The sequence below is a fragment of the Synechococcus sp. CS-1333 genome (genome assembly GCF_025128015.1).
GTDB lineage: Bacteria > Cyanobacteriota > Cyanobacteriia > PCC-6307 > Cyanobiaceae > MW101C3.
In genome coordinates this window covers 1-114,219 of record NZ_JAHLYO010000032.1, presented here as the reverse complement: position 1 = coordinate 114,219, position 114,219 = coordinate 1, and the positions used below count along the sequence as shown (strand labels likewise).

Here is a 114,219-nt window from a genome sequence, read left to right as displayed (position 1 = left end):
GTGAAGGCGGCCGGAATCATGATGAGTTCAGCACCAGCACCGGCTAGGTGGCGGTAGAGCTCGGGAAAGCGGACGTCGTAACAGATCGAAAGTCCGATGCGGCACAGGCCCGGCACATCCACCACCGGCGGCAAGGTATCGCCCGCTTTGACCGTTCCCGACTCCCGATAGGTGTTGCCATCGGGAAGATCCACGTCGAAGAGGTGGATCTTGTCGTAGCGGGCCAGCAGCTGGCCTTCGGTGCCCACCAGCTCTGCGCGGTTGAAGGTGGCCCGCTCCCCTGCCGGCACCGGATAGCCGCCGCCCAGCAGAGTCACCTGGTAGCGCCGCGCCATCGTGACCAGAAAGCGGCTGCAGCGTTCGGCCAGGCTGCCCGCCAGCTCCAGCCGCCGCTCGTCGTTGCCCATGAAGGCGAAGTTCTCGGGCAGCCCCACCAGATCGGCGCCGCGCCGGGCCGCCAGATCGATCAGCTCCTCGGCGGCCGCGAAATTGGACTCCGGATCGGGCGTGCTGGTGAGTTGCAGAGCAGCGGCCAGGAAGCTCGTCACCATGAGCAGGGAAGAGGTCGGCGGAACTGTAAGGGAGCTGCCTTCCGGCGCCGGAAAGGGGCTGGGCGCCGGCTTCAGCTGGCTTTGAGTACGCCTGGCTCGGCCTGCATCGGCACGATCTCAAGCGAATCCACGGTGGCGCAGCAGCGGAAATCATCGTCGTGATCGCCCAGGCCGATCAGCCGCCGGCCATGGCTGGCGGTACGCAGGCAGCCTTCGGGATCGTGGCGCCACTGCTCCCACAGCGCCAGCGCCGCCACCATCTCGTCATTGCCCGCCTCCACTGACCGGCCGCCAGCGGCTGCGGCATCCATCGCCGCCTGGGCCACCGCGCCAGCCGCCAGGGTGTCTTCCAGCGAATAGGAGCCCTCCCAGCCGCTGCCCACGATCCACACCTGCTCGCACTGCCGCTCCAGCAGCCGCGCCGCCACTGCTGCGCGGTTGGGCAGGCAGGCGGTCAGCAGCAGGGGCACAGTGCACACCTTGTCAAGCGAGCGGGTGCCGTTGGTGGTGCTCATGAAGATGCGCTTGCCCGCCACCAGCGCCGGCGTGACAGCCAGGGGGGAGTTGCCGAGATCGAAGCCCTCCACCCGGGCGCCGCCCCGTTCGCCGGCTGTGAGCCGTTGCGCGGCCGGCCAGGCCGCGGCCGCGGCCTTGAGGCTGTCGAGATCGGCGAACGCCTGCACCGCCTCGGCGCCGTTCTGGAGTGCCCAGGCGATCGTGGTGGTGGCGCGCAGCACGTCGATCACCACGGCCGCATCCGGGCCCGCCGCCGCCGCTCCAGGGCCGCGGTCTGGCACATCTTCGGAGGTGTGGAAGGTATGGATCTGCACGGCGCAGGGCACGGGTCGCGTGCGTCACAGTAGGCAGCGACGCTCATGACCCACTCAATGACGGCCACGCTGCCGCGGAGTTCCACCAGAGATCTGCGGGGCTTTCTGTCGCTACTGGAGCAGCGCGGCCAGCTGCGGCGGATCACAGCCCCCGTCGACCCCGACCAGGAACTGGCCGCCATCGCCGACCGGGTGCTGGCCCGCGGGGGCCCTGGCCTGCTGTTCGAGAACGTGATCGGCAGCCCGATGCCGGTGGCTGTGAACCTGCTCGGCACCGTGCAGCGGGTGGTGTGGAGCATGGGCCTGGAGTCGGCCGAAGAGCTGGAGGATCTCGGCGCGCGGCTGGCCCTGCTGCAGCAGCCCCGGCCGCCGAAGGGGCTGCGCGAGGCGGTGCGCTTCGGCGGGGTGCTCTGGGATGTGGTGAAGGCCCGCCCCGACCTCGACCTGCTGCCGCCCTGCCACCAGCAGGTGTTCAAGGGGGAGGACGTGAACCTCGACAGCCTGCCGCTGCTGCGCCCCTGGCCCGGCGATGCCGGCGGGGTGATCACGCTCGGCCTGGTGATCACCAAGGACCCGGAAACGGGCGTGCCCAACGTGGGTGTCTACCGGCTGCAGCGCCAGTCGGTGAACACCATGACGGTGCACTGGCTGAGCGTGCGTGGCGGTGCCCGCCACCTGCGCAAGGCGGCGGCCATGGGCAAGCCCCTGGAGGTGGCCGTGGCGATCGGCGTGCACCCCCTGCTGGTGATGGCCGCCGCCACCCCGATCCCTGTGCAGCTCTCCGAATGGCTATTCGCCGGCATCTACGCCGGCGAAGGGGTGCGGCTGGCCAAGTGCAAAACAGTGAACCTGGAGGTGCCCAGCCACAGCGAAGTGGTGCTGGAGGGCACGATCACCCCCGGCGAGGAACTGCCCGACGGCCCCTTCGGTGATCACATGGGCTTCTACGGCGGCGTCGAGGCGTCCCCGCTGGTGCGCTTCCAGTGCATGACCCAGCGCCGGAACCCGGTGTTCCTCACCACCTTCAGCGGCCGCCCGCCGAAGGAGGAGGCGATGCTGGCGATCGCGCTCAACCGCATCTACACGCCGATCCTGCGGCAACAGGTGCCCGAGATCATCGATTTCTTCTTGCCGATGGAAGGGCTCAGCTACAAGCTGGCTGTGCTCTCGATCGACAAGGCCTATCCAGGCCAGGCGAAGCGGGCAGCGATGGCCTTCTGGACCGTCCTGCCCCAGTTCACCTACACCAAGTTCGTGGTGGTGGTCGACAAGTCGATCAACATCCGCGACCCGCGCCAGGTGATCTGGGCCATCAGTGCCCAGGTGGATCCCCAGCGTGATCTGTTCGTGCTGGAGGACACCCCGTTTGACACGCTGGATTTCGCCAGCGAGCGTCTGGGGCTGGGCGGCCGTCTGGCGATCGATGCCACCACCAAGGTCGGGCCGGAAAAGCGCCACGACTGGGGCGAACCGCTCCGCCGGCCGGCGGCGATCGAAGACCGGCTCGATGCCCGCTGGCAGGAGCTGGGCCTGGCCGACATCGACGCCACCGAACCGGATCCCACCCTGTTCGGCTACACCCTCGAGAACGTGCTGGAGCGTCTGGCGGCACGGCGTTGATCAAGCGCCGCGGCCTGCAGGCGCTCAAGGCGCTGCTGGAGCTGGCCAGGGAGCCGGGCGCCTGGCGCTCGGTGACGCAGATCGCCGCCGCTCAGTCGATTCCGGCCCCGATGCTGGAGCAACTTCTGCTGCAGTTGCGGCGGGCCGATCTGGTGGAGGCGCGCCGGGGCCGCAGCGGCGGCTACCGCCTGCGGCGGGTACCGGCGGCGATTCCTGTCGCCACCGTGCTGCAAGCCGTGCAGGCTGATCCGGCGCTGGGGCCGGCGGCAGCTACGGCCAGCGACCCGGCACTGGCGGGCGAGCAGGTGGCCCAGGCTCTGGTGCGGCGTCTGCAGCGGGCGCTGGAGCAGGAACTGGCCGTGCTCACGCTCGAGGAACTTCTCTTCGATCTGCGCAGCTGGCAGGAATGCCTCAGTGAAGACGGCGGCCTGATGGTGGGCTAACGCACAGAGCGGCCTGCGGAACCGCCGAACCCGGCCAGGATGGCCAGGTGTTGATCACGCGCTGATGCCCGACCGCGACGCCATCGAGTTCGCCGAACGGCGCCGCATGGCCGAACGGGATCAGGGGCTGGTGCCCTGGGCGCTCTGGGGCAGCTACCTACCTGATCGTCAGTGGGGCACGGTGCGGGAGGACTATTCCGCCGACGGCGATGCCTGGCGCTCCTTCCCGCACGACCACGCCCGCTCGCGCGTGTACCGCTGGGGGGAGGACGGCCTGTTGGGCCTGTGCGACGAGCACGCCCGCCTCTGCTTTTCGGTGGCGCTCTGGAACGGCCTCGATCCCATCCTCAAGGAGCGGCCCTTCGGGCTGGGCAACCCGGAAGGCAACCACGGCGAAGACATCAAGGACTACACCTTTCACCTGGCCAACACCCCCACCCACAGCTTCATGCGGGGGCTGTACAAGTACCCCCAGCGCTGCTTCCCCTACGACCACCTGATCCACGAGAACGGGCGGCGCGGGCGCGACAGCCCGGAATACGAGCTTGTCGACACCGGGCTGTTCGACGACGACCGTTACTTCGATGTGGAGGTGGAGTACGCGAAGGCGGCGGCCGACGACCTGCTGATCCGCTTGCGCCTCACCAACCGAGGCCCTGATCCTGCCCCGCTCACCCTCCTGCCCACCCTGTGGTTGCGCAACACCTGGAGCTGGGGCTATGCGGGCGCGCTCGAGCAGCCGCTGGAGCTTGAAGGGGATCTGCTGCGCACCCCTGTGCTGCCTGGCCTCGGGTCGTACCGGCTGGCCTGCGCCGAGCCTGGCCCCTGGATCTTCACCGACAACGAGACCAACACCGAGCGCCTGTTCCGCCAGCCCAACCAGCGGCCGTATCAGAAGGACGGCTTTCACCGGTATGTGGTGGAGGGGGAGGAGGGAGCCATCAACCCCGCCCAGCGGGGCACCAAGGCGGCCCGCTTGCTGCGCCGCACACTGGCCCCGGGGGAGACCTGGGTGGTGGACCTGCGCCTGTGGGCGGGCGAGCAGCCGGCGGCGTTCGGCGCGGCGTTCGAGGCCACCCATCAGGCGCGCGAGCAGGAATGGAGGGCCTACTTCGAGCACTGCGTGCCTGGGCTGGAAGCCGACGACCGCCGCATTCACCTCGCAGGCGCCGCCGGATTGCTGTGGTGCAAGAAGTACTACAGCTGGGACGTGAAACGCTGGCTGGAGGGGGATCCGGGCCAGCCGGTGCCGCCGCCGGAGCGCTTCAGGAGCGCCAATGCGGCCTGGCGCCGTCTGCATGTGGAAGATGTGATCTCCATGCCCGATTCATGGGAATACCCCTATTTCTGCCAGTGGGATCTGATGGTGCATGCCGTGGCCTTCGCCGGCTTCGATCCGGCCACCGCCAAGGAGCAGTGCATGTTGCTGCGCAGCCCCCGCTTCACGGCGCCCAACGCCCAGACCCCTGCCTACGAATGGGCGCTCTCCGATCCGAACCCACCGATCGGCGCCTGGGCGGCGATGCGTGTTTATCAGATCGACCGCAAGCAGAACGGTGAACCGGACATGCCTTTTCTGCGGGCGGCGCTGCGCAAGCTGCTGCTGGAATATGGCTGGTGGGCTAACCGCAATGATCGTTCGGGCGACAATGTGTTCGAGGGAGGATTCCTCGGGCTGGATAACATTGCCGTGTTCGACCGGCGCTTTCCGCTCGCCGATGGTAGCCACATCGGCGAAAGCGATGGCATCGCCTGGATGGCGTCGCTGAGCCTGAATCTGCTCAACATCAGCGTGGAGCTGAGCGTGAGTGAACCGGAGTATGCGGATCTGTGTGAGCGTTTTGTCTACGACTTCGTGCAGCTCAACCTCACGCTCAACACCCCCACAGACAACGAATTTCTGAACTGGGATGAACAGGATGGCTTCTACTACGACGTGATCAAGCGGCCCGATGGCAGCACCGATTTCCTGCGCAGCCGCTCGATTGCTGGCCTGATTCCCCTGCTGGCGGTGGCCAGTTTCGATCAGGAAACGCTGGAACGTCTGCCGGTGCTGGATGTGAAGAACAGCATGGCGTGGTACACCCACGAGCGCACCTCCCCTTCCTGGGTGGAAACGCACCTGGGCCGGCGCCACAACGACCGGCTGTTGTTTTCCCTGGTGCCGGAAGATCGGCTGCGCCGCATCTGTGAGCGGCTGTTCGATGAAGCGGAGTTCCTGTCCCCCTATGGCATCCGCTCTCTGTCGAAGGTGTATGAAACCGCACCCTTCTGCTACACCGAAGGCAGTGAATCAGATTGCCTCTCCTATTCACCGGCGGACAGCCCGGTGGCCATGTTCGGTGGCAACTCCAACTGGCGTGGGCCGGTGTGGATGCCGCTTAATTATCTGTTGATCGAATCTCTGCAAAAATTCGGCCATTTCTATGGCGACAGCTTCACGGTGGAGTTCCCCACCGGCTCCGGCGTATGGCTCAGCCTCTGGGATGTGTCGTTGAAGCTGGAGCAGCGTCTGGTGAATCTTTTCCGCCGTGACAGCCGGGGCCGGCGCGCCTTCCTCGGGGATGTGGATCTGTTTCAGCACAACCCCCATTGGCGTGATCTGATCCAGTTTCATGAGTATTTCCATGGCGACAATGGCCGTGGGGTGGGCGCCAGCCACCAGACCGGCTGGAGTGCGATCGTCTGCAAGATGATCAACCAACTCTCCCAATATCCACTGCCCTGATCGCAGCAGCTGTCTCTGCCTTCCCCTCTGTTCCGCCGCCACCCTTCCGCCATGCCTGCCACCCCAACGGCCCGGATCATCGACCCGTCGATCACCCTTTCCCCGTTGCCTGGTGCCGGGCAGCTGAATCCACCGGATGGCAGCCACGTGGATGTGTTGATCATCGGCAGTGGTGCCGGCGGCGGCACCCTGGCGCGGCACCTGGCTGGCAGCGGCCTCAAGGTGCTAGTGCTGGAACGCGGCGACTGGCTCCCCCAGGAACCGCAGAACTGGAGCGCCGAAGCGGTGTTTCAGCAGGGTCGCTATGTGTCTGCGGACACCTGGCACGACAAGCACGGCAAGGCCTTTCAGCCCGGCAGCCACTACATGGTGGGAGGCGCCACCAAGATGTACGGGGCCGCCCACTTCCGCCTGCGCGAGGCCGATTTCGGCGAGCTGATTCACCACGACGGCATCTCACCGGCCTGGCCCCTCCCTTACGACGTCTTCGAGCCCTATTACCAGCGCGCCGAAGAACTGTTCCACGTGCATGCCCAGCAGGGGGAAGATCCAACCGAACCCCGCCGCAGTGCCCCCTATCCCCACCCGCCGATTGCCCATGAGCCGCGCATGCAGAAGCTGGTCGACGACCTGCGTGCCGCCGGCCTGCGCCCCTTCCACGCCCCCAGCGGGGTGATGCTCGATGAGGCCAACCTGCCCTTCAGCCGTTGCCGCAAGTGCAACCGCTGTGATGGATTTCCGTGCCTCGTGCATGCCAAGGGTGATGCGGACGTGGTTGGCATCCGGCCGGCCTTGGCCGATGCGAACGTGTCGCTGCTCACCCGCGCCCATGTGCAGCGGCTGCTCACCGATGCCAGTGGTGGGCGGGTCACGGCGGTGGAAGTTCTGCGCGATGGCGAGCCGATGCGCTTTTCCGCCGATGTGGTGGTGGTGAGTTGCGGCGCCGCCAACAGCGCCCGGCTGCTGCTGATGTCTGCCAACGACCGCCACCCGGCCGGCCTGGCCAATGGCTCCGGGCAGGTGGGGCGCAACTACATGTTCCACAACAGCAAGGCCCTCGTGGCCCTGGCCCATGAACCCAACACCACCGTGTTTCAGAAAACGGTGTCGATCAATGACTGGTATCTGGGCTCTGAGGCGTTTCCCTACCCGATGGGCAACATCCAGATGACCGGCAAGACCAGCGGCACGATCATGAAGGGCTATGCCCCGCTTGAAACCTTCCTGATGCCCGGCTGGAGCATGGACCAGATCGCGGAACATGCACTGGATTTCTGGCTGAGCAGCGAGGATCTCCCCGACCCTGAGAACCGCATCACCGTGAACAAGGAGGGGGCGATCACCCTTTCCTACACCCCCAACAACCAAACGGCCAGCGCCAAGCTTGAGCATAATCTTCGCGGCTTGCTGGATTCTCTCTATCTGAAGAATCACCTTGTGGAGCGGCAGATCTACGTGAAATCCAGCATGGCGATTGCCGCCGTGGGCCATCAGGCCGGCACCTGTCGCTTCGGCACCGATCCCACCAGCTCGGTGCTCGACCTTGATTGCAAAGCCCACGAGCTCGATAACCTCTACGTGGTGGACACCAGCTTCTTCCCCAGCATCGGCGCGGTGAATCCCTCTCTCACCGCCATCGCCAACGCCCTGCGGGTGGGCGATCATCTCATCGCCCGGCTGCAGGGATGATCCGGCCGGTGTCAGCCGAAGCTGAGCATCAGGGCGTCGCGAATCAGGAGTCCGTCGAGGGAAAGGGCGCCACCACCGGCTCCGATCAGCACCAGGCACATCACCACATACATGGCGGCCTTTTCCCAGCTGGGCGGTTCCCCCACGCCCATGGGGCCGGCATAATCCCCGGGCGGAATCTGATAGGGGTCGGGGGCGATGAAGGGGGTGCCCGCTAGAACCTCCAGCACCATGGCATACCCCATCGACACCAGAATCGCCAGGGCGGCCAGCGGCGTTAGCAGACCGGCGATCAGGGCGATACCGCCCGCCCACATTGAGAACGCCGAAAGAAAGCACAGCCAGCGCGGTGTTTTCAGGGCGGTTGCCCAGGTGGTGAGGTTGCGCAGCTTCGGCCAGCCGTGGCGGATGAAGGCGATGCCGGTGAACACCCGCAGCAGCGTCAGCACCGCTTCACTGAGGGGAGAGGGACCGATGGGTACCAGGATCTCCACGATGTCCACGGCCACGGCAGCTCACGTGCGTCGGTGCCTCAACGTAACCAAGGCGGCCTGCGCGGCTGCCGGGCTTCAGGGAGCGCTGACGCCAGCGGCTTCCACAAGCAGCAGCTCGTGGCCATCGGGATCGGCCAGCCGCAACGCCCGCCTGCTCCCGCCGGCCCCCGCTTCCAGCGCCATCAGGCCGGGCGGCAGCACCCGACCCCCGAACGCCGCCGCGCTGGCGGCGATGCGATCAAGGCCGCTGGCCGCCAGGCGGATCTGCCAGTGGGCCAGGTCCTGCGGCGCCTGATCCATCAGTCGCGGGCGCCCCTGGTTGGGGGGCAGATAGCCGAGGGTTTCAATGCCCATGCCTGCCGCGCAGCGCAGGGGCGTGATCTGCACCCGCACCTCGCTCAGCCCATCGAGCCGGTCCTGCTCCAGTCCGCAGTTTTCGCCGCTGGGCAGTGCCTTCAGGCCGAGCAGGTTGCTGTAGAAGGAACGGCTGCGGGCGGTGTCGGCGATGGCGATGGCGCTGTGATCGATGCCGAGCAGCTCATCGCCCGCGGCCGGCCGCGGGCGATGCCAGCGGGGATCCCCCTTGCCGTCGGGAAACTGCAGCAGCTCCAGGTTGTGGCCATCAGGATCACGGAACTTGAAGGCCCAGATGCCGGCGGCGGCGGTGTTCCACTCGGGCAGCCGCTGCGGCGCCGCTGATACTGCCGTGATTGCGCCAGCGGCCAGCAGGGGCTGCAGCCGGGCGTGGCTCGCCGCCAGATCCGCCGTGACCAGGCAGAGGTGCTGAAACCAGAGATCACAGCTGCGTGAATCCGGGGGCAGCGGCCGCCCCGGGCGCTGCCCCGGGCCAGGATCGAGCACTTCGATCAGATCCAGCCGCTCCTCGCCCAGCCCCAGCTGCACCCGTTGCAGCCGTCCCTGCGGCAGCCCGAACAGAGCGGCCTGGGGCCCGCCCTCCACCCGCTCCTCAGCCAGCCGGATGAAGCCAAGCGACGCGCAGAAGAAGGCGGCGCTGCGCTCGGCACTGGCACAGGTGATCGCCACCGCTTCGATGTGGGGGCCAGAGCTGACCAGGGGGGGCGTCATGAGCCAGTGCTGCCCACGGGGCCAGCAGGCTGTGCGGTGCTCCCCGGGCGCTGCAGCACGATGCTCAGCACGCCGCCGAGGGTGATCAGTGCGGTGCCGGCCCACACCGCCAGGGTGGGCGTCTCTGCGAACCAGATCCAGCCGATCAGGCCGGCGAACACCACGGACGAATACTGAAAGGCGCCGATCGCGCCGGGTTCGGCATAGGTGTAAGCCTTGATCAAGAGAAACTGAAAGCAGGCCAGGCATACGCCGGAGGCCAGCACCGTGAGCCATTGGCTGGTGTCCAGCCCGCTGAGCAGTGCACCGGCCTGTCCCTCCGGCCGCAGCGGACCAAGGATCGCCAGGGTGGAGCCGACGCTGCCGATGAGCAGGAAATAGATCATCTGGGTGAGCGGCGCCTCGGTGCGGTCGAGCCGCTTCACGGCCAGGAACTCCACGGCGCAGAGCAGGCCGGCAGCCAGGCCCAGCAGATCGCCGGGGCGGGTGAGCAGGGAGGCGTTGGGCTGCACCACGATCACCATGCCGGCAAAGCCGATGGCGAGGCAGCCCCACAGAGCTCTGGGCACCTGCTGGCCGAGCACCAGCAGACCCAGCAGCGGGATGAACAACGGCGTGGTGTTCAGCAGCACATTGGCGTTGACCAGATTCACCAGTCGCGCGGCGGTAATGAACAGAAAGAACCCCGCCAGCCCGGTGCAACTGCGCAGCAGGTGCAGGAGTGGCACGGATGTGCGCAGATCACGGCCACCGCGCCACAGCACCCAGGGCAGGATCAGTGCCAGGGCGATCACGAAGGTGAGCCAGGTGAACGGCACGGGCCCCATGCCACTGCCGAGCGCTTTGCCGAAGGCGCTCTGGGCGGTGTTCGCCAGAAAGGCCAGCACCAGCAGGGCGGCGCCCAGCAGCAGTGAACGCATTGAGCCGGAGGCCTCCTGCGGGGGTGTGGATGGAATCACATTCGCCACGGCGTTCAACCCTTCCCGTTGGGCCCATGCTTACCTTCAAAGCTGCCCCTGTCACCCATGGATTCCGTGACCAGCACCACCAATCCAGACGCCATCCGCACCCTGGCCAAGCTGCTTGAAGGCAAGGTGGCGATCGTGACCGGCGGCAACAGCGGCATCGGCAAAGCGATTGTGGAAGCCCTGGCGCACCGCGGCGCCAAGGTGGTGATCGACTACCGCTCCCATCCTGAGGCCACCGAAGAGATCGAGCGGGAGATCGGCGCGTTCGGTGGCAGCAGCTTCGGTGTGCAGGCTGATGTGTCCAAGCTGGATGATCTTCAGCGCTTGGTGGATGCTGCAGTGGCGAAATACGGGCGCATTGATGTGATGGTGAACAACGCCGGTATCGAAACGCGCACCTCCATTCTCACCACCACCCCCGACGACTACGACAAGGTGCTGGATGTGAACCTGCGTGGCGTTTTCTTCGCCACCCAGTACGCTGCCAAGCAGATGATTGCCCAGGGCGGCGGCGGCCGCATCATCAACATCTCCTCGGTTCACGAAGACTGGCCCATGCCCAACAACACGCCCTACTGCCTCGCCAAGGGCGGCGTGCGCATGCTCACCCGCACCGCCGCCCTCGAGCTGGCTCCCCACGGCATCACTCTGGTGAATGTGGGTCCGGGGGCCGTGGCCACTCCGATCAACGACGCCACGATGAAGGATCCGGAGCTGATGGCCAAGCTGGATGCCGCCATCCCGCTGGGCCGCATGGCCCAGCCGGAAGAGGTGGCCAAGGTGGTGGCTTTCCTCGCCAGCGACGACGCCAGCTACATCACCGCCACCACGATCTTTGCCGATGGCGGCATCATGCAGAGCAGCCCGGGTCTGTAGCGGCAGAGCCCTCCGGCACACCCTCCTCAAAGCGCGGTTCTCCCATGATCAGCAGGGAGCCGCGCTGCCGGGCGGCGATCGCCCACAGCCATTTGACCAGCAGGCTCACCCGGTTCTCGTTGGCGGGCATGAAGCCCAGGTGGGCCACGCCCCAGATCAGCCAGCCCAGCGGGCCGTCCACGCGCCAGCCGCGCAGGTCGGCTTCGGCGTGCAGGCGCCCCAGGATCGCCATCGAGCCGAAATCCACGAAGCGGAACGGCGCCTGCGGGCGGCCTTCCAGCCCGGCCCGCAGATCACGGGCCACCCAGCTGCCCATCTGCACCGCCACGCTGGCCAGCCCCGGCAGCGGGCTGGCGCCCGGGCTGGGGGCATAGGCGCAGAGGTCACCCACCACTCGGATCTCGGGATGGCCTGGCACGGAGAAATCCGCCTCCACCGGCACCCGGCCGCCCCGGTCGAGGGGCACGCCGGTGGCCTCAGCCAGCCGGGCACCCAGTGGGGACGCCTTCACCCCCGCCGTCCAGCACACCGTGGCCGCCTCCCGCACCTGCTCGCCAGCGGCGGTGCTGATCGTGACCCGCCCCGGCTGGATCGCCTTCACCCGGCCCCCCAGCAGCACCTCCACGCCGATGGATTCCAGGAAGCGCCTGGCGCCGGCGCCCAGATCGGGATGCATGCCCCGCAGCAGGCGATCGCCGGGATCCACCAACAGGATGCGGGTGTCTTCGGGATCGAGCTGGCGGAAATCCCTGGCCAGGGCGTGGCGCAGCAGCTCCGACACCGACCCCGCCAGCTCACAGCCGGTGGGTCCGCCCCCCACCACCACCACCGACTGCAGCAGGCGCCGCTTCTCCGCCTCGGGCGTCTGCTCCGCCTCCTCCATTGCCAGCAGCAGCCGCTCGCGGATCTCCAGGGCGTCTTCCAGCTGCTTCATCGGCGGGGCGATCGCCTGCCATTCGTCGTGGCCGAAGTAGGAGCTGCCGGAACCTGCCGCCAGGATCAGGTGGTCGTAGCTGAAGCGGCGCTCGTTGAACACCAGCTCCTTCGCCTCGGCATCGATTTCCTTCACCTCCCCCATCAGCACCTGCACGTTGCGCTGCCGCCCCACCAGCAGCCGCAGCGGCACGGTCACATCCCCCGGAGCCACCAGCCCGGTGGACACCTGATACAGCAGCGGTTGGAACAGGTTGTAGTTGCGCTTGTCGATCAGCGTCACGCGAACATCGGCGCCGGCCAGGGCTTTGCACGCCGACAGCCCAGCAAAACCCCCTCCCACGATCACCACATGGGGTCGCCCGCGCAGAGCTTCAGCCGGCGGCTCCAACTCCAGAAAGAAGCGCTCGCGTGGCATGGCGGTGGCAGGCCGGACGGTCGCAGCCTATTCAGGTCGCATCGGCGTGGATAGGCGCCCAGGACGTTGGTGCGAAGAACAGAGCAGGGCCGCGTGCTGACGTGCCGTCAAGCGCCCAGATAGCTGGCGCGCAGTTCGTCGTCTGCGAGCAAGGCAGCGGCAGAGCCGCGCAATTGCACTGTGCCAGCTTCGAGCACCACGCCACGGTCGGCGATCGCCAAGGCCGCTTGGGCGTTCTGCTCGACCAGAAGGATCGTGAGGCCCTGGCTGTGCAGAGTGTGGAGCACCGCCATCAGTTCCTCCACCAGCCTGGGGGCGAGTCCAAGGCTTGGCTCATCCAGCATCAGCAATTCCGGCCGTCCCATCAGGGAACGGGCGATCGCCAGCATCTGTTGCTCGCCCCCCGAGAGGCTGCCGGCCGGCTGGCGGCGCCGATCAGCAAGCCGCGGAAACAGGCTGTAGCACCAGTCGAGGTCGGATTGGATCGCCTTGGCATCACGCCGCAGGAAGGCCCCCAGTTCCAGATTGGTGGCCACGCTCTGGCGCGCCAGCACCCGGCGGCCTTCCGGACAATGGCCGATGCCAAGGCGCACCGTGGCTTCGGTGGACAACGAGGCGAGCGACTGACCCTTCCATTCCACCGATCCCGCGGCAGCATCCACCAATCGCGAGATGGTGCGCAGCGTGGTGCTTTTGCCGGCGCCGTTGGCACCGAGCAGCGCCACCAGCTCGCCGCTGTGGAGTTCGAGGTTCACATCGCCGAGGGCCTGGATCGCCCCGTAGCGCACCGTGAGCCCCCGAAGGGCCAGCAGCGGCGTGGGTCCGCCTGGCGGAACCCCGTTCATGTCTTGCTCCCCAGGTAGGCCTCGATCACCAGTGGATCGTTGCGTACCTCGGCGGGGGTCCCTTCAGCGATCCGCTGCCCGAAGTTGAGCACGGCAAGGCGGTCGCACAGGCGCATCATCAAGGGGACGTGGTGCTCGATCACGAGCACGGTGAGATCGAAGTGCTGGCGCAGCCGCTGAATCAGATCGGCGAGTGTGGCTTTTTCGGCCGGATTCATGCCGGCAGCCGGCTCATCGAGCAGCAGCAACCTGGGGCCGGTGGCCAGTGCACGGGCCATCTCCAGCCGGCGCCGCAGCCCATAGGCGAGGCTGTCGGCCGGCTGGTGCGCCAGGTGATCGAGCTCCAGCAGTTCCAGCAGCTCATGGGCTCGCTGACGCAGCTGGCCCTGCTGGCGGCGGAAAGCAGACCGGTTCAGCAGGGCGCCGAGCAGAGGTGCTCTGTCGGCGCTATGCAGTCCCACCAGCACGTTATCGAGGCAGCTGAGCGGTCCGAACAGGCGCAGGTTCTGAAAGGTGCGGGCGATGCCCAGCCGGTTCACCCGTTCCGGCGGCAAGCCGTCGATGGCGGCACCGTGCCAGAGGATGCGGCCCGCATCGGGGGGCGTCAGCCCGGAGATCAGGTTGAAAAGAGTGGTCTTGCCAGCTCCGTTCGGTCCGATCAGCCCGGTGATCGACCCGGCTTCCACCTGCAGCGACACGCGGTTCACGGCGATCAGCCCGCCAAAACTCCTGGTGACCGCCTCCAGTTCCAGCAGTGGTGTGCCGATCATGCCGAGGTGCTTTTTTTGGGCGTTGGCAGTGGCAGGGCGTGAACCAGGGCCGCCAACCGTTCTGGTGTGATCAGGCCCTGCGGCGCCAGGATCGGGCCCACCAGGATCACCAGACCGAACACGATCAGGCGCAGATCCCCCACCGGCCGAAGCAGTTCCGGCAGTGCGGTGAGAAAGAGGCCACCCAGCACCGGCCCGAGCCAGGTGCGTGAACCCCCGAACACCACGAAAGCGAGGGTGGTGATGCTGGCATCGAAGCTGCCTTGGCGGGCGTTCCAGGTGTTGAGGAAATGGGCGGCCACCACCCCGGTGAGAGCTGCGATCGCGGCGCTCAGCACAAAGGCGCTCAAGGCCACCTGAGCCGTGGGCACTCCCATGCAGCGGGCGGCCAGTTCGTCCTCCCGCATGGCGGCCATCGCCCGTCCCAGGCGCATCTGCTCCAGCCGGGCGCACAGCCAGCAGCAGAACGCCAGGAGAAGCGCCGTGCAGATCAGATAGCCCTGCGGGCCGTTGAACGGTTGTGGGATCGCGAAGATGCCCACCGCACCACCACTCCAGCCGGCGTTGAGGTTCACCACCCGCAGAATCTCCACGAGGGCGATCGTGGCGATCGCCAGATAGATGCCCCGCAGCTGGAGCACCGGCCGGCCGATCAGCAGCGCCAGCCCTGTGGCCAACCCTGTCGCCAGGACCATTTCCAGCAGCAGCGAGGGCAAGGGATAGAGCGCTCCGTTGCCGGCCAGTGCTGGCCAGCGCGTGGAAAGCAGTGCGGCCACATAGCCGCCGATGGCATAGAAGCCCGGGGTGGCGAGTGACAGTTGACCCGCACGCAGCGGCAGGTAGACCGAAAGGGCGAGCAGAGCGCCCAGCCCCATCTGCACCAGCAGGGAGAGGTCGCTCACACCTTGCTGATCAGGGTTTTGCCCAGCAACCCCTGGGGCCGAAGCAGCAGTACCGCGAACAGGAAGGCATAGGCAACCCCGTCTTTGTAGCCGGAGAAGTCGGCAGGCACGAGGGCCTCGGCCAGGCCAACCACCAGGCCCCCCAGCATCGCTCCGGGCACACTGCCCAGGCCGCCAAGCACCAGAACCCCGAGGGCCTTGATGCCGAAGCCGATCCCGAAGTACGGCCCGGAGATGCTCACGCTCAGCCCCACCAGCCCACCGGCCACGCCGGCGAGAAAGCCGCTCAGTGCAAAGGCGAGCTGGATCATGGCCCCGGCATTGATGCCCAGCAGCCTGGCGGTGTCTGGATCTTCCGAGACGGCCTGCAGAGCCTTGCCCATGCGACTGCCTTCCAGCCAGAGCGTCAGCGTGACGAGCACGATGGCAGCCACCGCCATCAGCAGCAGTTGCACGGAGCGCACCTGGGCTGCTCCGATCCGGATGGTGGCCGGCAGCTCTGCCAGGGTGGCGGCGGGGATCGAATAGCTTTCGGCGCCCATCAGCAACTGCACCACATTCACGATCACGACCCCAGCGCCCAGGCTGGAGATGAGATAGAGAAGCGGCTCGGCCCGCCGCTGGCGCAAGGGTGCAAAAGCGGTGGCTTCCACCAGCACGCCCATGCCGGCGGCGCCGACACCGGCAAGCAGCAGGGCCAGCCAGAAGGGCAGGGCAAAGGGCAGCTGGACGCCTGCGAGCAGGCCATTGGAGCCCACGCTGCCGCCGATCAGCAGATACGTGAAATAGGCCCCGAGCGTGAACAGGGCCCCTTGCGCGAAGTTGATCACCCCGAGCACCGAGAAGACCAGCGTGTACCCGAGGGCAAAGAGGGCATAGACGGCCCCACTGGCCAGGCCATTGAGCAGCACCTGCAGCAGGTGATCCACGGTGTCGCTCAATCGAGCAAGGCGAAGCGCCCGCTTTGCCCGCCTGGAATCATCTGCACCTGTGCAACGTAGAAGCGCTTCTGAACCACTTCGCCCTCTGGGGTGAAGGCGATCTCACCCAAGGGTGTGTCGTAGCGACCGGCCAGCAGTTCCTTCATCAGCTCCTGGCGCACCTCCGTCAGCGGCCGGCCGTTGATGGGCGAACGGCGGTTCAGCCCTGTGATCGCTTCGGCCACGACCTGATACGCGGTGAAAGCCTGGGCAGTGAGCTGGGGGGGAATGGCGCCACCAGAGGCCTCCTTGAAGAGCTTCACGAAGGCCGCGTTGGTGGCTGTGTCCAGCTCCGGGCTGTACGCCTGTGCGATGAGGATCCCGTCGCAATAGATCTGGCAGATCGGATAGATGTTCGGGGTGTTCATGCCGTTGCCCACCACGACGCGGCCTTTGTAGCCGAGCTCCCGCAGCTGGCGGATCAGGTTGCCGCCATCGACGGCCTGGGCCGAGATCACAATCAGATCAGGCTTCAACCGCAGCGCCGCAGTGATCTGGTTCTGAAAATCCTGGTCGTTCAACTGGGTGCGTTGCACGGTGACCGGTTTCAGCCCCTTTGCCACCAGGGCGTTCTGGAAGATCTCGGCTTCAGAGGTGCTGTAGGCGTCGTCCTGGGCGAAGAACACCGCTGTGCGCCGGATCGTTGGATCCTTCTTCAAGGCGGCTTCGATCGCCAACGGAGCAATCACAGCGCTGGAGGCTGAAACGCGGCTGATGAAGCTGCCGATCTGCGGAATGCCCTTGGCGGTGTTGGAAGGCGCGACGACAGGCACGCCGCGGCGCTGGGCGATCGGGGCGGCGGCAAAGGCTTGCTGGGAGAGGGTGGGACCGATCAGGGCCACCACACCGGCATCGATCAGGAGATTGAAGGCCTGACTGGCTGCCTGCTCATCACCACCTCCATCCTCGATGGTGAGCTGGATCGGCACACCCTTTCCCTTGAACCAGCGTTCGGCGAGCTTGAGGCCCAGCTGTTGGTCCTGCCCGTAGACGTTCGCGTTGCTGGTGAGAGCCAGCACCGCTCCCACCGGCACCCCCTTGTTGACATCGAGAGGCTTGTCGGAGGTGGTGGCCTCACAGCCAGCCACCCCCAAGGTGAGCCCGATCATCGCCAGCAGGAGGCGGCGGGAGGGGTAAAGGCGCCTATGCATGCCGATCAGGCGATGGCAGCGAAGGCGGCTCGGAAGGCTTCGAGGGTGGCGTCGATGTCCTCCTCGCTGTGGGCCAGCGAGGTGAAGCCGGCTTCAAAGGCGCTCGGCGCCAGGTAGACGCCGCGCTCAAGCATGGCGCGGTGCAGCTTGCCGAAGCGCACGGTGTCGGAGGCTTTGGCGTCTTCGAAGTTGCGCACCGGCCCGTCGCAGAGGAAGAAGCCGAACATGGCGCTGATGCTGCCGCCGCAGATCGGCAGGCCCGCATCCCTGCCGGCCGCCAGGATGCCGGCGATCAGCCGCGAGGTGGTGGCCTCAAGTTTCTCGTAAGTGCCTGGCTGGCGCAGCAGTTCGAGGGTGTGGATGCCGGCGGTCATCGCCAGCGGGTTGCCGCTCAACGTGCCCGCTTGATACATCGGCCCGGCCGGCGCCACCATGGCCATGATGTCGGCGCGGCCGCCGTAGGCGCCCACCGGCAGTCCGCCACCGATCACCTTGCCCATCGTGGTGAGATCGGGGGTGATGCCGAAACGGGCCTGGGCACCGCCATAGCTGATGCGGAAGCCGGTCATCACTTCATCGAAGGTGAGCAGAGCCCCGTTTTCGGTGGTGATCTCGCGCAGACCCTCCAGGAAACCGGGTTCGGGGGGCAGGAAGCCGGCATTGCCCACCACCGGCTCAAGGATCACCCCGGCGATTTCACCAGGGTTCTCAGCGAAGAGCCGCTTGACCGCTTCCAGGTCGTTGTAGGGGGCGGTGAGCGTGTTGGCGGTGGTGCTGCGCGGTACGCCGGGGGAATCGGGCAGGCCGAGCGTGGCCACGCCCGAGCCCGCCTTCACCAGGAACATGTCGGCGTGGCCGTGGTAGCAGCCCTCGAACTTGATCAGCTTCTCGCGGCCGGTGAAGGCCCGCATCAGCCGCAGCACCGACATGCAGGCTTCGGTGCCGGAGTTCACGAACCGCACCATCTCCACGGAAGGGACGGCATCGACCACCATCTGGGCCAGCTGGTTCTCCAGGGCACAGGGGGCGCCGAAGCTGGTTCCTTTGCCCAGGGCGTTGCGCAGCGCGCCGATCACCTTGGGGTGGGCATGGCCGCAGATCGCCGGCCCCCAGGAGCCGATGTAATCGATGTAGCGGTTGCCGTCCACGTCCCAGGCGTAGGCCCCCTGGACCCGATCGAAGACGATCGGTTGGCCGCCGACGGAACGAAAGGCCCGCACCGGAGAGCTCACCCCTCCGGGCATGAGCTTCTGGGCAGCGGCGAAGAGTTCCTGGGAACGGCTGGTGTTCAGGGCAGGAACTGACACAGGGGCCGAGGTCAAGGCGCGATCCGCAGACGGTTGAGAACGGCGCGACAGCGCAATGCCGCTCGGCCGATCTCCATCCTGACTCAAGATGTGTCAGTGCGGTGGTTGCCGCCTCTGCTCGGTAAGGTCTTGTTGGCCGAGGGCCATGAGCCTGGTGTCACAGGCCCATCCCTGCTGGCCTGCCGGCCGCTCTGCCCGCCCAGCGTCCCCACCTCCAGGCCGTCATCCAGGCCGAAACCCCGTGAGCCTGCCCTGGTCCACCATCGAACGTCAGCTGCGCCGTCTGCTCCCGGCGCGTGCCGTGGTGGCCCGGCGCCAGGAACTGCTCACCTACGACAGCGACGGTCTCACCCTGCATCGCCATGAGCCGCCGCTGGCGGTGTTGCCGGAAACCACCGAGCAAGTGGCGGCGATCCTGCGCTGCTGCCATGCGCTGGGGGTGCCGTTCGTTGCCCGTGGCAGCGGCACGGGGCTGTCAGGCGGCGCCGTGGCGGAGCAGGAGGCCCTGCTGGTGGTCACCAGCCGCATGCGTTCGGTGCTGGCGATCGACCTCGACAACCAGCGCATCACCGTGCAGCCCGGTGTGATCAACAGCTGGGTCACCCGCGCGGTGGCGGGCGACGGCTTCTACTACGCCCCCGACCCGTCCAGCCAGGTGGTGTGCAGCATCGGCGGCAATGTGGCCGAGAACGCCGGTGGCGTCCATTGCCTCAAGTACGGCGTCACCAGCAATCACGTGCTGGAGCTTGAAGTGGTGCTCCCCGACGGCACGCTCACCCGGCTGGGGGGGCCGCTGGCAGAGCTGCACGGTCTGGATCTGCGCGGCGTGTTCATCGGCAGCGAAGGCACCCTGGGCATCGCCACGGCGATCACCCTGCGCCTGTTGCCCCAGACCCCCAACGTGCAGGTGCTGCTGGCCGATTTCGTCACGATGGAGGCAGCCGGTGAAGCAGTGCGCCGGGTCACGGCCGCCGGGGTTCTGCCGGCGGGGATGGAGATCATGGACAACTTCACGATCAACGCCGTCGACGACCTCTTCGGGGTGGAGGAGTATCCGCGCGATGCAGCGGCGGTGCTGCTGATCGAGCTCGACGGCCAGGCGCGGGAAGTGGCAGCCGCGGTGGCTCTGGCCAGCGACCTGTGCAGTGAGGCCGGGGCCCGCTCCATCCGCCAGGCGGAGCAGGAAGCCGACCGGGCCCAGCTGTGGAAGGGCCGCAAATCGGCATTCGCGGCGGTGGGGCGCATCACCCCCACCTATTACGTGCAGGACGGGGTGGTGCCGCGCAGTGCCCTGCCTTCGGTGCTGGCGGCGATCGAGCAGTTGAGCCGCCACTACGGCTTGCCCGTGGCCAATGTGTTCCACGCCGGCGACGGCAACCTGCACCCGCTGATCCTTTACACCGCAGGCGAGCCCGGCGTACAGGAGAAGGTGCAGGCCCTCGGCGCCGAGATCCTGCGGCTCTGCATTGAGGCGGGTGGCAGCATCACCGGGGAGCACGGTGTGGGCGCCGACAAGCGCTGCTATCTCGATTGGATGTTCTCCCACGACGACCTCGACACCATGCAGCTGGTGCGTCGCGCCTTCGACCCGCTGGGGCGGGCCAATCCCGGCAAGATCTTTCCCACGCCCCGCAGTTGCGGCGAGTCGTCCCGGCGGGTGGCGGTGCTGCGCGAAACGCCTGCCCACAACGGCGCTGCGGCCACACTGCCGCCACCGGAGCCAAAGTCCGCCCCCCGGCTGGCCGACGGCCAGCCGGGCTTGCTGGAACGCGAGGCCGTCGAGCTGTTCTGAGCTCAGCTGTTCTGAAATGCTCTGATTGTTCTGAACCCGGCTGTCCCGGCTGGAGCTCCTTCCCGCGCGTTCAGGCGCCCTTGCCAAGCTCCTGCTCGATCGCTGCCACCTGCAGGCGTGTGGTGATCACCGCATCGGGGTTGAGGCTGATCGAATCGATTCCCTCCTCCACCAGGAAGCGGGCGAAGTCGGGGTAGTCGCTGGGAGCCTGGCCACAGATGCCGATGCGGCTGCCACAGCGGTGAGCCGTGCGGATCGCCAGGCGGATCATCTCCTTGACGATCGCGTGCCGCTCATCGAACAGATCCGCCACCAGCGCGGAATCCCTGTCCAGCCCAAGGGTGAGCTGGGTGAGGTCGTTGGAGCCGATCGAGAAGCCATCGAAGTGCCCGGCGAAGGCTTCGGCGCCGATCACGTTGCTGGGCAGTTCGCACATCACATACACCTGCAGGCCGTGGCGGCCCCGCACCAGCCCATGCCGGGCCATTTCGGCAAGCACCCGCTCGCCTTCCTCCGGTGTGCGGCAGAACGGCACCATCGGGATCACGTTCGTGAGCCCCATCGCCTCCCGCACCGCCTTGAGCGCCTGGCATTCCAGACCGAACGCCTCCCGGAACGCTTCGGCGGTGTAGCGGGAAGCGCCCCGCCAGCCCAGCATCGGGTTCTCCTCGTGGGGCTCGAAGCCGCTTCCCCCGAGCAGACGGGCATATTCGTTGCTCTTGAAATCCGAAAACCGCAGGATCACCGGTCGTGGATGGAAGGCGGCGGCGATGCGCGCCATGCCCTGGGTGAGCAGGTCCACGTAGTAATCGGCGGGGTGGGCATACCCCTTGGTGCGCTGCGCGATCGCCTCGCGTTCACCGGCATCGGCCACCAGCTCCGGCTTCAACAGCGCCATCGGATGCACCTGAATGTGGTTGGCGATGATGAACTCCAGCCGGGCCAATCCCACCCCGTCCACAGGCAGAGCCGCCTGCTGGAACGCCTGCTCTGGATTGCCCACATTCACCAGGAGGCGGGTGCGGGTAGGAGGCAGCTCGGAGAGTTCCTGTTCCTCCACATGAAAGGGCAACGCGCCGCGATAGACCCGGCCCGCATCTCCTTCGCAGCAGCTGGCGGTGATCAGATCGCCATCGGCGATGCGGCTGGTGGCCGTGCCACAGCCCACGATCGCGGTGATCCCCATCTCGCGGGCAATGATCGCTGCATGGCAGGTGCGGCCGCCCTGATTGGTGATCACACCGCTGGCTTTGCGCAGGATCGGCTCCCAGTCGGGGTCGGTGCGCTCTGTCACCAGCAGATCCCCCTGCTCGAAGCGGTTGATGGCATCGGCGCTGGCCAGCACCCGGGCCACACCGCTGCTCACCGAGGCTCCGATCGCCCGCCCCTCCACGATCAGTTCGGCCTGATGGGGATCCAGTTGCCAGCGTCGCAGCAGGGTGCCCGAACGCCGCGACTGCACCGTTTCCGGCCGGGCCTGCAGGATGAACAACCTGCCGCTGAGGCCATCCTTGGCCCACTCGATGTCCATCGCGGTGGGAACACCGTGCAGGGCGCTGTAGTGCGCCTCGATCACGCAGGCCCAGCGGGCCAGGGTGAGCACATCAGCGTCGTCGATGGCGAAGCGTTCACGCTCTTCCGCCGGCACCGGCACGTTGCGGGTGTCCGTCTCGGCGTACACCATGCGCAGCTTCTTGCTGCCGAGCCGTCTGCTCAGGATCGGCGCGTGCCCCTGCAGCAGGGTCGGCTTGAAGATCAGGTATTCATCGGGGTTCACTGCCCCCTGCACCACGTTCTCACCAAGGCCATAGGCGGCGGTGAGCAGCACCGCCTCACGGAAGCCACTCTCGGTATCAATGGTGAACATCACCCCTGAGGCCGCCAGATCGGAGCGCACCATCGTCTGCACGCCGATCGACAGAGCCACCGCGTCGTGGGCGAAGCCGTTGATCTGCCGGTAGGAGATGGCCCGATCCGTGAACAGCGAGGCGTAGCAACGGCGGCAGGCCGCCAGCAGGGCGTCGATGCCCTGCACATTCAGAAAACTCTCCTGCTGCCCGGCGAAGCTGGCTTCCGGCAGATCTTCAGCGGTGGCACTTGAGCGCACGGCCACCGAAACTGGAACCGGCAACGAGCTGTCAGTACCGCCCGTGCCGCCCGTGCCGGTGCTGCGCGCGCCGCTGGCGCTGCTGTCACGATCACCGGCACTATCCTCATTCAGCTGCTGGTAGTGCTGACGGATCGCTTCCTCCAGCGGCGGCGGCAGGCTGGCGTTCAGCACGAGTTGTCGCGCGGCGGCGCCACTCGCCTGCAGGGCCGCCAGATCGCTGGCATCGAGGCCATCGAACAGGTCGGCAAGCCGGGCCTCCAGTCCGTTGTGGGCGAGCAGCAGGCGGTAGGCCGCCGCCGTGGTGGCAAACCCGCCGGGCACCGCCACCCCTCGGGGCCCCAGCTGGCGGATCATCTCCCCCAGGGAGGCGTTCTTGCCTCCCACCTGGGCGATGGCGTCAAGGCCGACGGACGCGAGCGGCACCACCAGGAGATCGGGGCTGGCCATCGCAGGTGCCTGACCCATCACGATCTCCGCTCATCCTTTGAGCCTAGGAAGGGGGGGTGTTCCCAGCTGCAGGCAGGGGAGTCAGTCGCAGTTCGGCACTCGGTGCGCTGCCCTCGCCCAGATCCAGTTGGCTGGCGGCGCCCTTGAGCGCCGTGCGACCGCCCTGCCGCCGGCTTTCGATCGCAGCGCAGAGGGCCCGGGGTTGTGCCTTGGGGTCGAGCCAGGCCATGTCCCACGGCGCGGTGTCACCTGGGCGACGGGCGGTCACGGCCGCCAGCTGGCCGGTGTCGTACCCGGTGGCTTCCACCAGGCTGGGCACATAGTTGTAACGGCGCTGAAAGTTGGCGGCGAAGCGGTTCCAGCCGGGCCCGCGGCTGAGCGGATCCACGCCGAGCTGGGCGTTGGCCAGCGGTTCCGTGGCCGGAAACGGCCACACCAGGGTGAGATCCGCAGGCCAGCGCGCTTCTCGCACCGCCTTGGCCAGCGGGCTGGTCGGTGCTGTCATCACCACCAGGGCCTCGGGGCGGTAGTAGTCCACGTCGTCCACCAGGCGGGTGATGGTGCGGGCATCGGGATCGGCGATCTCCTGGCTTCCCTCCTGATAACCCACCACCCGGCCGCCGTCGCCGCTGAGCGAGGCCACGAAGCGATTGGCCAGGGCGATCTGCTCACTGCTGCCGTCGTGGATCACCATCACGCGTGAGCGTTTCTCCTCGATCAGCCCTTTGGCGAGGCGATCGGCCTCCAGGCTGCGCGCCGGCAGCACCGGCCAGAGCCGGTCGGCGCCGGCAAGGCTGGGCAGGCCGTTGAGGGAGCTGCCCCGCTGCAGCGGCAGCAGCACGGTGAGGCCCAGCTCCTGCGCCAGCAACCCATACGACACGAGGGACACCGCCGGCGGCGCGATCAGCAAGCCGGGCAGCGGCCGCACCATGAGCGCCGCGCGCGGGTCCTGCTCCGGCGGCAGCCAGCCGAGTTGGAGCGTGGGCGGCTTCACCCCGCAGACGCGTGCCTCTTCCATGGCCAGCGCGTAGCCGCGGCGCAGGCCGTCACCCACCCCTGCCAGCAGCCCTTCAGGTGTGAGCAGCATCAGCACATCGCTGCGGATCGGTGCGCTGGCAGCGAGGCCCTGCAGCCCGAGCAGGGCGGCCACCACACCGGCACCCATCCAGAAGAGGTGGCGGCGAGGAGGTGGTTCAGCACCGGAGCCGGACGCGGACTTCCCCGGGGACATGCGGGTTTCCATTCAGCCGGTGAACACTAGGAGGGTTGTGCTCCACCGCCATCCTTGGTTGCGGTGCCGCCAAGGTTGCCCGCGCTTCCCCCCTACTTGTTCGTGCTGCCCCCAAGGTTGCCCAGGCTGCGGCCGGGCCGCACTGGTGGTGTTGTTTCCTCTGGTTCGTCGAGGCTTGAGCCTTCCTTCTGGCTTTCCGGAAGCAGCTGGGTGAACAGCCCCGCAGCCACAAGCACTCCACCCAGGGTGAAGGCCAGGGGGCGGTTGGCGGCGGCTGCCCCCTCCATCCAGGTGCCTGCGGCGAGAAAGGCGCCGCCCAGCAGCAGGCTGGGCACCAGCACGATCCCTTTGGCGGTGCGGTTGATGCTCATGACACCGCCGAGGCGGCTGCCGACGGGCAGCCCTGTGGCGCGGCTGTCGCGTCGAGCGGGGTGGCCAGACCGGCCTGTTGCAGCCCTGTGCCCAGGTCGATGCCGCTGGAGAGCACGGTGACCCGCGCCAGCAGGGTGCCATCGGCGGTGCCCAGCGGGCGCAGATTCACGCGCGTGCGCCGCGGCAGGGCTTCCCGCAGCCAGGAGGTGGCGGCCGCACCATCGGCAGGGTCCACCTGTACGCATCCCAACCGCACCGGGTAGCTGCGGTTCTGGTCGCCCACCTGCAACAACGTGGCGCCACGCACCTGGAGCACTTCGGCCGCCTCAGCGGCAGCGGGGCTGAGGGTGACCATGAGCAGCGCGGCCAGCAAGCAAGGAAAAAAAATCCACAGCAGACACTGCAGGAGATCGTGCAGAAGGCCGGAGTGCCCGTGAGGTCTCTGTCTCAGCTTCTTCTGCGACCGGACGGGGATATAGGGCCCGAGTGCGCTGGCGATGCTCAGGGGGGCTAGGGCGCTGTGGCCTCCCGTCAGGACGGCAGGGGAGGTCAGAGCTTTGCCCCGCAGCTGGGGCAGAACAGATGGGCGCTCTCGGTGGTGGCACCGCAGGAGCCGCAGTCGCGGGTGGTGTCGATCGCCAGCTCCGGATGGCTGGGCAGGCCCACCATCTGGGCGTTGCTGGCACCGGGGGGAACCATCGGGTAGCAGTTCTCGTTGCGCCGTACCTGCACGTTCACCACGGCCGGGCCTGGATGGGCCAGGGCCTCCTGCAGATCCTGATACAGACGGTTGCGGTCGGTGATGTCGACGCCGCGCACCCCGAAGGCTTCAGCCAGGGCGGAGAAGTTCGGCATGCCGCCGGTCATCTCGGAGGCGGAGTAGCGCTCGCCGTAGAAGCTTTCCTGCCACTGGCGCACCATGCCCTGCCAGCCGTTGTTGACGATCACGACCTTCACCGGGAGCCCGTACTGGGAGAGGGTGCCGAGTTCCTGGATGTTCATCAGGATGCTGGCGTCGCCGGCGACGCACACCACCTGATCCCCGGGGAAGGCCACCTGCACGCCCATGGCTGCAGGCAGTCCGTAGCCCATGGTGCCGAGTCCGCTGCTGCTGATCCAGTGGCGCGGAGGGGTGTTCATGAACTGGGCTGCCCACATCTGATGCTGGCCCACATCGGTGGTGACGAACGCCTCGGGAGCGAGCTGCTGCAGGGCCAGCATCACTTCCTGCGGGGCGATCTCCCCCACCGGTTCAGGGATCACGAGCGGATAGTGGAGCTTCCAGCTGCGGATGCGCTCCAGCCAGGCCTCGGTGCGGTTGGTGGGCGGCTCGTCGCTGGAGGCTGCCAGCAGGGCATCAAGTGCCAGGCCCACATCCGCCACGATCGGCACCTCCGGCACCCGGTTCTTGCCCACTTCGGCTGCATCGATGTCGATGTGGATGACCTGGGCCCGAGGAGCAAAGCTGTCCAGCCGGCCGGTGACCCGGTCGTCGAAGCGGGCGCCGGCGGCGATCAGCAGATCGCACTCGGTGACGGCGAAATTGGCATAGGCGGTGCCGTGCATGCCGAGCATTCCCACCGCCAGTGGATTGCGCTCATCGAAGGCGCCCTTGCCCATCAATGTGGTGGTGACAGGCAGGGAGAAGCGCTCGGCCAACCGGCGCAGGGCCCCGTGCGCGCCTGCGCTGACGGCACCGCCACCCACATACAGCAGCGGACGGCGTGCCTTGCGGATCAGCTCCAGCGCCTGCTGAATGCGCGCAGGGTCGGGGGCCACCGGCAGGGCGTAGCCGGCCGGAACCGAACTGCCCGGATCCACCGGCATGTAATCGAATTCCTCGAGGCCCACATCCTTGGGCACATCGATCAGCACCGGGCCCGGCCGCCCGGTGGCCGCGATCAGGAAGGCTTCCGCCACGATGCGGCCGATATCGGCGGGATCGCGCACCACCCAGGAGTGCTTAACGATCGGCAGGGTGATGCCGAAGATGTCGGTTTCCTGGAAGGCATCGGTGCCGATCGAAGCCCGGCCCACCTGCCCGGTGATCACCACCATCGGCACCGAATCCATCTGGGCGGTGGCGATGCCGGTGACCAGATTGGTGGCGCCCGGCCCGGAGGTGCCGAAGCACACGCCCACCCGGCCGGTGGCACGGGCGTAGGCGTCAGCGGCGTGGGTGCCGCCCTGCTCGTGACGGACCAGGATGTGCTTCAGCCAGCCGTGGCTTTCGGCCTGGTGAAGGGCGTCGTAGATGGGCAGGATCGCCCCGCCCGGGTAGCCGAAGATGTGCTCAACACCATGGCGATGCAGGGCATCCATCAGGGCGTGAGCGCCGGTGACCCTCCCCGGCACGGCCGGCATCGGCCGCAGGGGGGAAGCGGACACAACCGCTGTGGGGACGGTCGTCAGGGTCACGGTTGTCGCTGCAGACATCACGATGGCCTCACATTAAGAGGTGCTCAACGGCGGTGAGGTGAACTGTTTCGATTCCAATCAGCGGCCAGGGGCTCCGCCGCCGACACTGCGACGGCTGCGCACCATCGCCTGCAGGATCCGCGCCGGATCGAGCCATTGGCCCCGGTAACGGATTCCCCAGTGAAGATGGGGCCCGGTTGTGCGTCCGGTCATGCCGATGTGGCCGATCAGCTGGCCGCGCGCGACCCGTTGCCCGGCGGCCAGCAGCACCCGCCCGCTCTGATAGCGACCGCCGCTCACCTGCCCGCCGAGATGGCAATAGATGTGGTCGTAGTCGCCGGAGCGGATCACCAGGCCGATGCCGCAGCGGCCATCGTTGATCACATCACTCACCACGCCTCCCCACCAGCTGCGGATCGGTGAGCCCAGCGGAGCGGCAATGTCGAGGCCGGAATGCTGCTCGCGGCCACCGCCGGGCCCGATGCGAAAGCCGAAGTGGCTGGTGTACCCAGCGAAGTTCACCACCGGAAACACGCCCAGGCGCCAGCGTTCATTCGCCGCCTGAACCGGCGGAATCGTGGCCGGGCCGATCAGCAGGGCCAGGCCAAGGGCCGCCAGCCGGCGATTAGAGCAGCCCGATGGCATGCAGAGGGCCCTTGCCGCTCAGCAATTCCAGCAGGAAGGCGGAGAAGCCAAGCATGGCCAGCCGCCCGTTCCACACCTCCGAGCTGTTGTTCCAGCCCCACACCCACTTCTCCTGGGGGTAGAGCTTCACCGTGGTGGGCAGGCTGGCCGCCTGGTCGAGGTTCACCTCCGGCCCGGCCAGGGCCAGCTGCACCAGGTCGGCCAGTCCACGGATGAAGGTGGGGTAGGTGTCGAGCGCCGGCACGCGCCGGAAGGTGGTGATGCCGGCTTCGGTGGCGATCTCCCGGTATTCGATGTCGATTTCCTCGAGCGTCTCGATGTGTTCGCTCACGAAGCTGATCGGCACGACCACCAGCTCTTTGACCCCCTGTTCTCCCAGCTCCACCAGCGCTTGATCGGTGTAGGGCTGCAGCCACTCCACCGGCCCCACCCGGCTCTGATAGGCGAGGGTGAAGGGGTTGCTGTGGCCGAGCTGACGGGCCAGTTCGGCCATGATCAGGTCGGTGCAGGCCTCGATGTGCTGCTGGTAGGGGTCGCCGGCCTCCTCCACATAGCTCTTGGGCACGCCGTGGGCGCTGAAGAAGATGCGGGCGGTGGTGGGGTCGTTGCACTCCTGCACCTCCCGGGCGATCAACTCGGCCATCGCCTGCACATAACCGGGATGGTCGTACCAGCTGCGGATGCATCGGATCGGCAGGCGGCTGAAAGCGGGATCGGCCTGGCGCAGCCGCTGCAGCTCGCGGAAGCTTGAACCGCTGGTGCTGATCGAGAAGTGGGGGTAAAGCGGCAGCACCACCACCTCATCCACCGCATCGGCCTTGATGTCGGCGACAGCGGATTCGGTGAACGGGTGCCAGTAGCGCATGGCCACGTAGGTGGTGGCCTGCACCTGGCGCTGGCGCAACTCGCTCTGCAGCTCCCGTGCCTGCTGGTCGGTGATGCGGCGCAAGGGGGAGCCGCCGCCGATCGAGCGGTAAGCCTCCTGCGACTTACTGCTGCGCAGGGTGCTGATCAACCAGGCCAGCGGCTTCTGCAGGGCCGGAATCGGCAGCCGGATGATCTCCGGGTCGGAAAACAGGTTGTAGAGAAAAGGCCCGACATCCTCGATCCGCTCGGGACCGCCGAGGTTCAGCAGCAATACGCCGACCCTGGCCATGCCAGATCATTCCGTCAAGTCAGCCGAGCGTAACGCTGCCCCCCCGAGGCTGCTCACCGCCGGCTGGCGTGGCCACGGCCGTGCCGATACCGTCGGCACCTGCCTGAGCAACGGCAACGGGGGTGAGCGAACAAGCGGTGAGCGCTGAAGCGGCCGGCGCACCGGGCCTGGCGGGGCTCGACGCTGAACTCCAGAGCGGCAACGCCCAGCTGGCCGCCGCCGGTGTCGCCCTGCGTCTGGAGCGACGCGGCCAGCGCCTCGGCCTGCGCGGCCCGCTGCCCTGCCGGCGGGGCAGCGGGCGTTTCCGTGTGCAACGGCTCAGCCTGGGGCTGCCCGCCGATGCGGAGGGACTGCGCCAGGCCCGCCGTGAACTGCGCCGCGTGCAGCAGGAGCTCCAGCAGCAGCGCTTCACCTGGCCCACTGCGCCGGCAGCGGGGCGGCCCGCCACCAACCCCTCTGCCGGCGGCATCGGTGTAACCCGTGCGGCGGCCACCGCGCTCGATGCCGCGCTGGTGCGTTTCGAGCGCCAGTTCTTCGAGGACCCTCGCCGTCGCCGCAACCCGGCCGGCACCCGCACCACCTGGACGGCGGCCTATCTGCCCTATGTGCGGCGCCTGGCCGCCCGCGCCGCCGGGGCCCGGCTCGACGGGGAGCTGCTGCTGCAGGTGCTGGAGAGCTACCCCGCCGCCAGCCGCAGCCGCCAGCAGTGCGGCACTGCCCTGGCGGCCCTGGCCGAGGTGGTGGCGATCGACCTGCCCGCCGACTGGAGCGCAAGGGCCGGCGGCTACGGCCTGCACCGGGCCCAGTTCCGCCAGCTACCGCGTGATGCTCTGGTGGAGCAGCTGGTGGAGCGGATCCCCAATCCCGGCTGGCGGCTCGCCTATGGCCTGATGGCCACCTACGGCCTGCGCAACCACGAGGTGTTCTTCTCCGATCTGAGCGCCCTGCTGCCCGGCGGTGATCGGGTGATCCGGGTGCTTCCCACCAGCAAAACCGGTGAGCACCAGGTGTGGCCGTTCCAGCCCGACTGGGTGGAGCGCTTCGAGCTGCCACGCCTCGCTCTGGAGACGGGGGCCCTGCCACCGGTCTGCACCGATTTGCGCACCACCACCCTGCAGCAGGTGGGGCGGCGGGTGGCGGAGCAGTTCCGCCGTTACGAGTTGCCGATCACCCCCTACGACCTGCGCCATGCCTGGGCCGTGCGCACGATCCACATCGGCCTGCCCGACACGGTGGCGGCACGGATGATGGGGCACTCGGTGTCAATCCATACGCGCACTTATCACCACTGGATCACGCGCCGCGATCAGCAGCAGGCCGTGGACGCCGCCCTCTCCCGCCACCGTGCCGGCTGAGTCGGTCAGGATGCGGCCCTGTCCTGCTCACGGCAGGGGGTGCCGCTGCTACGCCGCTGCAACCCCCTGGCCTCTGCCCCCTGGCCTGACCCAATGACCCGCTCCAGCACCGATTCGACGGCCAGCTCCGCTCCCACTACCCCGACTCCTATGTCCCTTGCTGCCACTGACCTGGCTGTTACCGCCCCAGTTCCCGATGCCAGCGCGCTGGATCAGGAGGCGGCCCGCCTGGGTCCCGGAGGGGCTCTGGCGCCGGAGGCCGATGGGGAGGCCTACCGCCGCCGCATGCAGCGGCGTCAGGAGGTGCAGCGCCAGCGGGTGGGGGAGCGCAACCTGGAGAAGGGTCTGGTGCTGGTGTTCACCGGCGACGGCAAGGGCAAGACCACCGCAGCGCTGGGATTGGTGCTGCGCACCCTGGGGCACGGCGAGCAGGTGGCTGTGGTGCAGTTCATCAAGGGGGGTTGGCAGCCGGGTGAAGCCCGCGCCCTGGAGCTGTTCGGTGAGGCGCTGCACTGGCGCGCCCTGGGAGAGGGATTCACCTGGGAGACCCAGGACCGGGAGCGTGACCGCGCGCTGGTGCAGCAGGCCTGGCAGACATCGCTCACCTACCTCGAAGACGCCGGCCGCAAGCTCGTGGTTCTTGATGAGGTGAACGTAGCCATCAAGTTGGGCTATCTCGCTGTTGAGCAGGTACTCGATGGGCTGAGCCGAAGGCCACCGCTCACCCATGTGGCGCTCACCGGGCGTGGGGCGCCGCCGGCGCTGCTCGAACGGGCGGATCTGGTGACGGAAATGCGCCTGGTGCGCCACCCCTTCCGTGAGCAGGGTGTGAAAGCGCAGGCCGGCATCGAGTTCTAGCGACCGCCATGCTTGCTACTGTTCGGCCGTCCGCAGCGGCTGAGCGCTCATAACGATGGCATTCAAGCGCGTCCTGCTCAAACTCAGCGGGGAAGCGCTGATGGGGGAGCTGGGCTATGGCATAGATCCGGCCATTGTCCAGTCGATCGCCACGGATGTGGCGGCTGTGGTGGCTTCCGGCACCGAACTGGCGATCGTGGTGGGTGGCGGCAACATCTTCCGGGGCCTCAAGGGTTCCTCGGCAGGCATGGACCGTGCCACCGCCGATTACGTGGGCATGCTGGCCACGGTGATGAACGCCATCACCCTTCAGGACGCCCTTGAGCGCGCCGGTGTTCCCACTCGCGTGCAGACGGCGATCGGCATGCAGGAAGTGGCCGAGCCTTATATCCGGCGCCGGGCGATCCGCCACCTGGAGAAAGGGCGGGTGGTGGTGTTCGGCGCCGGCTGCGGCAACCCCTTCTTCACCACCGACACCACCGCCGCTCTGCGGGCGGCCGAGATCAACGCGGACGTGGTGTTCAAGGCCACCAAGGTGGATGGGGTCTACGACAAGGATCCCGCCCGCTACCCGGATGCCGTTCGGTACGAGAGCCTCACCTTCCAGGATGTGCTGAGCGGCGAACTGGCCGTCATGGACAGCACCGCCATCGCCCTGTGCAAGGACAACGCCATCCCGATCGTGGTGTTCGATCTCTTCGGTGCCGGCAACATCGGTCGCGCCGTGGCGGGTGAGCCGATCGGCACCCGCATCACCCCGGCCCGCTGAGCCCTTCCCCTCACCCCACTCCTTCATGGAACTCGAAGCCAGCATGCGCAAGTCGGTGGAAGCCACCCAGCGCACCTTCAATACGATTCGCACCGGCCGGGCCAACCCCTCCCTGCTCGACAAGCTGAGCGTGGAGTACTACGGCGCAGATACCCCCCTGCGTTCCCTCGCCACCATCTCCACGCCCGACTCTCAGACGATCCAGATCCAGCCCTTCGATTCCGGTTCGATGGGCTTGATCGAGAAGGCGATCTCCATGAGTGATCTGGGCCTCACCCCCAACAATGACGGCAAGGTGATCCGCATCAATATCCCGCCGCTCACCGAAGAGCGCCGCAAGGATTTCTGCAAGCTGGCCTCCCGCTACGCCGAGGAAGGCAAGGTGGCCCTGCGCAATCTGCGCCGTGACGCCATCGAGAAGCTCAAGAAGCAGGAGAAGGACGGCGAGCTTTCCGAGGATCAGAGCCGCGATCAGCAGGACAACGTGCAGAAGCTCACCGACCGCTTCATTGCCGAGCTTGAGAAGCACCTGGCGGAGAAGGAAGCCGACATCCTTCGGGTTTGAGTCCGCTGGATGCCGATGTGATCGTCGTCGGCAGCGGAGCTGCCGGAGCGGCGAGCGCTTTCCAGCTGGCGGCTAAGGGCTGGCGCGTGAAGCTGCTGGAGGCGGCGGAGATGCCGCGCGCCAAGCCCTGCGGTGGCGGCATGGCAGCCTCGGTGCAGCGCTGGTTCCCCTTCGATCTCGGGCCGGCCGTGGATCGGGTGATCACACAGGTGCGGTTCACCTGGTGCCTGGAGGATCCTGTGCTGGCGGAGCTGCCGGGGGCATCGCCGTTCTGGATCGTGCGCCGCTCCGTGCTCGACGCCTTCCTGGCCCGTCAGGCAGTGGCGGCTGGCGCCGACCTGATGGCCGGCACTGCCGTCAGCGCCATCGTGCGGCAGGGGGAGCACTGGCAGGTGCAGCTGGAGCGGGGCGGCGCCCTGCAGGCCAGGGCCGTGGTGATCGCCGATGGCGCCTGTTCGCGCCTCGCCGCTCCTCTGGGGCTGGGGTCACCGCGCCCCCGCTACGCCGCGGCCCTGTCGGTGGAGCTGGAGGGCGCCGCGCTGGAGCCGGACACGGCCCGCTTTGAATTCGGCCTGGTGCGCCACGGCTTCTGCTGGGCGTTTCCCCGCGAGGGGGGCATGAGCGTGGGGGTGGGCACCTTCCTGGGCCGGGATCTTGTCGATGGTGAGGCCGCCCTGGCCCGGCTGTTGCCCAGCCTTGGTTTCGAGGCCGCCAGCGGCGTGCGGCGCCAGTGGCCGCTGCGGGTGTGGGATGGCCACCACCGCCTGCATGGCGATGGCCTGGCGGTGGTGGGTGATGCAGCCTCCCTCTGCGACCCCTTTCTGGCGGAAGGATTGCGGCCAGCCCTGTTGAGTGCCACCCGCGCTGCGGCAGGAATCGATGGCTGGCTGTCGGGCGACAGCGCAGCCCTGGCCGCCTACAGCGACACCATGCGCAAGGAGTGGGGCAGCTCAATGGCCTGGGGGCGCCGCATCGCCCAGGTGTTCTATCGGGTGCCGCGGGTGGGCTATCAGCTGGGTATCAAGCGCCCCACGGCGCCGCAGCGCATCGCCCAGATCCTCTCGGGCGACATGGGCTACGGCGACATCGCCCAGCGGGTGATCCGCCGGCTGCTGCTCAGCGGCGCAGGGAATCCTTGATGTGGCGCAGCCGTTCGTCGATCGAGCCGAGCAGCTCGATCGCGAACATGGGCGATTCCTGCACGGCGAACAGGAACTTCTCCCGGTTCATCACCAGGAGGCGGCAGTCGTTCAAGGCCGTGGCGTTGCCATAACGTCGGTGATCGCCGGTGACCAGGGCGCCTGCCCCGAACACATCGCCCGCCTGGATCTCCTCACGGGCGGAATCGCCGTTCCAGCTGAGCTGAACCACGCCCTCCAGCACACCGAACATGCAGTCGCCGGAATCACCGGCGCTGAAGATACGCTCGCCGGCGGCAAAGGCGCGCACTTCTCCCTGGGAGGCGAGGGCACGCATCGTGTCGAGGGCGTGAACGGTCATGGCCGGTGGGCAACTGATCCCAGTGTGAGCCCCGGAGGTTAAGGGCTCCTTCAGCCCAGCACTCCTTCAGCTCAAGGCTGCTTCAGCCGAGGACGCCCTCAGCCGGCGGCCGTTGCTGAGAGAGAGAGCGCCAGCGGTGCGCCGAGGCCGCCACGGACGTCTTCCGGGACCAGGCGGCCATCATGGTCGGTGTCGAGCGCGTCGAACACCGCGTCGCTGCCGAGCCATTCCTCGCGGGTGATGCAGCCGTCGCCATCCATGTCGTTGAGCAGGAAGATCTCCTGTGCGGCATGGGCGAAGGCGGCTTCACCCTCCAGTTCAGCCAGCCGGTGGGCCAGCTGGGCTTCGAGGGTTTCGATTGCCTTGCAGAAGCCGCTGATGCCTTCCTCCAGCTTCTCGCTGGCCATGCGGTCGTTGGCCATGCGGGCCTCGAATCCGGCGCGATCGAGCTGCAGCTTGGCTTCGGAGGCCGCCGGCGCCTCCGCATCGAGCTTCCGGATCAGAACCCCCTCCCGTTGCCGCAACTGGTCGAGCAGCTTGGGCGAGATCGTGAGCAGGTCGCAGCCGGCGAGTTCAATGATCTCCTCGATGTTGCGGAAGCTGGCTCCCATCACTTCCGTGGTGTAGCCGTGCGTTTTGTAGTAGTTGAAGATGCTGGTGACGGAGATCACACCGGGATCTTCCGGGCCCGGGTAGTGATCACGGCCGGTGTCCTGCTTGTACCAGTCGAGGATGCGGCCCACGAAGGGCGAGATCAAGGTGACGCCGGCTTCAGCGCAGGCCACCGCCTGGGTGAAACTGAACAGCAGAGTGAGGTTGCAGTGGATGCCTTCTTTCTCCAGCTCCTCTGCGGCCTTGATGCCCTCCCAGGTGGAGGCGATCTTGATCAGCACCCGCTCGCGGCCGATGCCGGCCTCCTCATAGAGGCCGATCAGCTTGCGGGCCTTGGCCACTGAGGCGGCGGTGTCGAAGCTGAGCCGCGCATCCACCTCCGTGGACACCCGCCCAGGCACGATGCGCAGGATCTCCTTGCCGAAGGTGACACAGATTTCATCAAGCGCTTCCAGCACCACGGCCTCGGCCGGTGCATCGGGGCCGATCACCTGGCGGGAGGCCTGCAGGGACTCGTCGATCAGGCCCTGATACAGGGGAATCTGGGCCGCCGCCAGGATCAGCGACGGGTTGGTGGTGGCGTCCCGAGGGGTGAACTGCTTGATGGCTTCCAACTCTCCCGTGTCCGCCACCACCACGGTCATGGCGGCGAGTTGATCGAGCAGGTTGGCCATGGCTGCACACACAAGCGTGGAGTCTCAAGCTACTGAGCAGCTTTGCGGCCCACTCCTGACCGTGCTCAACCCCGCACCGTTGCGGTCCCCTGAGCCGGGGTGGCCCTGCCAGCAGCTCCAGCTTGAGCGCCTGCAGCCGCAGCGGGATTGCGCGCCGGTTCGCTGGGGGCCACCTTTTCGAGCACCAGCAGGGCTTCGATGATCTGCCGGGCTACCGGCACCGCCACGGTGGAGCCGTAGGCATTGGACCCCTGGGGTTCGTCCACCACCACCAGCACCACGTAGCGGGGGTCCTCGATCGGCAGGGTGGCCACGAAGCTACAGATGCGGGCGCCGGCGATGTACACGCCGTTGAGGGCCTTCTGGGCCGTGCCGGTCTTGCCGCCGATCCGGTACCCCTCCATCTTCACGCCAGGACTACTGCTGCTCTTCACCACCGATTCCATCCAGACCAGCACCTGCTTGGTGACGGCCGGATCCAGCACCGGCAGGCCCTGGGCCGGTGGTGCGGCGTCCGCCAGACCTTCGCCCGAGCGCAGGCCGCGGGTGATGTGCGGGCTCACCAGCCGGCCGCCGTTGGCGAGCATGGCGTGGAGCTGCAGCAGCTTGAGCGGGGTGAGCGAGAAGCCCTGGCCAAAGGCCGCGGTGGCCGGCTCGATCGGTTGGGTGGTGAAGATCTCCCGGCTCTTGAGCTGACCGGCGACGGCTCCCGGCAGGTCAGTGTCCGGTGTCGTGTCGATGCCGATCCTGCGCAGCCATTCCCAGAACTGCACCGGCTTCACCTGCCGCATGGCCAGCACCATGCCCACGTTGCTCGACACCTGCAGCACGGTGGGGAAATCGATCAGGCCGTTGCCCTTGCGGTCGTGGTTGAAGATCGGCCAGCCGCCGATCGTGAGCTGGCCGCTGTCGCTCACTTTTCCATCGGCCTTGATCGCTTTTTCCTGCAAAGCAATCGCCAGGTTGATCGGCTTGAAGGTGGAGCCCGGTTCGTAGAGATCCTGCACCGACCACTCCCGGAAGAGGGACGGCGAGAAGCTCCAGAACCGGTTGGGGTCGTAGCTGGGGGCGGAGGCCAGCGCCAGCAGTTCGCCATTGCGCACGTCCATCACCATGGCGGCGCCGCGTTTCGCCTTCCATTGCTTCATCTGCTTCACCAGCGCCTGCTGGGCCACCTGCTGCAGCCTGGCGTCGAGGGTGAGCTGAAGCCTCAGGTCGTCGCTGTAGAGGGCACCGGCCTGGATGCCGTCCGGCAGAGGGGTGCCATCGGCGCCGCGGCGCATCTTGCGCACGCCCTCGTGGCGGCGGAGTTCCTTGTCGCGGCTCTGCTCAAGGCCCGCCTGGGCCACCCGTTCGAGATTGAGGAACCCCACCACGTTGGCGAACAGCTGCCCCTGGGGATAGATGCGCTGGGGGTAGGCCTCAAGATCCAAGCCGCTGATGCCCAGCTCCCGCACACGGCGGGCAGTTTCCGGATCCAGCTCGGTGGCGAGTTTCACCCCTGAGCGGCGTGGCCCCATGGCCTGAACGAGGGCTGTTTCCGGCATGGCCAGCACCGATGCCAGCCTCTGGGCCACATCGGTGGGCGTGCGGACCAATTGCGGGTCATCGCCCGGAAAGTTGAAAAAGCGGGGATGGGCCCAAAGGGTGAAGCGCTCTTCATCGAGAGCCACCAGTCGCCCCTGGCGATCCACGATCGGCCTACGGCGGCCGATCGGTTCCACCTGCTGGGTCTGAACGGCGCGCGCCCTCGACTGCAGCCGGTCACCTTCCTTGACCTGCAGCCAGGCGAGGCGGATCGACAGACCGACCAGGCCGGCGGCCAGCAGCAGGAACACGGCCACTAGCCGTCCCGCCGGTACCGACTGCAACGCAACCACCCGACGGTTGCGGCCACCGCGCGCAGGGGGGTCGTTTCGCCGGATGGGCGCAGACGGCGCGGAACCGGTCCATCCCCTTGATCGCACCACCTCAGTAACCGGGACGAACGGTGCGCTGGCTGACGTCGAGCATGGTGGCGTTCACCTGGCCGAGCAGGGGGAGTTGCGCAGCGGCCTTGTGGTGATCCGATGGCGAGGGCAAATAAACGAGTTGGCGGATGCTCGTCGGGATCAACTGACCGGGCCGCCGAGCCGCCGTCAGGTGATGGCGCTCCAACTGGGCCACCGATTCCTGCAGGCGGTGCTCAAGCACCTGGGACGACTCCAATTCCTGGTAGCTCCTGGTCCATTGGCTCTGCCAGTGGACCGTGAGGGCTGCCAGACCGATCATCGAGCCGCCAAGGGCGATCAGGAGACCATCAGCAGCCTTGTGAAGCACGGCGAGAACTGGAGCTTGTCGCGCAACCTTGCGCGACGACAGAGAACCGTGGATGACGGCGAAGGAGCGCCGGTGAAGGGAGGGCGCTGCAGCAGGTGCGGCTGAAGGGACAGCGACCACGGGAATGTGCCTCGATCCGCCAGTGAACCATGCGTGCGCAGGCTCAGCAAGGCGACGTCAGCTTCCCAGCAGAAGCAGGTTGGTGAAGGTGAAGCCGTTCCAGAGGGAATGCAGCCACACACTTGCACTCAACCGGCCGCTGTTGAGCCGAAGCCAGCCCAGGGCCAGGCCCAGCACGAACAGGGCGGGAAGCTCCCCAAGACTCAGGTGCGCCACCGCGAAGATGGTGGCACTGATCACCACTCCCCAGCTGGGTCCAAGGTCGCGGGCCACCACCGGCAGCAGCACACCACGAAAGATCACTTCCTCGAACAGAGGAGCCAGCACAACGGCGGTGAAGGCGAAACACAGCAGGCCCAGGCTGCTGCGGTTGTTCAGCACCATCTCCAGCAGCGGATTGCTGCCACCGGGATCCGGCCAGATCTGCTGCTGCAGCCAGCCGGCGAAGCTCACCAGCGGCAGCACCATCAGAAAATATTGAAACGACCTTGCCAAAGTGGGCGCCAGCGGCCGCCAGCGGAACTGCAGCCACCCCCCCTCGGGTCCGGCCTTGGGCAGCATCAGCAGCAGAATCGCCAGCGGAGCGGCGATGAGGCCGAGGTAGAGCGCCACCACGGTGAGGCCTTTCGCCAGGGAGGGTTCCACCTGCAGCCCGTCGAGCAACTGCTTCAGCACCGGGCTCACCAGCACCGGCGTGAGCACTTCGCCCAGCAGCACGAAGCCGCCCGAGATCAGCAGGATCAGATCCACCGCCCCCAGCTCCGGTCCCACCAGCGGCGGCAGCGGGCTCGGTTTGGTTCTCACGCGCACCCAGGCCGCTCGCACCAGCAGGGCCAGGCCGGCCAGCAGGGCCAGGGCCGGCAGCGCGTTCGCCGCCAGCAGCTGGGCCTTGGCCCGGCGCTCTTCTGCAGGCAGGGCGCAGCGGTCTGCAGACCCGCCCAGTGCCTGGCAGGTGAGGCGCCGCTGGAGCGGGTTCTCCAGCGGTAGAGCAGCGGCCACCGGGTCGACGCCGGTTCTTGGGCTGCCCGCCAACAGGCTCCGGATCAGGGCGCTCTGGCCAGGGTCGGTGCCGTCATCGAGCCGCTCCAGCAGGGGGCGGGCTTCCTCAGGAGTGCCCGCACGGATCAGCAGCAGCGCCCGGGTCAACAGGGTGGAGCGCTGCTGGACGCGGGCAAACTCGGGGTCCTGATCGTTTTCGGCGCTGTCCGGCAGGGGCGGCAGCTGGGCCTGGCGCTGCAGTTCAGCCAGCAGTGAGGCTTCCGGCTCCTGGCCCACCACGGCGGCACGCCAGCTGGGGGGCAGTTGGGGCGCCGCCAGCGCGGCCAACTCAAGCTGGCGCCTGCCGAGATCGTTGCCAACCGATGGGCGGGTGAGGCTTGCCACCAGGCCATTGACCCAGAGCAGCAGGCTGAGGGCCAGGCTGACGAAGGCCAGCGCCGTTTTCCAGGGGGGGATGCGTTGTCTCGGGCCTGCCGTTGTCACAACACGTCCCGTCTTTGCACCGATTGTGCCCTGAAGCCCTCCCATACGATGGCCTCGCTTGCGGCTCCATCCCTGTGCCCCTCCGGCTTCTTCTGGTCCGTCACGGGCTGAGCAGCTTCAACACCGAGCATCGGGTGCAGGGGCGCGACGACCTTTCCACCCTCACGAGCGAAGGCGTTCGTCAGGCCACCGCCACCGGCGAGGCTCTGCGCGGGCTTGACATCGCCGCCGCTTACACCTCGCCGCTCAGCCGCGCCAGCGCCACGGCCGCCGCCCTGCTGGAAGCCCATGGCGGCGGACAGCGCGCCGAGGCGGACAGCGGTCTGCTGGAGGTGGATCTGGGCCCCTGGAGCGGTCTGCTGAGCCGCGAGATCCGCGACCGGTTTCCTGCCGACTACGCGCTCTGGCGCCAGGCCCCCCACACCCTCGAACTGACCCGTCACGGCCAGCCCTACCGGCCGGTACCCGAACTCAGGGACCAGGCCGCCGATTTCCTCGAACGCCTGCTGGAGCGCCATCTGCCGGTGACCGACCCTGCGGCCGAAACGTCTTCGGCTGATGGGCCCGTGTCGGTGCTCGTGGTGGCCCACAACGCCATCCTGCGCTGTCTGCTGCTGGCGGCACTCGGTCTTCCCGCCAGCGACTTTCAGCGGCTGCGCGTGGATAACGCCTCCCTCTCGGTGCTGAATCTGCGCCGACGCCCCGATCACACCGTGGAGGTGCAGATCGAATCGCTCAATGGCACCGCCCATCTGGGTGTGCCGGTGCCACCGAAGGGGGAGGGGCCCCGCCTGCTGCTCGTGCGCCACGGCGAAACCGACTGGAACCGCCAGGGGCGCTTCCAGGGGCAGATCGACATTCCGCTCAACGGCCATGGCCAGGAGCAGGCCGCCGCCGCCGGCCGTTTCCTGGCCGAGCTGCCGATCCAGCGGGCCTACAGCAGTGCCATGGCGCGGCCACGCCAGACCGCCGAAGCGATCCTGGCGCTCCACCCCGGCGTGCCACTCACCAGCCTGCAGGGCCTGGTGGAGATCGGCCATGGCCAGTGGGAGGGCAGGCTGGAGGCGGAGATTGAGGCTGGTTGGCCCCAGCTGCTGGCCGACTGGAAGCGGGCGCCCCACACCGTTCAGATGCCCGATGGGGAGAATCTTCAGCAGGTCTGGGATCGTTCGCTCGACACCTGGGAGCGGATCGCCCGCAGCCTTGCGGACGACGAGACCGCGCTCGTGGTGGCCCACGATGCTGTCAACAAAACCCTGCTCTGCGCCTTGCTCGGGCTCAGCCCCGCCGACATCTGGATGGTCAAGCAGGGCAACGGCGGCGTCACTGTCATCGATTACCCCGCCCGCCAGTTCAGCGGCCCTGTTTCCGCCTGGCCGGTGGTATCCAGCCTCAACCTCACCAGCCACCTCGGTGGTGTGATCGACCGCACGGCTGCCGGTGCGCTCTGATGGCGGCCCGCTTCCTGTCGCAGGTGCAGGTGCTGGCCGGTCCGGATCAGCCCCTGCGCCACCGCGATGTGCTGCTCGATGATGGCGTGCTGATCGGTTTCGATCAGGCCGCCGCCAGCGAGGCCCAGCATCGTGGTCTCGTGCCGCTGGTCGCCCACGACTGGCTGCTGGCCCCGGCCTTGGTGGATCCCCACAGCACCCTGGAGGAGCCCTTCGCTGGTCGGGCGGAAACCCTGGACAGCCTGGTGGCCTCCGCGGCGGCGGCGGGCTATGGCACCGTGGCCTTGCTTCCCCGGGCCGGCAGTTGGCGGGACCGTCCGGAGCGGCTGCAGTTGCAGGCCCCAGACCCCTTTCTCCTGCCGCTCTGGGGGGCGTTCAGCCGCGGAGGACGCGGCCAGGAGCTGGCGCCCCATGGTGATCTGGCGGCGGTCGGCGCCATCGGCCTGGCCGAAGACGGCGCCCTGCCGCCCCTGGCGTTGCTGGAGCGCGGGCTGCGGCTGGCGGAGGCGGGGCCTCTGCCCGTGTTGCTTTCACCCCGCGACCCTGACCTCACCCTCGGCGGTTTCGTGCGGGAGAGCGTGGAGGCGCTCCGGGCTGGTTGGCCGCCGGATCCCGTGTTCAGCGAAACGCTGCCGTTGCAGAGCCTGCTGCAGCTGGCCCGCGCCCTGCCCGATGCTCCGCTGCGGCTGGCGAATCTCTCCACCGCTGCGGGGGTGGCCCTGTTGCGCAGCTCCGGGCTGCCGCTGCAGGCGAGCGTCTGCTGGTGGCACCTGGTGGCGGACAGCGGCAGCCTTGATCCGGTGGCAGAAGGCTGGCGCCTTGAACCCTCGCTGGGCAGCCCGGAGGATCGCCACGCCTTGATCCAGGCCCTTGCCGACGGGGTGCTCACAGCGGTGGCAGTGCATCACCTGCCGCTTGATGCCGAAGAACGCCTGCTGCCGCTCGATCAGCGCCGCCCCGGGCTGGCTGGTCACCGCCATGTGCTGCCTGCCCTGTGGCAGGAGCTGGTGGTGCAGCAGGGTTGGGCGCCTGCTGCGCTTTGGCAGCGTCTCTGCTGGGGCCCCGCCAGGTTGCTGGGGCTGGACGAAGAAAGGCTGGAGCCCGGTTCACGCCGCTGGTTGCTGTTCGATCCCGCCGCCGCTTCAACCCTGGAGGCAGGCGATCCCTATGCGTCGCGTGGGGCAAACCAGCCCTTCGAGGGTGAAACGGTTACCGGGCGGGTGCTGGCGGTGGGGGTGCTGCCGGAGCTGTGGCGGGGGCCTCAGGAATGAGCAGTGGCGGAACCGCTGATTCACCACTGGCCTTGTCGTTTTCGCCGAGCTCACCCAGGCGATCCAGCGGCCAGAACCGGTAGAAGGCCCGGCCGATCACCTCTTTCTGGGGCAGGAAGGGGGAGCCGGGCCAGAAGCGTCCATCCCAGCTGTTGGCGCGGTTGTCGCCCAGCACCAGCACCGAACCGGCCGGTACCACGGTGTTGATGGTGCGGCAGGGCCCCGCGCCCTGGCTGTCGACGGGGCAGTAATTCTTGACGTACGGCTCATTGAGCAGCTTGCCGTTGATGCTCACCCGCCCGCGAGGATCCACGGCCACGCGCTCGCCAGGCAGGGCCACGACGCGCTTGATGTAGGCATCGCAGGCGGGCTCCTGAAGGCCGGGCAGGGAACCCACGAGCGGAATGTTCACCAGCAGGCAGCGCAGCGGACCACTGTTGCGATCCTTTCGCAGAGCCGGATCGAAATGGAAGGGGGAGTTGAACACCAGGATTTCGCCCCGCCGTGGCTCACGGTTCCGCAGCGACAGCTTCTCCACCAGCAGCCGGTCGTTGATCTGCAGCCCCGGCAGCATCGAGCCGGAGGGGATGAAGCGGGCCTCCATCAGAAACTGGCGGATGCCCAGCGCCACCAGCAGGGTGATCAGGACGCTGCGCCAGAAGGCCCAGGCGCTCTCGGTTTCACCACCGCGAGGGCCCTTCGGCGAAGGGGACGGCTGCTGGGGGTTCGCGGGTGCTTCTGGCGGCCTTGGCAGATCCTCAGTGGTCAAGAGAGTTCGGGCAGCGGAGGGAGAGCGCCGGAGGCGCGAAGTGGCCGACTTGAAACCTTAAGCGCCCAGCCATGTTCCCTCGCGTTCCTACCCTGACCGAACCGCTCGGTGCTCATGGTCCGCCCCCGCTGGCATGCGATCCGGCCTTTTGCCAGCAATGCGTTGGCGCGCCGCTGGGACCGTTTCGTGGCGATCTGGGCCAGCTTCAATCTGCTGTGGGTCTGCTTCGACCTCACCTACGTGCCGCTGCGCACCTTCTGGCTGCAGCGGAACCTCTATCCGCTGCCCTCGCTGCCGGTGGTCCTGCCGCTGCCGTTGCTGCCCGACATCACCCCCCTCTACGACCCGGTGAAGGGCATCGAACCGCACCGGGAAACCCAGGCCTACCTGGCCGCGTTCGAGCAGCTCGATCGTGCCCTTTCCGCGGGTGAGAGCGCGCCGGAGCTGCGTCGTCGGCAGGTGGAGCTCACCCAGCAGATGATCGACGACAACCCGTTCCTGGCTTCGGTGGGGGCGGGCACGCTGGAGAAGATCAAGAACCGCCTGCGCCAGCAGGGTGACCTGGATTCCGCCAAAGGCTCTGCCGAGAGGCTGCTGAGCGATGCATGGCTGCGCCAGCACCCCTGGGAAACGGAGCGCCGCTTCTGGCAGCAGCAGGTGCTGCCGCTGGTGTCCACCAACTACTGGCGATCGATCGATGAGAACGGCCGCCCCACCGACCACTTCTGGCGACTGGATCTGCTGGCGTTCCAGAGCGTCTTTCTGCTTGATATTCTCTTGCGCGCCGCCCGGCTGCGGCGGCGCATCCCCGGGCTGAGCTGGGGGGGAGCGCTGCTGCGCCGCTGGACCGATCTGCCACTGCTGCTCCCCTTCTGGCGCTGGCTGCGCCTGGTTCCCGTGGTGGAGCGGCTGCAGGTGAGCGGCCTCGTCAACTTCGAGCCGCTGCGCGCGGTGGTGAGCCGGGGAGTGGTGTCGCTGCTGGCCGTGGAGTTGTTCGAGGTGCTGGCCCTGCAGCTGGTGGATGGGGCTCAGGGACTGATCCGTTCCCCCCACTGGCCCCGGCGGATCCGGGCCCTGCGCAGCCACCAGACCGTGACGATCAACGAGGAGCGTGAGCTGGTGGAGCTGTTGCGCATCTGGGGCCCCCTGTTGCTCAACGACGTGATGCCGCGGCTGGCGCCGGAACTGCGAGCCCTGCTGAGCCACATCCTTCAGCAGAGCCTGCAGCAGACCGTGCTGCCTCAGGCGCTGCGCCAGCTTCAGCCGCTGCTGCAGGTGGAGCAGGAGCTCGCCCGCCAGCTGTCCTCCGGCATGGTGGACAGCCTCCTGGAGCTGTCCCGCAATGCCGGCCGGCGGCTGGAGTACCCGGACGACCGCCAGATCGACCTGATGCAGCGCTCTCTCGACCGTTTCTGGGAAGAGCTGGCCGGCAGCCTCGAATCGGGCCCAGCCGTGACGCGCAGTCAGCACCTGTTGTGCTCGCTGCTTGAGGAACTCAAGCTCACCTATCTGGGCCAGATCAACCGCAGCGGTATCGATGCCCTGATCCGCGAGCTCGATCAGCTCACGGTGCCGCCGGTGCCTCCGGTCGAAGCAGCGTCTGCCACTGCTGGGGATCAAAGCCCGTGAGCACGGTGCCGCTGGCGCTGATCAGGAAGGGCCGCTTGATCAGCTTCCCGTCAGAGGCCAGTGCGGCCAACGCGGCTTCGTCGTCCATGGCTTTCACCACGGAGGAGCCCATGGCGCGGTAGCTGACGCCGCTGGTGTTGAACAAGCGGCGGCGTTCGAGCTGGGCGAGGGCCCGGCGCAACTCTTCCAGGGACGGCGGATGAAGGGTGATGTCAATCACCTCGGCGTCGAGGCCCTGCTCCTGCAGCCAGCGCAGGGCTTTTCTGCAGGTGGAGCAGGCGGCGTAGCTGTAGACCCTCAGGCCCACGCTCACTTCATGCCGACGAGGGCCTTGAGCGCACCAACCAGACTGTTGGAGCCCTTGCCGACGGCGGCATCCGGACGGGTGCGGATGGTGACATCCCCCGTGACGCTGGTGCGGCAGCTCAGGCGGTAGTTGGCCGGACGATCGGAGAGGTACACCTGTTCGACGTCGCTGCGGGGGGAGAGGTTGCGCTCGCCCTCCAGCACCTCGACGACGCAGGTGCCGCACTGGCCCAGGCCACCGCAGTTGTTGAGGTTGTTCAACCCTTTGTACGGGTTGATGCCAGCGTCGAGTGCCGCCTTGCGGAGGTTCGCCCCCTCGATGCAACCGACGTTCTGGCCTTCGTTTTCGAACCGGATCGTGGGCACGGCAGGGAGGGAGTCTGGGCGCCGACCAACCTACCTGCAGGCGGTGGCCCTTGCCCGTGAATGCAACGCTTGTTGGCCCATTTCCCAGGCTCGGCGTCGCTGTCGCGGGATTGCCAACGGGCTGCCCAGCCGGCGGTGCCGCCTAGCATCGCTGACAACGGATCCTGGGCCTTGGCGTCAGCTGAAGTTTCTCCTCTGATCGATCCGCTCGAACCCGAGGGTTACGACCTGGTGGTGCAGCGGTTGATCCCGGGCTACGCCAGCCTGGCGCGCTTGGCTGTGGCCTTGCTCGCCGCTTCCCCGCTCGCCGCTCCTGAGGGCGCCGAGGTGCTGGTGGCCGGATGCGGCACGGGGGCTGAGCTGGTGGAAGCCGTTGCCCAACGCCCCGATTGGCAACTCACTGCGATCGACCCTTCAGCGGCCATGCTCGCCGCCGCAAGGCAGCGCCTCGGCGAGGCTGCCCCGATCCGCTGGCTGCAAACCACGGCAGAGGCGCTCACCACCGAGCAGGGGTTCGCCGGCGCTCTTTCCGTGCTCGTGCTCCAGTCGCTCCCAGACGACGGCACCAAGCTGGCGTTCCTGAGTGCCTTGGCCCGCTGTCTGCGGCCTGGCGGCCAACTGGTGCTGGTGGATCTGATGCGGCCGGCCCTGCCGCTCCTCCAGGAGCAGATCACCGAGGCCTGGCTCGGCTTTCAGAGGGTGAGCGGCCTCGAACTGGATGCCGACCGGATCGCCCCCCTCACCCAGGGCCTCCATCCGATCGGCGATGCCCGCCTCACGGCATTGGTGAATGCCGCAGGCTTCGGCGACCCTGCACGCATCTTTCAGGCCCTCGACTACGAAGGCTTTCTGCTCCAGCGCGTGGCCTGAGAGCAGACACTGCAGACCCCCTGTGCACCGCCTGTGAGCGTCGTCATTGGGCAGCACGTGCGGCGTTGCCATCGCACAACTTGCCACTGGACTTGGCTTTGCCTGTGGGAACGTTCAGGAAGTGAGCAAGCAGCTGGCGACTCTTCCCAGGTGGAACACCCAGCTGAAGCACCATGGTGAGCAAGCTCAGCGACGGGCTGTTCAGCGCTGAACCTTTCGGGGCAGGCTCAATGGACCGATGCCCGAGGAAGGCGGCTGGGCCTGATTGTGGTGCAGGGGCGGTGGTGCGCTTGGCAGACGGCTCAGGCGGGGCAGGACGGCAGGCCGGGATCCCATCACCGAGATCAACGGAATGAACACGGCCATCAGGCCGATCAAGCCGCCCGCAACGGCCGAGCTGGAAAACAGGAGGGAATCCGTACTGAATGGGTCCTCGCCAGGGTCGGCGTCGGATTCAGTGAGCGTGGAAGGGAGGTCTTCGGCTGGAAATCGAGACTGGGCGGAGTCCATGGACGGGGATTGAGGGACACCCCCCGAGCTCAGGATTTCGGCACGAAAGGCCGAAACGCCGTGGGGCCCGGGTGGCAGATCCAGAGCAGGAACAGCGCTGCTGGGGCAGGTCTGTAACGTCTGCTGCGAAAATGGTGGAGTTCATCCACCATTTCGGCATTGATCTTGGCTCAATTATGCCATCTTTTCGTTTTGCTTGCCGTGCGTCGTGTGGAACGCCTGTCAGGAGGCAGCGATCAGGCTGCCGGCCGTGACTGCTCAATGTGCTCCCGTTTGCTGTTCAGGTCGGTGGGAGCACGTTCCATGCCCTGAAGTAGGCGCCGGATCCCCTGCAGTTCGTCAAGGATGGATCCCAGCAATTGCTGGGTGATGGTGGAAGGGGCGTTGAGAACTTCCACCGTGACTTCCTTGATGCGAAGCACGTCACGGGCGAACCTGGCCACTTCGTTGGGGTGAAACAGCAGCGCTTCCTTCTGATCGGTGCGGTATTCGGGGTTGAGGCGCCGTGGGTTGAAGGGAGGATTGAGATTGCGCGGTTCGGTGTTGGTGTAGCGATACACCGAGGCGCGCGAGCGGTTCAGAGCCCGCTGCACCTCATCGATGGTGATCAGGCCTTCAGGGGGTACGTCGGCACTGAAGGACGGGGCGCCAGGGGGCGTGGAGTCTTGAGCGTGTGGGGGTACCGCAGGGGAACCAGGGCCAGGGCCGGCCACCCCACCCCCGAAAGCGCCCTTCGGATGTGTGGACATGAGACAAACCTTGGACTACTGGGACTCAAAACTGAATGTAGCAGAAATCGCCGCGGCGTTTGGGTTCCCGCCGAGCCTTTCGCCGTCGTTCTTGCCGCTCGCCCCTGCCGAGGGGCTCGGTGATAGCGTCCAGCCCCTGCTCCGGTTCGCTCGATGCGTGTCTCCCGCCTGATGCTGGTGACGCTTCGCGACGATCCTGCGGAGGCGGAGATTCCCTCCCATCGGCTGCTGCTGCGTGCTGGTTACATCCGCCGCATCGGTTCCGGGATCTACGCCTACCTGCCCTTGCTGTGGCGTGTGCTGCAGAAGGTGTCGGCCATTGTGCGAGAAGAGATGAACGCCACTGGGGCGCTGGAAACCCTGCTCCCCCAGCTGCAGCCCAGCGAGCTCTGGGAACGCAGCGGCCGCTGGCAGGGCTACACCGCTGGGGAGGGCATCATGTTCCACCTGCTCGACCGCCAGGACCGTTCGCTTGGCCTGGGCCCCACCCACGAGGAAGTGATCACGGCTCTGGCGGCGGATCTGTTGCGTTCCTACCGACAGTTGCCGGTTTGTCTGTATCAGATTCAGACGAAATTCCGCGATGAGATCAGGCCCCGTTTCGGGCTGATGCGTGGCAGGGAATTCATCATGAAGGACGCTTATTCCTTCCACGCCGATGAGCAGGATCTCAAAGCGGCTTACGGCGTGATGGATCAGGCCTACCGACGCATCTTCGAGCGTTGCGGCTTGCGTGCCGTGGCGGTGGAGGCCGACAGCGGTGCCATCGGTGGTTCCGCCAGCCAGGAGTTCATGGTCACCGCCGATGCCGGCGAAGATCTGATCCTCGCCAGCCCCGATGGCCGTTACGCCGCCAACCAGGAGCGCGCCTGCTCCCGGGTGGAGCCGTCGGTGCCACTGGCACCGACGGCTCCACCCACCCTGTTGGCCACCCCCGCTCAGCGCTCGATCGAGGCGCTCTGCCGTGCCCATGGGTTCGATCCTTCCCAAACCGTGAAGGTGCTGGTGCTGCTCGCCCGCTTTGCCAGCGGTGGGCCCCTGCCCGTGCTGGTGAGCCTGCGTGGCGACCAGACCCTCAATCCTGTGAAGCTCTCCAACGCGGTTTCCGCCCGCTGCGCCGAAGCTGGCGCCTTGCTTAGCCTCGAGCCGATCACGCCTGAGCAAGTGCTGGGGGAAGGGCTTGAGCCCTGGCCGCTGGGGTTCCTGGGCCCGCACCTGCCTGATGCGCTGCTGCAAGGGGCTGCGAGCTGGCAGCAGCGCTTCCTGCGGCTGGCCGATCCGTCGGCCGCCGATCTCGGCGCTTTTGTCTGCGGCGCCAACAGCCTCGACCATCACCTGGTGGGAGCCTGCTGGGGCGAGGCCATCCCCACGCCCGACACTGCGGATCTGCGCGCCGCCCAGCCGGGTGACCGTTGTCTGCACGACTCCGAGCAGCGTCTGGAAGCCAGCCGTGGCATCGAGGTGGGGCACATCTTCCAGCTGGGCCGCAAGTATTCCAGCGCCCTCGATGCCTGCTTCACCAATGAGGCCGGAGTGGAGGAGCCGCTGTGGATGGGTTGCTACGGCATCGGTGTGTCCCGGCTGGCCCAGGCGGCGGTGGAGCAGCACCACGACGCCAACGGCATTTGCTGGCCGCTACCGATCGCGCCCTACGAAGTGATCGTGGTGGTGGCGAACATGCAGGAGTCTGTGCAGGTGGAACTGGCCGAGCGACTCGATGCAGCCCTGGAGGCCGGCGGGATCGAGGTATTGCTCGATGACCGCCCCGAGCGCGCGGGTGTGAAGTTCAAGGACGCCGACCTGATCGGCATTCCCTGGCGGGTGGTGGTGGGGCGCGGGGCCGCCCAGGGCCAGGTGGAGCTGGTGGAGCGCCGCAGCGGCGAACGGCAGGAGCTGGCCGCCGCTGACCTGCCCGCCCAGCTGATCGCAGTGGTGGAAGCGGGCCGCCTCGGCAGAGGCGCCCCCTCCTGCTGAGCGCTGGGGGCCTGAGTGCGGGGGGAACTCGCTGGCACGGCTTATAGAGTTTCCCGATTCAATCAGGAGCACCGATGGCCGCGCACCCCTGGCGTTTCGAAGCAGGCCAAGGCGCCTTCCGGCCCTTGTTGCTCGCCGTCCAACGTCTCGGCCGCCGGCTGATGGCGTCGGCCCTGATGGTCGCGCTGTGCCTCTCCCTCACGCTCACGGCCTGCGGCAGTGCCACCGGCAACCTCAGCGGCGTCTACGTGGACGACACCGTGACCGTGGCCCAGAGCCTGCTGAGCACCATCGCCCTGGAGCAGGACGACCCCGCCCGCAGCGCGGCCGAGACCGACGCCCGCGCCCTGATCACCGACTACATGGCGCTTTACCGCCCCCGGGCGAACGTGAACGGCCTGCCCTCCTTCACCACCATGCAGACCGCCGTCAATTCGCTGGCGGGCCACTACACCAACTACGCCAACCGCCCGCTGCCCGACGCGTTGCGCGCCCGGCTGGAAAAGGAGCTCAAGAAGGCTGAAACCAACGCCGTGCGCGGCGCCTGAAGCCCGGACCACCCCCGGCGGGATCACGGATGCCGCTGGGGGGTTTACGAAGGGGCAGCTGATCTGAGAGGCTCTCTGTTTGTGCTTAGAAGCGGCTTCGGGCCGCTGTTTCCTTCTTGGCCAATGTCGTCGTCATCGGTGCTCAATGGGGTGACGAAGGCAAGGGAAAGATCACCGATCTGCTCAGCCGCTCCGCCGATGTGGTGGTGCGGTATCAGGGGGGTGTGAACGCCGGTCACACGATCGTCGTTGACGACAAGGTGCTCAAACTGCACCTCATTCCTTCCGGCATTCTTTATCCCGACACCACGTGCCTGATCGGCTCCGGCACGGTGGTCGACCCGAAGGTCATGCTCGGTGAGCTCGACATGCTCGCCACGTTCGGCATCGACATCTCCGGCCTGAAGCTCGCCTCCACGGCCCACGTGACCATGCCTTACCACCGCCTGCTGGATCAGGCGATGGAGCAGCGCCGCGGCGATCGCCGCATCGGCACCACCGGTCGGGGCATCGGCCCCACCTATGCCGACAAATCGGAGCGCAACGGCATCCGGGTGCTCGACCTGCTCGACGTGGACCGGTTGCGGGATCGCCTGTTGGCCCCTCTGGCCGAAAAGAACCTGATCCTGGAGCGCATCTACGACCTGCCGCCGCTCGATCCCGAGGAGGTGATCCTTGAGTACGCCGCCTATGGCCAGCGGCTGGCGCCCCACGTTGTCGACTGCACCCGCACGATCCACGAGGCCGCCCGTGCCCGCAAGAACATCCTGTTCGAGGGGGCCCAAGGCACCCTGCTCGACCTTGATCACGGCACCTACCCCTACGTCACCTCGTCCAATCCGGTGTCCGGTGGCGCCTGCATTGGCGCAGGGGTGGGCCCCACGTTGATCGACCGTGTGATCGGTGTGGCCAAGGCCTACACCACCCGCGTGGGCGAAGGGCCTTTCCCCACCGAGCTCGAAGGCAGCCTCAACGATCACCTCTGCGATCGCGGCCATGAATTCGGTACCACCACCGGCCGGCGCCGCCGTTGTGGCTGGTTCGATGGCGTGATCGGCCGCTATGCCGTTCAGGTGAACGGCCTCGATTGCCTGGCGATCACCAAGCTTGATGTGCTCGATGAGCTCGACGAGATCCAGGTGTGCGTGGCCTATGAGCTCAACGGCGAGCGCATCGACCACTTCCCGAGCAGTGCCGAGGATTTCGCCCGCTGTCAGCCGATCTTCGAAACGCTGCCCGGCTGGCAAAGCTCCACCGCTGACTGCCGCCAGCTTGAGGAGCTGCCGGACACGGCAATGGCTTATCTCCGCTTCCTCGCCGAGCTGATGGAGGTGCCGATCGCCATCGTGTCCCTCGGGGCTCAACGCGACCAGACGATCGTCGTGGAGGATCCGATCCACGGTCCCAAGCGGGCCCTGTTGAGCGCGTGATGCCCAAACAATTTGATGTCGTCGGCATCGGCAACGCCATCGTGGATGTGCTGGTGCAGGCGGACGATGCCTTCATTGCTGCCCATGGCCTCACCAAAGGCACCATGGCGCTGGTGGATGAAGCTCAGGCCGATCGCCTCTACGCCGCCTCTGGCCCTGGCCTTGAAACCTCAGGCGGATCCGCAGCCAACACCTTGGCGGGCATCGCCCAGCTGGGCGGCCGCGCCGGTTTCATCGGTCGTGTCCGCGACGATCAGCTGGGCGGGATCTTCGCCCACGACATTCGTTCTGTGGGAGCTCACTTCCAGACGCCCCCCACCACGTCCGGTCCCTCCACGGCCCGCTGTCTGATCCTGGTTACCCCCGACGCCCAGCGCACGATGTGCACCTATCTGGGCGCCTCGGTGACGCTCGATCCCGCCGACCTCGACCTGGAGCTGGTGGGGCAGGCGAAGGTGCTCTACCTGGAGGGCTATCTCTGGGATTCCGAGCCGGCCAAGCGGGCCTTCATCGCCGCTGCCGAGGTGGTGCGCGCCCATGGTGGTGAGGTGGCCCTCAGCCTCTCCGACGGTTTCTGTGTGGAGCGCCACCGCGCCAGCTTCCTCGAACTGGTGGATGGCCACGTGGATCTGCTCTTCGCCAACGAGCTGGAGATCTGCTCCCTCTATGCCACCGACAGCTTTGAGGAGGCGTTGGACCGGGTGCGTGGTTGCTGCAAGGTGGCCGCGCTCACCCGCAGCGAAAAGGGATCGCTGGTGCTGGCCGGAGGGACCAGTCACACGATTGCGGCGTATCAGCTGGGTCCCCTGGTGGACACCACCGGCGCCGGCGACCTCTACGCGGCCGGCTTCCTGCACGGCTACACCCAGGGCCAGAGCCTTGAGGACTGCGGTCGATTGGGTTCACTCTGCGCCGGCCTGGTGGTCACCCAGCTGGGACCCCGACCCCAGGCCTCCCTGCAGGATCTGGTGCGGCTGCATCTGGGCTGAGCCGGCCAGCTCATCCTGCAGCCACAGGCCATAGGCGCCTTCAGTCTGGGCCGGCCAGTGGATCCACTCCGGCGTGTCATAGCTGTGCAATGCGTGCAGGCGCCGCCTCAACGCCTCCAGCTGGGTGGTGCTGGTTTTGATCAGCAGCTGCACTTCCGTGCTGCGCTCCATCCTTCCTTGCCAGTGATAGAGCGAGGTGATCGGCAGCAGGCTGACGCAGACCGCCAGCCGCTCCTCCAGCAGGGCCTGCGCCAGCCGCTCAGCATGGGCGGCGTCCGCCTCGGTGGTGAGCACCAGTGTGAGCGCCGTGGCAGGGTCGTTGGAAGGCGGTGGCATGGCTAGAGCCAGCGGGGGGGCGGGCCCAGCTTCTCCAGCAGCTCTTCCAGCGGCAAGCCTTCCACCCCTGGGGGTTCGGCGGGGCGCGCCAGCAACAGCAGCTGCAGATCCCTGGCGGCACAGAGCTGTTGCCAGCCGCGCTCCGTGTGCCCACCCGACTGCCGGCAGAGCACCGCGCTGATCTGCCATTGCCGCAGCAGCGCCTGCTCGATGCCGAGGGCCGCCCCCCCCAGTGGGCCGCCCGCCGGCCGCAGGCAGGCCAGGTGGGCATCCGGCAGCCCCGCTGCCCGCGCCTGCTGCAGACTCGCGGGTGTGGGCAGCACCCGTGCGAAGAGCTCCACCCCGCTGGCATGGGCAGCGGCGGTGGCCAGATGGCGAGCACCGATCGCGAGCAGCAGCCGTTGGCCACGCAGATCTTCCTTCCCCAGGGCCTGCAGATCGCTCAACAGGGTCTGCCGCGGGGCGAGGTGCGGCTCCAGCGGCCGCAGCAGCCGCAGCAGCGGTTGCCCCAGCGGCTGGCAGGTCGTCGCCAGCTGAGCGCTGATCTGCACCGCAAAGGGATGGCTGGCGTCGATCACCCATTGGTAGGGGCGCCGCTGGAGGCGCGCCGCCTCCAGGTGCCGCTGGATGCCGGCGCTGCCCTGCATCGCGCCCACCTCCAGCTGCAGCCGGGGGTGGGGGGAGTAAGCGCGCCCCGCCGTTTGGCTCACCACGGAGACGGTCAGCTCCCAGCCGTTCGCCAGCAGCGCCGCCGCGAGCCAGGGACCTTCACCGGTGCCGCTGACCAGCCACAGGCGCCCGCTGGTGCATTTCACGGCCGTGCATCAGGATGTGGCCCGCCGGTGCGGACGGAGAGATGAATCACTGCTTGCTGGAGGGGGTGGTGCTGGAGGCGCCCCAGGTGCGCTACACCCAGGACAACCAGACGCCGGTGGCGGAGATGGCCGTGCAGATCGACGGGTTGCGCCCGGATGACCCGCCCGGCCAGGTGAAGGTGGTGGGCTTCGGCAATCTGGCGCAGGACCTGCAGAACCGCGTTCAGGTGGGCCAGCGCTTGGTGCTGGAAGGGCGCCTGCGCATGAACACTGTGAACCGCCCGGATGGCACCAAGGAGAAGCGGGCCGAGTTCACCCTCTCCCGGCTCCATCCCCTCGGCGGAGCTGTGGTCAGTGCTGGCGGAAGCGCCGACCCATCCAGGGCGCCGGCGCCAGCTCCTGCGCCGATGGGGGCCTCACGGGCCGCCGCTCCTGTGCGCCAGCCGGTGCGGCAGAACCCGCCACCTGCCGCTCCCGCCCCGGCCACACCCACCTGGAATTCCGCTCCTCTCGTGCCTGACACCCAGGAGGAAGACGACATCCCGTTCTGATCAGGAGAGAGGGCACGCGTGAACCAACCTGCGCGCGTGACTGAAGCAAGCGGGCGTGCCCTGCTGAACGAATGGGCCGGATGCGCTCGGATGAGGGGGTTGGCGGCCAAACGGCCGTTGCCACTCCCACCACCGGACGTTTCAGTCGGTCTGCAGCTTCTCGCGGGCCTGGTCGAGCATCTGGCCCAGTTCGCGCTCCAGGGCTGCCAGATCGAGGCGCAGCTCACTCCAGCGGCCCGCATCGATCTGACGCAGCAGCCAGAGCCGGTCTTCGGTGAGCTGATCGAGCAGCACCCGGTTGCTCGGTGCCTGTGCGGCTCCAGTGGGGTTGGATGAGGCTGCCGCCTGGCCGGCATCAACGTGGGCGGCTACCGCAGGGTCGAGGCCGTCGGCAGGCGGCGACAGGGACATGGAGGCGGATCGCTGGCGTTGCCTCTCCATCCTGCACGGCTTTGCTGGAGGATGGGTCCATGCAAGCCCTCACCTCCCCCGGCAGCCTGCTCACGATTCTCGGAGCGGTGCTCACCGTGATCGGTTCGATCGCGTACGTCACCGATAGCCCGAACATCAGCCTGGCCGGTGTCTTCTATGGCATCCCTCTGTTGTTGGGTGGCCTGGCGCTGAAATCCTCGGAGTTGCCGCCTGCCGAACGGCTCACCCCCCCGGCCACCTATCAACGTCTGCGGGAGGAGACGGCCAGCGAGCCGCTGCGAAAAGTGCTCAAGGACGTGACCCGTTGGCGCTACGGCCAGAAGGCCCACCTGGAATCCTCCCTCGAAGCCCTCAAACTCTGGGACGAGGACAGCCCGCCCGAACTGGTGAGCGTGGCTGAGCTGGAGCAGGGCGGTGCTTATGGCCTGATCCTGCGCTTCCGTCTCAACGGCGTGAGCCTGGAGCGTTGGCAGGCACGCCAGGAGCGCCTTGGTCGTTTCTTCGGCCCAGGCCTCACGGCCGAGTTGCGGCCGCTCGATGCCTCGCTCCTGGAGCTGGCGCTGCTCCCCACGGCGGCTGTCAGCCCCGAGCCTGTGCCCTGAGCGCGGCATCGGCGGCGATCTCCGCACCTCCCCAGGGCCTCCGACGGCTCTGAACCCGTGGCGTACCACCGCCCGGGCACAGCTCGGTACCAGCCCATCCCGGCCACGGACCCGTCCACTCCAGTCCAGCCCGGTACCCGCCAGCGCCGTCGATCCCGGCCCGCTTTCCTCAGTCTCTCCACCCACCATCACCCCGAAGTCCATTGAGCCAGGACCCCTTGATCAGCGCCGAGGACAGCCTGCGGGTCTCCGTCCTCAGCGAGGCCCTTCCCTACATCCAGCGCTTCGCCGGCCGCCGGGTGGTCGTCAAGTACGGCGGTGCGGCCATGGCCCACAAGTCGCTGCAGGAGGCGGTGTTCCGCGATCTGGCCCTGCTCGCCTGTGTGGGGGTGCGGCCGGTGGTGGTACACGGCGGCGGCCCGGAAATCAACGAGTGGTTGACCCGGCTGGCGATCAAGCCCACGTTCCGTGACGGCCTGCGCGTCACCGATGCCGACACCATGGATGTGGTGGAGATGGTCCTGGTGGGCCGTGTGAACAAGCAGATCGTCAATGGACTCAACCGCCTGGGCGGCAGGGCCGTGGGGCTCTCCGGCAGTGACGGGAGGCTGGTGGAGGCCCGCGCCTGGGGCGGTGGCTCCCACGGACTGGTGGGGGATGTGGCCGCCGTGAACCCCGCCGTGCTCGCTCCCCTGCTTGACGCGGGCTACATCCCGGTGATCTCCAGTGTGGCCGCCAATGCCGAAGGCCAGGCCCACAACATCAACGCCGACACGGTGGCGGGTGAGTTGGCCGCTGCCCTGCAGGCCGAAAAGCTGATCCTGCTCACCGACACCCCCGGCATCCTCACCGACCGCGACGATCCCAGCTCGCTGTTGCGCCATCTGACCCTGGCCCAGGCCCGCGAGCTGATTGCCAGCGGCGTGGTGGCCGGTGGCATGACCCCCAAGACCGAATGCTGCATCCGCGCCCTGGCCCAGGGGGTGGGGGCAGCTCACATCGTTGATGGTCGCGTCCCCCATGCCCTGCTGCTGGAGGTGTTCACCGATGCCGGCATCGGCACGATGGTGGTCGGTCGCTGCCAGCCGGATGCCGTTGCCGCCTCGCCCGTCCGTCGCTCCGGCTTGCCTGGCCATGGAGGATGAGTCCTTGCTCAGCGCGCGCCGCGCTCTCGAGCGGGGCGACTACGGCCAGTGTCTGCGATTGCTTCAACCCCTGGCCGACCAGCACCCACCCAGTTCCCCGTTCGGCGGTCAGCTGAGGCTGTTGATGGTCACCGCCTGGATCGGCCAGGGTGACACCGCCGCTGCTCAGGCCTGCTGCCGCAGCCTGCGCGCCAGCACCGATCCTGAACTGCGCCTGCAGGCCAGGGATCTGCAGATGATTCTCGATGCCCCGGCGCTGCAGCGTCCGGCCAATTGGTCCCTCACCCTGCCGAGCCTGGGTGGGGCCGAACCCCTGGAAGCCCGGCTCAAGTCAGCCAGCCGCTGGATGCCGCGCCGCGATGGGCCGCCTGAGCCGCCGCCGCCACCGGTGGGCCCCACGCGCCAGCCCCTTGGTTTCGCCGTTGTCGCCCTGGTGCTGCTGCTGGTGCTCACCCTGCTGAGCGGATGCCTGCGGGTGGACACGGAGCTGCAGTTTCCGGGCCCGGGGCGGCTGCAGCTCACCCAGGTCTGGAGCAGCGACACCGGCCGCCAGCTCCCCTGGCAGCAACGCTTCGCCACGGCCGTGGCGGAGGCCGATCCAGGTGCCCGCCTGAGCCTCAAGGGAGACGGCCCCCGCCAGGTGCTGCGCAGCCCCTCCCTCCCGGCGGTGGAGATTCAGGCCCTGCTGGCACGCACCACGACCCTGGCCGCTGAACGGATCGGTGTGGAGCTGCCCCCGCCCCGCCTCGAACTGAGCGAGCGGAACTGGCTGCTGGGGGTGCGCCAGCACCTGTGGCTGGAGCTCGATCTTCAGCCCCTTGACGCCGTTCCGGGCCTCGATCTCCAGATGGTGCTCCGTCCGGTTTCTCTCGGCGCCGTGCGGCAGGCCGCCCCCCGGCCGGCCGCTCGCGAAGGAACCGGTGTGCGCTGGCCCCTTGCCACCGGCGCCGCCAATCGGCTGGAGCTGCTCACCTGGCGCTGGAGCAGGCTGGGTCTGGGTGGGATGGTGATCCTGCTGCTGCTCTGTGCCGCCCTCGCCCTGCAGCGGTTGCGCTGGTCATCGGGGTTCGGCTGGCCCGAGCTGCCCGTTCCCCAGGACGCCGACGGGGCCTGATCAACGCCGCCTTTCCAGGTGCGCCGGTGCAGAGGTTCTGTTGCAGAGTGACTGGGAGCGGCTTGCCTGCCCCGAGAGGCCCTGCCGCTCAGAGCTCCATCGGATCGGGATCGATGCTGAGCGTCACCCGGCCGTCGAGGCCCTGGCGCAGCGCCTGCTCCTCGGCCAGGGGCAACGGGGTGCCGGCCGGCCCGTGCAGCAGCAGTTGCCAGCGGTGCCGACCGGCCACCCGCGCCACCGGTGCTGGTGCCGGCCCGATCAGCTCCCAGCCTGCCGCCTCCACCGCCGGGCGCACCCGCTCCGCCAGCGCGGCGGCGGTGGTGGCGGTGGCGCTGGCGGAGTCACCGGCGAAGCGCAGCAGACAGGCACGGCTGAAGGGCACCAACCGGGCCTGACGGCGGAGCCGCAGCTCCTCGTCCAGGAAGCGCTCGTAGTGGCCATCGATCAGGTGACAGATCACCGGATGGTCAGGGCTGTAGGTCTGCACCAGCACGGATCCCGGCCGTTCGCCCCGACCGGCCCGGCCGGCGAGCTGCAGCAGCAGCTGCAGGCACTGTTCCGCGGCGCGCAGATCGGGCCGGTGCAGCAGACCATCAGCCGCCAGCACCGCCGCCAGCGTCACCCGGGGCAGGTCCATGCCCTTCGCCAGCATCTGGGTGCCCACCAGCACGTCAGCGTCTCCGGCGGCGAAGGCAGCCAGCAGACGCCGGTGGCCGTCACGGCCGCGGGTGGTGTCGCGGTCGAAGCGGAGCACCCGCAGCCCTTCCAGCTCCTTCTCCAGCTGCTCGATCACTCGCTGGGTGCCGGCGCCGAAGGGTTTGAAGGCGGTGGAACCGCAGTGGCCGCAGCGCTCGGTGATCTCCTGGCGGTGGTCACACCAGTGGCAGCGCAGCCAGGCACGGCCCTCACGCTGGCGGTGCACGGTGAGTGCCACATCGCAGTGGGGGCACTGCACGACTTCACCGCAGCTGCGGCAGCTGAGGAAGCTGCTGTAGCCCCGCCGCGGCACCAGCACCACCGCCTGCTCGCCACGCTCCTGCACCTGCTCCAGCCGCTCCATCAGGGCCCGGCTGATCAGGCGCCGGTGGCCATCGGCCAGCTCCATCCGCATGTCCACCACGCTCACCGACGGGGTCTGGGCGCCGCCGATGCGCTCAGGCAGCCGCAGCAGGGTGGTGGCTGGGCGCCTGCCGACGTCGCCGTGGCCAAGGCTGGACGCTTGGCAGGCCAGCCAGGTTTCCAGGGAGGGGGTGGCGCTGCCCAGCAGCAGGCGGCCGCTGTTCCGGCAGCGGATCCGCGCCACTTCGCGGCAGTGGTAACAGGGCATGGGAGCGTCCTGTTTGTACGAGGTGTCGTGTTCCTCGTCCAGCACGATCAGACCGAGCGGCTGCAGCGGCAGGAACACGGCGGAGCGGGTGCCCACCACCAGCAACGGCTGGCCTTGCCGGGCCGCCAGGCAGCGGCGCCACACATGGACCCGCCCGGCGTCGCTGACGCCGCTGTGGTATTCGAGAACGTCGTCGCCGAAACGGGCATGGCAGCGATCCAGCAGCTGAGGGATCAGGCCGATCTCAGGGGTGAGCAGCAGCACGCTTTCACCGGCCGCCAGCGCGGCGGCGGCGGCCTGGAGATACACCTCGGTTTTGCCCGAGCCGGTCACGCCCCAGAGCAGCAGCTCACTGCCCGGCGGCGAGGCCAGGATCGCCTCCAGGGCCTGCTGCTGGGCTGTGGTGAGCGACCGTGGCGTGCTGTGGTCGCCGCCGGGCAGGCCATGGGCCCGAGCAGCCGTCTCCGGGCCCGGCAGACGGGCTGTGAGGCACACCCCGCCCCCACGGCGCAGCCCCTCCACCACCGAACGGCTGAAGCCCCATCCGCCACAGACATCGCGCAGCCAGGCCCCGCCCCCGCACTGGTGCAGGGCCTCCAGCAACTGCTGCTGACGTGGACTGGCCGCTGCCGCGTCCGCCGTCGCGCTCACCCACTGGAGCGGGCGCGGCCCGGCCGGCTGGGATGGGCGCCACTGGCCAAGCCAGCCCGACGGCAGCGCTGATTTGAGCGTTTTGAACACCGTGGTGTGGCATTGATGGGCCACCTCCTGTAACAACTCCTGCCAGAGGGGATCCACGGCGGCGCGCTGATGCACGGCGGTGATCGCCAGCAGCCGCACCGCCTGCAGATCGGGCGGAAGGGCCTTGAGCGCCTCCACCACCAGTCCCACATGGGGCCGTCCACGCAGTGGCACCCGCACCAGATCGCCGGCGGCGATCTCAAGATGCTGGGGATTGGCATAGGTGAAGATGCGGCCTTCCCGACCGGCTTCCACCCAGACCTGCCAGCAGATCACTGCCGTGGAGGGTGGGGCGGGTGCATCGGCCACGACGAGCTGCTGCGTTTGCCTTGCAAACACCATGGGTGTTTCTTAAGGTGATCAGGTTGAGCAGTCCAAACGGCTGCTGTCGGAACCAGGCAGAGTTCCGTCCAGAGGGAAGATCTGAAGCCAGCCATACGGATTTTTCTCCGCAGGGCTGCTGGGTCTGCGACCACCCCTGACAGCCCTGCTCTGGCCTTCGCGCCGCCGTTGTCGTTTCCGGTCTGGTTCCATCTCGTTAGGGCGCTCGATTTCCCATCGTGCCTGGCACTTCGGCGAATGCCGCGGGGCCTCGGCACGTTGGTTGACGTCGATGCCATCACGCCAACGGGGCGACCTCTCCAGAACGCTTCTCCCAGCCTTCGTTTTCAACCCGTTTCGCCCTTCCCCCTATGAGCCCAGCTGCTGCGGCCAAGCCCAAGATTCCTGCTGCCACAATCCTTGCTGTGTCCTCGCCCAACGGTGAGGAAACGTTGATCCAGCCCAAACCCGCGAAGGCTGTCAAGAGCAGGTCCAAGCCCGCTGCTGCCGCAGCCTCTGCCGAAGGTGAAGCGACAGCCACCACCAAGGCGGCGGCCGAAGCCAAGCCCAAGGCCACCCGCACCCGCAAGCCGGCGGCGGCCAAAGCCGCCAAGGTGGCAGCGGCTCCTGTCAAGGACGCTGAGGCCGTGGACGCCGTTGATGACGTCGAGTCGCTCGACCTTGATGGCATCGCCGACGAGCTGCTCGCCCAGGCCGACGACAGCACCAAGGCCAAGAAGGAGGCCAAGGCGGCTTCCGCCAAGGCTCTGGCCAGCATCAAGGTGGGCCCGAAAGGGGTGTACACCGAGGATTCGATCCGGGTTTACCTCCAGGAGATCGGCCGCATCCGCCTGCTGCGCCCCGATGAAGAGATTGAGCTGGCCCGCAAGATCGCCGACCTTCTCCACCTCGAGGAGCTTGCCGCCCAGTTCGAGCAGGACAACGGCCACTACCCCGACACCAAGGAGTGGGCGGTGCTGGTGGACATGCCGCTGGTGAAGTTCCGCCGCCGCCTGATGCTCGGCCGCCGCGCCAAGGAAAAGATGGTGCAGTCGAACCTGCGCCTGGTGGTGTCGATCGCCAAGAAGTACATGAACCGCGGCCTTTCCTTTCAGGATCTGATCCAGGAAGGCAGCCTCGGCCTGATCCGTGCCGCTGAGAAGTTCGATCACGAAAAGGGCTACAAGTTCTCCACCTACGCCACCTGGTGGATTCGTCAGGCGATCACCCGCGCCATCGCCGATCAGAGCCGCACCATCCGCTTGCCTGTTCACCTCTACGAAACGATTTCCCGCATCAAGAAAACCACCAAGGTGCTCAGCCAGGAATTCGGCCGCAAACCTACCGAAGAGGAGATTGCGGAGAGCATGGAGATGACGATCGAGAAACTGCGTTTCATCGCCAAATCCGCCCAGTTGCCTATCTCCCTGGAAACTCCGATCGGCAAGGAGGAGGATTCCCGCCTTGGCGATTTCATCGAGGCGGATATCGAGAATCCCGAGCAGGATGTGGCCAAGAATCTGCTGCGAGAGGATCTCGAAGGTGTGCTTGCCACCCTCAGCCCGAGGGAGCGCGATGTGTTGCGCCTGCGCTACGGCCTTGACGATGGCCGGATGAAAACCCTTGAGGAGATCGGTCAGATCTTTGACGTGACCCGCGAGCGCATTCGCCAGATTGAAGCCAAGGCGCTGCGCAAACTGCGGCACCCCAATCGCAACGGGGTGCTGAAGGAGTACATCAAGTAACCTCCAATCGTCAGCGTTCCCTCCGTTTTGCCCGCATCGGTCGTCGCGTCTGCCGGGTCTACCCCGGCAGCGAGGGTCACCATTGTTCTGCCCACCTTCAACGAGCGGCAGAACATCCAGCCCATCCTCCAGCAGTTGCTGGCTCTGCGTGATCGCTTTCAGCTGGAGGTGATCGTCGTTGACGATGATTCCGCCGATGGAACGGCTGATTTCGTCAAGGAACTGGCGCATGGGGAGCCTTGCCTGCGCCTCATCCGCCGCGTGGGGCGCTCAGGCCTCTCCAGCGCCATCAAAGAAGGCCTGCTGGACAGCACCGGCGATCTTGCCGTGGTGATGGATTGTGATGGCCAGCATGAGCCCGCGGCGGTGGCGGCGGCGCTGGAGCTGTTGCTGGCCCGCAACGTCGATCTGGTGATCGGCAGCCGCTTTCACCCAGAGGCTTCCATCAAGGGGTTGAGCGACAAACGGGAAGGGGGATCGGTGCTGGCCAATCGCCTGGCACGTTTCACCCTGCCCCGCTATCGCCACCTCAGCGATTTCATGAGTGGCTTTTTCGCCCTGCGCCTCGACCGCTGCCTGCCGATGATCCGGCAGGTGGATTCTCAGGGGTTCAAATTTCTCTACGAGCTTCTGTCGATCAGCCGCGGGCATCTGTTTGTCGAAGAAACCCCGCTCACCTTCCAGCCCCGCACCTTCGGAAGCTCCAAGCTGGACATCTCCGTTCTGTGGGACTTCGGCGTTTCGATCATCCACACGTTGCTGCTGCGGATGGTTCCACGGCGTGCTGTGAGTTTTGCCCTGGTTGGTGTTTCCGGGATCGGCGTGCAGCTGTTGGTGTCCAACCTCTTAATCCTGCTGGGCTTCTCCTTTGTGGCCTCGTTGCCACCGGCTGTGATCGCCTCGGCCTGTAGCAATTATCTCGTGAACAACACCCTCACCTTCCGCCACCTGCGGCTCAAGGGTTTCCCTCTGTTTGCCGGGCTTGTCAAGTTTCTGGTGGTGGCCTCGTTGCCGATGCTCGCGAACATCGGCCTGGCCAGTGTGTTTTACACGAGGGTGGCGAGTGACACCCTCTTCGCCCAGATCGCCGGTATTGCCGTGGTGTTTGTGTGGAACTACGCTGCTTCATCGCGTTTTGTCTGGAACACCCCCTGAGCGGAAGTCATCCGCTTGCACCCGATGGCCATTGACCTGATCGCCATAGACCTGATGGCCTTTGGTTCGATTTCCCTGGCTCTCATTCCCCTCGATTCAGACCCTTCTCGGCTCCAGTTGGATGTGTTGAAATCCGATCTGTCTCAGCGCCTCCCCAGTCCCGCCGCTCTGGCGTCCCGCCGTCGGTGGCTGCTCCCTCCTTCCCCAGCCTGCCTCCTGATCGCATGCTCGTGATCTCCTCGCTGCAGGCGCGCCCGGCCCGCCTGGCCTTGGTGACTGCCGCCGGTCTGCTGCTGCTCTGCTGGCTGGCCTTCTTCAATCACCTGGGCACGCTCAGCTTGATGGACAAGACCGAAGCCCTCTTTGTGGAAGTGGGCCGGGAGATGCTGCTGCGCAACGACTGGATCACGCCCCACTGGAACGGCGAGCCGTTCTTTGACTATCCGGTGTGGGGGTACTGGATGGTGGCCCTCAGCTTCCGCCTCTTCGGCGTCAGCGCCTGGGCTGCCCGGTTGCCGGTGGCGCTGATGGCCAGCCTGGTGGTGGTGGCGGGGTTCGTGCTCCTGTGGCTGCTTGCTGAAGGCGAAGCCACGCCGGCTCGCCTGCGGCGCTCCTGGCTGGGGGCGGTGTTGCTGGCGCTCAACCCCGCCTGGGTGGGCTGGGGGCGCAGCTCCGTCACCGACATGTTCCTCTCCAGCGCCATCACGCTCTCGCTGTTCGGCTTTTTCCTGGCGTACAGCCAGGTGGACAGGCCCGTGCTGCGGCGCGTGGGCTACGTGGTGATGCCTGTGTTCAGTGCCATTGCGGTGCTCGCCAAGGGACCCGTGGGTCTGGTGCTGCCGGGGGCGGTGATTGTGGTGTTCCTGCTTTGCCAGGCCCAGCTGCTCACGGTGCTGCGCCAAATGCCGATGCTGCAGATGGCTGTGCTGTTCCTGGCGGTGGGCAGTCCCTGGTACGTGTGGGCTGCAAAGGTGAACGGCGCCGACTTTCTTGGCGGCTTCTTCGGCTTCAGCAACCTGCAGCGCTACACCTCGGTGCTCTACGGCCATTCCGGCCCTTGGTACTTCTATCTGCCCTGGTGCGTGATCCTGCTGCTGCCGTGGTCGCTGTTTCTGCCGTTGGCCATGGTGCGGCTGCGCTATTGGCAACTGGGCCACTGGCGCCGGCAACTCCGCACCGCCCAGTTGGCCCCGTTCTGCCTGGTCTGGTTTCTGGTGGTGCTGGTGTTTTTCTCTGTCGCCAGCACCAAGCTCGCCGGATATATCCTGCCCCTGATTCCCGCCGGTGCGCTGCTGGTGGCGTTGTTCTGGCAGCCGCTGCCCGCTGCGGCGGCCCCCTTACCGGCCACCGACCGCTGGCAGAAGTTTTTCGGCTGGCTGAATGCGCTGCTGTTGGCGGTGATGGCCACTGCCGCCGTGATGGCCCCGCGCTGGGCCGCTTCCGACCCCGCCTATCCCGGCTTTGCCAAGGCCCTCAACAGCTCCGGGTTGCCGATGCTGCTGGGGGTGCTGCTGGCGGTGGCGGCGATCGCGATGGTGGTGCAGCTCCTGCGTCGCGGCCCACTGCAGCACCTGTGGCTGCCAGATGCGGCGGCCTTTGCCGGCGTCCTCCTGCTGGTGGTGCCAGGACTTGCCCCGTTGATGGAGAGGGAGCGACAGCAACCCGTGCGCGAGCTCGCCGTTCTCGCCGGCCAGCTGGCTGGACCGCAGGAACCGCTGCTGGTGGTGGGCTACATGCGCTACAGCGTGGTGTTCTACAGCGGCCGGCCCGTGCAGTTCTTTGGCAGCGTCAAAGGGGCCCGTCGGGGCTTGCGGGACAGCCAGCCGGCCAGCGTGCTGGTGTTCGGCGAACAGCGCAAGCTCGAGGACCTCAACACGGAGGGGGGGCAGGTGCAGACCCTGGCCAGCCGCGGCAATCACCGCCTGCTTCGTTACGTGCCCGGGCCGGCAGCGGTGAAGGGATCAGAGCCCCGCCCCGGCGGCGCCGGTTCGTGAACCGCTTCCGCCGCTGGTGCCGGCTGTTCGGCGTCCCCAGGCTGCTGGCCTGCGTGATCGCTCTGGGGCTGGTGCTCTGGATCGAGGCCACGATGGTGAACCAGAAGCACCCTGAGCTCGATATCGCCATCCTCGACTGGCTGGGCCAGGTGATTCCTCCCCAGCCGGGCGCCCTGCTCGTGCTTGTGTACAAGCTCAGCGGCACCAGCTTCACCGCCGTACTGGTGGTGGCCGCACTGGTGTTCCTCTACACCAAGCGGGCTTGGAACGAGCTGCGCTGGCTGGCGGTGGGGACGGCTGGAATTCTGCTGATCGTGGATCGCTGGCTCAAGCCGATGTTTGATCGCTCGCGCCCCTCCGACCGGCTGGTGGAGGTGATTGGCCGCAGTTTTCCCAGTGGCCATGCCGCCGGCGCCGTGGTGTTCTATTTCCTCATGTGCATGATCCTCTCCTCGCTCTACCCGCGCCTGCGTCGCCCGTTGTATGTGGGTGCCTCGCTCTGGGTGGCGCTGGTGTGGCTCAGCACCCTCTACTGCCGGGTGCACTGGCCCACCGACATGGTGGGTGGCGCTTGCGTCGGCTTCATCTGGTTCAGCATCTGCGCCGTGAGCCTCCAGTTCTGCGCCCCCCGGCAGACTGGCCCTTCCCTGGGGCGAACCCCTTGACCACACCCGCTTCGCTCAGCACGCTCGCGGCTCTCTGCGGCCTGCGTACGGCGCCGGAGCTCCCTGCCGCGGCCCGTCAGGCGCTGCGCAGTGAACTCGACCAGCGGCTGGCGGCCTGTGAATGGTTCACCGTCGGGGTGATGGCACCCTCCGCCTCCCAGGCGGTGGCGGCGCTGCGCGCCTGTGAGAAGGCCCTCGGCTGGGAGCCCCTGCAGGCGCCTGGCACCGGCGCGTTGGCTTCTGAGGCAGGGGATCCCGCCGCTGTGGCCGGTCCGGTGTTTCTCAAGGGCAACCAGCGCACCGGTCTGTTTCTGCTGCGTCCGGAATCCGGCCTCGGCTGCGGCCTGCTGATCACCGGCCACAGCAGCGTGGCGCCCGAAGCGGAAGACACCTGGGGCCCGTTCCCGCTCGATTTCTTCGCCTGACCCGGACCTGTTCCCGCTGATGGATCAGGCTCTCTGTTACGTCGCCTGGCCTGCGGCCGGCCTGTCCTTAGGCTGGGCGGCTGTGAAACGGCCGTGACGCCGAAGTGAGGACTGACGTGATGGCCGGCTCCACCCTGCGCATTGCCTCCCGCCGCAGCCAGCTGGCGATGGTGCAGACCCACTGGGTGCGGGATGCCCTCTCCGCTGCCCATCCCTCGCTGGAGATCAGCATCGAGGCGATGGCCACCCAGGGCGACAAGATCCTTGATGTGGCGCTGGCCAAGATCGGCGACAAGGGCCTGTTCACCAAGGAACTGGAAGCCCAGATGCTGGTCGACCAGGCCGACATCGCCGTCCACAGCCTCAAGGATCTGCCCACCAACCTGCCTGAGGGGCTGATGCTCGGCTGCGTCACCGAGCGGGAGGATCCCGCCGATGCCCTGGTGGTGCACGCCCGCCATGCCGACAAGAGCCTGGCCACCCTGCCGGAAGGCAGCGTGGTGGGCACCAGCTCGCTGCGCCGGCTCGCCCAGCTGCGCCACCACTACCCCCAGCTCACCTTCAAGGATGTGCGCGGCAATGTGATCACCCGGCTGGAGAAGCTGGATGCCGGCCAGTACGACTGCCTGATCCTTGCCGCCGCCGGCCTGGGCAGGCTGGGGCTGGCTGACCGCATCCATGAACTGATCGACCCTTCGATCTCCCTGCACGCCGTGGGCCAGGGCGCGCTCGGCATCGAATGCCGCGAGGGCGATACCGCCGTGCTCGAAACGATCAAGGTGCTGGAGCACCTCCCCACGGCTCGCCGCTGCCTGGCAGAGCGGGCCTTCCTGCGCCAGCTCGAAGGTGGCTGTCAGGTGCCGATCGGGGTCAACAGCCGCTTCGACGGTGACGAGCTGGTGCTGACGGGCATGGTGGCCAGCCTCGACGGCCAGCGTCTGCTTCGCAACGAGGCCCGCGGCGATCAAACCGAGCCGGAGGCCATCGGCATCGCCCTCGCCCACACCCTGCGCAGTGAAGGGGCGGGCGAAATCCTGGAGGAGATTTTTGCAGCTGTCAGGCCCGAGGCTTGAACCGGCCGGCCCTCCCCAGCCACGGGAGGGTGACAGCCGTGGACTGCCCTTCCAGTGGAGCCTGCTGGCCTGGGCTGCGCTGGTGGGGGTGCTCACCGGCGCGGCCGTGGTGGGCTTCCACTATCTGCTGGGCTTCATCAACAATTTCCTGTTCGGCACGCTTGTGGAGTGGGGCACGGGGCTGCTGGGCAGCGCTCAGCCCGATCCCACCCCACCACCGGAGATCTTCACCACCTCCGCCCCCTCCGGCACCCCGCTGAAGGCGCTGGTGCTGATCGGTCTCGGTGGCATCGGCTTCCTGCCACCGCCTCCACTGCCGCCAGTGCCGGTGCCGCTCCCCGTGCCCGCCAGCGGCCTGGCCGGTTGGTTGACCTCCTGGCCGGTGCTGCTGGCGCCGGTGCTGGGTGGACTGTGTGTAGGGCTGCTGCGCCAGCTCGCGCGTGATCTGGGCCCCAGCCTGCCGAGCCTGATGGCCATGGCTGATGGCGCCCTGCCGGCGACGCCGCGCCTGCCGCTGCTGCGCCTGATTGCCGCCTCACTCAGCCTTGGCAGTGGCGCCTCGCTCGGGCCGGAGGGGCCGAGTGTGGAGAGCGGCGGCAACATCGGCCTCTGGCTCGGCCTGCGCGGGGGGCTCACACCCGATTCCCAGAAGGCACTGGTGGCCGCCGGCGTGGCGGCAGGGCTGGCGGCCGGTTTCCAGGCGCCGATCGCCGGCGTGTTCTTCGCCTTCGAGGGGGCCTACAGCACCATCCCCGGCCGGCCCAGTCTCAGGGCTGTGCTGGTGGCGGCGGTGGCCTCTTCCCTGGTCACGCAACTGTCGCTGGGGGACCAGCCGATCTTCCGCCTGCCCGCCTACGAGGTGCGCTCCCCCCTGGAGCTGCCCCTCTACCTGGGCCTTGGGGTGGTGGCGAGCCTGATGTCGTGGGCGCTGGTGAGCATCCTGGCCGCAGGCCGCAGCGCCGCTGTGCAGCGGCGGGTGGAGCGCCTGCCTGCCGTGCTCGTCAACGCCCTCGGCGGCCTTGGGGTGGGGGTGATGGCGCTCGGTTTCCCGCAGGTGCTGGGCGTGGGTTACGACACGATCGAAGCGCTGCTGGGCAGGGAAGGTGGTGTGGCCTTCACCAGCCTGCTGGCGCTGCTGGCCGTGAAGCTGCTGGCCACGGGGCTCAGCAATGCCAGCGGCTTTGTGGGGGGTGGCTTTGCGCCTGCTCTCTTTCTGGGGGCAGTGCTGGGCAACTGCTACGGCCAGCTGCTGGGCGAAAGCGGCTTCGGCCTGCCGGTGGCCGAACCGCCGGCCTACGCCATGGTGGGCATGGCCGCCGTGCTGGCCGGCAGTGCCCGGGCGCCGCTCACGGCCCTGCTGCTGCTGTTCGAGCTCACCCACGACATCCGCATCGTGCTGCCGCTGATGGCGGCCACGGGGCTGAGCGCCGTGCTGGTGGAGCGATGGCATGGCCTGGCCGATCCAGGCCTGCTGGGGCCCGATCCGGTGGAAGAGGAACGTCGTGCCCGCCTGGCGGGCCTGTCGGTGCGTGCAGCGCTGGAACCGGAGAGACCGCTGGTGCTGCCCGGAACCACCGCTGCGGCAGAGGCGCTGGCGCAGCTGGTGCGGGCCCATGGCCATTGTCTGCTGATCGAGCAGGACGGCTGGGTGGTGGGGCTGGCCACGCTGATGGACCTTCAGCGGGTGATCACCAGCCAGGGGGGGGCGGCGCCGCTGAGCGATTGCCGCCGCGCCGAGCTGATCTGGCTGCCGGCCAGCGCTAGCCTGGCGCAGCTGGAGGACCAGCTCAACCCCAACGGTCTGCGCCAGCTGCCGGTGTTTGAACAGGACGATGGCCCTCAGGCCAAGCTGCCGGCCGGCGTGCCCTGGGCAGGCTTGCGAGCCGATGAGCTTCAAGGCATGGCCAGCCGTGATGGCATGGCGCTTGCGCTGGCCCGTGGGCTCAGCGGGTGATCACCACCGGGGTGCCCACGTCCACCAGGTCGAAGAGTTTGCGCACGTGTTCGTGGAACATGCGCACGCAGCCATTGGTGACCGCCGAGCGGGAGCTGACCGTCCATGCCCAGGCGCTGGGGGTGCCGTGGATGCCGAATTGGTTGGGACCGAGGGTCTTGAAGCCCAGCCAGCGATCACCCAGGGGACCGTTCGGCCCGACGGTGCCTTTCACCTTGCCGGTTTTAGTGCTGGCGTAGATCGGGTTGACCACCTTGCTGGTGACCTGGAAGGTGCCGGTGGGCGTGGGCGTGCGGGCATCACCGATCGCCACCGGCCAGGGGCCATACACCTTGCCGCCCTGCTCAAGCCGGATGTCCCGCTTGCCCAGCCGCAGCACGATCCGTGAGGCCACGACCGGCTGCGCCGTTGGGGTGGCGGGTGACGCGGTGGCTGGGGCAGTGGTGGCTCCACGTGCCGGGCTGTTGGCAGCCGGGGTGGTTCCAGGCGCCGTGATTGTGGGTGTTGAGGCTTCCGGCGCTGCGACCGCAGGTGCCGGTGTGGCCGTGCCCGGCGCCGAGCTGGCCGGACCTGCCGGGGTGGCGGTGGGGAGTGCCAGTGCAGCGGTGCCTGCGAGCAGGGTGGCGCTGCACAGGCTGATCACCAGTGCGCCGGTGGAGCTCACCAGACCACCGGTGGAGGCGCCAGGAGTGCGAAGGTGCGGAAGAACCATTGGGATCGGGCGCATTCAGGTGCCGGTCGTGGGGCTTCAGCCCACAAGTTTGGCATCGATGGTGTCGAGATAGCGCTTTTCGCATTCCTTGATGATGCGAACCGCCTCCTCCACGCCGAAGAATCCATTCACTTTGCAGGTGCCGGGCTTCTTCAGATCCTTGTAGTGCTCCCAGTAGTAGTGGGTTTCCTTCTGCCAGTGGGCGCCCAGCTGCTCGTAGCTGGTGATGTGATCCATGCGCTTGTCATCGGCGATCACGGCGATCACCTTGTCGTCCACTTCGCCGCCGTCGTCGAAGGTCATGATGCCGATGATGCGGGCCTCCACCAGGCTGCCGGGCACCAGCGGCTCGGTCACACCCACGATCTCGATGTCGAGCGGGTCCCCGTCTTCATCCCAGGTGCGGGGGATGCAGCCGTAGGCGAAGGGATAGGCCAGGGAGGAGTAGCCCACCCGGTCGAGTTTGAGATGGCCGGTTTCGGTGATCAGTTCGTATTTGTTGATCGTCATCGAATTGAGCTCGACGATCGTGTTCAACCGCAGTTCCGCTTCGTCGGCGAAGGCCGGCAGCACATGCAGCAGGTTGAGCATCGTGCGGCTGGGCGGATGGTCGATGTTCGCCATGGCGATGGGAAACGAGCGGCGCGGCCGATCCTACGGAGTGCCCCAGACCGGCCTCACTCAGGGGCTTGCACGAAGGCGCATGGGAACGGCCTTGTTCTCAGGTCACCCTCAGACTCGGCCTCGAATCACCATGCACCCTGACGGCCTCACCCTCTGTCAACCACGCTCGCTGACGGCCGCGCCACCAGCCCCCCCGCAGGCGCTCGCCTTGCCTTATCCACCGGCTCAGTGGCCGACGCTGCTCAGCAACTGCTGCACCTTGGCTTCCAGATAGGTGAGGAACGGCGTGGCGCTGAGACGCTCCCCCGTGACCTGCTCCACCAGCTCCTCCCCGTTCACCGCCCGCCCCAGCGGCCAGACGTGGGCCGCCAGCCACTGCTGCAGCGCCTGTTCCTGGCCGGCGGCCACGTGTGCCTCGATCGACCCGATCTGCCGCTCCATCGCCTCGGCCAGCTGGGCGCTGATCAGATGGCCGAGGGCATAGGAAGGGAAGTAGCCGAACAGGCCTTCAGCCCAGTGGATGTCCTGCAGGCAGCCCTCGCTGTCGCTGGCTGGCCGCAGGCCCAGCAGTTCCACCATGCGCCGGTTCCATTCACCGGGCAGGTCGGCCACAGGCAGACCTCCCTCCAGCATGGCCAGCTCCAGCTCGAAACGCAGCACGATGTGCAGGCAGTAGCTCAGTTCATCGGCTTCCACACGAATCGGGCCGGGCCGCATCGGGTTCAGCCCCCGCCAGAAGCCATCGATGCCGCCCCAGCGATCTGCACCGGCGCCGGCCACGAAGCGTGGCTGCCAACGGGCGGCGAAGGCGCGGCCGCGGGCCACCCGGCATTCCCAGAACAGCGACTGGCTCTCATGCACCCCCATCGAGGTGGCCTCGCCGAGCGGCCAGGGGAAGTAGTGGTCGGTGCTGCGGGGCAGGCCCTGCTCGTAGAGCGAATGCCCCCATTCGTGGGCGGTGGCCAGGAAGGAGGAGAACGGCTGCCCGGGCACCACGCGTGTGGTGATGCGGAAATCCTGAGGTCCGACCGTGCAGGAGAAGGGGTGAGCGGACCGGGAGCGCTGGCAGCGCGTCGGGTCGTAGCCCCAGCTGTCGAGCAGCTCACTGCAGAGGCGTTCCTGCTCCGTCTCCGGCAGCTCGGCGGTGGCGGTGCTCTCCCCACCCTGCTGGGCGGTGGCGGCGGCCACCTGCTCCAGCAGCACCGGCAGGGTCGCCTTCAGCGGGGCGAACAGCTCCTGCACCCGCGCTGTGCTGATGTCGGGTTCGAACGGCTGGGCCAGCACCTCCCAGGGGCTGCGCGGCGCCAGCTCGGCGCTGGCCAGTTGCCCGGCCTGCTCCTGGCGCAGGGCGATCAGCTCTGCAAGGGCGGGGGCGAAGGTGGGGAAGTCGTTGTGGCGGCGGGCGTTCTGCCAGAGGGCGTTGCCCTTCGACTGCGCCCTGGCCAGGCTGGTCACCAGCGCAGGGTCGAGGCAGCGCTGCCGTTCCAGTTCGAGGCGCACCAGCTGCAGGTTGCGGCGCCGCTCGGCGGGTGCTGAGGCCCCCAGTTCCGCCTCGGCGGCCGCCACCAGTTCGGCGTAGTGGGCGCTGCTCTGACGGGCATGGATCTGGCTCGCCAGCAAGGCCAGCTGCTCGCCGCGCCACTCGGCCCCGGCCGCAGGCATCACCGTGTTCTGGTCGTAGTAGAGCGCGCTGCTGATCGATCCGAGCACCCTGGTTTCGTGCAGGTGATCCTGCAGGAGTTGCAGGGCGGTGGCCGGCTCGGACATCGGAGGAGCTGCGGTGGCGAGGTCCAGCATGGCGTCCTCGCTCATGCGGCCGGCGGCTGGTCTGAGGCGGGCGTGCCGGCGTGCTCCCAGATCAGTTCCATGGCCACGGCGCCTTCCAGGCTCTGCTTCACCGGGCAGCTTTCCGCCGCGCGCTGCAGCAACTGGCGATGATCCGCCGCCAGGCCCTCCGGCAGGGTGATCCACACCGTGAGCGCCTCGATGCGGCGTCGACCGGAGCGGGTCATCGTTTTCTCAACCCGGGCCCGGCTCCCCTCCAGCGCCCAGCCGTGCCGCTGGGCCGTGATGCCCATCACCGTGAGGATGCAGGTGGCCAGGGCCGTAGCCACCAGATCGGTGGGGGAGAAGCGCTCGCCCTTGCCTTCGTTGTCCAGCGGAGCATCGGTGAGCAGGGAGGAACCGGAGGGTTCATGCAGGGCCTGGCAGCGGAGCGAACCTTCGTACTGGCACTGGATGGTGGTCATCGCGGCGAGGCCGATCGTGTCTGCCCCTGAGAATGGCAGCGGAGTCTTCTGGCGGAATGCGATGACGGCCCCGGACATCCTCGTGCTCGCGGCCGGCACGGAAAGCACCGCAGCGGTCGCCAAGCTCTCCCATGCCATTCAGCTGTCGGTGGCGCCGGTGTTCCTGCTCACGGGCATCACCGGCCTGCTGAGCATGTTCACCCAGCGGTTGGCACGGATCGTCGACCGCACCCGCCTGCTGCAGGAGGCTCTCGCTCGGGGCACCACCCTGGAGGCGCGCCGCTTGCGCAAATCGCTGGATGTGCAGAAGAAGCGCATGTTTTTGATCAACCGCGCCATCTTCTGCGTCACCTTCACAGCGCTGCTGATCGCCGCGGTGGTGGCTGTGATGTTTGTGAGTGCGGTGGCGGTTTTGGATCTTGCCGCCATCCTGGTGCCAGCCTTCGTGCTGGCGATGCTGATGCTGATCGTGGGGCTGGTGCTTTTTCTGCAGGAGGTGCAGCTGGCGATTTCCCAGAATCCCAAGCGTTACTACTGAACCTGCCGATGCGCCAGGCGCAGTGACCGCGCGCTTCGGTATTGAAGCTTCAGGGCATTGCCTGGCCCGTGCGGTAGTGAAACTGAATGGGGCGCCAATGCGTTTTCAGAGGATTGCGTGTCTCCAGGCTGGTGTGAGTGACCGGTGTGGCGCAAAAAATGAGAAGAATAGGGTGCTGTTCTAACGGTGCCCGAGCGATGGCACGGCAATTCTTCTGCAATTCGCCATGGAAACGGCTACCCTCACACGACTTCGTTCTGTACGACTTTGCCCGGCCGTGCACATTTACCCACCCGCCCAATGTGGTCGATTTGGCCCCTGTCGGGGATGTTCCAGGCTGCTAACCGTCTTCAGATGGACCATGTCCCTGTTCTGTCCATCCCATGGCTGGCGTTGTTACCTTTGATACCCCAGTTGTCTGCACAAAGGCAACTCGACCATCTGCCGCTGCGGCATTCAGCGGCAGACTCGCCGGAAGATTGATGGATTTCAACCCGTTCATACAATCTGATCTGGAGCACGATGAAGCCACCAGGAAGCTACTCTCTGGTCGCTCGCTGCTGTGTGTGAGCGCTCGGCGCATGATGATCGGCCACATGGAAATTCTGCTGGAAAGTGTGGTCTGTTCACTGCATAGCGCCACTACTGAGGAGGCTGGCTTGAAGCATCTTCAGCAGCTCGTGCCCGATCTTGTGCTGGTGGGTGAATTCCTTGAAGGAAGCACGGGAATGGCTTTCATTCGCAGGATCAAGCATCGCCATCCCCACCTGCCGTGCCTGCTGATCTTGCAGAACGAAACATCGGACGTGCTGGAGGAAGCGTTCGCCTCGGGCAGTGATGGCATCTGTCTAGAGCGCTATGCGGGCCGGGGTTATATCGTCACGGCGCTCAAGGTGATCCTTGATGGCGGCATCTACATGGATGCCCCTCTGTTGACGATAATGCTGAAGGGTACGTTCAGCTCCGTTGGGGAAGTCAGGACACGGCTGACCCCCCGCGAACGCGATGTGCTCTGCAAGCTGGTGGAAGGGTACGGAAATGCAGAGATCGCTGCCCAGCTGCTCGTGTCAGTGGAAACGGTGCGAACCCACATGAAGGCGATTCGAAGCAAACTGGGAGCACGCAATCGCAACCATGCTGCCTTGATCGCCATTACCACCGGGCTGGTGCGCTGGCAAAAGGGACCGAGCCAAGGCCGTGATCCCCTGTGATCATTTCTTGCGGCAATAGCCTCCGCCGATGTTCATCCAGCCCGACTGACAGGCTTCTCCATCCCGTGGACTCACGGTGTAAGAGGTGACCCCGAGGGTACTGCACTTGCCGTTGAAGGTGTCGACATACCCGAGCGGACACATTCCTTCTCGCTTCGGGATCACCTGCTGTGCAATGGCCCCGCCCGCCAAAGCCCCACCCGCCAGCGGAACCATGAGCAGCGCCATCAGGCCAATAGGAAGCTGTGCGGCACGCCATGAAGCAAGGGGAAGGGGAGCCATTGGAAATCTGTTGTGATGGCGCAACCATAGAGACTAAAGATGACCCAATCATGACCGCCCGGCCTGTTTTCCATGCTCTGTCAGTACTTGTCGCAACTGCGAGTTTCCACCGAGGGTGAGGGCTTCACCGACCTGACATCTCAGTTGGCTGCCTGCGTGACCGCTTCTGGACTCCGCCAGGGCGTTCTCAATGTGTTGCTCCGGCATACCAGCTGCAGCCTGACGATCAATGAAAACGCCGATCCCCGTGTGTTGCTGGACCTTGCTGCGTTTCTGCAGGCGCTGGTGCCGCAGGAAGGGGTGCGCCCGCTCAGTGGGCAAGGCCGGCTGCGGCCCTGGGTGCATGACGACGAAGGCCCCGACGACATGCCGGCCCATGTGCGCACGGCACTGACGGCCAGCACCCTGTCGCTGCCGTTTGAGCAGGGCCGCCTTTTGCTCGGCACCTGGCAGGCGGTCTACCTCTGGGAGCACCGCGCCGCGGGCAGTTGCCGTGAGCTGAGCCTCCATCTGCTGGGGGAATGAGCAGCCTTCAGGGGGGATGAACAGTTCCGGCGGAAGAACGGCGAGGCTCGCGCCCGACCACGCCTATGGCTTTGGGCTCTACCTGTCCACCTCTGGGAGTGCCCGTCGCACCCCGAGGCCCTTGGAGACGCAGGCAACAGCAGAGACTTGCCGCAACACTGTGAGGCCATGGGAAGAGAAACCCCACGGCAGACTGACCCCACGGCAGAGTGAGGCCATGGAGAGAGCGCCATCCTCCCGGGCCCCGGTGCAGCCGGTGCCGATTCCTGCTTCTGCGCGCATAGCCGCTGGCTCCATGGCCGGGAGCAGCCCAGACCGCAGCCTCGGTTCTACCCCCGTCTCGGCCCCCGAGCCCAGCCACGGCTTTAACGACGAGCTGACGGCGGAAATCCTGCGCCTGCGCTGTGAGATCACTCAGCTGCACTGCTCCATCGGCGCCCTCACCGCTGCGATCACCGCCCTGGCAAGCCGACCGCCTGGTTCCTGCATGGAGCCGCCAGCAGAGCTTGGGCCACCGATGGCCACGGTCTCCCCCGCCACCCTGCTGGCGCTGCGCAGCGGCGAACGGCTCAATGGTGAGGTGCAGCGTCGCCTGCGTCTGGGCGGCGATGCCGACAGCGACACCGAACTCGACCTCCTGATTGATCGGCTCCATGACCTCAGCGATGCCGGCAGCTGAATCAGAGGGCTGGCGTACCCCCTGGGCGTGCTTCCACCCGCTTGCGCGTCTGGGCCTGCTTGCCATCCTGGTGGGAGCGCTGTTCTGCGGACCTGTCATGGCGGCCCAATTGCTCACCCCTGAGGAGATCAAGGCGCTGCCCGCTCAGCTGCCGGGCTGGAGCATGAGCAACGGCAAGCTCCATCGCACCTTTGTATTCGCCGATTTCAACGCCGCCTTCGGTTTCATGGCCCGGGTGGCCCTGCTGGCGGAAACCCTTGGCCACCATCCGGAATGGAGCAACGTCTACAACCGCGTGGTGATCGATCTCACCACCCACGATGCGGGGGGCCTCTCCAGCCTGGACCGGGAGCTCGCGCGGCGGATCAACAGTCTGCTCACTCCCTGAGCATCAGATCCTGAAGGCTGGATCCAAGAGGCCTGGATCTCAAGCAGCCGGATCTCAGAGGTAAGGATCCATGACAGCACCCGCCTCCAGGATTCCCGGGTTCAAGAAGCCCTGATCCAAGACCCTGGGTCCAAGAAGACTGGGACCGGGAAGATTGGGACCGGAAAGACTGGGACCGGCAAGACTGGTTCCGAGAGGGCTGAATCTCAATCTGAGCCATGACCTCTGGCCAGGCTGGGCCCAGTTTTGGGCGTGTCGTCCGTGCCGCCGCAGCCGATCCGCTCCCAGAGCGACATCAGCAGCGTGGTCGGGTCATCACCGGCGCGGAAGCGCAGGGTGTGCCGCTGCTCCAATGGCGTGAGCGGTTCGACCTGGCTGCGTTGCAGCGCCGCCACGGCCAGATCGGCATCGCTGGGGTCGTCGTTGCGCTGCAGGCGCGTCCGCAGGCGTGTCTCGATCAGTTCAGCTGAGGCGTCCACGTCAACGATGCACCAGGGCACCCCCAGCTCCTGGGCCAGGGCGGTGGCCCGTTGGCGGCTGGCGAGGCGCAGGTGGGTGGCATCGAGCAGCACGGCACGCCCGGTCTTCAGGCCTGTGGCGGCCTGCTCCAGCAGCGCCGCTTCGGTGCGGGCATGGGCTTCGGCGCTGTAGAGGCGGTCCCGCTGTTCACCGCTGGAGCGGGCCAGGGGGTCCAGCCCGAACAGCGCCTTGCGCACCCGGTCGCTGCTGATCGTCTCGGCGATCAACCAGGGAGCCAGCAGGGCGGCCAGGTGGCTCTTGCCGCAGCCCGAGAGGCCCCGCAGCAGGATCAGCGGCGGCGGTTGCAAGCCGGTGCGGGCATAGGCGAGTGCCAGCGACAGGTGGCCGCGCGCACCGCGTTCAGCCGCCAGGCGTTCGGTGGCGGCGCGGTCGTGCTCGGCCCAGCTGACCGTTTCCACCTTGGCCCGCACATGGGCCCGGTAGGCGCAGAACAGGTTGAGCACCGCCGGATCGATCGGGCGGCCGTAACCCGCCAGCAGCGCTTCCGCCTGCTCGGCATGGCCGCTGGCCTGCAGTTCCATCACCAGGAAGGCGAGATCGGAGGCGCCATCCACCTCCCGCAGCCCCGCATTGAATTCCACGCAATCGACGATCAAGGGGCCGGGCTTTTCCTCCAGCAGCACGTGCTCGAGGCGCAGGTCGCCATGGCCGTTCACGCCCCAGTCGGCGGAGATCCGTGCGGCCAGGGTGTGGCGCTGCCGGCGCAGCTGTGCGGCCAGGCTGCTCACCAGGGCGGCATGCACCGGGGCGGGAAACAGTGCGGGCACGGCGCTGGCGGTGGCCTGCACGTTGCTCGCCAGCACGCGGGCGAAGCGCCGGATGGCGGCGCGGCCATCGGCGCCGGGCCTGCCATTGGCCTTGTGAAAGCGGGCGATGACGCCCCCCAGGGCCCGCATCTGCGCGGGCGGCACGGGGCCGGCTTCGAGCCGGGCACGCAGGGTGCGCTGCCGATCGAAGCGCCGCATCACCACCACCGGCTCTCCTGCCAACGCCCGCACGCCCAGGTAGATGGGCGCGGCCAGGCGCTGGTTCAGCCGCACCTCCTCCCGGCACCAGTGCCAGCGCCGCTCCAGGCTGCTGTAGTCGAGCAGATGCCAGAGCTGCAGCGGCTTCTTGAGCTTGTAGGCGTGGCGCGGGGTGAGGAACACCACGCTGATGTGGGTCTGCACCACCTGCACCTGCCGCTCGTCGGCCGCCACGCCCTGCCAGTCGGCCAAGGGATACACCGATGGCCGGCTGAGGGCAGCGATCGTGACGGCCAGACTGGCCGCAGCCGCTGCGCTGGTCGGCGGGGGCGCGTCACTCATCGGCGCGCCTCCAGCAGGGGCCTCATGCGAGCGCAGGCTCCACCTGGCGCTGGGGTTGGAAGTGCAGCCGCTCGCCCAGCACTGACACCCCCACGCTGGAACCTTCGCCGTAGGTACCGGCCAGGATCGCCTTGGCGATCGGGGTTTCCAGCTCCCGCTGAATCGCCCGCTTCAGCGGCCGTGCGCCGTACACGGGGTCGTACCCGGCGGTGGCGAGCCAGTCGAGTGAGGCGGCATCAAGCTCAAGCCCGATCTTGCGATCGGCCAGCCGCAGCCGCAGCCGCTCCACCTGGAGCTCCACGATCTGGCGCAGTTCCTCGGCCCGCAGGCTGTGGAAGATGATCGTTTCATCGAGGCGGTTGAGGAATTCGGGGCGGAAGTGGCCGCGCAGGGCCTCATTCACCCGCCGCTCCATTTCGCCGTGGCGGGCTGGATCACCGGCCAGATCGAGAATCGAGGCACTGCCGATGTTGCTGGTGAGGATCAGCACGGTGTTGGTGAAATCCACCGTGCGTCCCTGCCCATCGGTGACGCGGCCGTCATCGAGGATCTGCAGCATCACATTGAACACATCGGGGTGGGCCTTCTCCACCTCGTCGAACAGGATCACCGCGTAGGGACGCCGCCGCACCGCTTCGGTGAGCTGGCCGCCTTCCTCGTAGCCCACATAGCCGGGAGGCGCTCCGATCAGGCGGCTCACGGCGTGCTTCTCCATGTATTCGCTCATGTCGATGCGCACCATGGCGTCGGCGCTGTCGAACAGCTGAGCCGCCAGCGCCTTGGAGAGCTCGGTCTTGCCCACGCCGGTGGGGCCGAGAAACAGGAACGAGGCGATCGGCCGATTGGGATCGGACAGGCCGGCGCGGGAGCGTTGGATCGCATCCGCCACGGCGGTCACCGCCTGCTCCTGGCCGATCACGCGGCGGTGCAGTTCCGCTTCCAGATGCAGCAGTTTGTCCATCTCCGACTGCACCAGCCGTGCCACAGGAATGCCGGTCCACTTGGCGATCACCTCGGCAATGTCGTCTTCGGTGACCTCCTCGCGCAGCAGGGTCTTGTCGGCACCGGCGGCATTGAGCTCGCTCTCTTTGGCTGCCAGTTTCTTGTTCAGTTCCGCCAGGGTGCCGTATTCGAGCTGGGCCGCCTTGTTGAGGTCGTAGCTGCGCTTGGCCTGCTCCACCTGCAGCTGCACCTGCTCGATTTCTTCCTTGATGGCGCTGAGCTCGTCGATCGAGCCCTTTTCCTTCTGCCACTGGGCATTGAGGCCGCTCTGCTGCTCACTCAGCTCGGCCAGTTCCCGCTCCAGCCGTTCGAGCCGATCGCGACTGGCCGCATCGGATTCACGGCCCAGTGACAGCTTCTCCATCTCCAGCTGCAGGATCTTGCGATCGATCTCGTCGATCTCTTCCGGCTTGGAGGTGATCACCATTTTCAGCCGCGCTGCCGATTCATCCATCAGATCGATCGCTTTGTCGGGCAGGAAGCGATCGGCGATGTAGCGGCTGCTGAGCACGGCGGCGGCCACAAGGGCGTTGTCGGCGATGCGCACGCCGTGGTGCACTTCGTAGCGCTCCTTCAGCCCGCGCAGGATCGAGATCGTGTCCTCCACCGTGGGCTGGTCCACGAACACCTGCTGGAAGCGCCGCTCCAGTGCCGGATCTTTTTCGATGTGCTGGCGGTGCTCATCGAGGGTGGTGGCGCCGATGCAACGCAGTTCGCCGCGGGCCAGCATCGGCTTGAGCAGGTTGCTGGCATCCATGGCGCCGCCGCTGGCGCCGGCCCCCACCACCGTATGGATCTCGTCGATGAACAGCACGATCTGACCTTCGGAGGCGGTGACCTCCTTGAGCACGGCCTTGAGCCGCTCCTCGAATTCACCGCGGTACTTGGCTCCGGCGATCAGGGCGCCCATGTCCAGCGACACCAGTTGCCGGTTCTGCAGCGCCGCCGGCACGTCACCGTTGATGATCCGCTGGGCCAGGCCTTCCACGATTGCGGTCTTGCCCACGCCGGGCTCGCCGATCAGCACCGGGTTGTTCTTGGTGCGGCGGCTGAGGATCTGGATCGTGCGCCGGATCTCCTCATCGCGGCCGATGACTGGATCGAGCTTGCCGTCCTTGGCGGCCTGGGTGAGATCACGCCCGTACTTCAGCAGCGATTCATAGGTGCCTTCGGGGTTCTGATCGGTCACGCTCTGGCTGCCGCGCACGGCTTCGATGGCTTGACGCAGTTTCGTGGCATCCACGCCTGCCTGCGAGAGCAGCTGGCGGCCGCAACGGGCGTCGTTGGCGAGGGCGAGCACCAGATGCTCGATCGAGGTGAAGCTGTCGCCGAATTCCTTCTGCAGGGTGGTTGCGTGATCCAGCAGCAGGTTCAGCCCCTTGCCGAGGTACACGCTCTCTGGCGCGGTGGCGAGGCTGGGCTGGCCGCCGATGAAGGCTTCCACCTTCTCGGTGAGCACGGCGGGGTTCACGCCGGCCTTCTCCAGAATCCGCCCTGCCAGCCCCTGCTGGGCCAGGAGTGCGGCGAAGAGGTGCTCGCTTTCCAACTGTTGCTGGCGTTTCTGCTGGGCCAGCTGCTGGGCGGCCACGATGGCGGCCCAGGCCTTTTCGGTGAAGGTTTCGGCAGTGGGGTGCATGGCGGGGTGCGCGCGTTGCGCCGTCGGGGGGAGATGAATTCACCCTATGAATCACTTCTGCGCTGGGCTCAGAGGGAGCACCGAACCGATACCCACAGAAAACCCCCCATGGCGCCCGCGATTACGGCCTTGTGGCGGCGGGAAGCGGGAACTGCATCCGGCGCAGACTCTCCGCCCTGGTGCAACGGCGCACGGGGCAGCCATCGGGCCCATAGACGGCATCGGCCGCGGAGAGGCAGCCCATGCCGTTCTTGCCTGGCACCTGCTCGGGTGTGAGCTGCAGCGGCTGCAGGTTGGAATCAGGGGTGGGCGGCAGCCGTGGGCAGCTCTTCAGCGGCGCCGTGGAGGGGCCGATCGCTTCTGGCTGGTTGGGAGACGGGGTCTGGGCGCGGGCAGGACCCGCCGCTGGCCCGAGCAGGGCGGTGGTGAGGGTGGCCACCGTGGTGAAGGCAAGCGCCGCCCGGCAGACGAAGCCATGGCGCAGGCAGCGCCTGTTGAGAACGCTGTGGCCCCCTGGCTGGCGAAGCGGCGGGGCTGCGGGACTCATGGCCATGGAGGTAGGGGGGCGCCTGCCTAGTCTCGTTGGCCAGGCCATGGATGGTGCGCCCGCCGATGACAGCCCTGCCCCCTGATTCCATCCCGACCGACGAGCTGGTGAGCCGGCTGGCGGAAGAATCGCGGCTGTTCGATGCCACCGCCAGGGATCCGGAGCGCAACTGCTGGCTAGTGGTGCACCGGCATGCCCACGGCGTGTTGCCCAGCGAGTACGACATCCGCGATGTACCGGAAGACCTGTATCTGGCCGTGCTCGCCCGCCGCAAGCAGCTGGGCTGAAGCCTCGTCTGAAACCGCTGGGCTGAAGGCCGTGCCTCAAGGCGCTGGGCTGGCTGTGACGACGCGTGGCTGGCATGGCGCGGGTGTGATGCCCCTCGGGCACCAGCACAGGAAGCTCACGACAGCTGGCTGAGCGGCGGATCGCCGGACGGCATTGCCTTACCGGCTGATCCGCCCAGGCTCCCGCGCGCTCAGACAGAAAATCCGCCCCGGTGAAGAGGCGGATGGCAGATGGAGCCTCAGGCCAGGCTCAAGGATGGGCCGTGAAGATCAAAGCCTTGAGGGGCTTGAGCCTGACAGCGTGAGCGGAAGCAGAGCTCAGGACCAGCCTTCCGAGGACTTCTGCTCGATGTAGGCGGCCACATCAGCAATGTCAGCTTCGGTGAGCTTGCCGCCGAAGGCGGGCATGGCGTTCTTGCCGTTGGTGACCTGGTAGGCGATGGCCGATTCGTGGCCTTCGTTGTAGTTGGCCAGGTAGGCCTCAAGGGCTTCTTTCTTGAGCGTGCGCTCGGCGTTCACGACGTTGCCGCCGCCCATGTGGCAAGCCGCGCAGTTAGCGGAGAACACCTGGCCGCCATGGGCGACATCCGCGGCGAACGAAGGAGACGCGGAACCCAGCAGAAGCGCCAGGGCAAGGGCAACAAATGACAGCAGACGGCGCATCGAAAGGCGTGCAACGAGAAGAAGTTAGGGTCTCGTCCCCACGCGGCGCTGCAGCACGCGGGAGGATCGAAACAATCTCGTTACGCAAGCGGCGCGTGGCGCCAGTTGAGGCGGGCTGCCGTCAACCGGTGTGGCGTCCCAGCCTTCAGCCCACCGCGCCGCGATGCGGCAGGCCAGCGGCGTCGAACACCCGCTCCAGGGTGGGGGCATGGCTCACCAGGCCGAACCTTTCCGGCGGGCTGACCGGGCTGTGGATGAAGTGGCGCTGACGGATGCTGAAGCGATCCCAGGCGTTCACCTCGATCGGCAGCACCTTGATCAGGGCTTCGATCAGCCAGCCGCTCAGGGCCAGGCCGAACGGCGGCCGCCAACACTGGCGCCAGCGGCACAGGCTGGTGATCGCCCCATCCACCGTGACTGCGGGCTGACCCAGCACCAGGCGCCGCACCGGCCCCTGGCCGGGTTCGCTGTTGGGCTGGTGCGGCTGCAGGCACAGGTGGACGCACACCCGGCTGATGTCCACGGCATGAATGAAGTGGAAGCTGGCCTCCGCCCTCAACCAGCGCGCCAGCCACAACCAGCGCACCCCCTCCTGCAGACCGGCGGTGAGGTAGCTGGTGGGGAAGCGATCACCCGGCTGCACCGAGCCGCCGAACACCAGCGTGGGGAACACGGCCACGATCCGCTCCGCCAGCGGGTGCTGCTCCAGCTGCTGCAGGCACAGGGCCTTGGTCTGGATGTACTCGGTGCCGTAGGCCTGCGCTTCCGGCAGCAGCTGCAGGTTGCGATCCAGGATGCTGGCGGTGGAGAAATAGATCACCTGCTGCAGCCGTTCGGGATCGGTGCGGCCCAGCAACTCCTTCACCGCCACCACATTCACCTGCTGGGCCCTCTCGGGATCGCCCCAGGCGGTGGCGGTGTGGATGATGCGGTCGGCGGAGGCGATCGCCTCGGCATGGGGCTCCTGATCGCGCAGGTCACCCACCAGCAGGGTGATGCGCGGATCGTCGGCCGGCACGGCGGTGAGCTTGGCGGGATCGCGCAGCCAGAGCAGCAGCTCCACGTCGCTTTCGCGGTAGAGCTGTTCAGCGATCGTCTGGCCGACGCAGCCGCTGGCGCCGGTGATCAGCACCCGCTGGCGCGGGCCGGGCGATGCGGAACTGCTCAAACAGCCGCCCCGATCCACTCATTCACCGACTTGCCGGCTTCGAAGAACACGCGGGCGTTGTCTTCGGGGGTGCCGGGCAGGATGCCGTGCCCCAGGTTGAGGATGTGACGGCGGCCGCGCGCCTTGAGCACCGTGTCGACGATGCGGGCGCGGATCGCCTCAGGCGTGCCGAACAGCAGGCCGGGATCCACGTTGCCCTGCACCCCGAGGTGCTGGGGCAGACGGGCGCAGCCGTCGGCCATGTCCACGGTCCAGTCGAGGGAGATGAAATCCACGCCGGTGGTGGCCATGCGCTCCAGCACGCCGGCGCTGCCGGAGATGTAAAGGATCAGCGGGGTGTCCGGGTGCTTCGCCTTCACCTGGTCCACCACGCGCTTCTGGTAAGGAGCGGCGAAGGTGTCGTAGTCGATCGGGCTGAGCTGACCGGCCCAGGAATCGAACAGCTGCACCACCTGGGCACCACTTTCGATCTGGTAGCTCACGTAGGTGGCGATCGAATCGGCCAGGTGGCCCAGCAGCTGATGCAGCAGCGCCGGCTCCTGGAACGCCATCGCCTTGATCACGGCGTAGTTCTTGCTGCTCTTGCCTTCCACCGCATAGGCGGCAAGGGTCCAGGGAGCGCCCACGAAGCCGAGCACGGCCGCCTGGTTGCCCACGCTCTGGCGCAGCCTGCCCAGAACCTCGCCCACGAAGGGCAGGGCTGCGGCGGGTTCCAGTGGCCGCAGGGCATCCACCTGGGCCTGGCTGCGGATCGGCGGATCGATGATCGGCCCCTTGCTCTCGATGATGTCGAAATCGATGCCGATGCCCGGCAGCGGCGTGAGGATGTCGGAGAACAGGATCACTCCGTCGGGCGCGAAGGCCTCAAACGGCTGCATCGAGATCTCGTAGGAGAGGTCGGGGATCTCCGAGCGTTCCCGGAAGCCGGGGTGGCGGTCACGCAGGTCGCGGTAGACCTTCATATAACGGCCGGCCTGCCGCATCATCCAGACCGGCGGCCGCTCCACCTGCTCGCCTCGGGCAGCGCGCAGCAGCAGGGGCAGGGTTTCGGCCATGGAGGGAGGGAATGCCAGCGGCGAACCTACCCGACCAGCCGGCCGGCTTCGGTGGATTCGTCACACAGGGCCTGGCTGCGGGCTTCATCGCGCTGCAGCACCAGCACGCTGAGGGGCGGCAGGCAGAGGTTGATGGATTGCTCGTATCCGTGCATGGGGCAGGTATCGGTGAACTTGCCGCCGAGATTGCCGAGGTTGCTGCCGCCGTAACGGCTGCTGTCGGTGTTGAACACCTCGCTGTAGTAGCCCTCGAGTGGCACCCCCACCCGGTAGTGGGAATGACTCTGCGGGGTGAAGTTGGCCACCACCACCAGCCAGCGCCCAGTAGTGCTCTCCCGGCGCATGAAGCTGATCACGGAGTGGCGGTTGTCGCTGCAGTCGATCCACTGGAAGCCGTATTCCACGAAGTCGTCGCGCCAGAGCGCTGGCTCTTCGCGGTAGAAGCGGTTGAGGTCGTCAACCATGGCCAGCAGGCCTTTGTGGGCGTCGTACTGGAGCAGATCCCACTGCAGATCGCCCCACACGTTCCATTCGGAGCGCTGGCCGAATTCCATCCCCATGAAGATGGTCTTCTTGCCCGGGTGGGTCCACATGTAGGCGAGAAGGGCGCGCACGTTGGCGAACTTCAGCCAATCGTCGCCGGGCATCTTGTGCAGCAGGCTGCTCTTGCCGTGCACCACTTCATCATGGCTGAGGGCCAGCATGAAGTTCTCGGTGTAGTGATACCAGATCGAGAAGCTGATGTTGTTCTGATGGAACTGGCGGAACCAATGATCCAGCTCGAAGTAATCGAGCATGTCATGCATCCAGCCCATGTTCCACTTCAAGTTGAAGCCCAGGCCACCGATTTCGGTGGGCTTGGTGACCATGGGCCAGGTGGTGGATTCTTCGGCAATGGACAGCGCCCCCGGGAAATGATGGAAAAGCACCGCATTGGCCTGCTGCAGGAAGCGCACGGCCTCGAGATTTTCCCTGCCGCCGTATTCGTTCGGCAGCCACTCTCCATCCGGGCGGAGATAATCGCGGTAGAGCATGGACGCCACCGCATCCACCCGGATGCCATCGATGTGGAACTCCTCGAACCAATACACAAGATTGGCCACCAGGAAGTTGCGCACTTCGTTGCGGCTGTAGTTGAAGATCAGCGTGCCCCACTCCTTGTGCTCGCCGATGCGTGAATCGGCGTGCTCGTAGAGATGGCAGCCATCGAAGAAGGCCAGGCCATGGCTGTCCTTGGGGAAGTGGCCCGGCACCCAGTCGAGCAGCACGCCGATGCCTTCGGCGTGGCAGCGGTCCACGAAGGCGCGGAACTCATCCGGGGAACCGAAGCGGCTGGTGGGGGCATAGAACCCGGTGACTTGATACCCCCAGGAGCCATCGAACGGATGCTCGGCGATCGGCAGCAGCTCGATGTGGGTGAAGCCGCGTGCTTTCACATAGGGGATCAGGCGGTCGGCCAGTTCCGGATAGGTGAGCAGCCTGGCGCCAGGCTTGAGATCAGCGGCGGCCACCGGCGGCCGGGGCGTGCCATCGGGCTCAATGAACGGTTGATCCATGGCCGCGTGCATCCAGCTGCCCAGATGCATCTCGTAGACGGCGATCGGCTGCTCCAGCGCATCGCGGCTGTCGCGTTCAGCCAGCCAGCCCTGGTCGGACCAGCGGTACTGGCCCAACTGCGCCACCACCGACCCCTGCTGCGGTCGCACCTCGTGCTGGAAGCCGTAGGGATCGGCCTTCTGATAGCAGTGCCCGTGTTGATTGCGGACTTCGTATTTGTAGATCGTTCCCGGCATCAGCCCGGGGATGAACAGCTCCCAGATGCCACCGAGGCGCAGCTGCATCGGATGGTGGCGGCCATCCCAACCGTTGAAATCGCCCAGCATCGCCACCGTGAGGGCATTGGGAGCCCACAGGGCGAACTGCACGCCCGCCACACCATTGCGCTCGCACACATGGGCTCCAAGCCGCCGCCAGATGTGGTGGTGGTTGCCTTCGGCGAAGAGATGGCGATCGAGCTCGCCCATCCACTCTTCACGGAAGGCCCATGGGTCGTGCTGCTGGTGCTCGATACCTGAGCGTCGCACCCACAACTGGTAATTCTGGGCGGGATCGTGATCCAGTTCCGCTTCGAACAGCCAGCGGTGATGGGGGCACTCCATCGCCAGCGACTGGCCATTGAGACGCAGTTCCACCCGTTCGGCCTCGGGCATCCAGGCCCGTACTACCCAGTGATCGCCGAGAGGTTGGGGCCCCAGCACCGCAAACGGATGATCGTGACGGCACTCTTCGAGTTTCTGACCGTCTTGGACCATCCAGTCGAGGCTGGCGGGAGCCATGGGCGCACATGCGGGCGAGCCGGGAGCTTAGGCCGCCCACCTGCTCCGCCGCCTCAGCGCGGCGGGGTGGTGGGGAAATCGATGCCGATGATGTGGCCGGCGGAATCGAGGATCACGAACAGGTTGTCGGTGAGACGACTGAACTGGGTGGTGACGAGCACCAGCTGCTGGTCACCACCCTGACTGGCCACCAGGGTGCCGCGCACCCGCTGGAAGGGGCCGGTGCGTTTCTCCAGGTTCTGCCAGCGGTTTGTGAGTTCCTGCGCGGAGATCTGCTGCTGCAGCTCCAGCGACAGCATGCTCCGTGCCGTCACCACTTCGCCACGGCTCACTGCGGTAACGAAGCTGCTGGCGATCTGACGGATTGGTGTGCTGCTGCGCTCCCACTCCCAGGCCAGCAACCGGCCCCGTTCGTCGACCACCAACACGATCTTCTTTGCGCCGCTGGGGGTGGTCAGCTCCGCTTCCACCGTGCTGTCGTCCACCCCACTCACAACCTCGAGCACCTTGCTGCCGAGGATCCTTTCCTGGCCCTGCAGGCGCTGATTGACCTTTTCAACGGTCGTGGATTGGCGCAACTCCGGAGCCAGCTGCTCGTAGATCGCCTGGCTGTTCCTCTGGCCGAGGGCCGTGAGCAGGTTTTCTGCTGCACGCTTGGCGTCGGCCTGGGAGAGGCTGGTAGTGGCCAGTGCCGCCGGCCCCGAGAAGCCGGCCAACAGGGCCGCAGCCAGAAGGGCTGAACGTAGAACCATGGCGGTCAGAGGGTTGGGATCAGCAAAGTTTCGCCGACGTGAGCGGCTTGAGGTGCAACTGCGCCTCTTGGAGACTGAACTGGAGGGTGATCACCCGATGGTCGGGACCTGTGCGGCCCCTGGGGTGATAGCCATCGCCGGGATTGACGGCGATCTGCGGCCATGCCGCCGCCGCCAAAGACAGGCGCAGGCATTCGCCGGCGCGAAGCGTGGCCAGCAGGGGCTGGAACTGCAGCCGGCGTCGTTGCACGGTCAGGGCATCGGGGCCGAGCCAGCGACCCACCCCTGTGCAGAGCTGCAGCACCTGACTGCCTCCGGCGCGCACCACCGAAAGCGCCCCACACAGGTCGTGGCCGAGCTGATCGGCGGCCAGATCCACCACCAGCTCTGGCCTGCCGCAGAGCTGCACATCCTGCGCGATAGGCGCCGAGGTGAAACAGGCCACATCGCTGCGCTGGTCGATGTCGCCCCTCTCCACCAGGCCGGCCTCCAGGGCCAGATGGCCACCACGGCCGGGGCAGGGCCGCCAGGGGTCGTGCACCAGCCACACCGCACCACCCCCCTTCCCGGCCTCTGTGAGCTGCCCCTCATTTGCATTGATCGCCGCAAGCCCGCCGCTGCGTAGGCCCCACACCAGGGAAGGATGAGGAGTGGCCGGGGCAGGGACCCAGGCCCCGCTGGTGAGGTCGCCTAGTGCGCAGGCAGCCGGCATCTTGGTGGGCTCACGGCCACGCAGATGCCGGTCAAAGAAGGCCAGCTGCAGCTGATCAATTCCGCCGTTCCAGTTCAGATGGGTCCAGGGACCCACCAGCAGTCTCGCTGAGCCGCCGGACGCCCGACTGCGTTCAAGCAGGTCAAGCACGCCGCAAAGATGTGGGTCGAGCCAGCCGCCGATCAGCAGCATGGGCTGGCGCAGCAGGGCCGGCGGAGGGTGGTGGCAGCGCCAGCCGTGCGGTTCCCGGGGATCAAGGTGCAGCCAGCCGAGCCCCATTCCGTTGGGGTCGTGGCGCTCCAGCAGCGCCATCCCCTCCATCAGGAACTGCCCGCTCTCCAGGCTGCGGCGGATCGCCTGCCAGGCGTCGTGGTCACCGCGGCGGCGCACGGTTTCGGCGGCCAGCTGCAGTGCCCAGCCCAGCCCCAGCGCCCAGCGGTGTGCGCCCCCGTCGCTAGCCCAGTGAAGCCGTTCATCGAGGCCGGTCATGGCCGGGGCCATGGCATCCGGTGGCGCCGTGTCTGCGCTGCCCAGCACCTGGGTGAGGCCCTGATAGGAAAAGCCGTAGGTGCCCACCTTGCCATCGGCGAACGGCAGGCTGCGCGCCCATTGCACCGCGGTGGCCCCATCCAGGGCCTCCTGGGCGAATCCTTCGAACTGGCCGGCCGAATCGCCCCGACCGCGCACGTCCTGCACCACCACCGCATAGCCCTGCCGGGCATACCAGTGGGGATGGGCGGCGGTGATGGTGGAGGCGATGGCCCGGCCATAGGGCTGGCGCACCAGCAAAACCGGCCAGCGCCCAGGCGTGCTCGGCTTCCAGACGCGGCTGGCCAGCTTCACCCCATCGGCGCAGGGCATCCAGGTGTCGCTGGACTCCACCGGCAGGGCGTCAGGCACCGGTGCGGCTCAGCGCACGTCTGGGCAGTAAAGGCCCACCACGTAAGTCGTCAGCACTTCGGCATCCTGAGTGCTGACGTTGCGGCTCTGGGCCACCATCGCTACAGCCTGGGGAGAACTGGAGCGGACGCCCTGGGCATTGAGGGCACGCAACTGACTGCAGAGGTTCTGGGCCACCTGCGGATTCTGTTTGACCGATTCGAGCAGGGCGGAAGCGGCACCGGCTGGAGCGGCTGCCAGTACGGCGAACGATGCGAGTGCGGCTGTGAGGGAGCAGAGCACATGGCTGGTGTCTCCCCAGCGACGGGTGTAAATCAATGCAAGACCAAGGAGGGAGTGCTCCCATTCCAGTGAGATGGAGGGTGGGGCAGGGGCGCGGCGGGTCAGTTTGGGGAGCGACTGGATGCCTTGCGGGCCCGAAGGATCCAGCCGCGCACGGTGTCACGGTCGATTCTGGCAAGAGCTCCTGGCCGCAGGGCCCGCTCCAGCCGGGTGAGCTGCACCTGCAACCGTTCCGGTGAGCATTCCGCCAGAGCGGTGGCTGTGGCAATGCCGGCATGGAGCAACAGGGCCGCATCACCGGCGTCGAGGGCGAGCGCCTCCATCAGCCTTGCCTGGCCGCGCAGACGCGTCAGCCGCTGTTCGGAAGCCCCCTGTCTCGCCAACTGGCGCAGGGCCCCGTCCTGGAGCCGGGCCAGGCTGGCCCACTCCCGCACGCCGGCGGCCTGGAGTTGCTCCTGCTCCAGATGGAAGTGCTGGGGCAGGGGATACATGGGGGCGGGGACGTTCAGGGCTTGATCACCACCACGGTTCCATCGCGGCCGCGGGTGGCTTCCGCCAGCACCACGGGCCGGCTAACGCCTGGTGCCACCGTTTCCACACGCCGCAGGCGCACATGCACGCTGCCGTCGGTGGTGATGCGGCCACTGCCGCGCAGGTTGCGGGCCACCTGCTCCACGGTGGGGGCGTAGGAGGCTGGGCTCAGATCGGCGCTCGCGGTTGCCACCACCAGGTTGGTGCCGTTGTCGAACACGATCGGAGCGTTCACCGCACCTTCGACCTTTTCACGGGGGTTGTAGCTGATCGCGAAGGCCCAGCAGGAGAGTGAAAGCAGCACGGTGAAGCTGGTGACCCCCACCAGCCGGAAGCGGATCCCCCAGCTGGAGACGAACCCCGCCAGGGTCGCCACGGCCAGCACCGCGCTCGCCCCCGCGAGCCACTGCCCGGCTTTGAGCAGGATCGGATCGGCAGGCATGGGGGCTGGGCGGCAGGGGATTCAACTTATATATTGCGGCCACCTCAGGCGGTGATAGAAGCGAGCCGATGGGGGACGACGCTGAGCGCATTGCAGGGCCCGTGGCACGGGCCGTGGGCCGGCAGCGACGGCGCCGTTCATTGGTGGTGGCCACAGTGCTCGGTGCAGGCCTGGTGGCCACGGGCTGGTTCGGCGCAGATCACATCGGCCGCAGCCTCTACGACCGCTGGCGCCCCGACCTTGAACGTCAGTTGACCCGCGCCCTGGGTCATCCCCTCGAACTCGGCCCCTACGCCGGGCTGCGGCCCTGGGGCATGGCGATCGGCGCCAGCCGCTTCAGCCCCGGCCCCAATGACGGCTCCAGCCTGAAGGTGCGCTCCCTCACTGTGGGGCTGGATCCGTTGGGAAGCCTGCAGACCTGGACCCCCACCCTCCAGCTCACGGCGAGGGGCGCCGAGATGGATCTCGTCCGCAATGCCGCCGGCCAGTACTGGGTGTTCGGCGGCACCGTCGCCGGCCGACAGCCGCCGCGGCTGAACCTGAACGTGCACCTCGCCGATTCCACCCCGGTCACCATTGCCCCGGCGGGGCTCCACCTGCGGCTGCGGGGCTCGGTGGCGGTGAACCTGCAGAAGCGCCTGGTGAACTGGCGCCTCAACGGATCGCAACGCCTGCCCCGCCAGCCTGAGCCGGCGGCTCTCGCCGGGCGGCCTGCAGCCGGCGACGGGCTGAGGCAAGCCGGTGGCGCTGCTGCCGGCCGCCTGCGCGCCGATGGCCGCTTCCAGTGGGACCGCCGCGAGCTTGAACTGGCGCTGCGGCTGCGGCAGGTGCAGCTCGAGCCCCTGGCGGGCCTGTTGCCGGCCGGCATCGGTTTCGCGCGGCCAGGGGGTGCCGGCGGGCGCCATCTCAGCGGTCGCGCCGATGGCCGCCTGTCGTTGTCGCTGACACTGCCGCAGCAGGCCGGTCGCTTCCGCTGCGGCGGCAACTTGCGCCTGGGCGGACTGCAGCTGCAGGACCCCCAGCTGCCCGCCCCCTGGCAAGCCGACAGCGCCCAGCTGCGCTGCCGCGACGACCAGATCAGCCTCGATCCCATGCGCTGGAGCATGGCCAACTGGCGCGGCAGCGCCGCTGGTTCGCTGGTGCCGGGCCGTTCCTTTGCCCTCACCGGCGGTGCTGAAGATCCCCGTCGCGGCGATCGCCTGCAACTGCAGGTTCAGGGGCCCTGGCTGCAACCAAGAGTGCAGCTCACCGGCCGGGTTCCGCTCGGCAAAGGCAGGCCCACCAGCCCGGCACCGCTGGCGCTCAGCGCCGATCTGCAGGTGGACCGGCGCCGTTCCCTGGCAGTGGACTTGCGGCGTTTACAGCTGACGTCCGGCCGTTCCCAGCTGGTGGCCGACGGTGCGCTCTGGCCCAGGCTGGCGGTGCGCAGTCGGTCGGGCTCGCTGCACCCCAGCCTCTGGAGCGCCGCCCCTTGGCTGGGCTCGCTGCTGGGCCGTCAGGAGCCGCTGTCGCTGGAGCTGGAGTCGTCGGGAACGCTGCTGGCCCCACGCCTGCAGGGCTCGCTGGCCCGCCAGGGCCGCCCGCTGCTGAACATCGACCTGCTGGCCCGTGCCGCCTCCGCTAGGGCGGGTGGCCGTCCTGCCGTGCCCAACACGCTCACGGCCGTGCTGCGGGCTCCGGCCGGTGTGAGCGTGGAGGGTCGGTCGGTGCTGGGGGCCACCATCGCGCAGCTGGGCTGGAGGGACGGGCTGCTGCGTCTCGACGACCTGACGGCGCCGGGCTTGACCGCCCAGGGGCGCCTGCCGCTGCGCTGGCAGAACCGCCGCGGGCTGGTGGCGGGTGATCTTGACCTGCTGCTCGACCTGCCCACCTATCCCCTGCAGCGCCTCAGTCCGCTGGTGGGAGTCCGCCTGTTCGGCACGCTGGGGGCCCGCGGCAGCCTGCGCGGTCCGCTGGCGGCCTTGCGGCCCGACCTGCGCCTGGAGGTGGCCGACCTGGGCAGCGGTCCGCTGCAGCTGCGGGAACGCTGGACCGGGCGGCTGGTGGCGGCCGGTAGCGGCAGCCAGCTGAGCATGCGCTCCACCGGCACCGCCCTGCCCGGCACGCTTACCGCCAGCCTCGATACCTCCTGGTTGCCGCGGCAGGTGACCCTGCAGCGCGAGGGGGGCACGCTCGCGCTCAATGGCAGCCGGGAGCAGTACCGCTGGCAGGCCCGCGGCCTGCCCCTCAACGGCCTGCGCCTAGAGACCACCCGAGGAGGCCGCCGCGAGCCGCTGCAGGGGCTGCTGAGCGGTCAAGGGGTGGTGGGCCTGGCGCCGCTCACGATGAACGGCCGGGTGCAGGTGGAGCGCCCGGCGCTGCTGGGGCTGCTCGCCCGCGAGCTGGTGGCCGAAGGTGACCTCCGCCAGGGCCGCTACCGGCTCCGTGGCCGGGTCGATCCGCTCAGCGGTGGCAAGCTCAACCTGCGGGCCTCCGGCAGTGGCGGTGGCCCGCTCCAGCTCGCTTTTGAAGGCCGTTCGCTCACCAGCGCCTTCTTCGAGCAGGTGCTTCAGCTCCGCGCCCGCACTGGCGGGGTGGTGGGCCCGGCTCAGGGACGCGCCAGCGATCTGGGTGTGCTGGCGATCGACACCCTGGGCGGCACGGTGGCCGATCAACTGGCAGCGCTGGCGGCGGCTCGCGCCCGGCTCGACGACTCCGCCCAGGCCGGCATGGCGCCCAGGCCGAAGTTCCGCACCGATCTGCTGCGCGGCCTGGTGGATCTCGACGGCACCCTGGCCGGACCCAACCTCGCCGCGCTCAGGCTGACCCTCAACGCCAAGGGTCACCTGTGGCTGAAGGGCGACGACCGCGATCAGGCCCTGCAGCTGGAGCCCTTCGTGGTGCGGCTGCAGGGGCCGCTCGGACCCGGCCTGGGCCAGTTCGCGCTGGAAGGTCTTTCGCTGGGGCTGCTGGCCCTGATCACGCCGGTTCCCAATGGGCTGCGCGGCACGATCGATCTGGAAGGCCGCTTCCGGATCGGTGGCGCGGGCCGGCCTGGGTCCGCACCGGAGCCACAGTTCACCACCCGGGTGGCCCTGCGCGACGGCTCGCTCAACGGCATGCCGCTGGTGCTGGAGAACGCCCAGGTGAGCCTCGATGAAGCCGCTGTGTCGGCCCAGGCCTCCCTGCGTGGTGATAGTGCCGCCGACAGCGTGGATCTGAGCGCGCGGGTGCCGCTGGATCCCGCCAGCGACGGCCTGCGGTTGCGGCTCTCCAGCCGCGGCGATGGCCTGCGCTTCCTCACGGCCCTGGGCGGCAAGCAGCTGCTCTGGCGCAGGGGCAGCGCCGATCTGGAGCTGCTGGTGCGCGGCAGCCTCGACGACCCCTCCGCCAACGGCTTCCTGCGCGTCCGAGGCGGCGAGCTGCTGCTGGCCGGTCAGGAGGTGACCAGGCTGGAAGCCACCGTGCTGTTCGACTTTGAGCAGCTACTGGTGCAGGAGTTCAGCGGCCAGGTGGGGCAGAAGGGGGCGATCAAGGCCGCCGGCAGCCTGCGGCTATTCACCCCGTTGCCGGAGGAGAAGCCGCTGCAGGTGGAACTCACCACCGCCCGCCTGAGCGTGCCGCGCCTCAACGCCCAGACCGACGCCTTGCTCACCGTCACCGGCACCCTGCTGCGCCCGCTGGTGGGCGGAGAGGTGAATGTCAGCCGCGGCAAGCTCAACGTGCAGCCCGGTCAATTAGCCCAGTCGGAGCAGATCGAGGGCGGCGAAGGCAAGACCGTGGCCGTGAGGCCGGTAGCGATGCAGACCCTGCTGGAGTCGAACTGGGACTTCCAGCAGCCGCTGGTGCTGATGGGGGCAGGCGTGGACACGGGTTCGGGAGAGGCGCTGCGCAGCTCGGTGCCCAATCTTTCCTATTTCAAGCTGGAGGATCTGCGCCTGAACCTTGGCCCTGATCTGGAGGTGGTGATGCCCCCGGTGGCGGCCTTCCGCACCACTGGTCTGCTCACCCTCAACGGGCCGATCGACAGCAGTCTGCAGGCCCGCGGTGTGGTGCGCCTTAGGGGCGGCCGCCTGACGCTGTTCACCACCACCTTCACGCTCGATCCCGATGCGCCCAACGTGGCGGTGTTCACCCCGTCGCTGGGCCTGGTGCCCTTCCTCGACATCGCCCTGCGCACCCGGGTGTCGAACAGCCTGGAGGTGGGCCGCAGCCCGGGCTTCGTGACCGAACAGGACCTGCGCGGCGGCTTCACCCCGCTGGACCAGCTCAATCTGGTGCGGGTGGTGATGAAGATCAGCGGTCCGGCCGACCGGATCGGTGAATCACTGGAGCTGCGCAGCAATCCGCCGCTGTCCCAGGAGCGGCTGGTGGCCTTGATCGGTGGCAATTCGCTGGCGGGCCTCACCGGGGGCAACGCGGGCGCGGCCCTGGCCACTGTGCTGGGCCAGTCGTTGCTCTCGCCCCTGGTGAGCACGCTCACCGATGCGCTCGGCCAGCGGGTGAGCTTCGCGATCTACCCCAGCTACGTGGTGCCAACCGACAGCCAGAATCCCAACAGGGGCAATGGGCGGGTGCCCTCCCAGCTGGTGCTGGCCACCGATTTCGGCCTGGACCTTACCGATCGGATCAACCTCTCGATGCTGGCGGCACCGAACCGCAGCGACATCCCCCCCCAGTTCACCCTGCGCTATCAGGTCAACGACACCTACGGCCTGCAGGGATCGGTGGATGCGGAAGGTCGCTGGCAAACCCAGCTGCAATTCTTCTTCCGGTTCTGAACGCCCCGCCCATGGCCGACGCCCCATCCCTGGCCTCAACGCCGGCCATGGCTGCCACCGTGCTCGAGGCTTCCGCCCTCAGCCTGGCCTCCACTGCCCCCCAGCTCTCTGCCCTGCCGCCAGCCTCAGCGGCAGACCAGGCCATCGGGGTGGATCTGGGCGGCACGGCCATCAAGCTGGCCCGCGTTGACCGCAAGGGCCAGGCCCTGGCAGAGCTCGAGCTGCCCACCCCCCAGCCACCGATGCCCGGCGCCGTGTCCATGGCGATCGCCGCGGCGATCGAGCAGCTCGACCCAGAGCGGCAGGCGGCCGTTGTGGGCGTGGGCGTGCCCGGCCCGGTCGATGCGTCCGGTCGCGTTGCCCGCATCGCCATCAACCTGCCGGGCTGGCGCCGGGTGCCGCTGGCCGACTGGCTGGAGGCCCGACTCGATCGGCCGCTGGTACTGGCCAACGATGGCAACTGCGCCCTGCTGGGCGAGGCCTGGTGCGGCGCGGCGCGCGGCGAGGACAACGTGCTGCTGCTGACCCTGGGCACCGGCGTCGGGGGCGGGGTGCTGCTGAGCGGCCAGCTGTTCACCGGGCCCCACGGGGCGGCGGCCGAGCCGGGGCTGATCGGCGTGGATCCGCAGGGTCCCGACTGCCACAGCGGCAACCGGGGCTCGCTGGAACAGTTCTGCAGCATCAATGGCCTGCGGCGCCTATCGCTGCTGGAGCCCCGCGAGCTCTGCCGCCGTGCCGACGCGGGTGCGGCCGATGCCCTGGCGGTGTGGGACCGCTACGGCCAGCTGCTGGGCACGGGCCTCAGCTCCCTGCTCTATGTGCTCACGCCTGAGCTGGTGCTGCTCGGCGGTGGCCTGAGCGGCGCCAGCCACCACTTCCTGCCGGCGGTCTGGCGGGAGGTGGAGCAACGGGTGATGCCGGAGAGCCGCGAGGGCCTGCGTCTGCGCCGTTGTGCCCTCGGCAACGGGGCGGGCCGGCTCGGCGCCGCCCGGCTGGCCTTCGATCGTCTCGCGCCCCTGCCGCCCACCGATTGAGAAGATGGGGCCATGACCAGCCCCGTTCCTGACCCCTCCCCAGAACTGCTGCAGCGCGCCCTGGAGGTGCGGCGAGCGGCGGGTCAGCTCGCCCAGAGCAGCGACGCCGAGCGCCAAGCGGCGCTGGAGGCGATGGCGGCGGCACTGGAGCAGGCGTCCGCTGAAATCCTGGCCGCCAATGCGGCCGACCGCCAGGCGGCACAGGCCGATGGCCTGCCGGCGGCGCTGGCGGCACGGCTGGTGCTCGATGGCCCGAAGCTGGCGGCGGCCGTGGCGGGGGTGCGTCAGCTGGCGGCCCTGAGCGACCCGCTCGGCCAACGCCAGTTGCACACGGAGTTGGATGAGGGCCTGGTGCTGGAGCGAATCACGGTACCGCTCGGGGTGGTGGGGGTGATCTTCGAGGCGCGCCCCGATGCGTTGGTGCAGATCGCATCGCTGGCGGTGCGCTCCGGCAATGGCGCCCTGCTCAAGGGGGGCCGGGAAGCCCGCCGTAGCTGCGCCGCCATCCACAGGGCCCTGCAGCAGGGCCTGGCCGCCAGTGCGGTGTCGCCGCAGGTGCTCGATCTGCTCACCTCCCGGGAGGAGAGCCTCGCCCTGCTCAAGCTTGAGGGCCTGGTCGATCTGATCATTCCGCGCGGCTCCAATGCCCTGGTGCGCTTCATCCAGGACAACACCCGTCTGCCGGTGCTGGGCCACGCCGACGGCATCTGCCACCTGTACGTGGATGCGGAGGCCAACAGCGAGGAGGCGCTGCGGGTGGCCCTGGATTCCAAGATCCAGTACCCCGCCGCCTGCAACGCGATCGAAACCCTGCTGGTGCATCGCGCCATTGCTGCTGATTTCCTGCCGCCGGCGGTGGCGGCCTTCGCGGCGGCGGGGGTGGAGCTGCGCGGTGATCCCCGCGCCTGCGCCCTCGGCGTGCCGCTCCCCGCCAGCGACGAGGACTGGGGCACGGAGTATTCCGATCTGGTCCTGGCGGTGAAGCTGGTCGACGACCTGGAGGCGGCGCTGGCCCACATCGCCCACTACGGGTCCCGCCACACCGAGGCGATCTGCACCGCCAATCCAGCCACAGCCGAGCAGTTCCTGCGCGCCGTCGACAGTGCCGGGGTGTTCGCCAATTGCTCCACCCGCTTCGCCGATGGCTTCCGCTACGGCCTCGGGGCGGAGGTGGGCATCAGCACCCAGACCCTGCCCCCGCGTGGGCCGGTGGGGCTGGAGGGCCTGGTCACCTACCGCTACCGCCTGCGGGGCCATGGCCAGACCGTGGCGGATTACGCCCGCGGCGATCAGCGCTTCATGCACCGCTCCCTCCCCCTGTGACTGCCGCCTCCAACCCGCCCGGCAAACCCGCCAGCGCAACGCCCAGCCACCCCATCGTTGAGCCTGCCGGCCACCCCGCAGGCTTTGGCGCGGACGCCATCCACGTGCGGGGCCTCCGGCTCTGGGCCCATGTGGGGGTGCTGGAGCGGGAGCGCCTGCTGGGCCAGTGGTTCGAGCTGGATCTCACCCTCTGGTGGCCGCTGGCGCCGGCGGGGCGCGCCGATGCTCTGGCGCTCAGCCTGGATTACGGCGTGGCGATCCAGGCCCTGCAGCGGCTGGCCCGGGAGCTGCGCTGCCTCACCCTGGAGGCCTTTGCGGAGCAGACGCTCAACACGATCGAGCGGTTGTACGGCCCGGTGCCGCAGCGGCTGGAGCTGCGCAAGTGCCGGGCCCCTGTGCCGGGCTTCAGCGGCATCGTGGCGGTGGAGCGCTGGCGGCACGCGGAGAGGATCGGCCTGCCGGCGGGGCTGCCTGCTGCGCCTGCCACTGCAGCTTCCAGCGGCCACTGAGCCCCCGGCCATCAGGATGGCCCGATGACGGCGCTTCCCCCCCTTGTTCTCGTCCACGGCCTCTGGGACACCCCGCGGCTGTTCGCACGGCTGACCCGCCAGCTGGCCGGCGCCCGCGACCCGCTGCTGATTCCCCACCTGCCCCACCGGCTCGGGGCCACCCGCATGCGGCCGCTGGCGGAGCGGCTCGGAGCGGCGATCGAGGCGGCCTTCGGCCCGGATCAGCCAATTGATCTGCTCGGCTTCTCCATGGGCGGAGTGATCGGTCGCACCTGGATCCAGCTGCTGGGTGGCCATCAGCGCACGCGGCGTTTCATCAGCGTCGGCAGCCCCCAGCAGGGCACGATCGTCGCCCAGCCGTGGCCCTCCTGGCTGGTGGGCGGCATCGCCGAGATGAAGCTGGGCAGCCCGCTGGTGCGCGAGCTCAACGGGGATCTCAGCGGCCTTGAGGGGGTGGAGTGCCAGAGCTACTACTCGCCTCTGGACCAGGTGGTGATACCCGCCTGGCGGGGCGTGCTGCCGGTGGGGCCGTGCACACCGCTGCCGCCCACCCTGCACCAGCACATCCTCAGTGACCCGCGCTCGCTGGAGGCGCTGCGGCAGGTGCTGCTCGCCCCCTGAACAGGCAGGTTCAGGCCACCGCCACCAGGCCCGAGTGCCGGATCAGCGCTTCCGGCGAGGGCTGCCGGCCGCGGAAGGATTCGAACACCTCGGCCGGATGGCGGCTGCCCCCCAGCCCCAGCACCGTGGCGCGGAAGCGGCGACCGGTGGCCTGAATGGCCTCCTCGTTCTCGAGACCCACATCCTCGAAGGCGCTGAAAGCATCGGCGCTGAGCACCTCAGCCCACTTGTAGGAGTAGTAGCCCGCCGCGTAGCCGCCGGCGAAGATGTGGCCGAAGGAGCAGAGCAGCGCATCTTCCGGGATCGGGGCGATCACGGTGGTGGTGGCGGCGATCTCACGGCGCAGCGCCTCTGGGGAGCGGCCGTCCTCAGGGGTCCACTGGCTGTGCAGGCGCAGATCGGTGAGCGCCAGGTGCACCTGGCGCAGGGTGGCGGCGCCGGTCATGAAGGTGCGGGCTGCCTGCAGCTTGGCGAACTCCGCTTCGGGCAGGGGTTCGCCGCTCTGCCAGTGGCGGGCCATGCCCAGCAGGGTGGCGCGGTCGTAGCACCAGTTCTCCATGAACTGGCTGGGCAGCTCCACCGCATCCCACTCCACGTTGTTGATGCCTGCCGCCTGGGGGCGCTCCACCGTGGTGAGCATGTGCTGCAGACCATGGCCGAATTCGTGGAAGAGGGTCTCCACTTCCTCGAAGGTCATCAGGCTGGGGGTGTCACACACCGGCGGGCTCTGGTTGCACACGAGGTAGGCCACCGGCAGCACCGGCCGGCCGTCGTCCGCCACGCTGCGCACCAGGCATTCATCCATCCAGGCACCGCCCCTTTTGCTGCCGGGACGGCTGTAGGGGTCGAGATAGAACGCTGCAATGGCTTCGCCGCTGCCGGCGTCGTCGACTCGGAAGTAGCGCACATCTGGGTGCCACACCGGCGCCTCGCCATCGGCGGCGTTGATGCGGATGCCGAACAGGCGGTTGCAGAGGCCGAACAGACCATCCAGCACGCGCGGCAGCGGGAACCAGGGGCGCAGCGCCTCGCTGTCGAGCGCGAAGGCTTCCTGCCGGCGGACTTCCGCCCAGAAGCTCACATCCCAGGCCTGGAGGTCCTCGGCTTCAGTGGCGCCGGCGCGGACAGCACAGGCGCGCAGTTCGGCCAGTTCCTGCAGGGCAACGGGATGGGCGGCGGCACGCAGGTCTTCCAGCAGCCGCTCCACCTCCTCCACCGAGCCGGCCATTTTGGCGGCCAGGCTCACATCGGCCCAGTGGGCGTAGCCCAGGCGCTGGGCCTGCTCGCGCCGCAGGGTGAGGATCCGCTCGATCAGCGGCCCGTTGCCGCCGTCTTCGCCGGAGGCCCGGCTCACATGGGCCTTGTAGAGGCGCTCGCGCAGATCACGGCGGCGGCTGTATTTGAGAAAAGGGGCATAGCGGGGCATGTCGAGGCCCAGCAACCAGGGGCCCTCGGCGGCGCTGGCCTCGGCGTGATCGGCCTGGCGTGCCGCCTGGGCCAGTTGCCCGCGCAGGCTTTCGGGCAACCCTTCCACCTCGGCCGCTTCTGTGAGCAGCAGGCTCCAGCTGTTGGTGGCATCGAGCAGTTGGTTGCCGAAGCGGGTGGAGAGCTCGGCCAGCTCCTGGCTGGTGGCGTTGAAGGCGGCCTGAGCGTCGCCTTCCAGCCCCACGCCGCGCAGCTCCATGTCGCGCCGTTCGGCCGCGAGGATGCGCTGCTGGGTGGCATCGAGGTCGTTGCTGGCCTGGAGGGTTTCCAGCGCCCGGTAGAGCACCCTGCTCTGGCCGACGCGATTGCCGAAGGCCACCACGGCGGCCTGCTGGCCGGCATGGGCGGTGCGCAGCTCCGGCCCGTTGCAGACGCCGTTGAGGTGGCTCACCACCCCCCAGCTCCAGCGCAGCCGCTCGCCCAGCCGCTGCAGCGGCCCCATCACCTGCTGCCAATTCAGCGGAGCTTCGGCCTCGAGGGCTGCCGAGAGCTCTGCCTCCAGCCGGTCGAGCTGCTGATCGAGCTCGGCCAGCAGGCCGGGCATGTGCGCGCTGACCTGCTCGGGAGTGATCGCTGCGTAGTCAGGCAGGCCCTCGCCGACCAGCAGGGCCACATGAGCTTCGAGGGTGGATGGCATCGCCGGGGAGCTTTGGGGTGGTGTGGACCCATTTCACCCCAGCGGTGCAGCCGCCGGCGGCTCAGCCCAGGACGGGAAGCCGGCCAAGGGCCAGCTGGGCGTGGGCGCTGAGCTTCTCGGCCAGGGCGTTGGTGCTGGCGCCATAGAGATCAATGGCCAGGCGGGGCCAGAAGCCGATCGCCAGGGTGGGGACCAGCAGCACCAGGCCAATCACAAGTTCGCGGGGTTTCATGTCACCCACAACAGCCAGGGCCGGAATCCTGGGGCCGAAGAACACCCGCCTGCTCATCGACAGCAGATAGACGGGGGTGAGCACCAGGCCGATGGCGGCCAGGATGATGGTGATCACACGGAAGCCGATCGTGAAGCTGTCGTTGCTGGTGACCCCCAGGAACACGGTGATTTCACTGATGAAGCCACTCATTCCAGGCAACGCGAGCGAGGCCAGTGAACTGGCCAGGAAGAAGGCGAAGGTGATCGGCAGCACCTTCGCCAGGCCGCCCATGTTGGGGATCGACAGGGTTTTGGTGCGCTCGTAGAACACACCGGTGACGAAGAACATCGAAGCGGCGATCAGGCCGTGGCTGATCATCTGCAGCATCGCGCCGCTCAGCCCGAGGGTGTCGATTGCGCCGATGCCGAGCAGCACGAAGCCCATGTGGCTCACCGAGCTGCAGGCGATCCGCCGTTTGACGTTGTCCTGGGCGAAGGCATTGAGCGCGCCATACACGATGTTGACAATGCCCAGCACGATCAACGCCGGCGCCAGGCGCAGATGGGCGTCTGGAAGCATCTGCACGTTGAAGCGCAGCAGGGCATAGCCGCCCATCTTGAGCAATACGCCGGCCAACAGCATCGACACCGGCGCGTTGGCTTCGCCGTGGGCATCCGGCAGCCAGGTGTGCAACGGGAACATCGGCAACTTCACGCCGAAGCCGATCAGGAAGCCGAGGTAACAGAGCAGGGCGAAGCTGCCGCCGTAGGAGCGCTCACTGAGTTCCTGCAAGTTGAGGGTGAAACCGTCACCGCCGAGGGCCAGGGCCAGTCCGCTGATCAGGATCAGCAGTGAGGCGGTGGCGGTGTAGAGGATGAACTTGGTGGCCGCGTACTGGCGCTGGGAGCCGCCCCAGATGGCGATCAGCAGGTACACCGGCACCAGCTCCAGTTCCCAGGCCAGGAAGAAGAGCAGGAAATCCTGCGAGAGGAAAACCAGCGATTGGGCTGAGGCCTGCAGCAGCAGCAAGCCGAAATAGAGCTGGCATTTGCGGTTGAGGTTCCAACTGGCGGCCACCGCCAGCAGGGTGACCAGGCCGCTGAGCACCACGAGCGGTGCCGAGAGGCCATCGGCGGCCAGCGACCATTCCAGGCCGAGGGCGGGCAGCCAGGGCACACGCTCCACCAGTTGCAGGCCGCTGAGGCTGCTGTCGAAGCGCTGGCTGAACACCCAAAGGATCAGCAGGAGGTCGACGAGCAGCACCCCGAGGGCGATGGTGCGGGGAGCGCGGGGATCGGTGCCATCGCCGGGCACCAGAGGCATCAACAGGGCACCCGCCGCTGGGATCAGGGCGATCAACGTGAGCCAGGGAAAATCAGCAGGGAGAGAGGACGCGGCCGTCAGGGGCAGATTGGCGTCCATTTCAGCCTGCGAGGGGAACGTTCGGCCCGCCGCTGGGGCGGTGCAACCCGGAGAATTTATCAGTTACACGTACGGTGCTGAGTAGTTCTACTCAAAAGGGTTGTGGACACGGATCGCAGCAGGGATCCGCCGTGGCGTCGGCGGGAATTGTGGCGAACTCCGGGTTCAGCTGCGGTCGGGCAAGGGCTCCCAGCGGCTGCCGCCCAGATGCAGATCCAGCACCTGAAAGCGCGAGGCCACCCCTTCCCGTTCCCAGGCCTGGGTCATCGCCCGGCCCACCGCTGCGGCCTGGTCGCTGTTGCTGAGCGCCAGCAGCGTCGGACCGGCACCGCTGATCACACACCCCCACGCCCCTGCGTTCAGCGCCGCCTCCCGCACCTGCCGGCCGCCCTGGATCAGGCCCCAGCGGTAGGGCTCATGCAGACGGTCGTGCATGCCATCGGCGATCAGATCGCCGCTGCCGGTGCGCAGGCCCTGCAGCAGCAGGGTGAGCGAGCCGAGGTTCACCACCGCATCGGGGATCGGCACCACCCGCGGCATGGCCCGGCGCGCCTCGCTGGTGGAAAGCCGGATCGCCGGGATCGCCACCACGGCCTTCACCGCTTCATGCCATTCACAGCGCACAACGCGCCAGCGGTGCGAAGCCGCCTTGGCCGTCATGCAGAGGCCGCCGAGCAGGGAGGGCACCACGTTGTCGGGGTGGCCTTCGATGTCGATCGCCAGCTCGAGCAGCTTCTCGCGGCTGAGCGGTTCTCCCACCAGCGCATTGGCGCCGATCAGGCCGGCCACGATTGCGGTGGCACTGCTGCCCAGGCCTCGCGCAGGCGGCACCGCCAACCGCACCCGCGCTTCGAGCGCCACCGGCTGTTCGCCCGCCTCTTTCCACACCCGCTGTGCCGAGCGGTACATGAGGTTGTCGGGGCCCCCTCGCAGGTGGGCGCCCTCGCTGCCTTCGATGATCAGCTCGAAGCGCTCACCATCCCCCTCGATGCAGGTGAGCTGGAAGTGGTTGTTGAGATCGAGGGCGGCGCCGAGACAATCGAACCCCGGCCCCAGGTTGGCGGTGGTGGCGGGGACATCCACCGCCACTCCCTGCCCGATGCGGGGCCTGACCATGCGCTCCTTCCCTTCCTGCTGACCGTGATGGGTTCAGTGTCCCATTCGCCGGTGCGCGCCGATACAGGCCCGCTGCTCCACGCCCGCCATTCCGGCCCTGCGCTCAGCCCATCAAGGTGCGGGCGCGGCAGGCGGCGCTGAACAGGCCAGCCCCCGGATCCACCAGCGCCCGCAGCGGAATCGTCTTCAGCACCGGCGAGAGCCGCCCCTTCGCCCCGAAGGCCTCCAGGAAGACGGGAGAACGCAGCTGGGGCAGCAGCTTGGCGGCCGTGCCGCCGCCAACCCACAGGCCGCCGCTGCAGAGCGTCTGCAGGGCCAGGTCGCCGGCGGCGCTGCCGTAGGCCCCGAGCCAGAGATCGAAGGCCGCTGAAGCGAGCGCCTCGCCGGCCAGGGCCGCCTGGGCCACCAGGGCCGGCAGATCCGGCCGCTCCGCCAGCCCCTGCCGTTCCGCCTGCCACCAGGCCTCGGCCGGGGCATGCAGGGGGTGGCTGCCGCCCGGATCGCGCTCCCGCAGCATCCAGCGCGCCACATGGCCGAGCCCGGTGCCGCTCACCACACGCTCGATCGAGACACGCTCCAGTTCCAGCTCGTTGAGCAGCCATTGGCGCAGGCGCCATTCCTGCTCCTGGCGCGGCGCAAAGGCGGCATGGGCCGCTTCGCTGGCCAGGGCGATCGGGCCGTGGGGCCCGGGCACGCCGATCGCCACCCCCAGGCCGGTGCCGGCGCCGAGCACGGCCACCGGCCCCGTGGCAGCGGCGGCAGCCGGGTGGGCGTTGCCGCGCAGCGGCTGCTGCTGCTCGGGCGAGAGATGGGGCAGGCCATGGATCAGCACGGCGAAGTCGTTTACCAGCTCCACGGCCTCGAACGCGCAGGCCTTGGCCAAGGCGCCGGCATCGAGATGCCAGGCGAGGTTGGTGAGCTTCACCTGGCCGTTCTGCACCGGCCCCGCTACCGCGAAGCAGGCCTTGCGGGGCGGACCTGTCTCTGTGCCCTGGGCACCTTCGGCCAGGAAGTGACGCACCATGGCGCTGAAGTCGCTCCAGGCGGCCGAGGCATAGCGGGCCGAGCGCAGCTGCACCAGCTGACCCTCCCGCACGGCGTAGGTGGCGAGCAGGGTTTTGGTGCCGCCGATATCGCCGGCCAGCAGGATGGGCATGGGGAAGGTGCGCCGTGGTGGGATGCTGCCAGGCCCGGTGACGACGCGCCGCAGGGCCCAGGGTTCAGCCGATCGGCAACTCCAGACCCGCCGCACGCACGCTGTTGGCCTGGGCGGCTGCGGCCAGCAGCTCGGCCAGGGCCACCGCGCCAAGATCGCCGTTGCGGCGGCTGCGCAGGTTGACGCTGCCCTGCTCAGCTTCCTGGGTGCCTATCACGCCCAGCAGCGGAATCTTCATCTGCTCGCCCTTACGGATCAGCTTGCCGAGCCGTTCTCCGCTGCGATCCAGCGTGGCTCTCACTCCAGCGGCGTTGAGCTGGGCGAGCACTGTGTGGGCATAGGGCAGCACCTCATCGGTGACCGGCAGCAGACGGATCTGCTCCGGTGCCAGCCAGAACGGGAAATCACCAGCGTAGTTTTCCACCAGGATGCCGAAGAAGCGCTCCAGCGAGCCGAAGATGGCGCGGTGAATCATGATCGGCCGTGCCCGCTGGCCATCGGCGGCCACGTAGTGCAGATCGAAGCGTTCGGGCAGGTTGAAATCCAGCTGAATCGTGGAGCATTGCCATAATCGGCCGATCGCATCCTCGATCTTGATGTCGATCTTGGGGCCGTAGAACGCGCCGCCCCCTTCATCGATCTTGTAGGCCCAGCCCTTGCGATCGAGCGCCTCAACCAGGCCGGCGGTGGCCAGCTCCCACACAGCATCCTCCCCGATTGATTTCTCGGGCCGGGTGGAGAGATGAACCTCGTAGTTCTGGAAATCGAAGGTGGAGAGAATGGTTTCGGTGAGGTTGAGCACACCGAGGATTTCATCGCCGATCTGCTCGGGCAGACAGAAGATGTGGGCGTCGTCCTGGGTGAAGCCGCGCACGCGCATCAGACCGTGCATCACCCCTGGCCGCTCGTAGCGGTACACCGTGCCCAGCTCCGCCCAGCGGATCGGCAGTTCCTTGTAGGAGCGCAGGGTGTTGGCGTAGGTGAGCACGTGGAAGGGGCAGTTCATCGGCTTGAGCTGGAACTGCCGCTCATCCACATCCATCGGGCCGAACATGCTCTCCCGGTAGAAATCCAGGTGCCCGGAGGTTTTCCAGAGGCTCAGATCGGCCACATGGGGCGTGTAAAGCAGCTCGTAGCCGGAGGCGAAGTGCGCCTGCCGCCAGAAGTCCTCGATCAGCAGCCGCATGCGGGCGCCGCGCGGATGCCAGAACACCAGGCCGGCACCGGCCTCGTCTTCGATGGAGAAGAGGTCGAGGTCGATGCCGAGCCGGCGGTGATCGCGGCGCAGAGCCTCCTGCTTGCGGCGCTGGTGCTCTGCCAGCTGCTCGGCTGTTTCCCAGGCGGTGCCATAGATGCGCTGCAGCTGGGCACGTTTCTCATCGCCGCGCCAGTAGGCGCCGGCCACGCTTTCCAGCTCGAAGGCCTTGGGATTCAACTCGCTGGTGTTGGCCACGTGGGGCCCGGCGCAGAGATCCCACCACTCCTCGCCGAGCGTGTAGAGGGTGATGGGCTCGGTGAGGCCCGCGAGAATCTCCAGCTTGTAGGGCTCGTTCTGGGCCGAGATGCGCGCCTCCGCTTCAGCGCGGCTCACCTCGATGCGCTCCAGCGGCAAGCGGCGGCCGATGATCTTGCCCATCTCCTTCTTGATCGCCTTGAGATCGGCTTCGGTGAAGGGTTCGGGATGGTCGAAGTCGTAATAGAAGCCGGATTCGGTCCAGGGGCCGATCGTGACCTGCGCCCGGGGAAACAGCTTCTGCACCGCCATGGCCAGCACGTGGCTCATCGAGTGGCGAATTTTGAGCAGCTGGGTGCTTTCGCTCGTTTTGGGCAGCAGCACCGGGGTGCTGACCGTTTCCCCAGAGCGGCTGGCGGGCTCGGCGGCAGGGGAAGCGGTAGGCACGGCAACGGGCCAGAAGACCCTCAACTCTAAGCATCGGCTGTTGATCCTCCTATTGATAGGAACGCTGCCATCCCCTGGGTGCGGCGGTTGCCGCTGGCCGGCCGCTTCGGAGCCCCCGGCGCGAGGAGGCCTGTCTCAGGTGGGACGTTGAGAGAATGCTAAAAACCTGAGAAGTGTCTGTACTGCTGGACGAGTGACCGAATCTGCGGGCACTGCCAGGCAGGGCTGGAAGCGGAGAAACCGATGCTGCGACAAGGTGGCTGGATCCAGGGGCGCAGCTGCGTCCAGGACCGTGGTCAGTGGCGTGGCCGGTGCCGCGCCTGCGAATGCATTGCTCTTTGGGCTGAGCTCGTGTAATCGCCTCTACTGGATCACTCTTTCTAGGCAGAAGGAACAGGTGCTTTCTCATTCTCTGGATCCCACCACCCTCTTGGGCCATGGCCTTGCTGTGCATCTCAACGGGTTCAATCTGTTCGTAAGGGATCGCGTCAATAATCTCCGGATGTGCGTGATGGCACCGACGCGCTGGTGATCGCTGCCACCTCCATGCTTGACAGCGACAATCGGCTGCGGAGGGTAGGAGCCTATTCTTCGCTGGATTGGAGCATGGTGCCGGAGGGAACCATTACGTTTGACCGGAATGATCCACGACATTCCGATCTGCAGCTGTTACAGACCTGGCAATCATATACTTGCCCATTATTCAGAGAAGAACGTTCTCTACGGTGTTTCCAGCAATTCTTACCAATGGTATTGGGTCAGCATTCAGCTTGCCAACAACACAAGCGCTGCCACAGATGTGCCCTCATGGAGCACACATCTGGTTTTCTTCGATCGTTCTGATGTGACGCTGACGCGGGAGATCAGCCGAAGCGGCCCCATGCCCGTTCTGTTCCCCAGCCGCTGTTGAAAGCTGTAGCGGCGTTGGCTGGAGCCACAGAATCAAGCGCCGGACTGCGGGAGAGCACGCACGGCCTAAGGCTCCGCCTCGGTCTCCCATCCGAGCCACTCCGCCTGGACCCGCGCGATCCCGCACGGATGTGGCCGCCGCCTTGGCTGATCCTGCGTTGCACCTGCAAGCGTGGGTCCGGCGCACCACCTTTTGCGCCAGTACGCCAGCCGCCGCTCTGCCGAAAGCGGGCTGTGTTCCTAGGCTGTCCACGAGCTGGAGCACACCGATTCCCGACTCTTCCTCACCGTTTTCGCAGCCTGCGGGAGCTGGCCCGCTGCTCAATCAAGTGCTCGATTCGTTGCTGGATGATTTTCAGCGTTGGTTCGAGCGGGGCCAAGATCTGCTGGCCTATTGCCCGGAAACGGTGCTGGGGCCCACGGAGCAGCGGGATTTTGATGCCATGCTTACGCGCTCGTTGCAGGAGTTGATGGCGGCACGAGCACTGCGCGGCGCCATGAGTGAAACCCTCGCCCTCGACATGCAGGCAATGGCCCCTTGGCACCGCCTTGTGATGAAGGTGTGGGGTTTGTCGGCAGCCTTGCGGGAGGCGGGGGTGACCCTGCCCCCGGACCGCCAGAAACCGGCCCTGTTCCCCCCGCCGCCCCCTGGAGACGGATGACACCACGCCAGGCCGAAGCCCAGCCAGAGCCCCGATAGCATCAGGGATCCGCTGTGAGCATCGCTGGTTTTGAGCATGGCGAGCCCCCTGATCGAGCGACGCCACGTGGCACTCGGCTATCTGTTCTGGGCATGCGGCTTCGTCGGCCTGTGCGGTCTGCATCGCTTTTACGCCCGCAAGCCGCTGAGCGGGGTGTTGTGGCTGCTCACCTTTGGCTTCTGCGGCATCGGCCAACTGATTGATGCGCTGCTGATCAGCTCGATGATCGAGCAGGCCAACCAACCGCTGGTGTTGCAGGAAGCCCTCGCCAAAGCCGACACCAACCGCCCGGAGCCGTTGGCCCGCCAGTTGCTTGTGCTGGCCCGCAGTTCCGGCAGTGTTGGCTTCACCCTCAATGACGCGATCCTCGCGGTAACACTGCCTGCCGGCACCGACCACGACGCCGTGCGCACCGAAATCGAAGAGCTGCTGCATGAGCATCTGCTCGATGTGGGCAATGATGAACGTGGTCGCGTGGTGTACCGGGAGCCTTGAGTGGCATACCGCAGCCTGGCTGCTCACGCGCGACCAAGGCGAAGAGGAGCGTGAAGCCATAGGTTGCCCCAGTCAATCCTCACGATTTCCCGTTTGGCTTCGTTGTGTTAATCATGGCGAACGGTTCATAGGCTGAACACGGTCTGCCCGGCTTCTTCCTGGACGTTCCATCTTCCTTCATGGCAGCCAGGGTCCTTTACCTTCATGCCAGGCACAGACATCTGTTGTCCCTACAACGCAGCTGGCCAATCCGTTCTTGTCTTGAAGGATCGTGATGATTTCTTGGTCCGCTGGCAGGAGGGAGACCCTGGGTCGAACAGCTTTGCTATTCCTCTGGTTCAGACCTTCCAACCTGATGCCATTCCTTCGATTCACAGCCTGTAGGCGCTCCTGGCATTCGTTTCTTGGTGCCTCCCACCTGATGCTCCGCATGATGTCGGCGATTGCCTTGGAGTTGGTGAGGATTTCCAGGATGGAAGAAAGCTGGTTGATGCGAATGCTGGTGACCTAGCCTTCGTTCAATAACGTAAACCCAATCAACCCGTGCCCTGCCACGAAGCCAGTGGGTGTTGGTTCGTGATCAGTCGCATCGTGCAACTCACTGCTCAGCAAAGCAGGCACGCCAGGGGCTATGTCTGCATTGGCTTGGGTAAAAGCAACGTCAGTCTTCAAGGAACGCAGCGTCGCCCTCCTGATCAGGCCGCCGGCAAGAAGCCCAGGGCTGCCTTCACACGCTCCAGCGTGGCAGTGGCCACGGCTGCCGCCCGCTCCTTGCCCTCGCGCAGCACTTCACTCAGGTAGGCCTCGTCGCGGCGAATCTCGGCATAACGCTCCTGCAGCGGCTGCAGGGCGGCCACAGCGGCTTCCGCCAGCAATGGCTTGAACTGTCCCCAGCCCATCGCGGCGCATTCGGCGGCAGCGGTGTCCCGTGTCTTGCCGCTGAGCAGGGCGAAGAGCCCGAGCAGGTTGTCGGCTTCGGGGCGTTCGGGGTTGCCGAATTCCAGCCCCATCACCGGATCGGTCTTGGCGCGTTTGATCTTTCTGGTGATCAGCTCGGGCGGATCGAGCAGGTGCAGGCGTGAGCCCTCATTCGGTTCGCTCTTGCTCATCTTGCTGCGGCCGTCGATCAGGCTCATCACCCGCGCACCTTCCGCAAGGATCAACGGCTCGGGCACCTTCAGCAGCGGCTGGTCTTCCGGCGCGAAGCGGGCATTGATGCGCTGCTGGGCGATGTCGCGGGCGAGCTCCAGATGCTGCTTCTGGTCTTCGCCCACCGGCACCAGATCGGCGTCATAAAGAAGGATGTCGGCAGCCATCAGCACGGGGTAATCGAGCAGCCCCACCGACACGTTGTCGCCCTGCTTGCGTGCCTTCTCCTTGAACTGGATCATGCGCTCCAGCCAGTTCAGCGGCGTGACGCAGTTCAGCAGCCAGGTGAGCTCACTGTGCGCCGGAACCTGGCTCTGCACGAACACCGTGGAGCGCTGTGGATCAATGCCGCAGGCCAGGTAGAGGGCGGCGGTGCGGCGCGTGGCCTCCGCCAGCAGGGCGGGATCGTGCGGCACCGTGATCGCGTGCAGATCCACCACACAGAAAAATGTGTCGTGGCTGTCCTGCAGTTGCACCCAGTTTCGGATCGCCCCCAGCCAGTTGCCCAGGTGCAGCGATCCGGTGGGTTGCACGCCCGAGAGCACACGTGGCCGAAGCGTCACAGCTGCGTCTCGGCGTCGGTGGGCAGCGCCTCGGCGTCGCTGGTGTGTGGGCTGCTGGTGTCTGCAGCGTCGTCGGCCAGGGTGGGTTCCTCAACGGGGGCGCTGGCTTCGGCCACTGGCTCGGGCTCACGCACCGGCTCCGGCCGGCTCGGGCGGGCGAAGGGATCGGGCCGGCTGATCACGCGGCGCTCGCCGCGCCCCTCCGGACGTCCTTCTCCGGAGCCCTCGCGCCGGCCACGCCGGCCTTCGCCGCCTTCGCCATAGCGGCCCGTTTCTGAACGCCCGCCTTCGGGGCGGCTGCGTTCCGGCCGGTTGCCCGCCTGGGAGCGCATCTCGGCCACCAGTGCATCGAGCGCACCCTGCTCCAGCAGCTGGGCCACGGTGCGGATCGAAAAGCCCAGCGCCGCGATCGTGGAACGCAGCTGGAAGGCCTCCTGCACCACCTTGGCGGCCCGTTGCTCGTTCTCGCTCAGGCGGATGCGCAGGCCGCCACTCTCGCGGTGGCTGCCGGCTTCCCTGCCACCGCCCGGCGGGCGACCACCGCCCCGGCGTTGCACCTGTTGCCCAGCCTCAACGGGCACCACGTCGGTGGTCACCACGTCTGTGGTCACCGCTTCGGTGGTCACAGAGTCGGTGGGCATCGCGTCTGTGGGCACCGATGCGTTCTCCAGGTCGGCCATGGCCGCAAGCCTTCAATCAGGGGGCAAGTGTGCCGCATCAAGGGCTCCGGTCTCCACCAGCCAGTGGATGCGGTGCGGCTCCTGGCTGCCGCGCCGGCCCAGCACCACCAGCGGCAGCGGCCGCTCCTGGCCGGCCGCGAACAGCTCGCGGTAGGTACGCAGGAAGGCCAGGTAGGCGGCCAGCGTCCAGCCGTGATGAGGGCCCTCCAGGGCCTGCCAGTGGCGGTGCAGGGCGAGCTGGCAGGCCGCGGGTCCGAACTCCTCCCAGCAGCGGCCCTGGGCGGCGCCTTCGCTGAACCCCTGCTGGCGCAGTTCGCGGAAACGCACCAGTTCCGGCGCCTCCGCCGTGCTGTCGGGCGGCAACAGCCGGGCCAGGTGTTCCACCGGTGTGACCCGCAGCCGCAGCCAGCAGCGATCGAGAACCAGCACCGGCACGCCGCCGTGCCAGCTGGTCTGGCCCTGCTGCTCCAGCAGCAACTGGCGCACGCGCACCTGCTGGCGGGGCGTGAGCAGTTCGATCAGCTCACGGTTGCGATCAGCCATGGGCTCCGCGAAAGGTGATCTCCGAACGCGCATATTCGCGCGGTTCCAGGTGAATCGTGCAGCGCACTGGCCCGAAGCGTTCCTCCAGCCGCTCCTCCACCCGTTCGGTGATGTGGTGGGCGGTGGGCAGGTCGTCGGCGTCCACCACCATGTGCATGTCGATGAACACCTGCTGGCCGAGCACCCCGCGGCTGGCGATGTCGTGGCAGTTCAACACCCCCGGCACCGCCATGGCCACCGTGTGGATCGCCTCGGGGGCGATGGCGATGTGATCCACCAACCAGGGCAGGTTGGTGCGCACCACCTGCCAGCAGGAGCGCACCAGCAGCAGGGCCAGGGGCGCCGCCACCGCCACATCCAGCCAGTTGAGCCCGAACACCCTGGCGCCGCCGAGGCCGGCCAGCACCATCAAGGTGGTCCAGATGTCACTGGTGGTGTGGTGGGCATCCGCCAGCAGCAGGGCGCTCTTGAGCCGCAGCCCCTGCTGCCGTTCGTAGCGGGCCAGCAGGATATTGCCCAGCAGCGACACCACCAGCAGCACGAAGGCGCCGTTCTCCAGCCGCAGTGGTTCCAGCCCACTTAGCACCCGTTGCGCCGCCGACTGCAGGATCTCGATGCAGGCGAACAGGATGAACACCGCGATCGCCAGGGCGCCGATGCCTTCGTATTTGTGGTGCCCGTAGGGGTGGTCGCGGTCGGGGAGTGGATCGGAAAGGCTGTTGGTGATCACCCCCAGCAGGCTGGAGAGGCCATCGGTGGCGCTGTGCATCGCATCGGCCAGCACCGCCAGCGAACCGCTCCACAGCCCCACGAACAGTTTCAGGAAGCTCATCGCCACGTTCACGCTCAAGGCGATCAGCAGCACCGTGTTCACCGCCTCGCGGTTGTCGGCCACGGCCGAGCGGGGCGCGTCTCCATGGGCGGCGCCTTCACGGGCCAGCCCCCCGTCGGCCACGTCCTTCGGGGCCTGGGCGCCCGTGTCGGGACGGATCCGCTCAGCCGTCATCGGAGAGGCCCCCGGGCCTGGCTCGGTTACCCCCAACCTATTGAGCCCCTGGGCAGGGGAGAGGAGCTGAGCTAAAGATGCTGACGTTCGTTCGCAGCGGGCGTTGCTCTCCTTGCCTTCTTCCGCTCGCCCCCTGGAGGCCGCTTCCTGGCGCGGCCTGATTCCCTTCCTGCCGGTGGCGGCCCCTGCCGCGGCCGTGCTCGGCGGTTGGCTGCTGCTAGACAGCCTGCACACCCCCCTCTCGGGCGGCCTCCCCCTGCTTGCGGCAGCCGGTGCCTGGTGGTGGTGGCGGCGTCCACGCGGCCAGATCACGCCCCAGCTGCCCAGCTCCTGGAACGGCTGGATCGAACGCTGTGAGGGGCTGCTGCCCCGGTTCGAGCAGCTGGAGAGCGCCAGCACGACCGCCTCCGACACCTTCCAGGCGGCCCAGCAGCAGCGCCGCGACCAGCTCCAGCAGCTGCGTGGCCGCCAGCACCGCCAGGCCCTCGATCTGGGGCTGGTGGGCCTGCGTCCGCTGGAGCGTGCCCTGGAGGGCCCGCTGGTGCAGGGCGTGCGCGCGCCCCTTCCGATCACCCTGCACTGGGGCCATCCGCTGGCATCCCACAGCCCCGATTGGAGCTGGCCGGCCCCCTTCCCCCGCTGCGACCTGCTGCTCCATGCGGTGCACCCGCCGCTGCAGGCCGCCGATCTGCGCTGGCTGGAGACGCTGCCTGCCGGCCAGCCCGTCTGGCTGCTGGTGGTGGGTGAGGAGCCGCAGCTGGTGGCCGATCTGCAGGCCCAGCTGCCGGCGCCTCTGCGGGAGCGGCTGCTGCCCTGGAGCGGCCAGCCCGAGGCCCTGCCTGTTGCCCTGACGCCCTTGGCCCAGGAGCTCCGCCAGCAGGGCCACGCGCTGCTGCACCGCACCGAGCAGCGCCAGCTCGAGCGGTTGCACGGCGAATGGCAGGGTTTACTGGAACGCCTGCGGCGTGAGCGCTGCAAGGCGCTCGTGCAACGCACCCAGTGGCTGGTGGCCACCGGTGTGTTCGCCGCCCCCCTGCCCAGCGTTGATCTGCTGGTGCTGGCCGTGGCCAACGGGCTGATGCTGCAGGAGATGGCCCGGCTGTGGGATTGCCCCTGGGGGATGGAGCAGCTGCGGGCGGCGGCCACCGAACTGGCCCGTGCTGCCCTGGCGCTGGGGGTGGTGGAGTGGACCGGCCAGGCCCTCGCCAGCGTGATGCGGCTGGAGGGCAGCGCCTGGCTGGTGGGCAGCAGCCTGCAGGCGCTCAGCGGTGCATATCTCACCCGGGTGGTGGCCCGGTCGATGGCCGATGTGCTGGCTCTCAGCAGCGGCGTGGCGGAGGCGGATCTGCAGGCGATCCGTCTGCAGGCCCCCCTGCTGGTGGCACGGGCTGCCGAGAGTGAACGGCTCGACTGGCCGGCGTTCCTCCACCAGGGCCGTCAGTGGGTGCTGCGCCAGGCCACGGCCTAGGGGCCTAGGGATTTTGGCTAAGGGCTTAGGGCTGGGGATTGTTGCGTTTGATCTACTGAATGATGTAGTTGCGTGAAGTGCGGAGCGCTTCTGTTGAACATCTGCGAAGAGATGGAGGCCGCGTGCCTCGCTTCGGCAGCTCTTCCTTAGCGTTTTCGTACGGTGCCTTTTGCTGCTCTCTCGCTGCGGATGCTGGCGGATTTTCCGTTGCTGCCTGAGGCGAGTGGAGGGTGAAGAAGCCGTTTCCTTCCGTCCTCTTACCTCCAATGGCCACGGCTGTTCGCAGCGGACGTCTCAGCTCCTGGGAGAGCTTCTGTCAGTGGGTCACCTCCACCGACAACCGGATTTACATCGGTTGGTTCGGTGTGCTGATGATCCCCTGCCTCCTGGCAGCCACGATCTGCTTCATCATCGCCTTCATCGCCGCTCCTCCCGTCGACATCGACGGCATCCGGGAGCCCGTTGCCGGTTCCTTCCTGTACGGCAACAACATCATCTCCGGCGCCGTTGTTCCTTCCAGCAACGCCATCGGCCTGCACTTCTATCCCATCTGGCAAGCCGTGAGCCTCGATGAGTGGCTCTACAACGGCGGCCCCTATCAGTTGGTGGTGTTCCACTTCCTGATCGGCATCTCCTGCTACATGGGTCGGCAGTGGGAACTCTCCTACCGCCTCGGCATGCGCCCCTGGATCTGCGTCGCCTACAGCGCGCCGCTCTCGGCCGCTTTCGCGGTGTTCCTGATCTACCCCTTCGGTCAGGGTTCCTTCTCTGACGGCATGCCCCTCGGCATCTCCGGCACCTTCAACTTCATGCTGGTGTTCCAGGCGGAGCACAACATCCTGATGCACCCCTTCCACATGCTGGGTGTGGCTGGTGTGTTCGGCGGC

Annotated in this window: 102 protein-coding genes and 1 pseudogene (1 of these 103 only partly in view); 45 read left to right on the top strand and 58 right to left on the bottom strand. The window is 67.5% G+C overall.

The window, feature by feature from the left end; translation table 11 throughout:
- Both KQ303_RS12795 and KQ303_RS12790 read right to left on the bottom strand, forming a co-directional pair.
- Positions 1–548, bottom strand: partial view of a carbon-nitrogen hydrolase family protein gene (locus KQ303_RS12795; RefSeq protein WP_259730631.1) — the 5' portion only. 271 nt of this gene lie to the left of the window's left edge; the window shows 548 of its 819 coding nt (coding positions 1–548); its start codon is at positions 546–548; its stop codon lies off the left edge, out of view.
- Between the two features lie 74 nt (positions 549–622).
- Complete coding sequence (locus KQ303_RS12790; RefSeq protein ID WP_399233774.1) at positions 623–1,381, bottom strand: 2-phosphosulfolactate phosphatase family protein; 759 nt, start codon at positions 1,379–1,381, stop codon at positions 623–625.
- A 57-nt stretch (positions 1,382–1,438) separates the two neighbouring features.
- Here KQ303_RS12790 and KQ303_RS12785 point away from each other — a divergent pair, with 57 nt between their 5' ends.
- From KQ303_RS12785 to KQ303_RS12770, 4 genes are all read left to right on the top strand, one after another.
- Entirely contained in the window at positions 1,439–3,001 is a 1,563-nt protein-coding gene (locus KQ303_RS12785; RefSeq protein WP_255100768.1) for a UbiD family decarboxylase, read from the top strand.
- The gene (locus KQ303_RS12780; protein ID WP_094512978.1) at positions 2,998–3,444 is read left to right on the top strand and encodes an Rrf2 family transcriptional regulator; all 447 of its coding nucleotides are present in this window, start codon (positions 2,998–3,000) and stop codon (positions 3,442–3,444) included. Before KQ303_RS12785 ends, KQ303_RS12780 begins: the two co-directional genes overlap by 4 nt.
- 64 nt (positions 3,445–3,508) lie before the next feature.
- Positions 3,509–6,172, top strand: a complete 2,664-nt coding sequence (locus KQ303_RS12775) for an MGH1-like glycoside hydrolase domain-containing protein (RefSeq protein WP_259730578.1) — start codon at positions 3,509–3,511, stop codon at positions 6,170–6,172.
- A 51-nt stretch (positions 6,173–6,223) separates the two neighbouring features.
- On the top strand, positions 6,224–7,861 hold the full coding sequence (locus tag KQ303_RS12770; RefSeq protein WP_259730577.1) for a GMC family oxidoreductase: 1,638 nt from the start codon (positions 6,224–6,226) through the stop codon (positions 7,859–7,861).
- 11 nt (positions 7,862–7,872) lie between these two features.
- On the opposite strand, the gene KQ303_RS12765 is transcribed toward KQ303_RS12770, so the two are convergent.
- The 3 genes from KQ303_RS12765 to KQ303_RS12755 all read right to left on the bottom strand — a co-directional run bounded on the left by KQ303_RS12765 (position 7,873) and on the right by KQ303_RS12755 (position 10,361).
- Positions 7,873–8,364, bottom strand: a complete 492-nt coding sequence (locus KQ303_RS12765) for a DoxX family protein (protein ID WP_399233771.1) — start codon at positions 8,362–8,364, stop codon at positions 7,873–7,875.
- Positions 8,365–8,430: 66 nt separating this feature from the next.
- A complete protein-coding gene (locus KQ303_RS12760) occupies positions 8,431–9,441 on the bottom strand; it encodes a VOC family protein (protein WP_259730575.1) in 1,011 nt (336 codons plus the stop codon).
- Positions 9,438–10,361, bottom strand: a complete 924-nt coding sequence (locus KQ303_RS12755) for a DMT family transporter (protein ID WP_259730574.1) — start codon at positions 10,359–10,361, stop codon at positions 9,438–9,440. The genes KQ303_RS12760 and KQ303_RS12755 overlap by 4 nt, the downstream gene beginning before the upstream one ends.
- A gap of 105 nt (positions 10,362–10,466) precedes the next feature.
- Here KQ303_RS12755 and KQ303_RS12750 point away from each other — a divergent pair, with 105 nt between their 5' ends.
- Positions 10,467–11,285: an SDR family NAD(P)-dependent oxidoreductase gene (locus tag KQ303_RS12750; protein ID WP_255100773.1), complete on the top strand. Its 819-nt coding sequence runs from the start codon at positions 10,467–10,469 to the stop codon at positions 11,283–11,285.
- Here the strand turns inward: KQ303_RS12750 and KQ303_RS12745 are convergent.
- The 7 genes from KQ303_RS12745 to hemL form a co-directional block, all read right to left on the bottom strand.
- The gene (locus tag KQ303_RS12745; protein WP_259730573.1) at positions 11,260–12,636 is read right to left on the bottom strand and encodes an NAD(P)/FAD-dependent oxidoreductase; all 1,377 of its coding nucleotides are present in this window, start codon (positions 12,634–12,636) and stop codon (positions 11,260–11,262) included. The two genes, KQ303_RS12750 and KQ303_RS12745, sit on opposite strands and share 26 nt — an antisense overlap.
- 107 nt (positions 12,637–12,743) lie before the next feature.
- Positions 12,744–13,481, bottom strand: coding sequence for an ABC transporter ATP-binding protein (locus KQ303_RS12740; protein ID WP_259730572.1), 738 nt, complete (start codon positions 13,479–13,481; stop codon positions 12,744–12,746).
- The gene (locus KQ303_RS12735) at positions 13,478–14,251 is read right to left on the bottom strand and encodes an ABC transporter ATP-binding protein (protein WP_259730571.1); all 774 of its coding nucleotides are present in this window, start codon (positions 14,249–14,251) and stop codon (positions 13,478–13,480) included. Before KQ303_RS12735 ends, KQ303_RS12740 begins: the two co-directional genes overlap by 4 nt.
- Positions 14,248–15,153, bottom strand: a complete 906-nt coding sequence (locus tag KQ303_RS12730; RefSeq protein ID WP_259730570.1) for a branched-chain amino acid ABC transporter permease — start codon at positions 15,151–15,153, stop codon at positions 14,248–14,250. The genes KQ303_RS12735 and KQ303_RS12730 overlap by 4 nt, the downstream gene beginning before the upstream one ends.
- Positions 15,150–16,094 (bottom strand): branched-chain amino acid ABC transporter permease, encoded by a 945-nt coding sequence (locus KQ303_RS12725; protein ID WP_255139853.1) that lies wholly within the window; start codon positions 16,092–16,094, stop codon positions 15,150–15,152. Before KQ303_RS12725 ends, KQ303_RS12730 begins: the two co-directional genes overlap by 4 nt.
- A complete protein-coding gene (locus tag KQ303_RS12720; protein WP_259730569.1) occupies positions 16,091–17,284 on the bottom strand; it encodes an ABC transporter substrate-binding protein in 1,194 nt (397 codons plus the stop codon). Before KQ303_RS12720 ends, KQ303_RS12725 begins: the two co-directional genes overlap by 4 nt.
- 5 nt (positions 17,285–17,289) lie before the next feature.
- Complete coding sequence (gene hemL, locus KQ303_RS12715; RefSeq protein WP_259730629.1) at positions 17,290–18,591, bottom strand: glutamate-1-semialdehyde 2,1-aminomutase; 1,302 nt, start codon at positions 18,589–18,591, stop codon at positions 17,290–17,292.
- Positions 18,592–18,832: 241 nt separating this feature from the next.
- On the opposite strand from hemL, the gene KQ303_RS12710 reads away from it, so the two are divergent.
- A complete protein-coding gene (locus KQ303_RS12710; RefSeq protein WP_259730568.1) occupies positions 18,833–20,383 on the top strand; it encodes an FAD-linked oxidase C-terminal domain-containing protein in 1,551 nt (516 codons plus the stop codon).
- Positions 20,384–20,453: 70 nt separating this feature from the next.
- On the opposite strand, the gene ppsA is transcribed toward KQ303_RS12710, so the two are convergent.
- The 7 genes from ppsA to hemH all read right to left on the bottom strand — a co-directional run bounded on the left by ppsA (position 20,454) and on the right by hemH (position 28,762).
- Positions 20,454–22,958 carry a phosphoenolpyruvate synthase gene (gene ppsA, locus KQ303_RS12705; RefSeq protein ID WP_259730567.1) on the bottom strand — a complete coding sequence of 835 codons (2,505 nt, stop codon included), beginning with the start codon at positions 22,956–22,958 and terminating at the stop codon, positions 20,454–20,456.
- A gap of 25 nt (positions 22,959–22,983) precedes the next feature.
- Positions 22,984–24,171, bottom strand: a complete 1,188-nt coding sequence (locus KQ303_RS12700; RefSeq protein WP_259730566.1) for an ABC transporter substrate-binding protein — start codon at positions 24,169–24,171, stop codon at positions 22,984–22,986.
- Positions 24,172–24,263: 92 nt separating this feature from the next.
- Entirely contained in the window at positions 24,264–24,542 is a 279-nt protein-coding gene (locus KQ303_RS12695) for a GIVxVP protein (RefSeq protein ID WP_259730565.1), read from the bottom strand.
- The gene (locus KQ303_RS12690) at positions 24,539–24,916 is read right to left on the bottom strand and encodes a hypothetical protein (protein WP_311134164.1); all 378 of its coding nucleotides are present in this window, start codon (positions 24,914–24,916) and stop codon (positions 24,539–24,541) included. The genes KQ303_RS12695 and KQ303_RS12690 overlap by 4 nt, the downstream gene beginning before the upstream one ends.
- A gap of 176 nt (positions 24,917–25,092) precedes the next feature.
- Positions 25,093–26,961 (bottom strand): biosynthetic-type acetolactate synthase large subunit, encoded by a 1,869-nt coding sequence (ilvB, locus tag KQ303_RS12685; protein ID WP_399233721.1) that lies wholly within the window; start codon positions 26,959–26,961, stop codon positions 25,093–25,095.
- Between the two features lie 78 nt (positions 26,962–27,039).
- Positions 27,040–27,606, bottom strand: a complete 567-nt coding sequence (locus KQ303_RS12680; RefSeq protein ID WP_259730564.1) for a M23 family metallopeptidase — start codon at positions 27,604–27,606, stop codon at positions 27,040–27,042.
- Positions 27,587–28,762 carry a ferrochelatase gene (gene hemH / locus KQ303_RS12675; RefSeq protein WP_094512963.1) on the bottom strand — a complete coding sequence of 392 codons (1,176 nt, stop codon included), beginning with the start codon at positions 28,760–28,762 and terminating at the stop codon, positions 27,587–27,589. Before hemH ends, KQ303_RS12680 begins: the two co-directional genes overlap by 20 nt.
- 167 nt (positions 28,763–28,929) lie before the next feature.
- On the opposite strand from hemH, the gene KQ303_RS12670 reads away from it, so the two are divergent.
- The 5 genes from KQ303_RS12670 to KQ303_RS12650 all read left to right on the top strand — a co-directional run bounded on the left by KQ303_RS12670 (position 28,930) and on the right by KQ303_RS12650 (position 33,448).
- On the top strand, positions 28,930–30,117 hold the full coding sequence (locus KQ303_RS12670; protein ID WP_259730626.1) for a site-specific integrase: 1,188 nt from the start codon (positions 28,930–28,932) through the stop codon (positions 30,115–30,117).
- Between the two features lie 150 nt (positions 30,118–30,267).
- Positions 30,268–30,975, top strand: a complete 708-nt coding sequence (cobO, locus tag KQ303_RS12665; RefSeq protein WP_259730563.1) for a cob(I)yrinic acid a,c-diamide adenosyltransferase — start codon at positions 30,268–30,270, stop codon at positions 30,973–30,975.
- Positions 30,976–31,030: 55 nt separating this feature from the next.
- The gene (gene pyrH / locus KQ303_RS12660; RefSeq protein WP_094512961.1) at positions 31,031–31,744 is read left to right on the top strand and encodes a UMP kinase; all 714 of its coding nucleotides are present in this window, start codon (positions 31,031–31,033) and stop codon (positions 31,742–31,744) included.
- Positions 31,745–31,769: 25 nt separating this feature from the next.
- Positions 31,770–32,309 (top strand): ribosome recycling factor, encoded by a 540-nt coding sequence (gene frr, locus KQ303_RS12655; RefSeq protein ID WP_094512960.1) that lies wholly within the window; start codon positions 31,770–31,772, stop codon positions 32,307–32,309.
- Between the two features lie 5 nt (positions 32,310–32,314).
- On the top strand, positions 32,315–33,448 hold the full coding sequence (locus KQ303_RS12650; protein WP_259730625.1) for an NAD(P)/FAD-dependent oxidoreductase: 1,134 nt from the start codon (positions 32,315–32,317) through the stop codon (positions 33,446–33,448).
- Here KQ303_RS12650 and KQ303_RS12645 read toward each other — a convergent pair.
- From KQ303_RS12645 to KQ303_RS12625, 5 genes are all read right to left on the bottom strand, one after another.
- On the bottom strand, positions 33,426–33,809 hold the full coding sequence (locus KQ303_RS12645) for a Crp/Fnr family transcriptional regulator (protein ID WP_259730562.1): 384 nt from the start codon (positions 33,807–33,809) through the stop codon (positions 33,426–33,428). The two genes, KQ303_RS12650 and KQ303_RS12645, sit on opposite strands and share 23 nt — an antisense overlap.
- 98 nt (positions 33,810–33,907) lie before the next feature.
- A complete protein-coding gene (locus tag KQ303_RS12640; protein WP_094512959.1) occupies positions 33,908–35,095 on the bottom strand; it encodes a transaldolase in 1,188 nt (395 codons plus the stop codon).
- 65 nt (positions 35,096–35,160) lie between these two features.
- Positions 35,161–36,975 carry a penicillin-binding protein 2 gene (locus KQ303_RS12635; RefSeq protein ID WP_259730561.1) on the bottom strand — a complete coding sequence of 605 codons (1,815 nt, stop codon included), beginning with the start codon at positions 36,973–36,975 and terminating at the stop codon, positions 35,161–35,163.
- Positions 36,976–37,066: 91 nt separating this feature from the next.
- Positions 37,067–37,414: a hypothetical protein gene (locus KQ303_RS12630; RefSeq protein WP_094512957.1), complete on the bottom strand. Its 348-nt coding sequence runs from the start codon at positions 37,412–37,414 to the stop codon at positions 37,067–37,069.
- A 177-nt stretch (positions 37,415–37,591) separates the two neighbouring features.
- Positions 37,592–39,016, bottom strand: a complete 1,425-nt coding sequence (locus KQ303_RS12625; protein WP_259730560.1) for a CPBP family intramembrane glutamic endopeptidase — start codon at positions 39,014–39,016, stop codon at positions 37,592–37,594.
- A gap of 74 nt (positions 39,017–39,090) precedes the next feature.
- On the opposite strand from KQ303_RS12625, the gene KQ303_RS12620 reads away from it, so the two are divergent.
- Together KQ303_RS12620 and KQ303_RS12615 are read left to right on the top strand one after the other, a co-directional pair.
- Positions 39,091–40,467, top strand: coding sequence for a histidine phosphatase family protein (locus KQ303_RS12620; RefSeq protein ID WP_259730559.1), 1,377 nt, complete (start codon positions 39,091–39,093; stop codon positions 40,465–40,467).
- On the top strand, positions 40,467–41,738 hold the full coding sequence (locus KQ303_RS12615) for a dihydroorotase (protein WP_259730558.1): 1,272 nt from the start codon (positions 40,467–40,469) through the stop codon (positions 41,736–41,738). Before KQ303_RS12620 ends, KQ303_RS12615 begins: the two co-directional genes overlap by 1 nt.
- Here KQ303_RS12615 and lepB read toward each other — a convergent pair.
- On the bottom strand, positions 41,677–42,507 hold the full coding sequence (lepB, locus tag KQ303_RS12610; RefSeq protein ID WP_259730557.1) for a signal peptidase I: 831 nt from the start codon (positions 42,505–42,507) through the stop codon (positions 41,677–41,679). The genes KQ303_RS12615 and lepB overlap by 62 nt on opposite strands.
- Positions 42,508–42,621: 114 nt before the next feature.
- Between lepB and KQ303_RS12605 the strand changes: the two genes are divergently transcribed.
- Positions 42,622–44,136 (top strand): hypothetical protein, encoded by a 1,515-nt coding sequence (locus tag KQ303_RS12605; protein ID WP_259730624.1) that lies wholly within the window; start codon positions 42,622–42,624, stop codon positions 44,134–44,136.
- On the opposite strand, the gene KQ303_RS12600 is transcribed toward KQ303_RS12605, so the two are convergent.
- Positions 44,072–44,449 carry a Spx/MgsR family RNA polymerase-binding regulatory protein gene (locus tag KQ303_RS12600; RefSeq protein ID WP_259730556.1) on the bottom strand — a complete coding sequence of 126 codons (378 nt, stop codon included), beginning with the start codon at positions 44,447–44,449 and terminating at the stop codon, positions 44,072–44,074. The genes KQ303_RS12605 and KQ303_RS12600 overlap by 65 nt on opposite strands.
- The gene (locus KQ303_RS12595; RefSeq protein WP_094512953.1) at positions 44,446–44,808 is read right to left on the bottom strand and encodes a 2Fe-2S iron-sulfur cluster-binding protein; all 363 of its coding nucleotides are present in this window, start codon (positions 44,806–44,808) and stop codon (positions 44,446–44,448) included. The genes KQ303_RS12600 and KQ303_RS12595 overlap by 4 nt, the downstream gene beginning before the upstream one ends.
- Before the next feature lie 171 nt (positions 44,809–44,979).
- Between KQ303_RS12595 and KQ303_RS12590 the strand changes: the two genes are divergently transcribed.
- On the top strand, positions 44,980–45,678 hold the full coding sequence (locus tag KQ303_RS12590) for a class I SAM-dependent methyltransferase (RefSeq protein ID WP_259730555.1): 699 nt from the start codon (positions 44,980–44,982) through the stop codon (positions 45,676–45,678).
- A gap of 746 nt (positions 45,679–46,424) precedes the next feature.
- Here KQ303_RS12590 and KQ303_RS12585 read toward each other — a convergent pair.
- On the bottom strand, positions 46,425–46,937 hold the full coding sequence (locus KQ303_RS12585; RefSeq protein WP_259730554.1) for a hypothetical protein: 513 nt from the start codon (positions 46,935–46,937) through the stop codon (positions 46,425–46,427).
- A gap of 153 nt (positions 46,938–47,090) precedes the next feature.
- On the opposite strand from KQ303_RS12585, the gene KQ303_RS12580 reads away from it, so the two are divergent.
- From KQ303_RS12580 to KQ303_RS12565, 4 genes are all read left to right on the top strand, one after another.
- Positions 47,091–48,911 carry a proline--tRNA ligase gene (locus tag KQ303_RS12580; protein ID WP_259730553.1) on the top strand — a complete coding sequence of 607 codons (1,821 nt, stop codon included), beginning with the start codon at positions 47,091–47,093 and terminating at the stop codon, positions 48,909–48,911.
- A 74-nt stretch (positions 48,912–48,985) separates the two neighbouring features.
- Entirely contained in the window at positions 48,986–49,459 is a 474-nt protein-coding gene (gene psb27 / locus KQ303_RS12575; RefSeq protein ID WP_259730552.1) for a photosystem II protein Psb27, read from the top strand.
- 116 nt (positions 49,460–49,575) lie between these two features.
- Positions 49,576–50,889, top strand: a complete 1,314-nt coding sequence (locus tag KQ303_RS12570) for an adenylosuccinate synthase (RefSeq protein ID WP_094512949.1) — start codon at positions 49,576–49,578, stop codon at positions 50,887–50,889.
- Entirely contained in the window at positions 50,889–51,878 is a 990-nt protein-coding gene (locus tag KQ303_RS12565) for an adenosine kinase (protein ID WP_259730551.1), read from the top strand. Before KQ303_RS12570 ends, KQ303_RS12565 begins: the two co-directional genes overlap by 1 nt.
- On the opposite strand, the gene cutA is transcribed toward KQ303_RS12565, so the two are convergent.
- On the bottom strand, positions 51,792–52,214 hold the full coding sequence (gene cutA / locus KQ303_RS12560; RefSeq protein ID WP_259730550.1) for a divalent-cation tolerance protein CutA: 423 nt from the start codon (positions 52,212–52,214) through the stop codon (positions 51,792–51,794). The genes KQ303_RS12565 and cutA overlap by 87 nt on opposite strands.
- A gap of 2 nt (positions 52,215–52,216) precedes the next feature.
- A complete protein-coding gene (locus KQ303_RS12555; protein WP_259730549.1) occupies positions 52,217–53,029 on the bottom strand; it encodes a precorrin-6A/cobalt-precorrin-6A reductase in 813 nt (270 codons plus the stop codon).
- A gap of 41 nt (positions 53,030–53,070) precedes the next feature.
- Here KQ303_RS12555 and KQ303_RS12550 point away from each other — a divergent pair, with 41 nt between their 5' ends.
- Positions 53,071–53,580 carry a single-stranded DNA-binding protein gene (locus tag KQ303_RS12550; RefSeq protein WP_259730548.1) on the top strand — a complete coding sequence of 170 codons (510 nt, stop codon included), beginning with the start codon at positions 53,071–53,073 and terminating at the stop codon, positions 53,578–53,580.
- Positions 53,581–53,721: 141 nt separating this feature from the next.
- On the opposite strand, the gene KQ303_RS12545 is transcribed toward KQ303_RS12550, so the two are convergent.
- A complete protein-coding gene (locus KQ303_RS12545) occupies positions 53,722–53,991 on the bottom strand; it encodes a hypothetical protein (protein ID WP_259730635.1) in 270 nt (89 codons plus the stop codon).
- 59 nt (positions 53,992–54,050) lie between these two features.
- Between KQ303_RS12545 and KQ303_RS12540 the strand changes: the two genes are divergently transcribed.
- From KQ303_RS12540 to KQ303_RS12530, 3 genes are all read left to right on the top strand, one after another.
- On the top strand, positions 54,051–54,614 hold the full coding sequence (locus tag KQ303_RS12540; RefSeq protein WP_259730547.1) for a DUF2854 domain-containing protein: 564 nt from the start codon (positions 54,051–54,053) through the stop codon (positions 54,612–54,614).
- A 203-nt stretch (positions 54,615–54,817) separates the two neighbouring features.
- Complete coding sequence (gene argB / locus KQ303_RS12535) at positions 54,818–55,759, top strand: acetylglutamate kinase (protein WP_259730546.1); 942 nt, start codon at positions 54,818–54,820, stop codon at positions 55,757–55,759.
- A complete protein-coding gene (locus KQ303_RS12530) occupies positions 55,749–56,873 on the top strand; it encodes a DUF3153 domain-containing protein (protein WP_259730545.1) in 1,125 nt (374 codons plus the stop codon). Before argB ends, KQ303_RS12530 begins: the two co-directional genes overlap by 11 nt.
- A gap of 88 nt (positions 56,874–56,961) precedes the next feature.
- Here KQ303_RS12530 and priA read toward each other — a convergent pair whose 3' ends face one another.
- The gene (gene priA / locus KQ303_RS12525; protein ID WP_259730544.1) at positions 56,962–59,283 is read right to left on the bottom strand and encodes a primosomal protein N'; all 2,322 of its coding nucleotides are present in this window, start codon (positions 59,281–59,283) and stop codon (positions 56,962–56,964) included.
- Positions 59,284–59,633: 350 nt separating this feature from the next.
- Between priA and rpoD the strand changes: the two genes are divergently transcribed.
- The 7 genes from rpoD to KQ303_RS12490 all read left to right on the top strand — a co-directional run bounded on the left by rpoD (position 59,634) and on the right by KQ303_RS12490 (position 68,273).
- On the top strand, positions 59,634–61,007 hold the full coding sequence (gene rpoD / locus KQ303_RS12520; protein ID WP_255139823.1) for an RNA polymerase sigma factor RpoD: 1,374 nt from the start codon (positions 59,634–59,636) through the stop codon (positions 61,005–61,007).
- A gap of 27 nt (positions 61,008–61,034) precedes the next feature.
- Entirely contained in the window at positions 61,035–62,162 is a 1,128-nt protein-coding gene (locus KQ303_RS12515) for a glycosyltransferase family 2 protein (protein ID WP_259730543.1), read from the top strand.
- A 185-nt stretch (positions 62,163–62,347) separates the two neighbouring features.
- Complete coding sequence (locus KQ303_RS12510; RefSeq protein ID WP_259730542.1) at positions 62,348–64,156, top strand: glycosyltransferase family 39 protein; 1,809 nt, start codon at positions 62,348–62,350, stop codon at positions 64,154–64,156.
- Positions 64,153–64,821: a phosphatase PAP2 family protein gene (locus KQ303_RS12505; protein WP_259730541.1), complete on the top strand. Its 669-nt coding sequence runs from the start codon at positions 64,153–64,155 to the stop codon at positions 64,819–64,821. The genes KQ303_RS12510 and KQ303_RS12505 overlap by 4 nt, the downstream gene beginning before the upstream one ends.
- Complete coding sequence (locus KQ303_RS12500; protein ID WP_259730540.1) at positions 64,818–65,246, top strand: DUF1824 family protein; 429 nt, start codon at positions 64,818–64,820, stop codon at positions 65,244–65,246. Before KQ303_RS12505 ends, KQ303_RS12500 begins: the two co-directional genes overlap by 4 nt.
- Positions 65,247–65,365: 119 nt before the next feature.
- The gene (hemC, locus tag KQ303_RS12495; RefSeq protein ID WP_094513039.1) at positions 65,366–66,319 is read left to right on the top strand and encodes a hydroxymethylbilane synthase; all 954 of its coding nucleotides are present in this window, start codon (positions 65,366–65,368) and stop codon (positions 66,317–66,319) included.
- Positions 66,294–68,273: a chloride channel protein gene (locus KQ303_RS12490; protein WP_255100802.1), complete on the top strand. Its 1,980-nt coding sequence runs from the start codon at positions 66,294–66,296 to the stop codon at positions 68,271–68,273. The genes hemC and KQ303_RS12490 overlap by 26 nt, the downstream gene beginning before the upstream one ends.
- On the opposite strand, the gene KQ303_RS12485 is transcribed toward KQ303_RS12490, so the two are convergent.
- From KQ303_RS12485 to KQ303_RS12470, 4 genes are all read right to left on the bottom strand, one after another.
- Positions 68,263–68,985, bottom strand: a complete 723-nt coding sequence (locus KQ303_RS12485) for a L,D-transpeptidase (protein WP_259730539.1) — start codon at positions 68,983–68,985, stop codon at positions 68,263–68,265. The genes KQ303_RS12490 and KQ303_RS12485 overlap by 11 nt on opposite strands.
- Positions 68,986–69,021: 36 nt before the next feature.
- Positions 69,022–69,609: an inorganic diphosphatase gene (locus KQ303_RS12480; RefSeq protein ID WP_255100804.1), complete on the bottom strand. Its 588-nt coding sequence runs from the start codon at positions 69,607–69,609 to the stop codon at positions 69,022–69,024.
- A 225-nt stretch (positions 69,610–69,834) separates the two neighbouring features.
- The gene (locus tag KQ303_RS12475) at positions 69,835–71,376 is read right to left on the bottom strand and encodes a carboxypeptidase M32 (RefSeq protein WP_259730623.1); all 1,542 of its coding nucleotides are present in this window, start codon (positions 71,374–71,376) and stop codon (positions 69,835–69,837) included.
- 41 nt (positions 71,377–71,417) lie between these two features.
- Positions 71,418–71,858, bottom strand: coding sequence for an OsmC family protein (locus KQ303_RS12470; protein ID WP_094512931.1), 441 nt, complete (start codon positions 71,856–71,858; stop codon positions 71,418–71,420).
- A gap of 61 nt (positions 71,859–71,919) precedes the next feature.
- On the opposite strand from KQ303_RS12470, the gene KQ303_RS12465 reads away from it, so the two are divergent.
- Positions 71,920–72,396 (top strand): DUF2721 domain-containing protein, encoded by a 477-nt coding sequence (locus tag KQ303_RS12465; RefSeq protein ID WP_259730538.1) that lies wholly within the window; start codon positions 71,920–71,922, stop codon positions 72,394–72,396.
- Between the two features lie 383 nt (positions 72,397–72,779).
- On the top strand, positions 72,780–73,607 hold the full coding sequence (locus KQ303_RS12460) for a response regulator transcription factor (protein WP_259730537.1): 828 nt from the start codon (positions 72,780–72,782) through the stop codon (positions 73,605–73,607).
- Here the strand turns inward: KQ303_RS12460 and KQ303_RS12455 are convergent, their stop codons facing one another.
- Positions 73,608–73,835, bottom strand: a complete 228-nt coding sequence (locus KQ303_RS12455; RefSeq protein ID WP_259730536.1) for a hypothetical protein — start codon at positions 73,833–73,835, stop codon at positions 73,608–73,610.
- 126 nt (positions 73,836–73,961) lie between these two features.
- Here KQ303_RS12455 and KQ303_RS12450 point away from each other — a divergent pair, with 126 nt between their 5' ends.
- From KQ303_RS12450 to KQ303_RS12440, 3 genes are all read left to right on the top strand, one after another.
- Complete coding sequence (locus tag KQ303_RS12450) at positions 73,962–74,414, top strand: secondary thiamine-phosphate synthase enzyme YjbQ (RefSeq protein ID WP_259730535.1); 453 nt, start codon at positions 73,962–73,964, stop codon at positions 74,412–74,414.
- 295 nt (positions 74,415–74,709) lie between these two features.
- Positions 74,710–75,093 (top strand): hypothetical protein, encoded by a 384-nt coding sequence (locus KQ303_RS12445; RefSeq protein ID WP_259730534.1) that lies wholly within the window; start codon positions 74,710–74,712, stop codon positions 75,091–75,093.
- A gap of 97 nt (positions 75,094–75,190) precedes the next feature.
- Complete coding sequence (locus KQ303_RS12440; RefSeq protein WP_094513037.1) at positions 75,191–75,481, top strand: 4a-hydroxytetrahydrobiopterin dehydratase; 291 nt, start codon at positions 75,191–75,193, stop codon at positions 75,479–75,481.
- Positions 75,482–75,687: 206 nt separating this feature from the next.
- Here KQ303_RS12440 and KQ303_RS12435 read toward each other — a convergent pair whose 3' ends face one another.
- The 3 genes from KQ303_RS12435 to KQ303_RS12425 form a co-directional block, all read right to left on the bottom strand.
- Positions 75,688–77,328: a bifunctional aminoglycoside phosphotransferase/ATP-binding protein gene (locus tag KQ303_RS12435; protein ID WP_259730533.1), complete on the bottom strand. Its 1,641-nt coding sequence runs from the start codon at positions 77,326–77,328 to the stop codon at positions 75,688–75,690.
- A gap of 22 nt (positions 77,329–77,350) precedes the next feature.
- Positions 77,351–79,966: an ATP-dependent chaperone ClpB gene (gene clpB / locus KQ303_RS12430; protein ID WP_259730532.1), complete on the bottom strand. Its 2,616-nt coding sequence runs from the start codon at positions 79,964–79,966 to the stop codon at positions 77,351–77,353.
- Between the two features lie 121 nt (positions 79,967–80,087).
- Positions 80,088–80,513, bottom strand: coding sequence for a hypothetical protein (locus KQ303_RS12425; RefSeq protein ID WP_259730531.1), 426 nt, complete (start codon positions 80,511–80,513; stop codon positions 80,088–80,090).
- A 65-nt stretch (positions 80,514–80,578) separates the two neighbouring features.
- Between KQ303_RS12425 and KQ303_RS12420 the strand changes: the two genes are divergently transcribed.
- Positions 80,579–80,800, top strand: a complete 222-nt coding sequence (locus tag KQ303_RS12420) for a hypothetical protein (protein ID WP_255100823.1) — start codon at positions 80,579–80,581, stop codon at positions 80,798–80,800.
- A 318-nt stretch (positions 80,801–81,118) separates the two neighbouring features.
- Here KQ303_RS12420 and KQ303_RS12415 read toward each other — a convergent pair whose 3' ends face one another.
- From KQ303_RS12415 to KQ303_RS12375, 9 genes are all read right to left on the bottom strand, one after another.
- Positions 81,119–81,463 carry a c-type cytochrome gene (locus KQ303_RS12415; protein WP_094512922.1) on the bottom strand — a complete coding sequence of 115 codons (345 nt, stop codon included), beginning with the start codon at positions 81,461–81,463 and terminating at the stop codon, positions 81,119–81,121.
- A 145-nt stretch (positions 81,464–81,608) separates the two neighbouring features.
- Positions 81,609–82,631 (bottom strand): NAD(P)-dependent oxidoreductase, encoded by a 1,023-nt coding sequence (locus tag KQ303_RS12410; RefSeq protein ID WP_259730530.1) that lies wholly within the window; start codon positions 82,629–82,631, stop codon positions 81,609–81,611.
- Complete coding sequence (gene hemE, locus KQ303_RS12405; protein WP_094512920.1) at positions 82,628–83,686, bottom strand: uroporphyrinogen decarboxylase; 1,059 nt, start codon at positions 83,684–83,686, stop codon at positions 82,628–82,630. The genes KQ303_RS12410 and hemE overlap by 4 nt, the downstream gene beginning before the upstream one ends.
- Before the next feature lie 26 nt (positions 83,687–83,712).
- A complete protein-coding gene (glgB, locus tag KQ303_RS12400) occupies positions 83,713–86,022 on the bottom strand; it encodes a 1,4-alpha-glucan branching protein GlgB (RefSeq protein ID WP_259730529.1) in 2,310 nt (769 codons plus the stop codon).
- A 53-nt stretch (positions 86,023–86,075) separates the two neighbouring features.
- Positions 86,076–86,774: a DUF3887 domain-containing protein gene (locus KQ303_RS12395; RefSeq protein WP_259730528.1), complete on the bottom strand. Its 699-nt coding sequence runs from the start codon at positions 86,772–86,774 to the stop codon at positions 86,076–86,078.
- 19 nt (positions 86,775–86,793) lie between these two features.
- A complete protein-coding gene (locus KQ303_RS12390) occupies positions 86,794–88,386 on the bottom strand; it encodes a CocE/NonD family hydrolase (protein WP_311134163.1) in 1,593 nt (530 codons plus the stop codon).
- A gap of 9 nt (positions 88,387–88,395) precedes the next feature.
- Entirely contained in the window at positions 88,396–88,704 is a 309-nt protein-coding gene (locus KQ303_RS12385) for a hypothetical protein (protein ID WP_311134162.1), read from the bottom strand.
- A 65-nt stretch (positions 88,705–88,769) separates the two neighbouring features.
- Entirely contained in the window at positions 88,770–89,159 is a 390-nt protein-coding gene (locus tag KQ303_RS12380) for a DUF4332 domain-containing protein (RefSeq protein WP_094512917.1), read from the bottom strand.
- A 14-nt stretch (positions 89,160–89,173) separates the two neighbouring features.
- Complete coding sequence (locus KQ303_RS12375; protein ID WP_259730527.1) at positions 89,174–89,641, bottom strand: Ycf51 family protein; 468 nt, start codon at positions 89,639–89,641, stop codon at positions 89,174–89,176.
- 68 nt (positions 89,642–89,709) lie between these two features.
- Here KQ303_RS12375 and KQ303_RS12370 point away from each other — a divergent pair, with 68 nt between their 5' ends.
- The 5 genes from KQ303_RS12370 to KQ303_RS12350 are packed head-to-tail and all read left to right on the top strand — an operon-like array spanning position 89,710 to position 97,888.
- A complete protein-coding gene (locus KQ303_RS12370) occupies positions 89,710–94,401 on the top strand; it encodes a translocation/assembly module TamB domain-containing protein (protein ID WP_259730526.1) in 4,692 nt (1,563 codons plus the stop codon).
- Positions 94,402–94,412: 11 nt separating this feature from the next.
- The gene (locus tag KQ303_RS12365) at positions 94,413–95,435 is read left to right on the top strand and encodes an ROK family protein (protein ID WP_259730525.1); all 1,023 of its coding nucleotides are present in this window, start codon (positions 94,413–94,415) and stop codon (positions 95,433–95,435) included.
- Positions 95,436–95,447: 12 nt separating this feature from the next.
- Positions 95,448–96,758 carry a glutamate-5-semialdehyde dehydrogenase gene (locus KQ303_RS12360; RefSeq protein WP_259730524.1) on the top strand — a complete coding sequence of 437 codons (1,311 nt, stop codon included), beginning with the start codon at positions 95,448–95,450 and terminating at the stop codon, positions 96,756–96,758.
- 53 nt (positions 96,759–96,811) lie between these two features.
- A complete protein-coding gene (locus KQ303_RS12355) occupies positions 96,812–97,267 on the top strand; it encodes a dihydroneopterin aldolase (RefSeq protein WP_259730621.1) in 456 nt (151 codons plus the stop codon).
- Between the two features lie 24 nt (positions 97,268–97,291).
- Positions 97,292–97,888 (top strand): triacylglycerol lipase, encoded by a 597-nt coding sequence (locus KQ303_RS12350; RefSeq protein ID WP_094512912.1) that lies wholly within the window; start codon positions 97,292–97,294, stop codon positions 97,886–97,888.
- Between the two features lie 10 nt (positions 97,889–97,898).
- Here KQ303_RS12350 and KQ303_RS12345 read toward each other — a convergent pair whose 3' ends face one another.
- The 5 genes from KQ303_RS12345 to thrS form a co-directional block, all read right to left on the bottom strand.
- Positions 97,899–100,010, bottom strand: a complete 2,112-nt coding sequence (locus KQ303_RS12345) for a M3 family metallopeptidase (RefSeq protein ID WP_259730523.1) — start codon at positions 100,008–100,010, stop codon at positions 97,899–97,901.
- 61 nt (positions 100,011–100,071) lie between these two features.
- Entirely contained in the window at positions 100,072–101,646 is a 1,575-nt protein-coding gene (locus KQ303_RS12340; RefSeq protein WP_259730522.1) for an NAD(P)H-quinone oxidoreductase subunit 4, read from the bottom strand.
- Between the two features lie 165 nt (positions 101,647–101,811).
- On the bottom strand, positions 101,812–102,762 hold the full coding sequence (gene thrB / locus KQ303_RS12335; protein ID WP_259730521.1) for a homoserine kinase: 951 nt from the start codon (positions 102,760–102,762) through the stop codon (positions 101,812–101,814).
- Positions 102,763–102,865: 103 nt separating this feature from the next.
- Positions 102,866–103,918, bottom strand: coding sequence for a glucokinase (locus tag KQ303_RS12330; RefSeq protein ID WP_259730520.1), 1,053 nt, complete (start codon positions 103,916–103,918; stop codon positions 102,866–102,868).
- Between the two features lie 64 nt (positions 103,919–103,982).
- On the bottom strand, positions 103,983–105,818 hold the full coding sequence (gene thrS, locus KQ303_RS12325) for a threonine--tRNA ligase (protein WP_259730519.1): 1,836 nt from the start codon (positions 105,816–105,818) through the stop codon (positions 103,983–103,985).
- 1,238 nt (positions 105,819–107,056) lie between these two features.
- On the opposite strand from thrS, the gene KQ303_RS12320 reads away from it, so the two are divergent.
- Together KQ303_RS12320 and KQ303_RS12315 are read left to right on the top strand one after the other, a co-directional pair.
- Entirely contained in the window at positions 107,057–107,389 is a 333-nt protein-coding gene (locus tag KQ303_RS12320; protein ID WP_233132991.1) for a DUF2605 family protein, read from the top strand.
- 75 nt (positions 107,390–107,464) lie between these two features.
- On the top strand, positions 107,465–107,923 hold the full coding sequence (locus KQ303_RS12315; RefSeq protein ID WP_094512907.1) for a TM2 domain-containing protein: 459 nt from the start codon (positions 107,465–107,467) through the stop codon (positions 107,921–107,923).
- A gap of 695 nt (positions 107,924–108,618) precedes the next feature.
- On the opposite strand, the gene trpS is transcribed toward KQ303_RS12315, so the two are convergent.
- From trpS to KQ303_RS12295, 4 genes are read right to left on the bottom strand one after another with little or no spacing between them, the layout of a single operon-like run.
- A complete protein-coding gene (gene trpS, locus KQ303_RS12310; protein WP_094512906.1) occupies positions 108,619–109,635 on the bottom strand; it encodes a tryptophan--tRNA ligase in 1,017 nt (338 codons plus the stop codon).
- Positions 109,632–110,276 (bottom strand): hypothetical protein, encoded by a 645-nt coding sequence (locus KQ303_RS12305; protein WP_259730518.1) that lies wholly within the window; start codon positions 110,274–110,276, stop codon positions 109,632–109,634. Before KQ303_RS12305 ends, trpS begins: the two co-directional genes overlap by 4 nt.
- Positions 110,277–110,327: 51 nt before the next feature.
- A complete protein-coding gene (locus KQ303_RS12300) occupies positions 110,328–110,858 on the bottom strand; it encodes a hypothetical protein (protein WP_259730517.1) in 531 nt (176 codons plus the stop codon).
- Complete coding sequence (locus KQ303_RS12295; protein ID WP_259730516.1) at positions 110,851–111,864, bottom strand: cation diffusion facilitator family transporter; 1,014 nt, start codon at positions 111,862–111,864, stop codon at positions 110,851–110,853. The genes KQ303_RS12300 and KQ303_RS12295 overlap by 8 nt, the downstream gene beginning before the upstream one ends.
- Positions 111,865–111,976: 112 nt before the next feature.
- Between KQ303_RS12295 and KQ303_RS12290 the strand changes: the two genes are divergently transcribed.
- Both KQ303_RS12290 and KQ303_RS12285 read left to right on the top strand, forming a co-directional pair.
- The gene (locus tag KQ303_RS12290; protein WP_259730515.1) at positions 111,977–113,332 is read left to right on the top strand and encodes a YcjF family protein; all 1,356 of its coding nucleotides are present in this window, start codon (positions 111,977–111,979) and stop codon (positions 113,330–113,332) included.
- A 266-nt stretch (positions 113,333–113,598) separates the two neighbouring features.
- Positions 113,599–114,219 (top strand): annotated as a pseudogene (locus KQ303_RS12285) (photosystem II q(b) protein); the annotation flags it as partial.

Bases quoted from the DNA above. Each gene is read 5' to 3' on its own strand.
- KQ303_RS12465 (WP_259730538.1), top strand. From the start codon at position 71,920: ATGACGGCCCCGGACATCCTCGTGCTCGCGGCCGGCACGGAAAGCACC.
- KQ303_RS12750 (WP_255100773.1), top strand. From the start codon at position 10,467: ATGGATTCCGTGACCAGCACCACCAATCCAGACGCCATCCGCACCCTG.
- KQ303_RS12770 (WP_259730577.1), top strand. From the start codon at position 6,224: ATGCCTGCCACCCCAACGGCCCGGATCATCGACCCGTCGATCACCCTT.
- KQ303_RS12345 (WP_259730523.1), bottom strand. From the start codon at position 100,010: ATGCCATCCACCCTCGAAGCTCATGTGGCCCTGCTGGTCGGCGAGGGC.
- KQ303_RS12480 (WP_255100804.1), bottom strand. From the start codon at position 69,609: ATGGCGAACATCGACCATCCGCCCAGCCGCACGATGCTCAACCTGCTG.
- KQ303_RS12565 (WP_259730551.1), top strand. From the start codon at position 50,889: ATGCCCAAACAATTTGATGTCGTCGGCATCGGCAACGCCATCGTGGAT.
- KQ303_RS12615 (WP_259730558.1), top strand. From the start codon at position 40,467: ATGGCGGCCCGCTTCCTGTCGCAGGTGCAGGTGCTGGCCGGTCCGGAT.
- KQ303_RS12580 (WP_259730553.1), top strand. From the start codon at position 47,091: ATGCGTGTCTCCCGCCTGATGCTGGTGACGCTTCGCGACGATCCTGCG.
- thrB (WP_259730521.1), bottom strand. From the start codon at position 102,762: ATGGTCAGGCCCCGCATCGGGCAGGGAGTGGCGGTGGATGTCCCCGCC.
- KQ303_RS12775 (WP_259730578.1), top strand. From the start codon at position 3,509: ATGCCCGACCGCGACGCCATCGAGTTCGCCGAACGGCGCCGCATGGCC.
- priA (WP_259730544.1), bottom strand. From the start codon at position 59,283: ATGGTGTTTGCAAGGCAAACGCAGCAGCTCGTCGTGGCCGATGCACCC.
- KQ303_RS12435 (WP_259730533.1), bottom strand. From the start codon at position 77,328: ATGAGTGACGCGCCCCCGCCGACCAGCGCAGCGGCTGCGGCCAGTCTG.
- KQ303_RS12300 (WP_259730517.1), bottom strand. From the start codon at position 110,858: ATGGCTGATCGCAACCGTGAGCTGATCGAACTGCTCACGCCCCGCCAG.
- KQ303_RS12735 (WP_259730571.1), bottom strand. From the start codon at position 14,251: ATGATCGGCACACCACTGCTGGAACTGGAGGCGGTCACCAGGAGTTTT.
- KQ303_RS12720 (WP_259730569.1), bottom strand. From the start codon at position 17,284: ATGCATAGGCGCCTTTACCCCTCCCGCCGCCTCCTGCTGGCGATGATC.
- KQ303_RS12540 (WP_259730547.1), top strand. From the start codon at position 54,051: ATGCAAGCCCTCACCTCCCCCGGCAGCCTGCTCACGATTCTCGGAGCG.
- pyrH (WP_094512961.1), top strand. From the start codon at position 31,031: ATGGCATTCAAGCGCGTCCTGCTCAAACTCAGCGGGGAAGCGCTGATG.
- KQ303_RS12485 (WP_259730539.1), bottom strand. From the start codon at position 68,985: ATGGTTCTTCCGCACCTTCGCACTCCTGGCGCCTCCACCGGTGGTCTG.
- KQ303_RS12440 (WP_094513037.1), top strand. From the start codon at position 75,191: ATGGCGGCCCAATTGCTCACCCCTGAGGAGATCAAGGCGCTGCCCGCT.
- hemC (WP_094513039.1), top strand. From the start codon at position 65,366: ATGGCCGGCTCCACCCTGCGCATTGCCTCCCGCCGCAGCCAGCTGGCG.
- KQ303_RS12680 (WP_259730564.1), bottom strand. From the start codon at position 27,606: ATGCCATCGGGCTGCTCTAATCGCCGGCTGGCGGCCCTTGGCCTGGCC.
- KQ303_RS12785 (WP_255100768.1), top strand. From the start codon at position 1,439: ATGACGGCCACGCTGCCGCGGAGTTCCACCAGAGATCTGCGGGGCTTT.
- KQ303_RS12470 (WP_094512931.1), bottom strand. From the start codon at position 71,858: ATGACCACCATCCAGTGCCAGTACGAAGGTTCGCTCCGCTGCCAGGCC.
- glgB (WP_259730529.1), bottom strand. From the start codon at position 86,022: ATGGCTCCCGCCAGCCTCGACTGGATGGTCCAAGACGGTCAGAAACTC.
- KQ303_RS12700 (WP_259730566.1), bottom strand. From the start codon at position 24,171: ATGTCCCCGGGGAAGTCCGCGTCCGGCTCCGGTGCTGAACCACCTCCT.
- KQ303_RS12545 (WP_259730635.1), bottom strand. From the start codon at position 53,991: ATGTCCCTGTCGCCGCCTGCCGACGGCCTCGACCCTGCGGTAGCCGCC.
- KQ303_RS12585 (WP_259730554.1), bottom strand. From the start codon at position 46,937: ATGTCCACACATCCGAAGGGCGCTTTCGGGGGTGGGGTGGCCGGCCCT.
- KQ303_RS12315 (WP_094512907.1), top strand. From the start codon at position 107,465: ATGGCGAGCCCCCTGATCGAGCGACGCCACGTGGCACTCGGCTATCTG.
- KQ303_RS12450 (WP_259730535.1), top strand. From the start codon at position 73,962: ATGCTCTGTCAGTACTTGTCGCAACTGCGAGTTTCCACCGAGGGTGAG.
- hemE (WP_094512920.1), bottom strand. From the start codon at position 83,686: ATGGCCGAAACCCTGCCCCTGCTGCTGCGCGCTGCCCGAGGCGAGCAG.
- KQ303_RS12425 (WP_259730531.1), bottom strand. From the start codon at position 80,513: ATGAGTCCCGCAGCCCCGCCGCTTCGCCAGCCAGGGGGCCACAGCGTT.
- ppsA (WP_259730567.1), bottom strand. From the start codon at position 22,958: ATGGGTCAGGCACCTGCGATGGCCAGCCCCGATCTCCTGGTGGTGCCG.
- KQ303_RS12380 (WP_094512917.1), bottom strand. From the start codon at position 89,159: ATGTATCCCCTGCCCCAGCACTTCCATCTGGAGCAGGAGCAACTCCAG.
- cutA (WP_259730550.1), bottom strand. From the start codon at position 52,214: ATGCCACCGCCTTCCAACGACCCTGCCACGGCGCTCACACTGGTGCTC.
- KQ303_RS12415 (WP_094512922.1), bottom strand. From the start codon at position 81,463: ATGCGCCGTCTGCTGTCATTTGTTGCCCTTGCCCTGGCGCTTCTGCTG.
- KQ303_RS12740 (WP_259730572.1), bottom strand. From the start codon at position 13,481: ATGAACGGGGTTCCGCCAGGCGGACCCACGCCGCTGCTGGCCCTTCGG.
- KQ303_RS12370 (WP_259730526.1), top strand. From the start codon at position 89,710: ATGGGGGACGACGCTGAGCGCATTGCAGGGCCCGTGGCACGGGCCGTG.
- KQ303_RS12375 (WP_259730527.1), bottom strand. From the start codon at position 89,641: ATGCCTGCCGATCCGATCCTGCTCAAAGCCGGGCAGTGGCTCGCGGGG.
- KQ303_RS12550 (WP_259730548.1), top strand. From the start codon at position 53,071: ATGAATCACTGCTTGCTGGAGGGGGTGGTGCTGGAGGCGCCCCAGGTG.
- KQ303_RS12395 (WP_259730528.1), bottom strand. From the start codon at position 86,774: ATGGTTCTACGTTCAGCCCTTCTGGCTGCGGCCCTGTTGGCCGGCTTC.
- KQ303_RS12745 (WP_259730573.1), bottom strand. From the start codon at position 12,636: ATGCCACGCGAGCGCTTCTTTCTGGAGTTGGAGCCGCCGGCTGAAGCT.
- KQ303_RS12455 (WP_259730536.1), bottom strand. From the start codon at position 73,835: ATGGCGCTGCTCATGGTTCCGCTGGCGGGTGGGGCTTTGGCGGGCGGG.
- KQ303_RS12475 (WP_259730623.1), bottom strand. From the start codon at position 71,376: ATGTCCGAGCCGGCCACCGCCCTGCAACTCCTGCAGGATCACCTGCAC.
- KQ303_RS12420 (WP_255100823.1), top strand. From the start codon at position 80,579: ATGACAGCCCTGCCCCCTGATTCCATCCCGACCGACGAGCTGGTGAGC.
- KQ303_RS12645 (WP_259730562.1), bottom strand. From the start codon at position 33,809: ATGACCGTTCACGCCCTCGACACGATGCGTGCCCTCGCCTCCCAGGGA.
- KQ303_RS12350 (WP_094512912.1), top strand. From the start codon at position 97,292: ATGACGGCGCTTCCCCCCCTTGTTCTCGTCCACGGCCTCTGGGACACC.
- KQ303_RS12295 (WP_259730516.1), bottom strand. From the start codon at position 111,864: ATGACGGCTGAGCGGATCCGTCCCGACACGGGCGCCCAGGCCCCGAAG.
- KQ303_RS12695 (WP_259730565.1), bottom strand. From the start codon at position 24,542: ATGAGCATCAACCGCACCGCCAAAGGGATCGTGCTGGTGCCCAGCCTG.
- KQ303_RS12330 (WP_259730520.1), bottom strand. From the start codon at position 103,918: ATGCCCATCCTGCTGGCCGGCGATATCGGCGGCACCAAAACCCTGCTC.
- psb27 (WP_259730552.1), top strand. From the start codon at position 48,986: ATGGCCGCGCACCCCTGGCGTTTCGAAGCAGGCCAAGGCGCCTTCCGG.
- KQ303_RS12640 (WP_094512959.1), bottom strand. From the start codon at position 35,095: ATGGCCAACCTGCTCGATCAACTCGCCGCCATGACCGTGGTGGTGGCG.
- KQ303_RS12605 (WP_259730624.1), top strand. From the start codon at position 42,622: ATGGTCCGCCCCCGCTGGCATGCGATCCGGCCTTTTGCCAGCAATGCG.
- KQ303_RS12445 (WP_259730534.1), top strand. From the start codon at position 74,710: ATGGCCGGGAGCAGCCCAGACCGCAGCCTCGGTTCTACCCCCGTCTCG.
- clpB (WP_259730532.1), bottom strand. From the start codon at position 79,966: ATGCACCCCACTGCCGAAACCTTCACCGAAAAGGCCTGGGCCGCCATC.
- KQ303_RS12360 (WP_259730524.1), top strand. From the start codon at position 95,448: ATGACCAGCCCCGTTCCTGACCCCTCCCCAGAACTGCTGCAGCGCGCC.
- KQ303_RS12755 (WP_259730574.1), bottom strand. From the start codon at position 10,361: ATGCGTTCACTGCTGCTGGGCGCCGCCCTGCTGGTGCTGGCCTTTCTG.
- KQ303_RS12760 (WP_259730575.1), bottom strand. From the start codon at position 9,441: ATGACGCCCCCCCTGGTCAGCTCTGGCCCCCACATCGAAGCGGTGGCG.
- frr (WP_094512960.1), top strand. From the start codon at position 31,770: ATGGAACTCGAAGCCAGCATGCGCAAGTCGGTGGAAGCCACCCAGCGC.
- KQ303_RS12365 (WP_259730525.1), top strand. From the start codon at position 94,413: ATGGCCGACGCCCCATCCCTGGCCTCAACGCCGGCCATGGCTGCCACC.
- KQ303_RS12460 (WP_259730537.1), top strand. From the start codon at position 72,780: ATGGCTGGCGTTGTTACCTTTGATACCCCAGTTGTCTGCACAAAGGCA.
- cobO (WP_259730563.1), top strand. From the start codon at position 30,268: ATGTCCCTTGCTGCCACTGACCTGGCTGTTACCGCCCCAGTTCCCGAT.
- hemH (WP_094512963.1), bottom strand. From the start codon at position 28,762: ATGGCCAGGGTCGGCGTATTGCTGCTGAACCTCGGCGGTCCCGAGCGG.
- rpoD (WP_255139823.1), top strand. From the start codon at position 59,634: ATGAGCCCAGCTGCTGCGGCCAAGCCCAAGATTCCTGCTGCCACAATC.
- KQ303_RS12340 (WP_259730522.1), bottom strand. From the start codon at position 101,646: ATGGACGCCAATCTGCCCCTGACGGCCGCGTCCTCTCTCCCTGCTGAT.
- KQ303_RS12530 (WP_259730545.1), top strand. From the start codon at position 55,749: ATGGAGGATGAGTCCTTGCTCAGCGCGCGCCGCGCTCTCGAGCGGGGC.
- KQ303_RS12305 (WP_259730518.1), bottom strand. From the start codon at position 110,276: ATGCCCACCGACTCTGTGACCACCGAAGCGGTGACCACAGACGTGGTG.